Source organism: Mycobacterium hackensackense (assembly GCF_025822555.1).
GTDB classification, from domain to species: domain Bacteria; phylum Actinomycetota; class Actinomycetes; order Mycobacteriales; family Mycobacteriaceae; genus Mycobacterium; species Mycobacterium fluoranthenivorans.
The window spans coordinates 514,986-630,328 of sequence record NZ_JACKUC010000031.1; the positions used below are offsets into that span (position 1 = coordinate 514,986).

Genomic DNA, 115,343 nt, shown 5'->3' on the forward strand with positions numbered 1-115,343 from the left:
GTAGCTCAATGGTAGAGCCCTAGTCTTCCAAACTAGCTACGCGGGTTCGATTCCCGTCGCCCGCTCCACAGAACCGCCTGGCAACGGGCGGTTTTTGTGTTTGCTGACTGGTCGCGATACGGGGCCCTCCACCGGATGCCGACCAGCGTCACGCCCGTCCGGGACAGTCATTGACAACGGGCCGGTTGGCCAACCTGTCGAGCAGCCAACTGAGCGCAGGTGTCACGTCCAGATTGTCGTGGCCTCGCCCGTCCTGTGCTTCGAAGGCGATCGTGCCTCCGAGCGCGCAGGCCCGGGCGATGGCACCCGAGATCCACCCCGAATCGATGAGCAGATCCCCCGTCCCGTACACGATGAATATCGGGGCCGACATCCGGTGTTGCGGCAGCTTCCGACGTGCCAGCAAGTCGCGCAGTTTGTCCGCGGCCTCGGGAGTCGCCGGCACCAGGTCTGCCGCCGTGAGCTCCTTGAGCGCAGCCGACCGGGCCTCTGCCTCGGGGACGTCGCACGAGCTGAGGACCGCCCAGTTCTCCGCGGCGGATCCCCGGCGGAATTCGTCGACATCCAGGCCCACGTCTTCACGAGCAAGTGAGGCAAGAATCAGCTGTAGTACGCCGAGTTGATTCGGGGTGATGTCACCGCGGATGACCTTGTCCACGATGCCGGTCAAGTCCGCGGGCGGCGCCAAGGCCACGGCACCGATGAGTTGGAGTTCCGGCGCGTAGCTGTCGGATTGCTCGTCGGCAGACCAGGTGGCACCAGCGCCTTGGGACGTACCGATGGCGGCCCAGCGCGTCGAGACGCCCGGAAAGGCCGCCCGGAGTGCGCGCACGGAGTCGATCATGTTCAGACCGGCTGTGCGAAAGTCGATGTAGCGGTGGACACCTGGAGCGCCCAGTCCTTCGTAGTCCGGGAAGCTGACCGCGAAGCCCAGTTCGAGCAGCTTGGCGATAGGCGGCCCCACTGCGGAGGCCAGCCAGGTATTCGCCCCTTGAAGCAGGACAGACGGACCGCACTCTTGCTGGATGCCGGTCGTGCCATGCCCGAATGCGAACGCCGCCCAGCCGCCGGCCGGCGGATCGCCGGCGGGCGCGAAAACGGTTCCGGAAACGACTGTCGACGATCCGGTATCGCCCTGCGTTGATTGGTACGTCACGCGCGCTGCCCTCGCCCCGGCCGGCAATCCCAGCTCGACCGCAACGCCGGGAATGTCCTCGGTAGACAGCAACGTGCCGGCGCCGGGGCTGCTCACCGAAACCGAACCGCACCCGTTGGCGAGCGGCATTCCAGCGAATCTATTGGCAAGCCAGCCGATTTGGCTTGTTGCCGAGGCCGCGAGCGCATTGCCGTTCGTCTTCTGCGCCGCCGGGGCGGCATCGGTGCGCCAGGAGATGCTGTCGCCTCGCCTGCACGCCTTGGTGATTTCCTCGTTGTTCCACTGAGGATCGACAACGGCGTCATCGGAGTCGTTGACGACGGACAGGGGCGCGCTCAACGGTAGGTCGGGCAGGGCGCGAGCGTGCACCAGGTTGTCCAGTACCGCGGCAGCGGTGGGCGTCGAAGGCGCCAGGTCTTCGGTGTCCATCGCCGCGATCGCGAGTTCACCACGACCAACATCAGCCCCGAAGCACTTTGTCATCGCGTCCCAGTCGTTGGCGACCGCACCGCGTCGGTAGTCATCCAGATTCAGACCGGGATGCTGGCGGGACAACGAGGTCATCGACCAGAGCAGGACCTTGCGCTGGTCGATGGTGAGTGATCCGGTCCGGGCTCGTTCGAGGAGCGGCGCGAGATCACCCAATGGCGAACGGGCGGCCGCACCGACCAGGTTCATCTCGGCGGCGTAGCCGGCTGCCTGTTGATCGGCCGCCCAGACGGCCGCACCACCGAGTCGCGTGCCGAACGCAGCCCATCGATTCGAGATATCCGGAAACGCTGCGCGTAGGGCGCGGACAGAGTCGATCACGTTCCGACCGGCAGTGGTCACGTCGAGGTAGTCATTGGCCCGTCCGGGTTCTCCCAGGCCGGCGTAGTCGCTGACAGTGACGGCATAACCGCTTTTCAACAGCGTGGCGACAAGGGGTGCGTTCCCCAACAGGCTGCTGCTGCGCGACGGTGCGCACGGTTCGTCGGTTCCCTCGCCCTGATGAGCGACGGCCACGACCGGCCAACCGCCGGCGGGCGCAGTCCCGGTGGGAACGAAGAACGCCCCCGACACCTCGACGAGTTCGCCCGAAGGGGCATGCGTCGAGCGGTACACGATCCGGACGGACGCGGCACTGAGGGCTCTGATCTCTGGGGTGACGGCAGTCAGCGAAGTGGTGCCGACGATACTGCCGGGATCAGCCGAGCCGAGCTGGAGGCGTTGCGGCCACAAATTTGCTGAAACCGCGGGTACCGTGCACCAGTAGGCGAATGTGAGAGTCGCGACGCTAGCCAGCGCCACCACCGTCGCGAAGATCTGTCGATCTTTCACGTGGAGTCCGACCCTGCGGAAGGCCGCAGAAATCCGACGAATGAGCAGTTCGCTGGTCACGATCGCCTCCGTGCATGCGTCTGGGGTTGCGAGCCGACGGGCTCGCCCCCATCGACCACGACGCACGACCCCCGAGCAATTTCGGTTAAGTATGGAAGCCCATGACGAAGCCGTCAATTTTTGCCAAAACTTGAGTTATCCGTCACTTTTCGAGAGCAGAAGCGACATCCGTCACAGTTCGCGGGTGGGAGGCGGACCTATCCGCGTGACGTTCCCGTCGCCAGCCCCACCAAACAGGCCCTACCGACGACACCGCCGGTAGGGCTCGATTTTCCGCGCCCACGGTACCCAGCCCCGCCTCGCATCGAGCCGATTGGGTACGCCCGCCGATCAGCAACTCCAAGCGGCCCCGCACCTCCGAAGATTCGTCGCCTCGCTCCCATTTCGCTGGCGTGCCGACCACTCCGCGGACCCACCCTGGACCGAAATGCGGTTCACCGGCGGCCTGTGCATCCGAGGTGAGTTTGCTGCCGATTCCCTCCGGCTACCTCCTCGTAAAGTGCACGACGCATAGATTCCTCGAGATCAAAACTTGATTCCTATCCAAGGCCAGCAAGTGCACACCGTCGCCCTACCGCGTTTGTCGGACGCCGACAACACCGAGTTCCAGAGCTTCAAGCAGAAGAACTCGCCCTCATAATCCTGCTTCTACGTGCATCTTTATTGACTCGCGACATGCTCGGCGGCACGGAAGGACCATCAGGGCGAGCGCGTTCACGCCGACGGGCAGCTCCCGCTCGACGCCCCACCGGCAAACAATTAACCATGGAGTCAATACAATCCTCGGTCGCGAGATGGTCACGGCTATGGCCGCCCAGGCAACCGTTGTGGTAACCTCCAAGAGCCAACAAAGGCGTTTGCTATAGGGAGGAAAGTCATGGCTCGAATTCAGGGGACGCGGCGCAAGGCAATGACGGCCGTGGCAGTGGCAGGCAGCGGCTTCGCAGTAGCTTTGGGCATCGCCACTGCGGGAGCCGGCGCGGCGGCGGCCGATTCGCAGCAAAACATCATCACCCAGCTGGGCAACGGCGCCACCAACCTGCAGAACCAGCTCGGCACTGCGGGCACCAACCTGCAGAACCAGCTCGGCACCGGGGGTACCAACCTGCAGAACCAGCTCGGCACCGGGGGTACCAACCTGCAAAACCAGCTCGGCACCGCAGGCACCAACCTGCAGAACCAGGTAGGAACCGCGGGCACCAACGTGCAGAAGCGCACGGGTGCGGCCGTCAGCGGCGTGGCGAAGGCCATTGGCAAGGCTTTCGGGGGCTGAGTCCGGCCACCTGCGGACCGTCGCGGCACGGCGACCCACGCCGAACTCTCGATCGACGACCTGACGGTCAGGCCCGACACCGAGCCGGGGACTGAGTAATCGACACGCTCAGTCCCCGGTTGGTGCGGATTCCCTCCGCCCGCTCCACAGAACCGGCCCACCGAGGCCGGTTTTCTGGTTTCACGGCTCCGAAAACCGACATTGCAGCGACTTTGAAAAATTTGCCACTACACCCGACATGGTCACTTGAATCGATTTACCAGGAGCTATTCGACATTCTGGGAATATGCTGCAAATTGACTGACGCGATAATCTCAAGCACGGCCGCGGATGGCATCTCCCCAAACCTCGACATCCATCATATTGCCAGTTAGAGGCCAAGAATGAGACTTATCTCCACTCGGCGGCGGTGGCGATTGCATACGCAATTAGGTCACGGTATAAGTATCGGATGACCGTGTATCCGCCCCCTTCGACGGAGCGCGAGCAACCGAAGACGCACAGCCCTCACAAGATAGCTCTGGCGAACTGGCGAGATCCGAAGCGGTATCTCTGGCTCATGGTCCCGACAATCCCCGGGATGGTCGGACTGTCTTGGTTGCTGGTGTGGACCACCGGCTGGCCGGCGTTCTGGTGGACCGGCGCGGCCCTCACCTTCGTGGTGATACCGGCCATCGATCACTTGATCGGCCAGGAGGCGCGGAACCGCGCGCCGGACCATGCACTGTCCGCGCTGGAAGGTGACCGGTACTACCGCGCAGCCACTCACCTGTATCTGCCCGCGCAGTACCTCTCGTTGATCTTCGCGTGCTGGCTGTGGAGCGGTGGCGGTTGGCTCAGCATCTCCCCGCTCGGGAAGCTCGGATTGATGGTGACCACCGGCGTGGTGGGCGGCATCGCCAACAATGCCGCCCACGAATTGGGGCACAAACGCGCCCGCGCCGAACGATGGCTGAGCAAGCTGGCACTGGCGCAGACTTTCTACGGGCAGTTCTACGTCGAACACAATCGCGGACACCACGTGCGGGTGGCCACCGCCGAGGATCCGGCGAGCGCCCGGTTCGGGGAGAACGTCTACGCCTTCGCCATCCGCTCGGTGACCGGAGGTACCAGCTCGGCCCTGGGTCTGGAAGCCAAACGGCTCGCCCGCAAAGGACATTCACGCTGGTCGCTGCGAAACGATGTGCTCAACGCGTGGCTGATCAGCGCGGCCCTGTTCACCGGGCTGGCGTTGTGGTTCGGCGCCGTCGACCTGCCTTGGCTGGCGGGCCAGGCAGTGATCGGGATGTTCCTCCTCGAAGCGATGAACTACGTGTCCCACTACGGACTGCGCCGACGCCGACTGCCCTCCGGTCGGTACGAACGACTTCGCCCCGCGCACTGCTGGAACGGGAATGCCGTCCTGACCAACGTCTTCCTGCTGCATCTGCAGCGACATTCCGACCATCACCTGAACCCGGTGCGTCGCTACCAGGCAGTCCGCCTGGACGACCAAGCACCACAACTGCCGGGCGGATATGTGTCGATGCTGACCCTTGCACTGTGTCCGCCGTTGTGGCGCCGGGTGATGGATCCGCGCGTGCTGGAGATCTACGGCGGCGACGTCAGTCTGACCGCATTGCCCCCGGACAACGCCAAACGCACTGCACGGCAGTAGATGTAGCGGGCGAACGACCGACAGCGGCCGTACCGTCGCGGCGCACCTGAGTTCCGCTCTCAGCGGACAACCGCGCGGGGCAGGGAACAGCCGCTTCCTGTCGGTACGCTGAAAATCATGAACGGCCTGCTGCTCATGCTCATCGTCCTGGTCATCGCGGCCATCGGCTTCGCGATCTACACCTCGAAGAAGGCAACCGGGCAACGCACCGCTGCCTCGCTGGCCGACGCGAAGGCTGACGCCCGGCGGGTCATCGAGCGGCTCGGCGGCCAGGTGTTCAACCTGACCGGCACCGATGACGCCGCGAAGCAGGCGCTCGCGGACGCGTCCGAGCGTTACACCGCCGCGTCATCGCAGATCGACCAGGCCACCACCGCCAAGCAGGCGCTGCTGGCCAAGGAGAGCGCCATCGAAGGCCTGTATTACGTGCGGGCCGCGCGTACCGCGATGGGCATGGATCCCGGCCCGGAACTTGAGACCTTGGACGGTCAGCGCTCAGCCGGAGCGGTCATGGAGGATCGCCGAATCCAGTTCGAGGGCAAGGAGATCGAGGCCTCCCCCACGCCATCGCAGCGCACGCCCAACTACTACCCCGGCGGCCGGGTGGCCGGCCGTCCGGTCCCGGCCGGCTGGTACTCCGAACCGTGGTGGAAGCCCGCCCTGGTGGCCGGCGCCTGGGGTATCGGCTCGGTGCTGCTGTTCGATGCACTGTTCTCCGGTATGCACGGAGTGGACTACGGCGCACAGGGTTTCGAGAACGGCTACGGTGACGGCTTCCAGCAGGGCTTCGAACAAGGTGAGCTGTCCGCCGACGGCGGCCAGGACGTGGGCTCCGACGGTGGCTGGGGCGGCGACAGCTGGGGCGGCTCCGACGGGGGCGGTGACTTCGGCGGGTTCGACGGCGGCGGGGACTTCGGCGGATTCGACTTCTGACCTGACGACATAAAGGTGGGATCGGTAGCAGGTGCACAGCCTGCGCCATGGCTACGCTGAGCGCCATGAACGGCATTCTGCTGATCCTCATCCTGTTCGTGGTGGCAGGCATCGGGCTGCTGGTGTACGCCTCGTCGAAGGCAGCCGGAACCCGCAACGCCGCGGCGCTCGGCGACGCCAAAGCGGACGCTCGCCGGGTCATCGAGCGGCTCGGCGGCCAGGTGGTCAACCTGACCGGCACCGACGACGCCTCCAAACAGGCGCTGGCCGACGCCTCTGAGCGTTACAACGCCGCCGCATCCCAGATCGATCAGGCCACGACGGCGCGTCAAGCCGCGTTCGCCAAGGAGAGCGCGATCGAAGGGCTCTATTACGTCCGCGCCGCCCGGGCGGCGATGGGTCTGGATCCCGGGCCTGAACTGGAAACGCTGAGCGGCCAGCGTTCGGCCGGAGCGGTCACCGAGGATCGCAAGGTGACGGTGCAGGGCAGGCAGGTCGAAGCCTCCCCCACCCCGTCACAGCGCACGCCCAACTACTACCCCGGCGGCCGGGTGGCCGGCCGTCCGGTCCCGGCCGGCTGGTACTCCGAACCGTGGTGGAAACCGGCCCTGATGGCCGGCGCCTGGGGGGTGGGCTCGGTGTTGCTGTTCGACACGTTGTTCTCCGGTATGCACGGAGTCGATTACGGCGCACAGGGTTTCGAGAACGGGTACGGGGCCGGCTTCGATCAGGGCTTCCAGCAGGGGTTCGACCAGAGTTCCGGCTCCGACGGCGTGTGGGACACCGGCAGCGGAAGCGGGGACAGCGGCTCCGGATCGAGTTGCAGCGGTTCGAGCTGCGGCGGCGGAGGCTGTGGGGGCGGCGGAGGCTGCGGCGGTAGCTGACTTACAGGCGGCTCTCCAACCGGGACGACACACCGGCCTCCTGCAGGTCCAGCCGCTCCAGCATGGCCCGCACCGCTTCGTCTTCGATGCGCCCCTCGTCGCGTTCGGCGATCAGGGCGGCACGCTGGGCAGCCAGCACATCGCGGTAGAGCGCGGAGAACACTTTCGCCCGTTTGGTGGGCGCCTCCGGGTCGGGCATCTCGTCGACATCTTCTGAATGCCGGGCGACGGCAGCGCGAATCTCGGCGAGCATCCGGGGGTCCATATCCGCGGGCGGGTTGGCCCGGAACTCGGTCAGTACCTCGTCGGCCGCCGAGTGCACCACACGTTCGGCTTTCAGCTCCTCTTCGCGGTCGGCGGCGTGGTCGTCGTTGAACCGGGACAGCCGCAGACGGCGGATCAGCCATGGCAGCGACCAGCCCTGGATGAGCAAGGTGCCGACACTGACCACGAAGGCGATGGCCTGGATGGTCGCGCGCTCCGGGAACGGTTCGCCGTCCATCGTCGTGACGGGAATCGCGGCCGCGGCGGCGAGGGTGACCACCCCGCGCATCCCGGTCCACGACACCACCACGTTCTCCTGCCAACTCAAGGTGCGCCGGTCGATCCGGGAACGCCACTTGCCCGGAGGTTTCCGTCGCGTGCCGAGCGCACCGCGGCCGTGCTCGGGCGCGGGCACGCTCAGCCGGGTCTCGACATGGCGGAACAGCTTGTTGCGACCGAACATCGCGAACACCGACAACGGCCGGATGGCCAGCACGATCACCAGGACGATGGCCGATGCGACCGCCACTTCCACCAGGGATTCGTGGGCCTCGCGCAGGTCCTCCAGCACGAACCGCAGATGCAGGCCGATATAGGCGAAAACGAACGCCTCCAACAGCACGTCGACCGAATTCCATACGTAGCGCTCCTGCAACCTGGTCTGGTAGCCCGCGCCCAAAGTGCCGTTGCCGACCACGAATCCGGCGACCACGACCGCGAGCACACCCGAGGCGTGCATCTCCTCGGCGACGATGAACGCCGCGAACGGCACCAGCAGGCCCTGCACCGTCTCCAGTCCAGGATTGGCCAGCCGGCGGCGGATCCACAACGTCGCATACCCCAGCGCCACGCCCACCAGCGGCCCGACCACGGCGCTGTAACCGAAGAGCAGGAACGGGTTCTCGATGAAGGTGTGGCTGCCGGCCACCTGCGCGACCGCCACCGAGAACAGCGCCAGGGCCGCGGCGTCGTTGATCAGGCTCTCGCCGGTGAGGATGGCCATCACCCGTTTGGGCAGGCCCAGTTTGCGTCCCACCGCCACGGCCGTCACGGCATCCGGTGGCGCCACGATGGCACCGAGCACCAGCGCGGTGCCGAAGGTCAGCGGTACCAGCGCCAGCCAGGACGACACCGCGGCAACCGCGAACGCGCTGACCACGACCAGGCCGACACCCAGACCCAGAATCGGCCGGATATTGCGCAGGAACGTGGGGAATGAGAAGTCCAGCGCCGCCGAGTACAGCAGCGGCGGCAGCACCACCGTGAGCAGGATGTGCGAATCGAGCTCCGGCGCCTCGAATCCGGGCAGGAACGAGACCACGATGCCGACGACCACGATCATCAGCGCGGGTTCGAACCCGCGGCGGTGGGCGATGGCGGTGACCAGGATGGCGCCGACGACGACGAGGATCAATTCCACGGAGTCGATTGTCCCGTCAAAGTCGCCGGCGCGCCCGGCCTACCCCTCAGGACTGGCAGCTCGGACACCAGAAGACGTTGCGTGCCTCCAGTTCGGCGGTGCGTATGGTCGTGCCACACACCCGGCAGGGGTCGCCCGCGCGGCGGTACACGTAGGTGCGCGGCCGGCCCTCCCGATAGGACGGTGCGCCGTGGTCGTGCTCCGGACGGACGACGACGATCTTGCCCCGGCGGACCCCGACCTTCATCAGGGCCACCAGATCGGTCCACATCTCCCCGAATTCGCCCGCGTCGAGATGCGTGCCGGGACGGTACGGATCGATCCGGTGCCGGAACAGCAACTCACTGCGGTACACGTTGCCCACGCCGGCCATTACCGCCTGATCCATCAACAGCCCGCCGATGGTCCTGCGGGACTTGGTGATTCGTTTCCACGCCAACTCAGGGTCGGCATCGGCGCGCAGCGGGTCGGGGCCCAGCCGGGCCACCACGTCCTCGACGGCGGGTTCGTCGATCAGTTCGCACACCGTGGGCCCGCGCAGATCGGTGCCGTATTCGGCGCCGACCATCCGCATCCGCACCTGGCCGACCGGCAACGGCTGTGTCTGTTCCGGGGGCACCGGCCACTCGGTGAAGGTGCCGTACAGACCCAGGTGCACGTGCACCACCGCGCCGTCGTCGTAGTGGTGGAACAGGTGCTTGCCCCAGGCATCGGCCTTGCGCAGGACCAGACCGTTCACCGCGGCCGCGTCGCCGAACCGGCCCTGAGGGCTGGATACCGCCACCGGCGCGCGGCCGAACCGCTTCTGATGCAACCGGGCCAGCCGGTGCAGCGTGTGCCCTTCTGGCATGGATCAGGCCAAGGGTCAGGCGGGGGCGCCGGGCACCGGGGGCGCGATGTGGTCCTTCTCGTACTGCGCCAGGATGTCGATGCGGCGCTGGTGGCGCTCGGCCTCCGACCACGGGGTGGACAGGAACGCGTCGACGATGGCCAACGCCTCCTCGGTGGTGTGCATGCGACCGCCGATACCGATCAACTGGGCGTTGTTGTGCTGGCGGGCCAGTTGCGCGGTCTCCACGCTCCAGGCCAGGGCGCAGCGCGCGCCGGGCACCTTGTTGGCGGCGATCTGCTCGCCGTTGCCCGAACCGCCCAGCACGATGCCCAGGCTCTCCGGGTCGGCGACGGTCTTGAGCGCCGCGGAGATGCAGAACGCCGGGTAGTCGTCGTCGGCGTCGTAGGTGTAGGCACCGCAGTCGATCGGCTCGTGGCCGCTCTTGAGCAAATGCTCGATGATGGTCTGTTTGAATTCGAGTCCGGCGTGATCGGCACCGAGGTAGACGCGCATGGGGGTAACCCTAACGTGTCAGCGTTGTGCGACCAGACCGTCGACCAGCAGGTCGAGCAGCCGGCCGGCCTGCTCGGTGGATCTACTGGCCAGGAAGATGCCCAGCAGGCTGCTGACGACGTCGTCGGCGTCGATATCGGACCGCAGGCTGCCGTCCTGCGCACCCGCGGTGAGCAGCGTCGCCACCGCCCCCAGCACGGCCTCCCTGGTCTCGCTGGGCTGGACGGCACCGGAGCTGAACATGGCGTGCAGCGATTCGGCCATCCCCCGCTTGGCGGCGACGAACGATGCGTAGCGGTCCATCCAGCGGCGTAGCGCAGACACCGGTGGGTGCTCGCGCAGCAGGTCCCCGGCCGACGCCGCCACCTCCGCGAGTTCGGTGCAGAACACCGCCTCGACGAGGGCCTCCCGCGTCGGGAAGTGCCGATACAGCGTGCCGATGCCCACGCCGGCGTCACGGGCGATTGCCTCCAACGACACCGGTCCGGTGGCCGTGGTGAACGCCGCCGTCGCCGTGGCGAGCAACCGTTCCCGGTTGCGGCGTGCGTCGGCCCGTTCAGCCATAGCGGAGGCACCTCCGTTTTGCTACCGTAGAAAGCGGAGGTTCCTCCGCATCGCTTTCGAGTATGACATTCCAGGAGCACACCATGCCCACATCGCATCCCGGCGGCACCGGCACCCTCGGCACCCATCGCGTGGCCCGGATCGGGTACGGCGCCATGGGACTCGCCCGCGCAGTACCCGATGACGACGCCACCGCGGTACTGCGCCGCGCCGTCGAACTCGGCGTCAACCACATCGACACCGCCTCCTTCTACGACGACGGCGTGGTGAACCGCCGCATCCGCGACGCGCTGTCGCCCTACCCCGACGAACTCGTACTCGTCAGCAAGGTGGGAGCCCGGCCCGCCAGTGGGCCCCTCCCGCTGGCGCTGGCACAGAAACCCGCCGACCTGCGCGCCGCCGTCGAACTGGACCTGGCCGGACTCGGCGTCGAGCGGATCCCGGTGGTCAACCTGCGGCGCGCGGATATCGGGCTCGGCTTGATCGCCGAGGGCGACCAGATCGTCGACCTGGACGACCAGTTGGCCGAGATGATCGCGCTGCGCGACGAAGGCAAGATCGGCGCACTCGGGATCAGCAATGTCGATGTGGACACCCTGCGCCGGGCGCTGCCCGCCGGCATCGTCTGTGTACAGAACGCCTACAACCTGCTCAACCGGGTGCACGAGGACGAACTCGCGCTGTGCGCCGAGCACGGAATCGCCTGGGTGCCGTTCTTCCCGCTCGGCTCATCGTTTCCCGGCTTCCCGAAGGTCGCCGAAAACGCTGTGGTGCAACGGATCGCCGCCGAGATCGGGGCCACCGGCGCGCAGGTGGGGCTGGCCTGGCTGCTGGCGCATGCACCCAATGTCCTGCTGATCGCCGGGACGACATCGGTACACCACCTGCAGCAGAACCTGGCCGCCGGCGAGATCCGTTTCAGTGCAGCACAACTCGCCGCATTGGAGGCAGTGACGACCGAGCTACCCGATGGTGATGGCGTCGAGGCGTTCCTTGATGAAGTCCGATGACGTCACCGGCTCCAGACCGGACACCTTGCCGACCGGCGGCTGCAGCGGTGTGACGAGCGCGTCGTGGTTGGCCTCGTAGAAGTAGATCAACGACACCAAGTCCTCTTCGGGCGCATGCGGCTGCGGTGGCAGCACCCGGTGCCGGCCGGACGGCCAGCGCCGCCCGCTCCAATACTCCAGCAGGTCACCGATGTTCACCGTGAGCGCGCCGGGTTCCCACGGCGCGTCCTCCCAGCCCTCCGCTTCGGAGTACACCTGCAGCCCGCCGGCCCCGGGTTCGCGATCGAGCACCGTGACGGTGCCGAAATCCGTGTGCGGGCCGATGCGGAACTGGCCCGGCTCGGGTTCGCCCACCACACTGACCGGCGGGTAGTGATTGATGTTCATCGTCCAGGTGGGCTTATCAGCCAGGGCGACAAAGGGATTCACCGAAAGCCCGAGCGCGTGGGCGAACAGGGCCAGCAGGTCGTCGGACACCTTGCGCATCTGCTCGGTGTACTCGGTCACCAGGGTCTGCAGGGCGGGCACCTCGGCCGGCCACACATTGGGGGCGAACCAGATCCGGTCCACCTCGGGGTCCCCGGTCGCGGTCTCGGCACCCAGGCTGTAGCTCTCCTTGAGGTCCGGCGGTGTTTCGGTGCCCTCGGCGTACCCGTTGGCCTCCGCCCCCGGACCGATCCAGCCGTGCCCGCCGACCGGCACCGAATACCGCGCCTTGACCTCGGCGGGCAGTGCGAAGAACTCCCGACTGGCCGCGCGTACCCGCGCCGCCAGGTCGGTGTCCACGCCGTGGCCGGTGACCACGATGAACCCGGCGCGCTGCAGGCCCTCGTCGACCTCGGCTGCCAGCGCATCAGCCTCCGCACCTCCGGCGTACCAACGGGAAATATCCACCGTCGCAATGGCACTCATTCGCCGATATCCTCCGCCCACAATTCCGGCTTCGCGGCGATGAACTCTTCCATCATCGTCACGCAGCGCTCGTCGTCCAGCAGCGTCACCGCCACCCCGTGCTCGGCCAGCCAGTCATGGCCGCCGTGGAAGGTGCGGGACTCACCGATCACCACCGCACCGATGTTGAACTGCCGCACCAGCCCGCTGCAATACCAGCACGGGGACAGCGTGGTGACCATCACCGTGGATCGGTAGCCGCGCTGGCGGCCCGCCGCGCGGAAAGCGTCGGTCTCGGCGTGCACCGACGGGTCGTCGTTCTGCACGCGGCGGTTGTGCCCGGCCCCGAGCAGCTGCCCGTCGGCACCGAACAGGGCGGCGCCGATCGGGATTCCCCCCTCAGCCAGTCCTTTTCGGGCCTCCTCGACGGCGATGTCGAGCATCTGCTCCGGTGTCATGCCAGGGCACGCTCCGCGGCGATCTTGCTGCGGCACAGCACCAGATAGCTCCCCGCGGCGATCAGGAAGCCGACGAAGAAGGTGATGTCACCGAGCTGCGGCACGGCCTCGGCGATGACGCCGACGAACTTCACCTGATTGGAGAACAACACCACCGACACCACCAGACCGACCAGGAAGGACAACAGACCCGGCCAGTTCGCGTACGACCGGTCGTACAGGAATCCGGCGACCGACTGTCCGCGGCGCAGGTACTGATCGGCGAACACCACCCCCAGCCACGGCCCGATCCAGTACGCGATGATCAGCAGGAACGCCTCGTAGCTGGCCGCGGCGTCGCCCAGCGCCCACAAGGCGATGAGGAAGCCGGCCACCCCGAAGAACACCGTGACCAGGGCACGCGCCACATGGTGCGGCAGCTTGATCCCGATGGTGACGAAAGCCATGGCGCCCGAGTACACATTGATCGCGTTGGCGGCCACGGCGCCGATGGCGATCGCCAGCAGCGTCAACTTGGCCAACCAGGAGCTCAGCTCCGAGGTGAACGCCTCGGTCGGGTTCTCCGACAGCGCGGGCCCGATGGTGACCGAGGCCGCGCCGACGACCTCCAGCACCACGCATGACACGAAAAGACCCGCGGCGGCGAACCATCCCGTGCGTGCGGTGTTCACGCTCGACGGCAGGTAGCGGGTGTAGTCGGCGGCGTACGGCGTCCAGCCGGCGGCGTAGCCGAAAGCCGTGCCGACGGTGAGCAGGAAACCGCCCATCCCGCCCACGCCACCCTCCACTGCTGCTGCCCCCGGGTGCGACTTGGCCAGGATCGCCACCGAGGTGACCACGAAGATCACCGCGAGCACCGGGAACGCCCACCGCTCGAAGGCCTGCACCAGGTTGTGCCCGAAGAACGCCAGCGCGGTCTGCAGCACCACGATGATGACCAAGGCGAGCACCGGCCCGATGTGGAACAGCGTCGACAGGGCGAACGCCCCGCTGACGCTGTTGGTGGCGAACCAGCCGACCCCGGCGGTGACCGACATCAACACCGCGGGCACCACATTGCCCTTGAACCCGAACGGCAACCGCCCCAGCACCATCTGCGGCACACCGTGCAGCGGGCCCCGCGCGGACAGGAAGTAGTGCGCGACGGCGCCGAGCCCGGTGCCGAGCACGATCCCGGCGACGGCCTGCCAGAACGTCATACCGTAGTAGGCGACCGCGAGGACGCCGACGAAGATGGTGGCGAACTCCAGGTTGGGCGAGGTCCACGTCCAGAACAATTGACTGGGCTTACCGTGCCGGTCCGCTTCGGCGATGAACTCGTTCCCGCCGGGTTCGACGGCTGCGATCTTGTCTCGGTAAGACCCGTCGGTGGTGGGTTCGGCCGCTGTCATGACAGGTACTTTCTCATCTTGCACCGCGGCGCGCAGTGCGGATCGGCCGGTTACCTGCCAGGGGTGCCGGCGGAATCCTCGATGAACATCGAGGATCGCGACCGAATCCGCACGTCAGCTCCTAGTCGAACTCGGGTGACTCCGTCCGGGTCCGCTTGACCTCCCAGAAGTGCGGGTAGGCGGCGAAGATCACCGAGGCGTCCCACAGCTTGCCGGCCTCCTCGCCACGCGGGATACGGGAGAGCACCGGGCCGAAGAACGCGGTCTTGTTGACGTGGATGGTCGGCGTGCCGACATCGGGACCGACCGGGTCCATACCCTCGTGGTGGCTCTTGCGCAGCGCCTCGTCGAACTTGTCGCTGGTGGCGGCCTCGGCCAGCTCGGCCGGCAGGCCCAGCTCTTCCAGCGAGTCGCGGATCACGACCGTGAAGTCCTTGTTGCCCTCGTTGTGGATCCGGGTGCCCATGGCGGTGTAGAGCGGGGCGAGGATCTCCGGGCCCTTGGCCTGCTCGGCGGCCACCGCGACGCGTACCGGCGCCCATGCCTTCTTCATCATCTCGACGTACTCCTCGGGCAGGTCGCGACCCTCGTTGAGCACCGCCAGGCTCATGACGTGGAAGTTGACCTCGATATCCCGGACCTTCTCGACTTCCAGGATCCAGCGGGACGTGATCCAGGCCCACGGGCACAGCGGATCGAACCAGAAGTCTGCAACGTCTTTTTTCGCCATTGGGGTCAGTCCTCTCGACGTGGGCACAGCTGTCCGCCCAACACAACTTCGGGCGTGTGGTCGATGTTCCCGGACCACCGGCCATCCCCGGCACAGTCACCCCATCCGGCCTCCGATCACCGCTATCGTGGTAGGCGAACGCACAGGTCACCGGGATCGCGACGACTCGTCAAGGAGAGGCATGACCGCCAAGATCTCTCCCTCATTGGAAGAGCGGCTGAAGTCCGTCGCTTCCGACGAGCCGCTGGAAGTCATCGTGCAGCTCGAGCCCCCGCAGATTCCTGCCGAGGGATCGCGCGCTGAGCGCATCGACGCCACCAAGACGACTTTCGACCGCACGATGGCGGACCTGACGAGCCGGTTGTCCTCGGCGGGCGGCAAGGTACTCGACGGGGCCTGGATCAATTCCACGGCCCGAGTCCTCGCGACTCCCGATCAAATCAAGACCCTGGCTGACGATCAGGATGTGCAGTCCATCGACTCGCCGGTCGGCCTCCAGCCCGACTGATCCCCGGCTCGCTATGTCAGCTGCAGAAGTCCATGTCCTTGGTCGTTGGGCGCGAATCCGGGCAGCTTCCTCGCCGAGCGGAGCAGGTGCTTGCGGATGTCATCTGGTTTCATCTGCGGGTTCTGTTGCAGCAGGAGAGCAATGGCACCGGTGACCTGTGGCGCGGCATAGCTGGTTCCGTACCCGGCGTCACCGAAACCGCCCGCGGTCAAGCAGCAGCTCAGCCGGGCACCATCCGGCTCGCCGCCGGGTGCGATGAGATGCGGGCGCGTGCGCCGCAACGCCGGTCCCCTGCTGCTGTAATCGCCGACCAACATGCCACCGAGGTCGGTCGCACCGACCACGATGACGCCGTCGGCATCGGCCGGCGTGGTCATGGTCGAGCGCCGCGGTCCGTCGTTGCCGGCACTCTTGACCACCAACATGCCCAACGCCCATGCAGAGTCGACGGCGATCGCCTCGCGGCTCTTGGCCTTGGTGATGGCGCCGGCCCCCCACGAGCAGTTCGCCACGGCCGCGCCGTCTTCGAGGGCCTGCTGGATCGCCAGTGCCCCGGCGTGGTCATCGGCGTGCAAGAAACGATTTGTTGCCAGCACTTTGTAGTTGTAGACCGTGACCCCGGGTGCAATACCACCGTTGACCTGATCGTCAGCGGCAATGAGGCCGGCGACGGCGGTGCCGTGGGTCCCGGGATTGCCCCACGGCTCCGCCGTGTAGTTGCGCCGCTGCACGACGCGTCCGGCCAGCGCCGGATGCATGGCGGCCACTTCGGAGTCGATCACCGCGACGGTGACACCGTGGCCGGTCAGACCTGTCCGCTCGACGAAATCGGGCAGCTTGATCGCGACGTGATCGACGGAGGCAGCCTCAGGCTGAAGCAGCCGCGGAATGTCGATCGAGGTGACCGCACTGTCCGCCGTGACGTCGGCAAGCGCCTCCGGGCCCGCCCAGGTGCGGACACTGCGGTTGAGCCAGCACACCTGGGTGACCAGCGATTGAATCTGCGGCCAGCCCAGAAATTCCGGTGAGAGCCCCACCGTGGTGGTCGACAGTCGGTCGATCTCGGTGTAGACGGGCGACATCACCTGATAGTTGGCGGTCCGCACGCGCTGGATCGCCCCGGCGCGGTCCAGCGCCCGGTCTCCGCCCGTCGGCGGTTCCTCGGTGAGCGCCTGAAGTGCGGCACTCGGTTCGAATTCCAACACCGTCGGCATCGGCTGCGGGGACGCGCCCGCGACGCCCAGCGCCTCGGGCTGCAGCCCCCGCGCGACCGGCTGACCGAAGGTCCGTTGATACACGCTCAAACAAAAACTGTCAGAAGCCTTTTCGGCCATATCGCTGCCGTACACACGCTTGGTGTACGAGCGCGCGGCCCGGTACTGTTCCCTGTCGGTCTGCGTCGGTGTCATCAAGTCTCCTTTCACGGCCTCGGATCGTTGCTCGCGAAGGCGTCAGACCTCCTGGTAGTCACCGGGTTCGACCTTGATGAACCCGCCAGCGCCCAGCGCCTCCGGGGCCAGGGACTCCGGGGTTGCCCCCGGGCCGGCGAAGATCTGGTCTGGCGTCTTGAACGCGGTACCCCAGTCGGTGTCGAATACTGCCCCGAAGTACTGAGCGATGCCGGAGTGCGGCACCCACAATCCTGCCTCCCGATTCTTGGTCACCGCGAAATCCGACCAGTTCTGCGAGCTGACAAGAACCTTGGCGTCATCGACGACGATCATCTTGTTGTGACAGTGCACCAATCTGTCGGTGTTGATGTAGCGGATATGGGTGCCCAACTTGAGGGCGAAGTCGTCGGCGAGCAGCTTCAGATTCCTGTGCTCCGCGTCGAGGTCCGCGCGGCTGAACACCCTGCCCAAGATGATGCGCACCTTCAGACCGGGACGTGCGCTGCGAGCAGAGGCGATGGCCTCCAGCAGTGTGCGGACCTCCGGTTGGTGGGCCTTGATGTACTGCTGCTCGATGTCGATGGATGTGGTGGCTGCTGCGATCAGCGGCGGCACCACGCTCATGTAGTTGTCGGGACTGAGCACAGGTTGCACCCGCAGGCCGGCGTCAAGTTGAAAATGCTTACTGGGGAACAGCTTCGACGGTCGCTTGCTCGGGGCTCGTTCAAGCAGCACCTGCGTCGCTTGCGCCGCTTCGGCTTCCGGCTGCGCCACGGCGGGGGCATCGGTGCTGGCTTGCATGTCCGAACGCAAGACCCCGGTGAACAACTTGGCCAACGGCCTGGACCGAACCGCAAGTCCCGCGTCTCGATTACCGGTGCGGAATTGCGGTCCGGCGAGACCGTCGGCCTCGTTCAGCGGAATCGAGTTGGCGCTGTAGTTTCCACTCTGCACCAGGGTCCACTCGTCATCGATGACGATGACTTTCTCGTGTGAGGACGCGAACAGGTGGATGTTCTTGTTGGCGCACGAAGGCGCCGAGACCCCCTCGACCCCCACGTCGACAAGCTCATCGAAGAGCTTGTCCTCGTCGGCGCCATCGATGTCCAGCATGAGCGCGACCCGCACGCCGCGGGCCAGCGCATCGAGTACCAGCTGCTTCATATGTGGGGCGGTGAAGTCGTAGATGCCGATCAGTATCGATCTCTTCGCTTCATCGAACAGCTGCTTGGTCACCGCGTAAGTCGAGTCGGGAGACGCATAGGCGATGATGTCGCTGCGCACCACAACAGGGGAGATCTGCCGCGGTAGGTAGCCTGCGAGCCGGCACTGCCGGGGCACCATCTCCGGCTGCACCAGTCCCAGCGCCGGCGGGCTTGAGGTGTCACGTGCCTCGGCGGCGAGGCCGCCGTCGAGCAAGCTGGTCTTTGCGGTCCAGATCGGCATTGCAGAAGTCCTTTTCGGTCGAGTGCTGCGCGGTCGGTCAGTTCAGATGAGCAGTGCGATCGCGGCCATGACGACCAGACCGGCCGCTACCGGTCGCACGACACGATCGGGTCGCGAAGTGAATTTCTCCGTCATGATGAGGGCGCTCACGGGGAGCATCAGCCACGAGCGCGACTCGTGGCCGGCCGCGATCATTGCCGCCATCAGCGCCCAGCACGCGCCGATACATGTGCCTGCGTGGACCAGACCACGCGCGAGGCAGCCGGTATCAGCTCGCCAACCGTCGGGCGGCAGGGGTCGAAGCCGATGACATGCCCTCAGCAGCAGTACCTTCCAGCCCGTCAACTCCCATAACGCCGCCACGACGAGGGCCGCGGAGAAGAGTCGAGGTGGCGGTTGCCCGATCGCGGGCAGCGCAGTCGCAGTCACCACCCCCAGCGCAACCCAGGGAGCGAGGTATCCGAAGGTGAAGATCGCCTGGCCACGGTGGCGCCGACGCCAGCGACTGCCCAAAGCCACGGCGCGCGCGGCCGGCAGGATGGTGGGGAGCATCATCGCCAGCACCATCAAGATCCAGTGCGACATGGTCACATGCAGCGCGTCCACACTGGGCCCAGCGGGGTTGCCGACGGTGTGGGAGTGGACGACTGCTTGCGAAGGTTGCCCGTGGGGCGTGACGGCATCCAGGGCGAATATCGCCATCCACGCCGTGATGGCGATCGGCACCAGCGGCCATTCCGGGTATCGCCAGTGCGCGCGCCGCGTCGCTGCGAGCACGTCAGCGATGCCGCAGTGCAAAGGAGTCCCCGCGAAGGTCATGGGAGTCGGCCTCTTACTGGAAGTGCACGCTGACTTGACCGATGTCAACGGTGCCGGGTTGCTGTCGGGCACCGGCAACCCGTTGCTCGGCCTCCGGCTCCACCGCCGGCGGTCGCACATAGAGCGGCACGAACCGGACACTCACGCGGTCGCTCCATTCCCCTTTCGCCTTGAGGCTGCGATAGAGGTCAGTGATGTCGAAGACCAGTTGCATTCCCTCGGGGTGGTCGGCGCGCGGATCACCGATCCGTTCGATCCCGAACGTCGAAGCGGTTCCGACATAGTGGTCGTCGGGCGTCGCCGGGTCATCGTCGGGCACGTTCAGATAGACCGCGTACGGCACGCGCGGGACGTCGGGGCTGGTGAGGTCGTCGAGTTGCAGGTACACCCGGCTGGGCTCGGCCTCGGCCGCCAGCGGGCCCGCCGGCGTCCCGATCGGAAAGCGTACCGAGGCGGTGTTCCCGGTGAGTTGTACCGGTTTGTCAGTCGCCCCTACGAGCTGCGCGGGATGATCCGGTTCGGGCTCCATGGCCTCCCCCTCCAAGGGCGCGGAGGTGTCTTCATATGTATAGCCGAGCTGGGCAGCGGTGTTGAGGACCTGACCCGAAGTCATCGTCACCTCCGTGCCGGCGGAGTCGTGGAAGCGGAACCGCTGGCCGGTCAACCAATCAGGGTCGGTGGTGTTCGCGCGGCCGTGCCCGGTCCCCAGCCAAACCTGCCAGAGCCGGTCGATGTTGGCGTGGTGCAACCAGAAGATCGGATCCGCGGGAGCGGTGTCGAGTTGGCTCATGTTCACGCCGACCGAGTTGTGTACGGAACCGTGCGGAGCCGCTTCGAGGGGACCTCCCCCCTTGCGCTGATAGTGCATGAATCCGGTCTTCGAGCCGGCGAATCCCTGCGCGATATTGCTGGTTGCGAACCGGCGCGGCCGCAGCGCCGCGCCGATGAGAACAGCCCGCGGGTCGAGACTCTCACCGTTGTTCAGGAATCGGGTGCTGTCGAAGAGCGGGTTGCGCTCGCCGTCCAGCATCGGATCTGCGAAGGCGGGCGGCAGGAGGAGGGCTTGGGCGTCTTTGGAGTAGTTCCAGTACGGCAGAGCCCACGTGGCTTTGGTGTCATCGTCGATCGCCGCGTCCTGTTCGATGACCGCTCGCAGGATCGCCTCGAAGTGGAAGAGGTACATCCGGTGCCACGGTAGGAAGAACCACGTGCCGTGCTGGCACTTGTTGCGGAATTCATCGGCAGCCGGCGCGGTGTCGTCCCAGTGAATGGCGGTCTGATAGCTCCAGCTGGTGGGATCGACTCGATGTCCGGGAGCCCCATCCCGAGACTTGAGTACGCCGACGGCACGGGCGTAGGCGCGGATGACAGGGTGCCAGGTGGCCTCGCGCGACAGTGTCCAGATGTCCTGACGGATGCGGGAATTGGCCATGGTGGGATTTGCCGTTCTTCGACGAGGTGATACCGGTCTCGGATGCCGCCTGTGATGCCGCTCACGTCAACAATCGCAGCGACCCAGCCCCGTGTGCATGAGTAGTCGACTACTCGTTTCCCAACACACGGCCCTCATCGACCGACTCCCGCACACGCGCTCGGCCGACTAGGTTGGACGCGTGGCACTCCCCAATCTGACTCGCGACCAGGCCGCCGAGCGCGCCGCCCTGGTGACCGTTGACAACTACCGCATCGATCTCGACCTGACCTCCGGAGGGCAGGAGCGCAGCGACCCGGGAAGTAACGGAAGCGAGAAGACCTTCCACTCCGTCACCACCGTGACGTTCGACGCACTGCCCGGAGCCGAGACCTACATCGACATCGCCGCCGCCACGGTGCGCAGCGCGACCCTCAACGGTGCCTCGCTCGACGTGTCCGGCTATGACGAGTCCACCGGCATCGCACTCACCGGTCTGCAGGCCCACAACGTCCTGGTCGTCGACGCGGACTGCCGGTACTCCAACACCGGCGAGGGATTGCACCGCTTCGTCGACCCGGTCGACAACGAGGTGTACCTGTACTCGCAGTTCGAAACCGCCGATGCCAAGCGCATGTTCGCCTGCTTCGACCAGCCCGATCTCAAGGCCACCTTCGACGTCACCGTCAAGGCGCCGGTGCACTGGCAGGTGATCTCCAACGGCGCGACGGTGTCGGTACACGACGGTGTGCACACCTTCGCGACCACGCCGAAGATGAGCACCTACCTGGCCGCGCTGATCGCCGGCCCGTACGCGCGCTGGGACGACGTCTACACCGACGAGCACGGTGAGATCCCGCTGGGCATCTTCTGCCGCGCCTCGCTCGGCGAGTTCATGGACGCCGAACGGTTGTTCACCGAGACCAAGCAGGGCTTCGGCTTCTACCACCGCAACTTCGGCATCCCCTACGCGTTCGGCAAGTACGACCAGTTGTTCGTGCCGGAGTTCAACGCGGGCGCCATGGAGAACGCGGGTGCGGTGACCTTCCTGGAGGACTACGTCTTCCGGTCCAAGGTGACCCGGTACAGCTACGAGCGCCGCGCCGAGACCGTGCTGCACGAGATGGCGCACATGTGGTTCGGCGACCTGGTCACCATGCAGTGGTGGGATGACCTGTGGCTCAACGAGTCCTTCGCGACGTTCGCGTCGGTGCTGTGCCAGGCCGAGGCCACCGAATACGACCAAGCCTGGACGACGTTCGCCAACGTGGAGAAGTCGTGGGCCTACCGCCAGGACCAGCTGCCGTCGACCCATCCCGTCGCGGCCGACATCCCGGACCTGCACGCGGTCGAGGTGAACTTCGACGGCATCACCTACGCCAAGGGCGCCAGTGTGCTCAAGCAGCTGGTCGCCTACGTCGGCCTGGAAGCGTTCCTCGCCGGGTTGCGCGACTATTTCCGCGACCACGCCTTCGGCAATGCCACCTTCGGGGATCTGCTTGGCGCGCTGGAGAAATCCTCGGGCCGCGATCTGTCACAGTGGGGCCGGCAGTGGCTCAAGACCACCGGCCTGAACACGCTGCGCCCCGATTTCGACGTCGACGGTGACGGCCAGTTCACCCGATTCGCGATCAGCCAGTCCGGCGCCGCGCCAGGTGCCGGCGAGACCCGTGTGCACCGGCTGGCCATTGGCATCTACGACGACGATGCCAGCGGCAAGCTGGTGCGGGTCAACCGGATCGAACTGGATGTCGAAGGCCCCACCACCGAGGTACCCGAACTGGTCGGCGCCGCGCGCGGCAAGTTCATCCTCGTCAACGACGAGGACCTGACCTACTGCGCGGTGCGGTTGGACCCGGAGTCGCTGCAGACGGCGCTGTCCCGGATCGCCGATTTCGCCGATCCGCTCCCCCGCACACTGGCCTGGTCGGCGGCGTGGGAGATGACCCGTGAGGCCGAGCTGAAGGCCCGCGACTTCGTCGCCCTGGTGATCAGCGGCATCCACGCGGAGACCGAAGTGGGTGTGGCACAACGACTTCTGCTGCAGGCGCAGACGGCACTGAATGCTTACGCCGACCCGGTGTGGGCCAAGGAGAACGGCTGGCCGGCCTTCGGCGACGCGCTGCTGGACCGGGCCCGCGAGTCCGCGCCGGGTTCGGATCACCAACTGGCCTTCGTCAACGCCCTGTGCACCTCGGTGCTGTCGCCCAACCACATCGCCGTGCTGTCCACACTGCTGGACAACGAACCGGCTGCGGTGAACCTGGCCGGGCTGGTGATCGACACCGACCTGCGCTGGCGCATCGTCACCGCGCTGGCCGGGGCCGGGGCGATCGACGCCGACGGCCCGGAGACCCCGTTCATCGACGCCGAAGCGGCCAACGACCCGACCGCGGCAGGTAAGCGCAACGCGGCCGCAGCGGCCGCGGCCCGGCCCCAGAAGGCGGTCAAAGAGGCCGCCTGGCAACAGGTCATCGAAGACGACACGCTGGCCAACATCACCACCCGGGCCATCGTCGGCGGCATCGTCCAGCCCGGCCAGACCGCGCTGCTGACCCCGTTCCGCGATCTCTACTTCACCGCCATCGCCGGTGTGTGGGAGCGGCGCTCCAGCGAGGTGGCCCAGACCGTGGTGATCGGCCTGTACCCGTCCTGGGATGTCAGCCAGGGCGGCCTGGAAGCCGCCGACGCGTTCCTAGCCGACCCCGACCTGCCGCCCGCCCTGCGCCGCCTGGTGCTGGAGGGCCGGGCCGGCGTCGAACGGGCGCTGCGGGCCCGGACGTTTGATGTGAGCTGATCGGCGAGCGTGCGTGTCTGCCCACCGACACGCCGTGGCGGCTGTGCGGCTGCGCACGCTCGCGCTGGGAAGATCTGGCCATGGCGGCCCCCAACAGTCGGAGAGCCCGCGCGGCGCGCAGGCGCACCCGCCGGGTGAAAGCGGTCGTCAACGACCTCACCGAGGAGCAGTGGACTGCGCTGAAGGCGGCCTGGAACGGCTGCGCCTACTGCGGCGCGACGGGCAAACCCCTACAGCGGGACTGCGTCATGGCGATCTCGCGCGGCGGCAGATACACCGTCGAGAACGTGGTGCCCGCCTGCGCGGCCTGCAATGCCAGCAAGTGCAATGACGAGGTCACCAGCTGGATGCGGCGCAAGCGGCTCGACGAGCGCACCTTCCTGGAGCGCTACGTGGCGATCAGAAACGGCACCGCCCCGAACGCACACCGTCCCGGTACCGAACCTGCATAGGCCGGTACCGGGACGGTATGGACGTTGTCAGGCCGGCGACACCGCGGCCGACATCACGCGCACGGCGCTCACCAGTGCGTCGATCAGATTGCCCTGCTTGAGTGAGCCGATGGCGGCCGACACCCCGAGCGGTGCGGCGGTCTCGGCGCCACGGCCCTTCAGGTCGGCGCCGTAGACCACCTCGATGGCGTGCTGATCCGGCGACACCGCGATCAGCATGGCGTTGTCCGGTGTGGGCACCTTGCCGAGGATCTCCCGCGCGGTGGCGGCGGTGTCCTCACCCAGCGGGCCGATGTACACCGCGAAGCGGGCCTTGGCCGCGCGCGAGCCGTACTTCAGCGCGTCATCGAGGACGACGAGGTCCTTGGCCGGGAACGGGTAGTGCACCGACAGCTCGCCCGGCTCGGTGACACCCGAGATCCGGCCGCTGTAGGTCAGCGCGTAGCCGTAGGGAAGGTCGACGTCCTTGTCCGTCGTCGCCAGCTCACCACTTGCCACTTGCGGAACCTCCCACGTTCACATGCGAACCGTGGCCACCGTGGCCGTGGTCGGCGGGCTCGTCCGACGCCCACAGGATGGGGTCGTGCGTCCACTTGTCGGACAGTTTGTAGGTCGCCGGGTGCGGGCCCTTACGGGACAGAGTCACAACGGCCAGCAGCAGGAACACCACCAGCGGGACCCCACCGAGCAGGGAATGGGTCAGTGCAATGCTCACGACGCAAACCGTAGCGCAGCGTGTTTCACGCCGCGCCCTCACCCAGATATCTGACCCATGCCGGGTCCAGTTCCTTCACCGTGGACAGCAGCCGCCAGTGCTGTCCCTTGGGCGGCATCGGGGCCGACCGCAGCGTCCAGCCCAGCTCGCTGAGCAAGTGGTCGGCCTTGCGGTGGTTGCACGACGAGCAGGCCGCGACGCAGTTCTCCCAGGAGTGCTCGCCGCCGCGGCTGCGTGGGATGACGTGGTCGACGGTGTCGGCCTTCTGCCCGCAGTAGGCACACCGGAACCGGTCGCGGTGCATCAGCGCCGCCCGGGTCATCGGGATACGCGCGCGGTAGGGCACCCGCACGAAGGAACGCAGCCGGATCACCGAGGGCACCACGATGGTGCGGGTCGCGGAGTGGATGACCGGTCCGGACGGGTCGTCGTGGACGACGTCGGCCTTACCGCACATCAGCATGATGACGGCGCGCCGCATCGGCAGCGCGGTCAGTGGCTCGTAAGTGGAATTCAGCAGCAACACCCTGCGCCGACCCCACACGGAGGCCGAATGGGCGGCCGGTGAGGCCTCGGCGAACTGCGGGGCGAACTGCGGTGAATGGGCAGCGACAGGAGCAACCGCGGCCGTGGGGTACCGGTAGCCCGCTCGTCGAGCAGGGCTTTTCTTGCGCTGCGACATTCGTCCTCCGCTGCACAGTCCACCATGGATCAGCGGCGATCGCACGGCAATTCAGCGGGTGTTCGCTGGTCAGTCCGATGAACTTCAAGTGACAAACCTGTTAGGCGAACTAAGCGCACCGGCTGATGCCCTGCCCCGGCGCGCGGCGGCCGATCCTGGACAATGGAGGACGTGACCCAACCGGAGCGCTCGTTCTACGACGAAGTCGGCGGCCACGCCACGTTCGCCGCGATCGTGTCGAAGTTCTACGAGCTGGTACGCGAGGACGAGATCCTGCTGCCGCTGTACCCCGAGGACGATATCGACGGGGCCGAGGAGCGGCTGCGGATGTTCCTGGAGCAGTACTGGGGCGGCCCGCGAACGTACTCCGATCAGCGGGGCCATCCGCGGCTGCGCATGCGCCATGCGCCGTTCCGGATCGGGTTCCTGGAGCGCGACGCCTGGCTGCGCTGCATGCATACCGCGGTCGCCACGATCGACTCGACGACGCTGGACGATGCGCACCGCCAGCTGCTGCTGAACTACCTGAACATGGCCGCCGAGTCGATGGTGAACTCGGCGTTCTGATGAGCTGGTGGTCGCATGCGGTGTTCTATCAGCTCTACCCGCGCTCGTTCCGGGACAGCAACGGCGACGGTGTCGGCGATCTGGACGGCATCACCGAACGACTCGACTACCTGTCCGCCCTCGGCGTCAACGCCCTGTGGCTCAATCCGGTCATGGTGTCCCCGATGGCCGACCACGGCTACGACGTCGCCGACCCGCGCGATATCGACCCGCTGTTCGGTGACCTGACCGCACTGGACCGGCTGCTGGCCGCGGCGCACGCCCGCGACATCCGGGTGACCATGGACCTGGTGCCCAATCACGTCAGTTCGGCGCACCCGTGGTTCCTCGAGGCGCTGGCCGATCCGTCCCGGCGGGATCGGTTCATCTTCCGGGACGGCGTCGGGGACGCGCCGCCGAACAACTGGGTGTCGGTGTTCGGCGGGCCGGCCTGGACCCGGGTGCCCGACGGGCAGTGGTACCTGCACCTGTTCGACAGCGCCCAGCCCGACCTGAACTGGGACCAGCCCGAGGTGTTCTCCGATGTCGAGAAGACGTTGCGGTTCTGGCTGGACCGCGGGGTCGACGGGTTCCGCATCGATGTCGCGCACGGGATGGCGAAACCGCCCGGGCTGCCGGACATGTCGCTGGCCGACAACGAGCTGCTGCGCAATGCCGAAGACGATCCGCGCTTCGACAACGAGAGCGTGCACGAGATCCACCGCTTCATCCGGCAGGTGCTCGACGACTATCCCGAATCGGTGGCGGTCGGCGAGGTGTGGGTGCACGGCAACGAGCGGTTCGCCAAGTACCTGCGACCCGACGAACTGCACCTGGGCTTCAATTTCCGGTTGGTGCAGGCCGATTTCGACACCGCCGACGTGCGGGCGGCAATCGACAACTCACTGGCCGCGGCCGAGCTGGCCGGTGCGGTACCGACCTGGACACTGTCCAATCACGACGTGGAACGCGAGGTCTCCCGCTACGGCGGCGGCGCGCGGGGGTTGACCCGGGCCCGGGCCATGGCGCTGGTGATGCTGGCGCTGCCCGGCGTCGCGTTCGTCTACAACGGTGAGGAACTCGGGCTGCCCCAGGTGGACCTGCCCGACGAGGTGCTCCAAGATCCGGTGTGGGAGCGCTCCGGGCGCACCGAACGCGGCCGCGACGGCTGTCGGGTACCGCTGCCCTGGTCCGGACACACGCCCCCGTTCGGCTTCTCCACCAACCCGGACACCTGGTTGCCGATGCCCACCGACTGGGCGGCCGCGACGGTGCAGCACCAGCTCGCCGACCCCGGGTCGACTCTGACCCTATTCCAGCAGGCCATCCAATTACGTTCCGCGCGTTCCGAATTCGACGGCGGTTTGGCGTGGCTCGGTGACGGGGTGTTCCGGCGCGGGGGTGGGCTGGTCTGTGTGCTCAACACCGGCGATGCGGCGATGGCGCTGCCGCCCGGTGAGGTGTTGCTGACCAGCGGTCCGTTGACCGACGGCCTGTTGCCGCCCGATTCCGCGGCCTGGCTGGTCTAACGCAAGACCATGGCGGGGTCGCCGATACGCCGGTACACGGTGCCGAATCGGGCGTCGACCCGCAGCCACGCCGGGTGCACCCGAACCCGCACGATCTCCTCGGCACCGACCTCACTACCGCTCGGCGGCAGGAAACCCATGGCGGTGAGGGCGAACACGCAGCGCATCGGGATGCCCACCTCGGTGCTGCCGGAGCTCACCGCCAGCACCTCCTGATCGAGCAGGGAAGCCGGCGGGCCGTGTGCGCTGCTGTGTTCCTTGGCCAGGGCGGCGCCTCGTTCGGCCAGATCGAGCACGGCCCGTGCGGGCACATCGTCGAGGTGAACGAACCCGCTTTCCGGGGGCAGCACACCGCGCCAGGCCGAATCCATCGCGAAGCCGGGCTCGACGAACCCCGACACCGCCATCGCCGACAGCGCGCCGACCAGACTGTCGGCGCCCACGCACAGGTCTGTAGGCCGCACCGTTCCGCCGACCACCCGGCTGGCCAGCACATCGAAACCTGTGCCGACCCAGGCGACGATGTTGCCGTCCGGCCGTTGCCGCAGTCGGACCACTGCTGCGTCGTCGAGGCGCAGCGTGCGTTCGGCGAACGTGCTCAGGTCGTCGCGACTGGCCGCATCGTCGAGCCAGATGCCCCGCTCTGCGGCGGTCACGCCGATGGCCGCAGGTAGCGCTCGAGGTACTCGCGGTGGTGCGGCGCCAGGCGCACCAACTTCTGCTCTTCGATGTTGAAGGCCGCCAACTGCGTTTCCCCGATGACGGCCGGCCTGGAATCGGGATCGGCATGCACCGAGCGCACCTCGTAGCCGAGAGTGAAGTCCACCGCGCGCAGGCGGTTGACCCAGATGGTCACCTGCAACGGCGAATCCGTCAGGCGCACTTGGCCTTTGTAGGACACCTTGACCTCGGCTATCAGCAGGCCGGTGGTATCGATGTCGCCGGCGAACGGCTCGTGCAGGAACGGAACCCGGGCCTCCTCCAGGATCGTCACCATGGTCGCGTGGTTGACGTGCTGGTACATGTCGATATCCGACCAACGCACCGGCACCGGCGTGACGAACCCGTTAGGCACTTGTTCCCGTTCCACTCGTTCGTGTCATGCTGCGGATCTGACGGGCCGCCACCGACAGCGTGGCCAGGTCCCGCTCGCCTTCTGCATAGATCTCGTCGAGGGTGCGGCGAGCCCGGGCCATCCGGGAGGTGTTGGTGATCTCCCATTCCTCGATCTTCTGCTCACCGTTCTCGTCCGGTTCGCCGACGGCCATCACGTCGAAACAGAGGGAGCGCAACGATCCGTAGATATCGTCGCGAATGGCCAAGCGCGCCAACGAATGCCAGCGATCGTCGCGGGCCAGCCGGGAGATCGCGGTCAGCAGGCCGTCGGCGCCCAGGTGATCCATCAGCGCGAAGTAGGTGTCGGCCACCTCGGCGGCATCACGTTCCAGGATGTCGCTGATGTCGATGATGTCGAGCAGGCTGTACTGGTACAGACCGGTGGCCACCATATACGCCAGCTCCTCCGACACCCCCTGCGCCATGAACTCGCCGGCGTCCTTCTCCACGATCGCCTTGTCGTCACCGCGCAGCCAATCCGACATCCGCGGGGTGAGGGCGGCCACCTTCTCGGCGAACCGGTTGATCTCGGCGCCCACGGCCAGCGGCTGCGGCCGGTTGTTGAGCAGCCAGCGGCCGGCCCGATCGATGAGCCGGCGCAGGTCCAGCGTCATCCGGTCGGTCGCCGCGACCGGCACCCCGGCCTGCGCGGCCGCGCGGATCGCGTGCCACACCTCGCCGACCTTGAAGATCGCGTCGGTGGCGACGTAGCTGCGCACCGCGTCGACCGCGCCGACCCCGACGTCCTCGCTGATCCGGTAGGGGTAGGTGATACCGCTGGTGTCGACGAGGTCGTTGACCAGCATGGTGGTGACGATCTCGCGGCGCAGCTGATGATTGCGGATGTCAGTGCCGAACCGGTCCCGCAGCTCGGACGGGAAGTACGACGGCAGCCGGGCGGCGAACACTTCTTGGTCGGGGACGTCGCTGGCCAGCAGCTGGTCTTTGAGCGCCAGCTTCACGTGCGCCATCAAGGTGGCCAATTCCGGTGAGGTCAAACCCAATCCGAGGTCCGCGCGACGGTGGATCTCCTTCTCCGACGGCAGCGCCTCCAGCTCCCGGTTGAGGTCGTGCTCGTCGACCAGCTCCTTGATCTGGCGGGCATGCACCGACAGCAGGCTGGGCGCATTGGCCCGGCTGGTGCCCATCAGGTCGTTCTGATCCTTGTTGTCGGCCAGCACCAGTTCGCCGACCTCGTCGGTCATCGACATCAACAACTCGGTGCGCTCGGCGGCGCTCACCTTGCCGGTGGTGACCAAGGAGTCGACCAGGATCTTGATGTTCACCTCGTGGTCGGAGCAGTCGACCCCGGCCGAGTTGTCCATGGCGTCGGTGTTGACATGCCCACCCGCGAGGGCGAATTCGATCCGGCCGCGCTGGGTCACGCCCAGGTTGCCACCCTCGCCGATCACCTTGACCCGCAACTGATTTCCGTTCACGCGGACGGGGTCGTTGGCACGATCGCCGACCGCTGCATCGGATTCGGTCTCGGCCTTGATGTAGGTACCGATACCGCCGTTCCAGAACAGGTCGACGGGCGCCAGCAAGACCGCCTTCATCAGGGCCGGCGGGGTCATCTCGGTGACATCGTCGGCCAGGCCGAGCGCGGTGCGCACCTGGGGGCTGATCGGGATGGACTTCTGTTCCCGGCTGTAGATACCGCCGCCCTCGCTGATCAGCGATCGGTCATAGTCATCCCAGCTGGACCGTGGCAGCGCGAACATCCGCTCCCGTTCCACCCACGAGGTGGCCGCGTCCGGGTCGGGGTCCAGGAAGATGTGCCGGTGGTCGAACGCCGCCACCAGCCGAATGTGCTTGGACAGCAACATCCCGTTGCCGAACACGTCGCCGCTCATATCGCCGACACCGACCACCGTGAAATCCTGGGTCTGGGTGTCGACGCCCATTTCGCGGAAGTGCCGCTTCACCGATTCCCAGGCGCCCTTGGCGGTGATGCCCATCGCCTTGTGGTCATAACCCACCGAGCCACCGGAGGCGAACGCGTCGCCGAGCCAGAAACCGTACGACTGCGCGACATCGTTGGCGATATCGGAGAACGTCGCGGTGCCTTTGTCGGCCGCGACCACCAGGTAGGCGTCATCACCGTCGCGGCGCACCACCCCCGGCGGGGTGATCACGTTTCCGCTGCCCTTCTCGACATTGTCGGTGAGATCGAGCAGCCCCGAGATGAACAGCCGGTAGCAGGCCACCCCCTCGGCGCGCTGGGCGTCGCGGTCGGTCGCGGCGTCGCCGGTGGGCAGCGGAGGTTGCTTGACGACGAACCCACCCTTGGCGCCGACGGGCACGATGACGGCGTTCTTCACCGCCTGCGCCTTGACCAGTCCCAGGATCTCGGTGCGGAAGTCCTCGCGGCGATCCGACCATCGCAGTCCACCGCGGGCCACGAAACCGAAGCGCAGGTGCACGCCTTCCACTCGCGGCGAGTAGACGAAGATCTCGAATCGCGGCCGGGGCAACGGAAGCTCGCTGATCAGACCGGGGTTGAGCTTGAACGACACCACGTTCTGGGCGCGCGCGGAATCCGGGCTGGTGACGAAGTAGTTGGTCCGCAGGGTGGCCTGCACCAGGCCGGCGAAGGCCCGCAGCACCCGGTCGGTATCCAGGCTCACCAGGGCATCGATATCGGCAGCGACCGCTGCGGCGGCGGCTTGGGCGTCGCGCGGCGGGTCGGTCGCGGTCGGGTCGAAGAGCGCCTCGAACAGTTCCACCAGAGACCGCGCCGTGCCCGCGTTGTCGTTGAGCACCGTCTCGATATGGGACTGGCTGTACGGGAATCCGGCCTGGCGCAGGTATTTCGCGTAACCACGCAGGATGGTGACCTGCTGCCAGGTCAGCCCCGCACGCAGCACCAGTTCGTTGAACCGGTCGATCTCGGCCCGGCCCTGCCAGATCGCGGTGACCGCGTCGGCGAACAGGGTGGCCGTGGTGTCGGGATCCCCGTCTGCCGGGATGGACTGGTGCGGAGACACTTTGAACTGGTAAATCCACACCGGCAGGCCGTCGGCGCGGATCACCGTGAACGGCCGCTCCTCCAGCACCACCACACCCATGCATTGCAGCATGGGCAGCAGCTCCGACAGCGAGGCCGATCGGCCGCCCAGGTACCAGGTGAGCTTGGCTACCCGGTCGTCGCCGGTGCCCTCGGCGAACACCAACTTGACCGTGTTGTCCTGCAGCTCTTCGATGATCGCGATGTCACCGATGGCTTCGGCCGGGGTGAACGCCTGCTTGTAGACCTCGGGGAACGCCGCCGCGTAATGCTCGGCCAGGGTTTGGCCGATGGCGCCGGACTTGACCGACCCGATCAGCCGGTCGGCCCAGGTGCGGGAGGCCTCGGTGAGCAGCTGCTGGATCCGGTTCCCGTTCTCCGACGACGTGTCGATATCCGCGCGGCGCACTCCTTCGGGCATCTTGATGGTGAAATGCACGACAGCCCAGGGTGATTCACTGACCCGGGCGGCGTACTCGATGCTGACGCCGCCGAGTTCGCGAACCAGGATGTCCTGGATGGCCAGCCGCACCGCGGTGGTGTAGCGGTCCCGGGGCAGATACACCAGCGCCGAGACGAAGTGGCCGAGCTGATCGGCACGCAGGAACAGCAGGGCCCGTCGCAGCGAGCCGAGGTCGACCACCGCGCGTGCGGTGTCCAAGAGCTGCCCACTGCTCAGCGCGAACAACTCGGAGCGCGGGATGGTCTGGATGATGTCGAGCATCAGTTGGCTGGGATGGCTGGGATCGCCGTGCGTCCGCGCCAGCACCTCGTCGACGCGACGGGCGATCAGCGGGATCTCCAGCACGTTGGCGTTCATCGCCGCCACCGTGAACACCCCGACGAAGCGGTGCTCGACGCCCTGGGTGGCTGCCGGTCCACCCGGGTTCTCCCGGATCACCACCATGTACGGGTAGGCGCCGTAGCGCAGGAAGCTGGGCATGGTCGCCTGGGCCAGTACCAGCAGATCGCCGGGGGTGGTCAGTTCCGGGAAGACATCGGTGCGCGACCGCAACACACCCAGCCGGCTGGCCGGGTCCACCGTGGCCGTACCGCCGGCCACCGCGCAGCGCTGATAGCCCAGCAGCACGAAATGCCCGTCGGCCAGCCAGCGCAGCAGCGACGCGACGTCGCGGCGGTCGGGGCCGGCGAAATGGCCGGCGTGGTCGGCGTCCAGCGCGTTCGCCAGCCCGACCAGCGTGGCGTTGAGCGCCGAGGAGTCGGTGGCGACCTGCCGGGCGTCGGCAAGCACATGGGGCAGCATGGTGGCGGCCTCGTCGACCGCGGCCGGGTCGGCCGTCGGGGCGAGCCGCACGTGGATCCACGTCTCGTCGATACCGCGGGCCGGGGCGTCGGGTCCCACCGCCGGGGCGATATCGAGCAGCTCCCCGCCCGGCCCGCGCTGCACCCGCAGGATCGGGTTCATGATCGACACGTAGTTCACGCCCAGCCGGTGCAGCATGACGGTGACCGAATCCATCAGCATCGGGCTGTGATCGGTGACCACCTGCAGCGCCGGACCGAAGCCGCGTGGCGTTTCCCCCGTCGCTTCGCTCGCCCCCGGTGCATCCGCCGGGTACACGGCGACCAGGGTCTGTCCGGGCGCCCGGACCTCACCCAGCCGGGTGTGGGCGGCCAGGAGTTCCGGGGACATGACCTGGGCGGTGACGGCCCGGTCCACCGGCACGGTGACGGCGACGTCGGTGGAGGGGGCGTCGCCGTGCGGTCCGTGGTGGGTTGCCAGGTACGCCGTCGCGAGCCGCCCCACGGCATCCTCGCTCAGGCGCAACTTCTGGGGGGCTGCTGGATTCACCGTCATGGTGAAGGCTCCTCACTTACACCTGCGCGCCGCCGTCGTCGGCTGCACGCACGAGCGAGACTAGTCGCCCCGCCCGGCGCCGTGTCCCTGCCCCGCCGGATCAGTCGCGGGTGAGCCTGCGGTGGGTGACCCGGTGCGGCCGGGCCGCGTCGGCGCCGAGACGCTGGATCTTGTTCTCCTCGTAGGCACCGAAGTTGCCCTCGAACCAGAACCACTTCGCCTCGTTGTCGTCGTCGCCCTCCCACGCCAGGATGTGCGTGCAGGTGCGGTCCAGGAACCAGCGATCGTGGGAGATCACCACCGCGCAACCGGGGAACTGCTCCAGGGCGTTCTCCAGCGAGCTCAGCGTCTCCACGTCGAGGTCGTTGGTCGGCTCGTCGAGCAGGATCAGGTTGCCGCCCTCTTTGAGGGTCAGCGCCAGGTTCAGACGGTTGCGCTCACCACCGGAGAGCACCCCCGCGGGCTTCTGCTGATCGGGGCCCTTGAACCCGAATGCGGACACGTAGGCCCGCGACGGGATCTCGTTCTGGCCGACCTCGATGTAGTCGAGGCCGTCGGAGACGACCTGCCACACGTTCTTCTTCGGGTCGATACCGCCGCGGTTCTGGTCGACGTAACTGAGCTTGACCGTCTCGCCGACCTTGACCTCACCGCTGTCGGGCTGCTCGAGACCGACGATGGTCTTGAACAGGGTCGTCTTGCCGACGCCGTTGGGGCCGATCACGCCGACGATGCCGTTACGCGGCAAGGTGAAGGACAGGTCCTTGATGAGGACACGGCCGTCGAAGCCCTTGTCCAGATGGCTGACCTCGACCACGAGGTTGCCCAGCCGCGGCGGTGCCGGGATCTGGATCTCCTCGAAGTCGAGCTTGCGGGTCTTCTCCGCCTCGGCCGCCATCTCTTCGTAGCGTCCCAGCCGGGCCTTGCTCTTGGCCTGGCGGGCCTTGGCACCCGAGCGCACCCAGGCGAGCTCTTCCTTCAGCCGCCGCTGCAGCTTCTGGTCCTTCTTGCCCTGGACCTCCAGGCGCTCGGCCTTCTTCTCCAGGTAGGTGGAGTAGTTGCCCTCGTACGGGTAGGCGCGGCCGCGGTCGAGCTCGAGGATCCACTCGGCGACGTTGTCCAGGAAGTAACGGTCGTGGGTGACGGCCAGGATCGCGCCCTTGTAGTCGGCGAGATGCTGTTCCAGCCACAGCACGCTCTCGGCGTCGAGGTGGTTGGTGGGCTCATCGAGCAGCAGCAGGTCCGGCTTGGACAGCAGCAGCTTGCACAGGGCGACGCGGCGCTTCTCGCCACCGGACAGGTGGGTGACCGGCTCATCCGGCGGGGGGCAACGCAGCGCGTCCATGGCCTGCTCGAGCTGGGAGTCGATATCCCAGGCGTCGGCGGCGTCCAGCTCCTCCTGCAGCTGGCCCATCTCGTCCATGAGCTCATCGGTGTAGTCGGTGGCCATCAGTTCGGCGACCTCGTTGTACCGGTTGAGCTTGGCCTTGACGGCGACGCCCTCCTCGACGTTCTCGCGAACGGTCTTGGTCTCGTCGAGCTGCGGCTCCTGCATGAGGATGCCGACAGACGCGCCGGGAGCCAGGAAGGCGTCGCCGTTGTTGGGCTGGTCGATACCGGCCATGATCTTCAGGACACTCGACTTACCAGCCCCGTTGGGGCCGACGACGCCGATCTTCGCACCGGGAAGGAAGTTCAGGGTGACGTCGTCAAGGATGACCTTGTCGCCGTGCGCCTTGCGGACCTTCCGCATTGTGTAGATGAATTCGGCCATTGCCGTCGTCTTGCCTTTCGTTCGCCAAAGTCTCGCGACACCATCCTAGGCAAGGACGAATACCGCGCTACGCGGAGATCGGCAGCTCGCCCGAGTTGCGGGTGTGCTCATCGGCCTCCTCCGGGCCCTCATCGGCGCCGGACTCGGAGGCCGCCGCCGGTTCCGGGACCCGCCTGGACGGGTCGATCTTGATCCGGCACCGGGACAGGTCCGGTCCGACCGAGGTGGCGCGCACCTCGACGGAGGATCGGCGATTGCCCTCCTTGTCGTCGTATTCGTTGGTGTAGATGTGCCCGACGACCACCACCGGGTCCCCCTTGAACAGGGCGCCGGTCACCCCCTCGGCCACCCGGCCCCAGCAGTTCACGGTGAGGTAGAGCGAGTTACCCGGTTCCCAGGAGCCCTCCGCGGTGCGCCTGCGCGAGTTGCTGGCCACCCGGAACCGGGTGAAGTCCTGGTCGCCGACGCGACGCGGCACGGGGTCGGTGATGACGGTGCCGACCACGGAAAACGGTGTCTCGAACATGGCATTGCCTTTCGGTCATTTCATTCCGCGCCGGCAGTGATGTGCTCGCCGCCGGCCTGTGCATCCATTGACCCGCCGGGCACCGACAGACCGTCACCCGACGCCGCGATCGGGACCACCACCTGTGGATCAATCCGGCACTGTGGATAACCGGGCCCTAGGGTTTGGCGCATGACTGTGTGGATCAGCCGACGCCCGGATGCCGATATCGACGCCGATCTGGCCGCCAGCCGCGCGGCCGGCGGTGCGCTCGCCGGGGTGCGGCTGGCCGTGAAGGACAACGTCGACGCCGCAGGCCTGCCCACCACCGCGGCCTGCCCGCAGTTCTCGTATCAGCCCGAGTCCGACGCGCCGGCGGTGGCCGCCCTGCGCGCGGCCGGCGCGGTGGTCGTCGGCAAGACCAACCTCGATCAGTTCGCCACCGGCCTGGTCGGCACGCGCTCCCCGTACGGCGCGGTATCCGACACTCGCCGGCCCGCCTACATCAGCGGCGGCTCCAGTTCGGGTTCGGCGGCGGCGGTCGCCTCCGGGCAGGCCGATATCGCGATCGGCACCGACACCGCCGGGTCGGGCCGGGTCCCGGCCGGGTTGCAGGGCATCGTCGGCATCAAGCCGACGCTGGGCGTGATCAGCACCGACGGCGTCGTGCCCGCGTGCGAGTCCTATGACTGCGTGACGATCTTCGCCCGCGACCTGAACCAGGCCAACACGGCGATGGCGGCGATGGCCGCCGCCGGAGACCGCGCCTGGCCGGCCGACGTTCGCGTGGCGGCGCCACCGAATCCTGTTGTCGCCGTGCCCTCGACGCTGCCCGCTCTCGACGAGACCTGGCAGGCCGCCTTCGCCGCCGCGGTGCAGACCTTGGAGAAGGCAGGCGCGCAGATCGTCATCGTCGACATCGAACCGTTCCTGGCCGCCGCCCGGCTGCTCTACGACGGTGCACTGGTCTCCGAAAGATACGCCGCGGTGGGCGAATTCATCGACGGCCACCCCGACGCCGAGCTGGATCCGACGGTGGCGCGCATCGTCACCGGAGCCCGTGACATCCCGGCGCACCGGCTGATCGCCGACCGCCGCGAGGTGGCCCGGTTACGCGCCGTGGCGATGGCCTCCCTGCAGGGAGCAGACGCGTTGCTGGTGCCCACCGCGCCGCTGCACCCGACCCTGGACGAGGTGGCCGCCGACCCGGTCGGGGTGAATTCGACCATGGGCACCTACACCAACTTCTGCAATCTGTTCGATCTGTGCGGTGTCTCCGTGCCCACGGGCACCGCCGGCGACGCGCAGTTCGGTGTGACCGTGCTGGCGCGTGCCTTCGACGATGCCGTCGCCCTGGATATCGCTGCCCTTGCGGCGGATGTGGAAGCGCCGCAACAGGTGTGGCCACTGGCGGTGGCCGACCACACCGAGCTGGTGGTGTTCGGCGCGCATCTGCGCGGCGGACCGCTGGTGTGGCAGCTCACCGATCTGGGCGCCCGCTGGGCCGGCGAGCTGACGACGGCGCCGCGGTACCGGATGACGGTGCTGCCGACCACCCCGCCCAAGCCGGCCATCACCCGGGTTCCCGAGGGCAGTGCTGGTGCGGCCCTGCTGGGTCATCGGTGGCTGCTCTCCCCCGCCGCACTCGGTCGTTTCCTGGCCGCGCTGCCGGCACCCATGCAGTTGGGCAAGGTCGAATTCGGCGACGGCAGCTGGCGTACCGCCTTCGCCGCGGATGCCTCGGCCGCCACGGGGCCGGATATCAGCGAGTACGGCAGCTGGCCTTCGGCCATCGCGGCCGGAGCGGTCTAGCAGAGCCATCGCGGCCGGAGCGGTCTGACAGAGCCATCGCGGCCGGAGCGGTCTAGCAGCGCGGCTCAGAACCAGTCGGGCCGAGCGTCGACGGAGACGCGGTCCAGCGCAGCCAGCAGATCGAATTGCGGACCCACCTTGGGTAGTTCGTAGGTGAAGAAGTACTGCGCCGCAGCACGTTTCCCGTCGTAGAAGCTGCCCTGGTTGTCGCTGGCGGCGAGGAGTAGTTCCAACCACAGCCAGGCCATCACGACGTGGCCGGTGGCCTCCAGGTACACCGTCGAGTTCGCCAGGGTGGTGGCAAGGTCGTCCGCCGACCAGAGGATCGCGGTGACCTCCTGGAGACGCTGCACGGCACGCCGTAGGTCAGCTGCCTGCGCGGCGGCGTAGTCGGTGCTCTCGGCCTTGGCGATGGTCTCGTTGATCCGTTCGACCAACAGCGCCAGACCGGCCCCGTCCTGCATGACGACCTTGCGGCCGAGCAGGTCCAGCCCGTGGATGCCGTGGGTGCCTTCGTGAATGGCGTTCAGGCGGTTGTCGCGGTAGTACTGCTCGACATCGAATTCGGTGGTGTAGCCGTATCCGCCGTGGATCTGGATCGCCAGGCTGTTGGCCTCCAGGCACCATTGGGAAGGCCAGCTCTTGGCGATGGGCGTCAGGACTTCGAGCAGCAGGTTCGCCCGCTCGCGGTCGCCGTCGGCTCCGGTGCGCGCCTCGTCCACCAGGTTCGAGCAGTACAGGCCCAGCGCCAATCCGCCCTCGACATAGGACTTCTGCGCCAGCAACATTCGCTTGACGTCTGCGTGTTCGATGAGCGCCACGGGTCGCACCGCCGCATCCTTGTTGCCGACCGGCCGACCCTGGGTGCGCTGCTTGGCGTACTCCAGCGACGCCAGATAGCCGGCGTAGCCGGTGGCGGTCGCCTGCAGGCCCACTGCCATCCGGGCCTCGTTCATCATGTGGAACATGTACGCCAGACCCCGGTGCTCTTCGCCGACCAGATAGCCGACGGCACCCTCACCGTCACCGACCGGGTGGGAACCATCGCCGAAGTTGAGCAGCGCGTTCGTCGTGGCGTGGTTGCCCATCTTGTGGTTCAGGCTCACCAGCGCCACATCGTTGCGCGTACCGTCCGTCAGGAATTTCGGGACGATGAACAAGGAGATGCCTTTCACGCCCGGACCTCCCCCGGGCGCTTTGGCAAGCACCAGATGGACGATGTTCTCGGTCAACTCGTGATCGCCACCGGTGATCCACATCTTGGTGCCCGTCACCCGGTAGGTGCCGTCGGCCATGGGGAGGGCTTTGGTGGTGATGTCCGCCAACGAGGACCCGGCCTCGGGTTCCGATAGGCACATCGTGCCGAAGAAGCGGCCCTCCAGCATCGGGCGTACCCATGTGTCGATCTGCTCCGGTGAGCCGTACTCGGCCAGCAGATTGGCATTACCCATGGTCAAGAAGGCGTAGGCCGTCGTACTGGGATTGGCCGCCCGCTGGAATGCCAGCGCCGCCTGGGAGACGACCGTCGGCAATTGCATCCCGCCGATCGCCTCGTCGAACGGGCCCGCCATCAACCCCGCGGCGCTGAAGGCGTCCAGGGCGGTCTTGATCTCGTCGATCAGCGCGACCTTGCCGTCGGCCCCCACGACGGGCTGCGTCTGATCGCCCTTCTTGTTATGCGGGGCAAAGCATTTCGACGCAATATCGGCCGACAGGTCCAGCACGGCATCGAAGGTGTCCCTGGAGTGTTCGGCGAAATGGTCGCGCTTGGTCAACGCGGTGACATCCAGCCATTCGTGCAGCAGGAAGTCGACGTCACGCCGCGAGAGGAAGTCGGCCATGGGCAGCCTTTCGGATCGACCAGAAGTTAGCGATCGCTCATTAAATGAGCGCTCGCTAATATTGCGTCGTCATCGCCCTCGGTGTCAATTGTGTGTAAGATCACCCACCGTCATGGCCATCGACCGACCTGCGGATTCAGCTGCGGCAGAACGCATGCGACGGGCCGCGATCGAGGCGTTCGCAGAGTCGGGATATGGCGGTAGCTCCACCCGGCAGATCGCCAAACGCCTGAACATGAGCGCGACGGCCATGTACCCCCACTACCGGTCGAAAGAAGAGCTGCTCTTCGCCATCGCCCTGGAGGGCCACAGCAGCCTGCTGGCCGCCCTCAAGCACGCAGATCCGTCCACGCCGAACTTCACCGAGCGGCTCCGGGCGGTCGTCGCCGCGTTCGCGCGCTGGCATGCGGAGAACCACAAGCAGGCCCGCGTGGTGCAGTACGAATTGCACGGACTCACCGCGGCCCACTACCGCAAGATCGCACCCCTGCGACATGAGGCGACCGCAGTCTTGACCGACATCATCGCCGGCGGCATCCGCGCCGGCGAATTCGATGTCGACAGCGTCGAGGAGATCGTCATGGCGATCTCCTCCCTGTGCGTCGACGTCTGCCGATGGTTCCCCTCCAAGAAGCACTCCGACGCGAACAAGCTCGGCGAGCTGTACGCGGGCATCGCAGAGCGACTCGTGCGCTGACCCGCGGCGGCGGATTGCATCACGCACGGCATTGAATCGTCTCCACAACGCTTCGATATCCAGGAAACTCACAGGTCCGGGCGAAGTTTCGGCTATCAGTTAGATAAGCTTCGTGATATAGATACGTTGTGAAGCAACAGCCGCCCGGCGATCTTGCGCGCGAAAGCGTGGGCGAGCTGGTCGATCTGGCCACCGACCTGACGGCCCGATTCCTCTCCGACCGCGTCGACCTCAGCGTGTCGGCCGCGTTCGCGATCAACCGGCTCTCCCGGGAGGGACCGCTGCGGCTGACCAGCCTCGCGGCCAAAGAGGGCGTCAGCCAGCCGTCCATGACACAGCTGATGCAACGACTGGAACGCGCCGACCTCGTCACCCGGGTTCCCGACCCCGAGGACGGCAGAGCCTGCCTGATCGGGATCACCGACCAGGGCCGGGCAATGCTCGACGATCGCAGACGGCTGCGCCGGGAGCGTCTGGCCGGGTTTCTGGAGACGTTGTCGGCCGAGGAGTGCAGCGCACTGTTGCTGGCCGCCAACGTCGCCGTTCCGATCCTGGCCAGGCTGGTGGCAGCCGCGGATACGCCGTCGGAGCCGAACGACGCCGCGCGCCACTGACACAGGACTTCGCGGCAGCGGCGCCGCAATCAATTGACGGGGTGAAAGGTGTTGGGGTGAAATCAGTTCCAGTCGGCAACTGGCTGAAGAAGATCTGGATTCCGGTGGTCCTCATCGTGGTGTTGGCCATCTCCGGGCTGGTGGTCTCGCGACTGCACAAGATGTTCGGATCAGAGGACCTGAACGCCAACGCCGGAGCCGGTATCGAGATCGTCCAGTTCAACCCGAAGGTCGTGTTGTACGAGGTCTACGGGCCCCCCGGTAGCTCCGCCGAGATCAGCTATTTCGACCCGGACGCCAACGTGCACTCGGTCAGCGCTCCGCTGCCCTGGTCGGTCACCTTGTCCACCACGTTGCCGACGGTCAGCGCGAATCTGATGGCCCGCAGCGACAGTGAACGCAGCAGCGACCACATCGGTTGCCGCGTCACCGTCAACGGCACCGTCCGTGAGGAGCAATCAGCCGATGGCGTCAACGCCCAGACCTACTGCCTGGTGAAATCCGCATGACCACTGCCACCACCGCCGCACCCACCGGCACGCCGAAGCGGCCCGTCGTCCCGCACCTGATCCGCATCCTGGCGTGGCCGATCATCCTGTTCTGGATCGCGATCGCCGTCCTGGTGAACGTCATCGCACCCCAGCTCGAGGTGGTCGGCGAGCTGCACGCCGCACCGATGGCGCCCGAGGACGCCCCCTCGATGCAGGCGATGAAGTTGATGGGCTCCAACTTCAAGGAGTTCAACTCCAACAGCACCGTCATGGTCGTCGTCGAGGGCCAGCAGCCACTCGGTCCGGACGCGCACAAGTACTACGACGAGATCATCCACAAGCTGGAGCAGGACCCCGAGCACATCCAGCACATCCAGGACTTCTGGGGTGACACGCTGACCGCGGCCGGAGCGCAGAGCGCCGACGGCAAGGCCTCCTACGTGATGATCAACCTGGCCGGCGAGCAGGGCATGACGCTGGCCAACGAGGGCGTCGATGCGGTCCGCAAGGCCATCGAGGACACCCAGGCCCCGCCCGGGGTGCAGGCCTATGTCGCGGGTCCCGCCGCACTGACCGACGACATGCACGTCATCGGCAACGCGAGCCTGGCCGAGATCACGTTGATCACCCTCGTCGCGATCGCGGGCATGCTGTTGGTGGTCTACCGCTCGATCAGGACCACGCTGATCCAGTTGTTCCTGACCTTCCTCGGTCTGCTCACCGCGCGCGGCGTGGTGTCGGTACTGGCCACCCACAATGTGTTCGGGCTGACCACGTTCGCCGGCAACATCCTGACCATGCTGGCGATCGCCGCGGCCACCGACTACGGCATCTTCATCTTCGGCCGCTACCGCGAGGATCGCGGCCTGGGCCTGGACAAGGACGACTCCTACTACGCCACCTTCAAGTCGGTCGCACCGGTGATCGTCGGTTCCGGACTGACGATCGCGGGCGCGACCTACTGCCTGAGCTTCTGCCGGCTGCCCTACTTCGCCACGATGGGCGCACCGGTCGCGATCGGCATGATCGTGGTGGTCCTGATCGCGGTGACGCTCGGGCCCGCGGTGCTCTACCTCGGCAGCCGCGTCGGGCTCTACGAGTCCAAGCGGCCCCCGCAGAGCAAGTTCTGGCGGAAGGTCGGCACCGCGGTCGTGCGCTGGCCCGCACCGATTTTCGTGGCCAGCTTGTTCGTCGTGCTGATCGGCATCGTGGCCATCCCCGGCTACAAGCCGGCCTACAACGACCGGTACTACCTCCCCAAAGACGCCCCGGTCAATGTCGGCTTCGCCGCCGCCGACCGGCATTTCAGCCAGGCCCGGATGAACCCCGACATCCTCATGGTCGAATCCGACCATGACATGCGCAATCCCGCCGATATGCTTGTGCTGAACAAGATTTCGAGCAATGTGATGCACGCCGAGGGCATCGCGATGGTGCAGAACATCACCCGGCCGCTGGGAATCCCCATCCAGCACAGCTCGATTCCGTTCCAGACCAGTATCTCGGGTCAGACCAGCAACATGAATCTGCCGTTCCAGCGCAAGCAGCTGGACGACCAGCTCAAGATGATCGATGCGACCAACACCTCCATCGCCATCATGAAGGAGCAGTACCAGCTCTCCCTGCAACAGACGAAGCTCACCGTCGATTCGGATGCGAAGTCGCGGGAGTTGCTCGCGATCACCGAGAAGCTGCGGGACAACATCGCGAACTTCGATGATCAGTTCCGGCCCCTGCGCAACTATTTCTACTGGGAGCCGCACTGCTTCGACATCCCGATGTGTGCCGCCACCCGCTCGGTCTTCGATGCGCTCGATTCGGTCGACGAGGTGACCGACAAGACCGGCGACGTGCAGGTCAACACCGACCAGCTGGCGGAGTTGGCGCCGAAGCTGACCGCGCTGCTGCCGCAGACGATCGCGTCGATGGAGACCAGCAGGGATCTGTCACTGGCGTCGTACAACTCGCAGAAGGCGCTGATCGATCAGATGCAGGCGATGAACGACACCGCCTTGTCGATGGGCGCCGCCTTCGACACCGCCAAGAACGACGATCTGTTCTACCTGCCTCCGGAGGCCTTCCAGAACCCGGACTTCGAGCGCGGGTTGAAGATGTTCCTGTCCCCGGACGGTAAGTCCGCCCGCATGTTCATCACCCATCAGACCGACCCGGCGACCGTGGACGGCATCGCCCGGGTCGATTCGGAACGCAAGGCGGCGCAGGAAGCGCTGAAGATGTCCTCGCTGTCGGACGCCAAGATCTACCTCGGTGGTGTCGCGGCGACCTACAAGGACATGTCCGACGGCGCCCGCTACGACCTGATGATCGCGGTCGTGTCGGCGCTGACGCTGATCTTCATGATCATGCTCATCCTGACGCGCAGCGCGGTGGCCGCACTGACCATCGTCCTGACCGCGGGCAGTTCGATCGCCGCGTCCTTCGGCATCTCGGTGCTGCTGTGGCAGGACCTGTTCGGGATGCCGGTGCACTGGCTGGTGATGCTGATGTCGGTCATCATCCTGTTGGCGGTCGGCTCGGACTACAACCTGCTGCTGGTCTCCCGGTTCAAGGACGAGATCCACGCCGGCCTCAAGACCGGCATTATCCGGTCCATGGCGGGCACCGGCGGGGTGGTCACCTCGGCCGGGCTGGTGTTCGCCGCCACCATGGCCGGCATGATGGCGAGCAAGCTGATCGTGTTGGCCCAGATGGGGTCGACGATCGCCATCGGCCTGCTGATCGACACCTTCATCGTGCGGTCGCTGCTGATGCCGTCCATCGCCACGATGCTGGGCCGGTGGTTCTGGTGGCCCCAGGTGGTCTACCCGCGCGGGGACTACCAGTTCCTGCCGTACGTCCCCAAGCGGCGGTCCAGCGACGCCGATACCGAGGCGCTGCCCGCCCAGAGCTGACAAGTTCGCGCGGCGGGTCCGGTTGTCCCCTCGGCTAAGAAGGCTCGGCTAAGAAGGGGTGTCGGACCCGCCGTTTGCGTGTTGAGAGAAGATCAATGGTGTGGGATCTAAGGGAACTGCCGTGAGCGGGATGACGCGATGACCGTGCCGCAGCAGTTCACCGACCGCTACGAGCTGGGCGAGATCCTGGGCTTCGGTGGCATGTCGGAGGTGCACCGGGCCCGGGATATCCGCCTGCACCGCGACGTCGCGATCAAGATCCTGCGCGCCGACCTGGTCCGCGACCCAAGCTTCTACCAGCGGTTCCGGCGGGAGGCCAAGCACACCGCGGCGCTCAACCACCCCTCGATCGTGGCGATTCTGGACACCGGTGAGGCGCAGACGCCGAACGGGACGCTGCCGTTCCTGGTGATGGAATTCGTCGAGGGGCTCACCGTCGGCAAACTGATCGCGCGCCACGGTGCGATGGCACCGCAACGCGCGATCTCGATCATCGGCGAGGTGTGCACGGCGCTGGAGTTCAGCCACCGCCGTGGCATCGTGCACCGCGACATCAAACCGGCCAACATCATGATCACCCCGACCGGCGCGGTGAAGGTGATGGACTTCGGCATCGCGCACGCCATGAACGCCACCACCGGGGACCGGCTGACCGCGACCTCGGCGGTGGTGGGCACCGCGCAGTACTTCTCCCCCGAGCAGGCCCGCGGCCATGAGGTCGACGCCCGCACCGACGTGTACTCCTTGGGCTGCGTGCTCTACGAAATGCTGACCGGACAGGCACTCTTCAGCGGTGACACCCCGCTGGCAGTGGCCTATCAGCACGTCCGGGAGCGGCCGATCCCGCCGTCCCAGCGGCACCCGGGTATCTCCGCCGAAATCGACGCCGTGGTGCTCAAGGCGCTGGCCAAGAAACCGGAGAACCGGTATCAGAGCGCGGCCGCCTTCCATGCCGACCTGATGCGGGTCAGCCGCGGCAACGCTCCGGAGGCGCCGGCGACGTTGCCGGCGGACGACACCGACCGGTCCCCGGTGGATATCGACCCGCAGCCGCATACCTTGCAAATGCCCGTCCAGGAACGCCGTAGTGGGTCGCGGCGCTGGTTGATCGCCGGTGCAGTCGCGGCCGTGACCCTGCTGGTGATCGCCGGCGTCTTCGTCGTGGGCACCATGAACCGCGTATCGGTGCCCGATGTGCACGGTTTGACCCGCCAGGATGCCCTCACCCAGTTACAGGACCGCGGCCTGACCCCGCACGTGGACACCAAGCCGGACGGCTCGGTCGAGGCGGGTCGGGTGATCGGCACCGACCCGGCGGCCGGCGGCTCCGTCTCGTCGGGCAGCGATATCACCGTGAACGTCTCGACCGGACCGGAGCAGCGCCGCATCCCGGACGTCGCCACCCTGACCTATGACGATGCGGTGCAGAAACTGCACGATGCCGGCTTCGACAGCGTGCGGCGCATGACGCAGGCGTCCAAAGCCTCCGAGTTGGACAAGGTGGTCGGGACCATACCGGCCGCTCAGCAGGATTCGGCGACCAGCAACGAGATCGTCATCCTCGTCGGTTCCGGGCCGGCGACTCGGACCGTGCCCGACGTGACCGGGCAGACGGTCGATCAGGCCACCCAGAACCTCAACACCGCGGGTTTCACCACCATCCTCAAAGCGGACACCGACGGCACGCTGCCGGTGGGTCAGGTGGCGAGCACCGACCCGGCGGCGGGCGCATCGGTGGACGCGGACGCGCCGATCACGCTGAAAGTGTCACGAGGCAATCAATTCGAGATGCCGGATCTGCGGGGGCTGTTCTACGGTGACGCGCTGCAGTCGCTGCAGGCCCAAGGTTTCACCGGCGCCTTCCAGAAGGGACCCGATATCGACGCCGGCAGCGACAAACGCAACAAGGTGGTGCAGCAGGACCCGGCCCCGAAGACCGGGGTGAACCGGGACGGCACCATCACGGTGAACTACGGGTCCTGAGCGCGGCACGCCCGCGATACGGGCGGGTCTGCACCCGCCGCGCGGCACGGCGACCTAACCCTGGTGCTGCTCGCGTTCGGCCAGCTTGGACAGCATCGCGTTATAGGCGGCCAGATCGGCGTCGTCATCGCGGTCGGCGGCGCGGTCCAGCCGGGTGGCAGTGCGGTTGTCGCTGCGCCGCCACTGGATCAGCAGCGCGAGCATCACCAGCACCAGCGGCACCTCACCGGCCGACCAGGCGATACCGCCGCCCAGACGCTGATCGCCCAGGAGATCGGTATGCCAGTAGAGCTGCAGTGACTTGTAGAACCCCTCGGCCATCACCGTCTGCGTGCCCATCAACACCACACCGAAGAACGCATGCAGCGGCAGCGACCCGAACACCACACCGAGCTTGGCCAGCGGCGGGATGGGCCGTGGTGTCGGGTCGATCCCGATGACCACCCAGTAGAACAGATAGCCCGACAGCAGGAAATGCAGGTTCATCGCGACGTGCGCGGCGTGGATACCGGCGACGGCGTCGAAGATCCCGCCGAAGTACAGCCCGTAGAAACCCCCGACGAACAGCGCCGTGGCGACGAACGGGTTGGTTAGCACCAGCGACACCCGGCTGTGCAGCGCGGCCAACAGCCACTCACGCATGCCCGGCGGGGCGTCGCGTCCGGCGGCCGGCAGCGCACGCAGCGCCAAGGTCACCGGCGCCCCCAACACCAGCAGCACCGGCGAGAGCATCGACAGGAGCATGTGGGCGCCCATGTGCATGCTGAACATGGCCGGCATGTAGCGGCCCAGCCCCGACGACGTCGCGAACAGCAGCACCGCGCACCCGCACAACCAGGCGGCGGTCCGCCCCATCGGCCACGCATCGCCCCGCCGCCGCAGCCGGACGACACCCGCCACGTACACCGCGGCGAACAGGATCGCGGCGGTCCCGAAGATCAGGTCGAAGCGCCAGTCGAACAGAATCCGCGCCACCGTCGGCGGCCCGGCCAGGTCGTAACCGATCTGCACCGCGGTGACCGACGGGTTGAACACCGGCGGCGGCGGTGGCGGGGTGCGGCCCAGCGCGACGGCGATACCGAAGGTGAGACCGAATACCAGCGACTCGACCAGCGCCAGCTGGATCAGCGGGCGCCGGTTCTCCGGATCGGCGGCCAACGCGCCGACCGCGCGGCGGCGCTGCAGAAATCCGAGCACCCCGAGCACGAGCAGTGCCACCACTTTGCCGACGATCAGCCAGCCGTAGCTGCTGTGCAGCAGCTCAGCCGGCCGGACCCGGACAAAGGCGTTGATGACGCCCGAGAATCCCATGGCCACGAAGCACCACAGGGCGATCGCCGAGAACCTCCGTGCGGCCAGATCGGTGTGCGCCCCGCCGCGGAAGGCCAGCGCCCACACCGCCAGCAACCCGCCTGCCCACACCACCCCGGCGACCAGGTGGATGAACAGGCTGTTGGTGGCCAGGTCGTGCGAACCACCGGCCGACGAGTGCCCCGACAGCGCCAGCGGCACCAGGGTGAAGACCGACCCGGCGCACAGCAACGGGGTCCACGACCAGCGCAGCACCGGGATGCTCACGACGGTCACGATCGCGGCGAACAGGGCCGTCCAACGCCAGGTCCCCGCGGTCTCCACCAGGCCGGCCACCGACCAGATATCGGCCACGCTGAGTCTGCTGGCCAGCGGCTGACCGGTGATATCGGACACCGTCAGCGGCACCAGCAGCACGGCGGACACCGTCCAGATCCCGGAGGCCACGGTGCCGGTGCGCAGCGCGCGATAGCCCGCCACGTCCAGCACGCCACTGGACTGCGGCGGCACCAGGAACGCGGCCAGCAGGAACGAGCCGACGGCGACGGCGGCAGCGATCTCCCCTGCCGCGCGGACGAAGGGCAGCCCGTAGGTGGTGACCGGTCCCGGATCCGGGAGGCCGGTCGCGGTCAGGGCGTCGGCCAGCGACAGCCCGCCCAACCCGGCCGCCACGGCGCCGGCCAGCACCGCGACGCCGAACAGAACGGGCCATACGGTGCCCGTGTGCACCCGTGGCGCCGTGGTCGTCATCGGTCAAGCGTATGGGGTCGCCTTCAGGCGTTCGCTGCCTGTCGGGCTGCTCGCTCACGCTCGACGAACTGGGCAACGGATCCGGCCTCGACGGTGTCCATATCGGTGAGGATGTCCCGCAGCTCGGCGAGGAAGGCACTACGCCGCTGCGACAGGTCCGGCGCGCGACCCAGCAACTTCTGGTCGGCCACCACCTGCCGGGCGGTCGCGAACAGCAGTGCCGACACCGACTCGTTGCTGCGGACCTTGCCCTGGGCCACCTGCTGCGCGCCGACTCCGAGGGCCAGTTTGGTCAGTTCCTTCTCGGAGATCTCGGCGGGTGCGTCGCGCAGCACGTCCGCGACGATCTCGTAGGCCTCGACGAACGGGCGCAACATCGCCGAGCCGAGCAGCGGTCGCTTGGCCCGCAGCAGTGCCTCGATGCCTTCACGGCCCGAGACGATCTGCTCCTCCCAGTCCTGCGTCCACGACATCTCCTTGGTCAGGTTGTCCCGGAAGGTGGCCGAGTCGGCAAAGTAGAAGTCGAACTTCAGCAGATCGCGCAGGCGCGCCGTCTGCGCCCAGAACACGTCCAAATGGTCGGACTCGGCACGGGCCGCGTGCGCCAGCGCCAGTTCGATGATCGAGGTTTCCAGGAACGACGCGATCAGGGTGTTGCGGTAGAACGCCGCCTCGTGCTCGTTCTCCGGCGCGATCCGCCATACCGGCTCCCTCCCCCCGTCGATCCGGGTGACCGGATGCCCCCCGGACAACGCGTCGACGGCGGCCCGCACCCCGTCCACGGTGCGCAACCGCAGGGTGCTGTTGGTCATCGGAATTCCCTTGCGCTCCAGGTAATCAAGTGAGTCCTGGAACGTCCGGTGCAACTGGCCCAGCGTCAGTGCCACCCCGCGCGAGGTCAGCAGCAGCGCCGACACCAAGCCGGTGGCGTTGACCGGGGTGACCTGCTGGATACGCCAGGCCACCTCGAAGGCCATCTTTTGCATGGCCAACCGTTTGGCATTCGGGTCGGAACCGATAGGCCCGCCCGGCTCGCCGAGGTACTGGCGCATCGACACCGCCTCGGGGAAGCGGACGTAGATCTTGCCGTAATTGCGTTCGCCCTGGGCCTTGACGAAGTTGTAGAGCCAGCTCACCCCTTCGGGGGTCTTCTCGCCGCCGCGTGCGTAGGCCGCGTACTCCTGTGTCTCGTGCAACTGGTCGAAGCTGATGGACACCGGCTGCAGCAGGATGTCCTCGCTGCGACCGTCGAGATAGGCGTCGGCGACGTAGGACAGCAGACCGAGCTTGGGCGGCAACATCTTTCCGGTGCGCGACCGAGTGCCCTCGATGGACCAGTTGAGATTGAAGCGTTTCTCGACGATGTACCCGACGAACTGGCGCAGCACGTACTTGTACAGCGGATCGTCGAGCTTGCGGCGCAGGAAGATGACACCGGAATGCCGGAAGATCGGGCCCATGAATCCGAACGACAGGTTGATGCCCGCGAAGGTGTGCACCGGCGGTAACCGGTTCTCCTGCATGGCAACCGGCACGATCACCCCGTCCAGATAGGAGCGGTGCGAGAACAGCAGCACGGCCGGATGGATCTCCAGCGATCCCCGCATCGCCTCGATCTCTTCGCGGTCGTAGTCGATGTTGGGGTCGAACCCGCGGCTGAAGATGGCCCGGCCCAAGGTCGGGATGAGGTCGACGGAGAACCGACTCCACCCCGTGGACAGCTCATCCAGCATGGCGCCGGCGTCTTCGATCGTGGCACCGGGAATCTTGTCCAGTCCCTCGCGAAAGCGGGCCGAGGCCAGCATCTCCGGCTTCACCAGCCGCGGCGACTTGTACTCCGGACCCAACAGCCGCAGCTCGACCCGCTCGATGGCCAGGATGGCCCGGCGGATGACGAAACGGGCGAATTCGCGGGGGTTCTCGGCGGTGGTGTGGTCGTTCCAATGCTGGTGCAGCTCGGACACCTTCGCCGGTTCACCGGCCACCACCCGCGCGCGGGACGGGTCCTTGCGCAGGATGCGCCGCTGCAGCAGTTCGGGCGGGCGGTAGGTGTCGCGGCCGGAGATCAGCGAGACCACCTTGGACCGGGTGGGCAGCCCGCCGGGGATCCAGAACACCCGCACCGGAACCACCGACCGGTCCGGGTCGGCCGACAGCTTCTCGACCAGCTGGGCCAGCACCGTCGGGGGCGGATCGTCGGAGTCGGGCAGGTGCAGCACCTCGACGCGGGCGTCCGGGCGGTCCCGGCGCTGCTGCAGCAACCAGTCCTTGAGCAACTCCTGCTCGGCCGGCGAGCCGACGGAGGCGAGCACCAGGGTGTCGTCGGTCGGCTTGAAACTGTCGATATCGCCCGAGAGCCTGGTCATGAACGGTCCTCCGGGGCGGGCTTCGGCGTATCGGCACCCCGCTTGTACAGCGGAACCTCCGGGAGCTGGTCACGCGGCCAGGCTGCCAGCGTGTCGAGGTAGAGCTGGCGGACCTCGGCGATCCGCTCGGACAGATTGTCGTGGGTCCAGTCGTCGGTCGAGATCGGCGGGAACACCGCGACGTCGACGGTGCCCGCGTTGAAAGTGGCGGAGTCGCGGGCGGCGATGACCTCGGCGTTGCGGATCACGATCGGCACGATCGGGATGCCCGCGGCCATCGCAATACGGAACGGCCCCTTCTTGAACGGGCCGACCTCGGTGGTGTCCAGCCGGGTGCCCTCCGGCGCGATCATGATCGAAAGACCTTTCTTGGCAAGCTCTTCCACCTTGCGCAGGCCTTCCACCGCGGCCTGGGTGTCATCGCGGTCGATGAACGCTGCATCCATCACCTTGCCGATCGGCCCCATCACCGGGTTGCGTTCCAGCTCCTTCTTGCCCACGCTGGTGAAGTTCTCCCGCACCAACCGGCCGGCGATGAACGGGTCGGCCTGGTTGCGGTGGTTGAAGAGGAACACCGCGGGCCGCTGCGCGGTGAGGTTCTCCTCGCCCAGCACGTTGATCTCGATCCCGATGGTCAGCATCAGCAACTTGCTCCAGTTCGAGGTGAAGAAGTTCACCCCCGCGCGCTTGTTGCGGGTGAGCAGCCCCCGCCCGAGCGCACCCGCGGCGACCGTCGGGATGGTCGCCAGTCCGGCCAGGGTGCGCAGTTGCGCGACCGGGTTGCTGCCGCTGCGGCTGCTGAACTTCAGGACGGGCCAGCCGCGCTTTCGGGCGACCGCGGCCAGCTTGCCCGCGGGGTTGGTCGGGCGCGGGTTACCGACCACGTACATCAGCGCGACATCCTCGTCGCCGTCGGCGTAGAAGTAGCTCTGCGCCAGGTCGACCCCGTTCTCCGCGGAGAACCGCTGCACCGCATGGGCTTTCCCGGAACCCCAGATGATGGGCTGCTGCACCTCACCGGTGATCAGCCCCTCGTCGTCCACCTCGAACTTGTTGCACAGCACGTTGTCGATGCCCAGAAACCGGGCCACCGGCTCGACCTGCACGGTCAGCGCCGAGGAACTCAGCACCACGGTGTGTCCGCGGGCCATGTGAGCCCGCACCATCGCGCGCATCTCGGGGTACATCCGGTCGCGGACGTGCTGGACGAACAGCCGCTCCCCCAATTCGTCCAGATCCGACAACGAGTTGCCGTGCAGCATCCGGGCACCCTTGCCGATCAGGTCCTCGAACTCCGAGCGCCCCAGTTGATGGTTGAGCCCCGCCTGCACCATGCCGATGAACTCGCCGACACTCATCTGGCCGCGGCGCAGCCGGTCCTGGGTCATCAGCACACCGGTGAACCCGGCCACCAGCGTGCCGTCCAGATCGAAGAACGCGCCGACCTCGGGCCCGGGCGGGCTGGCCTCGATCTCGGCGACCGTGCCCGGCAGGCGCGCGTCGTTCGCCGAACTCATTGCGCGGCACCTCCATGTGATGAGGCGGTTTCAGGTGCTGTGAACGACGCCGCCACGGCGCGGCCCTCCCCGCCGAGGGCCAGGATCTCATCGAAGCCCCGGAGCAGGCAGTCGGCCCACAAGGCGTCGTCGACGACGGCGGCCCGGTCGTAACGGGTGGTGACGGTGACGAAGCCGCCGCGCGACACCAGCACCGTCATCATCGCGACTCCCGGCAGTGGGCCGAGTCCGTAGTGCCGCAGCACCTTTGCCCCGGCGATAAAGGTATCGCCGGGATACACCGGCACATTGCTGGCCTGCACATCGGAGTTCACCACCGAGCCGGCCGCCGATTCGAGGACGGCGTCGGGCAGAAAGCTGACGAACGGCGCCAAGGTGCCCACCATGTCCATGGCACGTTCCTCGCGCTTGGTGGTCATCTGTGAGCGGATCGCCGCGATCCGCCGTCCGGGATCGGCGATACCGACCGGTGCCGCGAGATTGATTCCGGCAAAACGATTTCCGCCGGCAGGATCGTCGTCGACGCGCAGGTTCACCGGGACCGCCATCGGCAGACTGTCGATCGGGATGCCCTTGGCCTCGTGATAATGCCGAAGCGCCCCGCACAACCCGGCCAGGTACGCGTCATTGATGGAACCGCCGGCAGCCTTGGCGGCCCGATGGAAGTCGGAGAAGACCATGTCGATGGCCTCGCTGCGCGAGGCCAGGCTGCGGCGGCGCAACAGCGGCGAATGATCGGCCACCGGTCGGGATACCCGGGCGGTCGACAACGCATAGTCCACGACGCCACTGACCGTGGCGGCCGGATCGCGTACGACGTTGGTCACCGCGTGCACCGCACCGCCGAGGAGGCCCAGCACACTGTTGGTGATCTTGAGGGGCAGCCGGTTGATGCCCATCTTCATCAGTTCGTTGGCGGAGAGATCCTGTGGAATAGGCAGGGGCGCAAGCTCGCCGATCGGGGTGTCGCGTTCCAGGTTGTAGATGTTGGCGAACATCTCGACGGTGCCGACCCCGTCGGCGACGGCGTGGCTCAGGTGCAGGATGGTGGCGGCCCGGCCGTCGGCCAAGCCCTCGACAAGGGTCGCGGTCCACAACGGCCGAGTGATGTCCATCGGTGTCTGCAGCGCGACCTCGGCCAGGTCGAGAACCTGACGCAGGGTGCCGGGTTCGGGGGCGCGCACCCGGCGCACATGGAAGTCCAAGTTGAAGTCGGGATCGACCACCCAGCGCGGGGACGCCGTCGGCAGCGTCGGCATCACCACTTTCTGACGCAACCGCAGAACCTTGCGCGACGCCTGCTCGAACACGGCGCGGAATTGCTCCCAATCAGGGGTGACGTCAAGCAGTTCGACGCCCATGATGCCCGACCGGGTACGTGGATTCGCCTCCCCGCGGTGCAGCAGTGTGTCGACGCCGTTCAATTTCTGGGGCAGCCCCGCCGCATCCAACGGCACGTTGCTCATCGCGCAAACTCCTCCTGCAGGGCACTCTCCTGGGCGGGCGCCGTGCAGCGTCCACGCTAGTCCGCGGCGCGGTGGCGCGACGGGGCTTTCGTAGCTGTAGCCGGCCCGGCGTCGAAGCTCACACAGACGTCACGCCGAGGCGCGATTCTCATCGAGCAGCGGGATCCGTCTGTCGGGCAGCTCGCGAAATGCCGAGGCCTCGAGGATTCGCTTCTTCTGACCGTTCTTGGCCGGGGTGATCCGGAGGGCGACAGACACACTGTGATCGGACGGCCGGACGTAGTAGCACTCATCGGTCTCCGGGCAGTAGATGCAGATCGCGTCTACGGCGTCTTTGTCCATCGGTGAACGGTGCACACCATGTCGATCGGACCAAGTCGAGGTCAACTTGACTACGACTACGCCCGCCCTCATGGACCTGTACTTCACCTGGACGCGGTGAAAGATCCCTGCCGCGTATGCGACGAGGTCGAACGGCGCATGCTCGGTGGCGGGAAACAGAACGTCGAACCCCTTCCCGACGAGGTCGGCATACGCCTTCGCAACGCCGAGATCGCCCTTGTCTTTGGTGTGATGTCGAGCCATCGACCGCCTATCCGCCGGTTTCCACGGGTCCCCGCATCGCGGGTGCCGGTTGTGAGCGAAGGCGCCGATGACGTGTAAATTACGACTGTCCGTGTATGCCCCCGTGGCGCAATGGATAGCGCATCCGGTTTCTACCCGGTCGGTTGCAGGTTCGAGTCCTGTCGGGGGTACCAATCTCGTTCAATATCCGTGCCTTCACGCGTGACTGCACGGTAGCTCAGGGGTCCGACAAACCCGTTTCGACGCTCGACGCACGCCGATATGCCACGCTGACCAGGTGACCGTCCGTGCATCGCTCGCTCGCCTGGCCGCCGTCGCCGCCCTTCCTGTCGCCATGCTCGCGGGAAGCCCGACCGCTGCTGCGGACGACTGCCCCAATGTCGAGCTCGTCTTCGCGCGCGGCACCGCCGAACCACCCGGGATGGGACGGGTGGGCGATGCGCTGTTCGGTGCCCTGCAGCCCCTGCTGGGCGGCCGCAGCCTGGGTGCGTACGCGGTGAATTACCCTGCCAGCTACAACTTCCTGACCACCGGCGCCGGTGCCGACGACGCCCGCGGGCACATCGCGTGGATGGCCGACCAGTGCCCGAACACCCGGATCGTGCTCGGCGGCTTCTCCCAGGGCGCGTCCGCGGTGTCGATGCTCGCCGGCGTCCAACCCGTCGGTGACCGGATCGGCAGCCTCGGGTCGGCCCCTCCGCTCGATCCCGCCCTGGCCGCCAATGTCGCGGCGGTCGCCGTGTTCGGCAATCCGGGTGCCCGCTTCGGCACCCCGCTGTCCAGCAACGGGTTGTTCGCCGGTCGCGCCATCGACCTGTGCAGCGGCGGGGACCCGATCTGCTCGACCGGGTCGTTCGACCGGGCCGCGCACAACAATTACGAGGCGCCGCCGTACCCGGGCCAAGCTGCCGGTTTCATCGCCGGCCGGGTGTAGCACCGCTGATTTGCCGGGGCTTCGCGCCACCTGGCACCCTTTCACGGTGACCGCGATCGATCCGGAGAAGCTCAGCGCCTGCCTCCAGGTGCTGTCCGAGGTCGAATCGTTGCCGCCCGAGCACCCCGACGCGGTGGCCGTGCGGCGTGCCACCGCCGGCATCTGGAAGTCGGTGCGCAAAGCCCGCCGGCACGCCAAACGTGACGCGGTGGCAGAAGCCGACAAGGCCGTCATCGCCGCGACGGCCACCGGAGCGCCGGGCCGCATCGACGACGAGACCGCCGGCCTGCCGTTGGTGTCGACCGCCTCCGGCGCCACCGCGGGCACCCTGTTGCGGTCCCGGGCCTGCTACATCTGCAAGAAGCACCACACCGTGGTCGATGCCTTCTACCACCAGCTTTGTCCGGAGTGTGCGGCGTTCAGCCATGCCAAGCGCGATGCCCGCACCGATCTCACCGGCCGCACCGCCCTGCTCACCGGCGGGCGCGCCAAGATCGGCATGTACATCGCGTTGCGCCTGCTGCGCGACGGCGCGCACACCACCATCACCACCCGCTTCCCCAACGACGCCGTGCGGCGTTTCGCGGCCATGGAAGACAGCGCCGACTGGTTGCACCGGCTGCGGATCATCGGTATCGACCTGCGTGACCCCGCGCAGGTGGTGGCGCTGGCCGACACGGTGGCCGCACAGGGTCCGCTGGACATCCTGATCAACAACGCCGCCCAGACGGTGCGCCGGGCCCCGGGCTCGTACGCCGCCCTCGTCGAAGCCGAGCGCACCCCGCCGCCCGAGCTGGCGCAGGTCGATGTGGTCAGCTTCGACCGGGTCAGTGACGCGCACCCGGCCGCGCTCGCGGGCAGCCTCGCCGAGCACCAGACCCCGCATGCGCTCGCAGAGCTTGCCTTGACGGCCCGCAGCGCCTCACCGGAGCGGATCGCCGCCGGCACCGCCATCGACGCCGGTGGGCTGCTGCCCGATACGGCCTCGATCAACAGCTGGACCCAGCGGGTGCACGAGGTCGACGCCATGGAGCTGCTTGAGGTGCAGCTGTGCAACCAGACCGCACCGTTCATCCTGGTGAGCCGGCTGCGCCCGGCGATGGCCGCCTCCCCCGCGCGCCGCAAGTACGTCGTCAACGTGTCGGCCATGGAGGGCCAGTTCGGCCGTCGCTACAAGGGGCCGGGCCATCCGCACACCAATATGGCCAAGGCCGCGCTGAACATGCTGACCCGGACCAGCTCCGCGGAGATGCTGGAACAGGACGGCATCCTGATGACCGCCGTGGACACCGGCTGGATCACCGACGAGCGTCCGCATCCGACCAAACTGCGCCTGGCCGAGGAGGGCTTCCACGCCCCGCTGGATCTGGTCGACGGCGCCGCGCGCGTCTACGACCCGATCGTGCGTGGGGAGGCCGGCGAGGATGTGCACGGCTGCTTCTTGAAGGACTACCGGCCCAGCGACTGGTGATTTCGCCGAATTCGCCTACCCGCCAACGAAATAGCGTCGAGAACTCAACTCTTGGCCGGCGCCAGCTCCTGGAGGGCGATATCGAGCGTCGGGCGGATCGTCAGGATGTCCGCCAGTCCCACCAGCTCCAGAGGACGACGCGTCGCGGGTCCGTCGGCGACCACCACCAGCGGCACCTCCGGCGGCAGTTGGGCCTGCGTGTCCACCAGCGTCGACATACCGCAGGAGGCGAAGAAAGTGGTCTCCGTCAGATCGATGATGACCGCGCTGGGCTGTTTGTCCAGCGCCGCGGCGATGAGTTGGTTGAGATCGGGCACGGTGAGCATGTCCACGACACCGGAGCAGGTGATCACCACAGTCGTGTCACGCCACGTGTGAGCGCACATCAGTGTGGATGGGCTGGACTCGAAATGGTCGGGCATCGAAAACCTCGCGAAAGCGTCGATTCGGGGCGCCATGTCTCGCGGGCTGCGGTCTGAACCAGAGAAGCTAGAACGCCGACTCCTACCGAGCCTAACCCACGGAGCCATGTCGGTGTGCTCGCAGACGTACCCGCCTGGCACTCTCGAGGGGGAGCTCGACACCACGACCTGGGGGTTTTGTCATTTCGCGTCCCAACGGCGATGACCACGCAGCGCAGCTGCTACCCGTCGGCACACCGATCGACCTGGACAACTGCGCACGCGAGCCGATCCACATCCCGGGCAGCGTCCAGCCGCGCGGGGTGCTCGCCGTCGTGCGCGAACCGGGTTTCCAGATCCGCCAGATCAGCGCGAATGTCACCGACCTGCTGGGCCGCGCGGTCGACGACGTCCTGGGCCGCCACCTGGCCGCCCTGATCGGCGCCGAACAGGCCGCCCAGATCGAGCAGGCGGCGGCGGTGTTCGGTGATCTGCGCCAGCGCAACCCGCTCGAGTTGGAGATCCAGGTCGCCGGCCGGTCGCGGGCGTTCGACGCCCTGCTGCACCGCGAGCCGGGCGGGGTGCTGCTGGTGGAACTCGAAATCGCTTACGGTGAACGGCCGTTCTCGTTTCCGAACACGTATCAGGCGGTGCGTAATTCGGTCGAGCAGCTCAACCGCGCCGAATCGACGACCGAGCTGTACGACACCACCGCGCGCGCGATTCGCGATCTCCTCGGATTCGACCGCGTCATGGTGTACCGCTACGACCAGGACTACAACGGCGAGGTGGTCGCCGAATGCAAGCGCGATGACCTCAACTCCTTCCTCGGCCTGCACTACCCGGACAGCGACATCCCGGCGCAGGCCCGCGCGATGTACGAGAAGAACTGGCTGCGGCTGATCTCCGACGTCGACTACACGCCCGCCCCGCTGGTACCTGCCATCGATCCGGACAGCGGCACACCGCTGGACCTGACCCATGCCACGCTGCGCAGCGTCTCGCCCATCCACATCGAATACCTACAGAACATGGGTGTGCGCGCGTCCATGTCGATATCGCTGCTGCGCCATGGCCGGTTGTGGGGACTGATCGCCTGCCATCATTACGCCGGCCCGCACCTGCCGCCCTATGGCGCGCGGGCGGCGGCCGAGTTCCTCGGTTCCACCCTCTCGCTTCGGCTCGTCGACCGCTTCGACGACGATCAGCTGCGTGAGCGGTTGGCCGCGCAATCGACACTGGCCGCGCTGACCAACGCCACCCGCAACGACAGCGAGCCGGTGGCGGCCGCGCTGCTGCGGGCACCCAGCCTGCTCGATCTGCTGCCCGCCACCGGTGTCGCCGTGCGCGTCGGCGGCAAGTACCGCGTGCTGGGCAGGGTCCCGCCGGCCGAGGCCGTGACCGCCGTGGCGGACTGGGCGCGCGACGCCGACGGCGAGGTCGTCGCGACGGACTGCTTGTCCGGTGAATTGCCCGCGCTGGATCTGGATCCGACAGTCGCCGCGGGTGCGCTGGCGCTGAACCTGCCCGACGGGCAGTACGTGATCTGGTTCCGGGAGGAGGCGCTGCGCTCGGTGGATTGGGGCGGCGATCCGCACAACAAGGCCATCGCCGTGCAGGAAGGGGACGGGGTTCGGCTCAGCCCGCGCAAATCCTTCGAGCGCTGGCGCGAGGTGGTCGACGGCTGCAGTCAACCGTGGACTCCCATCCACGTCGAGTCCGCGGAATCGTTGCGACGACACCTGGTCGAAGAGCTGTACCGGCGCACCCGAAGTGCGTTACAGGTGGCCGAGGTGCTGCAACGCAGCCTGCTGCCGTCGTCGATTCCGACCATCCCGGACTGGGAGCTGTCCGCCCACTACCAGCCCGCCGCGGGTGGCCGGGTGGGAGGCGATTGGTACGACGCGTTCGTGCTGCCGGACGGCCGGCTCGTCATGCTCGTCGGTGACGTCGCGGGCCATGGCCTGGCCGCCGCCGGCGCCATGGCGCAGTTGCGTAATGCCCTGCGTTCCCAGCTGTTTACCGGCGCCGCCCCCGGAGAAGCATTGAGCAGGCTCAATGACTTCAGCGTGCACCTGATGCCGCGTGCCTTCGCCACCGTGGTCGCCGCCCGGATCGCACTCGATACCGGATATGTCGAGGCGGCATCGGCGGGGCATCTGATGCCGTTCCGCATCGGCGCGGACGTCGCTGCGGCGCCGATCCGGCTGGCCCCACCGATCGGCGTCCGGGGCGCGCGCTACCCGGCCAGCAGCTTCACCGTCGCTCGCGGTGACGGGCTGGTGATGTTCTCCGATGGCTTGGTGGAACGCCGTGGCTCGACCCTCGACGAGGGCCTGGGGCTGCTGGCCGCGACATTGCGGCGCGGCGGGGAGGTGGCGGCGTCCCGGATCTCGGCCGCGTTGGCGCCCAGCGACACCGAGGACGATGTCACCGTCCTCACCCTGCGCCGCCTCTGAGGCATCGACAACGGAGGCCGACGGTATGTTGTGGTTCATGTCGGTCACCGTGATCCTCGAATTGAAGTTCAAGCCCGAGTCTGTGGCGACGGCGCGGGAGGTCTTCGGCCGCGCGCTGAAAGACACCAGGGCATTCCCCGGCAACATCCGCACCGACGTGCTGGTCGACGAGACCGACGAAGGCCATTGGCTGATCTACGAACTGTGGGAGTCCGTCGAGGCCGACGAGGCGTACCGCGCGTTCCGCGCCGGCGAGGGCAAGCTGACCGAGGTGCCGTCACTGGTGGCCGCTCCCCCGGTCAAGACCCGGTACACCACCAGCGACGTCTGAGCTAAATCTCCTCGCGCAGCGTACGTCGGTACGCCAGCGGCGTGGCGCCGAACCACCGTCGGCACGCCCTGGTCAGCACGCCCTGCTCGGCGTAGCCGAGGTGCCGGCTCAGGTGCAGCAGGCTCATCTCGGTGTCGCGCAGATACCGTTCGGCGGTCACCCGGCGAACCCCGTCCACGACGGCGGCGAAGGTGGTTCCCTCGGCGGCGAGACGCCGCTGTAATGCCTTGGGGTGCATACCGAAATGCTGTGCGATGAACTCCACCGTCACCACCCCCGACGGCAGCATCCGGCCGACGATATCGGCCACGGATCGGACCGCGGACACCTCACGCCCGGCCAAGGACTCGTCGAGGTAACCGGTGAGGTAGTGGTGCGCCAACGCGTCGCGGTGCACGGGACGGGCCAGGTCGGCGGGATCGATCCGAAAACCCGATGCGGCGGCCTCGTCGCGCAGTGCACAGCCGTAGTAGCGGCGGTAGTCGGCTTCGCTCGTCAGCCGGCGATGCGGGATGTGGATCTCCGCGGGCGCGTAATCGGCGCCGAGAAAGCGCCGCAGCACGCCGAGGATCAGTCCGAGTGACAACTCGACGGTCTGCGGATGAGCGGGAAGTGGATCGAGACGCAGCGTCCAGTCGACGAACCCGGGCCGGACGTCGATCGCGATACCGGGGCTGTACGCGGCGACGAACTTGTCGAAGATGCGGAAAACCTCCGCGACGGTCGCGGCGGTGCGCGCGGCAACCCCGACCGGCCCGAGCACGTCCATGCTCTGGCGCAGCGCCAACTGCCGCCCGAAATCCGCGGCACCGGTGGCCGATGCGGCCCGTTCGGCGGCGTTGACCGCGCTGCGCAGCGAGACGAACACGTCGGTGCGTCCGCTGTCCTCGGGGCGGATACCGCTGTCCCGCAACAGCGCGTCGCCGTCGCCCCCCAGTTCACCGACGAGTTCCCGGAAGCCCGTCAGCGCGGACGCCATGATCAACTCCATGTCGTCAAAGATCAAAAACATGTCCGCTGAAGTCAAGACGCACGGCGTCGTGTCGGGGCATAGTGGCGCGGTGAACAGGGTTGCGCGCGCATTGGCAGGGCTGACGGGGTTGGCAGTGATCATCGCGATGGTGGTCGCCTGCGGTGGGAAGAACGAATCCCCGGCACCGTCGACGTCGACGAGCGCCACGGCCACCGGCGGCGATCTCGCGGCCGCGGCACAGGACGCCTACACCTACGCCTATCCCCTCGTCACCATGGAGTACACCCGGCGGGTGCTGACGAATACCGTTGAACCCCAAGGCACCGCCGCACCCATGGGACAGTTCGTGCGGATGCGCGAATACCCCAACGCGCAGTTCCGCGCCGTCACCGCACCCAACGCGGACACCCTCTACACGCAGGCGTGGTTCGACGTCGCGAAGGAACCGTGGATCGTCAGCGTGCCCGATATGGGCGACCGGTACTTCCTGCTGCCGATGCTCGACGGGTGGACCGAGGTGTTCGCCTCCCCGGGAAAGCGCACCACCGGCGGAAAGGCCCAGACCTTCGCCATCACCGGTCCGGGTTGGTCCGGGACACTCCCGCCTGGCGTCACCGAATACAAGTCGGCGACGGCGATGGTCTGGCTGCTGGGCCGCATCTTCTGCACCGGGACACCGGAGGACTACGCGGCCGTGCACGCCCTGCAGGACCAGATCACCGCGGTACCGCTGTCGGCCTACGGCAAGCCGTACACCGCCGCACCCGGCGTGGTCGATCCCGCGGTGGACACCAAGATCGCGGTACGCGAGCAGGTCAACGCGCTGTCCGGTGCCGACTACTTCCGCACGTTCGCCGATCTGCTGAAGACCAATCCACCGACCGCCGCCGATGCGCCCACGGTGCAGACCCTGGCCAAACTCGGCATCGTGCCCGGACAGGCTTTCGACGCGACGAAACTGGATCCCGGTGTCGCCTCGGCGATCGCCGACGCGCCGAAAGCGGCCCAGGGCAAGATCATGGCCTGGGCCAAGGACGGGATCGCCGCCGGGGACAACACCTTCCAGAACGGCTGGTTGTTCACCACCAAGACCGGCACGTACGGCACCAATTACCTGCAGCGTGCCTACATCACCGCCATCGGCCTGGGCGCGAACCTGCCGCAGGACGCGGTGTACCCGACCTCGGAGGGACCGAGCCAGCAGGTCAAGTACAACGGGGCCAACAAGTACGTGATGCATTTCGACAAGGGACAGTTGCCCCCGGTGCAGGGGTTCTGGTCGCTGACGATGTACGACGCGGACTATTTCTTCGTGGACAACCCGCTCAACCGGTACACACTGAGCCAGCGGGACAACCTGACCACCAATCCCGACGGATCCGTGGACCTGCTCATCCAGGCCGACCCGCCGAGCGACACGGCGAACTGGCTGCCGGCGCCCAAGGGTGACTTCGTGCTGATGCTGCGCATGTACTGGCCGCAGGAGACCGCACCGTCGATCATCGACGGCACGTGGAAGGTTCCGCCGGTCACCCAGGCACCCTAACCGGAGTAGACATCCCGTCGCATCGCCCGCCCGGACGTTGAACCCGCGGCGCCCGCGCACCGTGTCCCCTACATCACCGTGCGACACACAGGGGGCCACCACCATGCAGCGATCCATCAGCCTGCGCACCGATATCGCCGCCACCGGATTGGCGGCCCTCACCGCGGCGGCGGTGGTGATCGCACCGATCGCCCCGGCCACGGCGCAGGCGTCCCTGCCGGCGGTCGTCCATGACGTACGGCTGGCTGCCTCATCGGTGCCGCCGGGCGGCCTGATCACCAGCTTCCTGCACAACCAGACCGTGTACTGCTCGATCATCTGTCCCCTGCTCGCCCAGACCGGGGTGACGGCCGTCTCCACCGCGTTGCGGGCACCGGAGACTTTTCTGGCCGCCCTGTCCGCGGGCGACGTGTTGAAGGCCATCGGTGCGGCGGCCGCGTCGGTGACCGGGCCGACCGAAGCCGCCGCGCTGAAGGCCATCGACGCGGACGCCGCGATTCCCGCCCAGCGGGCGCTCAACGCTTTCGAGGTCGGCGTCGTCGGGCTGCTCAACGTGCTGCCTGCCGTGCGGGATGGGCTGCCCGGGATCGCGACCGCGCTGCAGAAAGCCCGGCAGGACACCTTCGATGCGCTCAATCTGCCGTTCGTACCGAACCCGACCCCGACGGTGCAGCCACACGGTGTCTTCCAGGTCGCGGTGGTGGGCGGCATCAATGTGGTTGCCGCCGTGATCTTCCCGGCCTTCAACGACGTCCTGGCCGGTATCTTCGAGGTGCCCGACGCGATGGCTCAGGAGCTCGCGAAAACCGGCAATCCGGTGCGGGCACTTGCGGCCGGGATCAGGACCGCCGCCGGCGTGGTGGCCGCGGCGGGCAAGGTCATCACCCAGGCGGTCGTCACGGCGGTCCACGACGTGCGGGACGCTGCCGGCGCGCAGGCGGCCGGCACCAGCCGGGTGACGCCGACCACCGCTACTGCGATCACCACCCACCCGACGACACCGACGACACCGACGACCAAAGCCCCCAAGACCACGGCGGCCCTCACGACCACCGCCGCACTGCACGGAGACAGCGGGCCGGCGGTCACCTCCGTTCCCAAGACCACCACGCACGCGCAGCCGAATCCGGTGCGCGACGCGGCGTCGAATCTGCGGCGCGCCGTGCACAATCTGGTCGAGAAGGTCACCCCCAAGCCGTCCGGCAAGCCCGACAAGACCGCCGGCGAGGGCACCGACAAGACCGCCGACAAGACCACTGACAAGGGCACGACCCACGAGGCCGGCTCACACGGCAAGTGAGGCGCCTCAGGTGGCGACGGGCTCTTCGGCGGTCTCGGATTCGATGACCGTCTGGGCCGGGGCGTTGCGTTGCCACAGCACCGCGCCGACGCACGCGGTCAGCACCCATCCGGTGCCGATCACCCCGCACCAGGTCAGAAGCGCCATGGCGATACCGATCGGGCCGAACTCGTCCCAGCCTTCGAGCAAGCGCGGGAAGAACATCCGCGCCGCGAGCGGCACCACGGTGCCGTCGATGACCACCCCGGCCAGTCCCGCCAGGACGAGGTAGCGGCGCCCGCGCCATCCGTCCCGCACCAGCAATGCGGGCGTGACGGTCCAGAAGATCCACACCGGAACCAGTGAGGCGACGAACCGCAGCGTGCGCAAGCCCATGTGGTGGTGGCCGCCGAACGCGATCCGTTCGCGCACGATGATCATCACCAGATACAGCGCGAACCACAGCACACCGCGTCCCAGCTTGGCCACCCAGTCCAACTGCTCACGGCGCCAAGCCTTTGCGAAGATCCCGGCGATGGTCATCGACATCGGGATACCCCAGACCAGGAACCCCGCGACGCCGAGGAACGTCCAGCTCGACCGCAGTCCCGACGCGCGGCCGAACACGGCGCGGACATGGTCGGTCATCGGTGACACCAGCCCCAGCTGCCGGCTGACCGCGGTGCCCGGGCTCGCGTTGTCGGCGAACCCGGTCAGGTAGCTGAACCCCAGGATCATCAACGGGATCACGGTGGTGAACAACTGCACCGACACCACCGCACCCAAGGTGCCACCGTCGATCTCGGTGAACCGGGCGATGACCGCGGCGACGAGGCGCAGCTGGCGCGTCTCGGCCAGCTTGCGGTAGCGGTCCTCGAGCCGACGGCGCACGGCCAACGGATCGCTGCTCGCACTCATCCCCTGCAGGCTAGCGGTCCGCCCCGCGGCGAGGCCCGGTCCACAGCATCCTCACACCAGGTCCGCAGCTGTCCGGCCTGGCCGAATCGGCCTCAGGTGTAGATACCCGCCGACGCGGGTACAGGCCCATCGATCCCCTGTGCCGACATCCTCGCCGGAGCCGGCCCGTCAGAAAGCGATGGATATGCGACTGCTTGCGGCCGTGCTCGCCGCCGTGGTCGTGTTCGCCTCCACGGCGTGTGCACCGGGCCGGCGCGTCGACCTGGGCCAGGACTCCGGCAACCTCATCGCCGCGATCTCCGATGAACCCGACCAGCTGGACCCCCAGAAGACCAGCGCGTACTTCTCCTTCGAGGTGTTGGAGAACGTCTTCGACACCCTCGTCGAACCCGGCGCCGACCTCGTCATGCGTCCGGCGCTGGCGCAGTCCTGGGAGACGTCGGCGGACCAGCTGGTGTGGACGTTCCATCTGCGCCCCGGAGTCACCTTTCACGACGGCAGTCGGCTGCGGGCGGCCGACGTCGTCTACTCCTATCGCCGCATCATCGACGGCAAACTCGCCAACGCCGACAAGTTCAGTGCCGTCACCGATGTCAGTGCTCCCGATGAGCGCACGGTGCGCATCTCGGTGGCACATCCGACACCGAACCTGCTGACCAATCTCGGCGGGTTCAAAGGGATGGCGATCGTGCAGCAGCGCAATGTCGAGGACGGCCAGATCGCCACCCATCCGATCGGCACCGGGCCGTTCTCCTTCGTCAGCCAGAAGAGCGGCGACTCCATCGTCCTGCGCGCCAACCCGCGGTACTGGGGCGGGGCCCCGCGGATTCCCGGAGTGACGTTCCGATTCATCAGCGAGGCGTCGACCGCCTTGTCCGCACTGCAGGCCGGTGAAATCGACTGGACCGACGCGGTTCCCGCGCAGCGCGTCAGCCAATTGCGCAACGACGACTCGGTTCACCTCGCCGTGGAACCCAGCAACGACTACTGGTATCTGGCGCTGAATACGGCCCGCCCACCCTGGAACGACGTGCGGGTACGCCAGGCCGTCGCGTATGCCCTGGACCGGCCGTCGATCGTGCAGGCCACCAGTTACGGCACAGCACAGGCGAATCAGCTGGCAATACCGCAGGGCAACCCGTGGTTCACGCCCTACAACCGGTACGGCCAAAACCTGGACGAGGCCCGGCAGTTGCTGCAGCAGGCCGGCGCGGCACCGAAGACGATGGACCTGCTGGTCACCAGCGAGTACCCGCAGACCGTCACCGCCGCCCAGGTGATCGCCGCCAACCTCGCACCCCTGGGTATCGGCGTGACGATCCGCACCGTCGACTTCGCCACCTGGCTCGACGAGCAGAACAGCGGGCACTTCGACATGCTGATGATGGGCTGGCTGGGCAATATCGACCCCGACGACTTCTACTACGCACAGCACCACACCGGCGGCACCAGCAATACACAGAAGTTCTCCGACCCACGCGTGGACGCGCTGCTCGATGCGGGCCGGACCGAGACCGATCAGCAAGCGCGCAAGGACGATTACGCCCGAGCCGCCACCCTGATCGCCGATGAGGTGAGCTATATCTACCTGTACAACCCCGCCGTCCTGCAGGCGTGGTCGCCGAACCTCACCGGCTATGAGGCCCGCCGCGACAAGGCGATCCGATTCCGCAGCGCCGTCCTGCACGCCGGTGGTGACCGCCCGTGACGATCCTCAAATTCCTGGCCCGCCGGCTGGCCTATTCGCTGGTGGTGCTGGTCGGCGTCGTCATCGTGGTGTTCGCGCTGGTGCATCTGGTTCCCGGCGATCCGGTGCGCATCGCACTCGGAACCCGTTACACCCCAGCGGCTTACGACGCCCTGCGGCAGGCCAGCGGACTGGACCAGCCGTTGGTCGGCCAATTCTTCGGCTATCTGGGGCACGCCGCCACCGGCGATCTGGGCGTGAGCTTCCGCAACGGCGACCCGGTGACCCTGGTGCTGCTGGAACGGTTACCGGCCACGGTGTCACTCGCTGCCGTCGGCATCGTCCTGGCCCTGGTGATCGCGCTGCCCGCCGGCATCTACGCGGCCCTGCGGGAAGGCAGGCTCAGTGACGTGATCGTCCGCGTGACAAGTCAATTCGGGGTGTCGGTGCCGGATTTCTGGCTGGGCATCCTGCTGATCTCGCTGTTCTCCACGGTGCTGGGCTGGCTGCCCACCTCGGGCTACCGGCCGCTGTTCGACGATCCCGGCGGCTGGCTGCGGCATGTGATCCTGCCGGGGTTGACCGTCGGCCTGGTGGCCGCGGCGATCATGACCCGCTACGTCCGCTCGGCCGTACTGGAGGTGACCGCCATGGGCTATGTCCGCACGGCCCGCTCGAAAGGCCTTGCGCCACGGGTGGTGACGATGCGTCATACCGTGCGCAACGCACTGGTCCCGATCCTCACCATTACCGGTATCCAGTTGGCGACCGTCCTCGGCGGGGTCATCGTCGTGGAGGTGGTGTTCGCCTGGCCGGGACTGGGCCGGTTGGTGTACAACTCGGTGGCCGCGCGGGACTATCCGGTGATCCAGGGCGCGGTGCTGCTGATCGCGGTGCTGTTCCTGGCGGTCAACCTGCTCGTCGACCTGCTATACGCCGTCGCCGATCCGAGAATCCGGCTGTCATGACCGACCCGATGCTCGACGATCGCGTCAAGACGTGGCGGCTGCTGGCCGGCAATCCCGTCACCGTGATCAGCGCGGGAATCATGCTCGCCGTCCTCGTGATCGCGCTGACCGCATCCTGGATCGCCCCGTACGGGGTCAACGATGTGGACGTCCCGGTGGCACTGCGCCCACCCAGCGGCGCGCACTGGTTCGGCACCGACGAATTGGGGCGCGACGTGTTGTCCCGGGTGCTGGTCGCGGTGCAGGCCTCCATGAAAGTGGCCGTGATCAGCGTGGCATTCGCGGCGATCGTCGGTGTCGCTGTCGGGGTGCTCGCCGGGTATCGCGGTGGCTGGCTGGACACCGTGGTCATGCGTGTCGTCGATGTGATGTTCGCGTTCCCGGTGCTGTTGCTCGCCCTGGCGATCGTCGCCGTCCTCGGGCCGGGGCTCACCACAACGATATTGGCGATCGGCGTCGTCTACACGCCGATCTTCGCCCGGGTGACCCGGGCCAGCACCCTCGCCGTGCGGGTCGAGCCGTACGTGGCGGTCTCGCGCACCATGGGCACCGGTTCGGGCTTCATCCTGGCGCGGCACATCCTGCCCAACATCACCGGTCCGCTGATCGTCCAGACATCGCTGTCCCTGGCGTTCGCCATCCTGTCCGAGGCGGCGCTGTCGTTCCTGGGCCTGGGTCTACAGCCACCGCAGCCGTCCCTGGGCCGGATGATCTTCGACTCCCAGGGCTTCGTCACGCTGGCGTGGTGGATGGCGGTGTTCCCCGGTGCCGCCATCTTCGTCATCGTGCTGGCCTTCAACCTGCTCGGCGACGGCTTGCGCGATGTGCTGGATCCCAAGCAGCGCACCATGATCGAGGCCCGGAGACGCTCATGACCGCACCGGTGTTGTCCGTGCGCGATCTGGCCGTGCGCATCGGCCGCAAGGAGATCGTCCGCCGGGTGTCGATGACCGTCGAGCGGGAACAGACCCTCGGTATCGTCGGTGAATCCGGATCGGGTAAGTCGATGACGGTGCTGGCCGCCACGGGCCTGCTCGACGCACCCGGCGCGACCGTCTCCGGGTCCAGTGTCCTTGCCGGAGAACGTGAACTCGTCGGCGCCTCGGCACGGGCCCTGCGGCAGGTGCACGGCGCTCGGATCGGCTTCGTCTTCCAGGATCCCGGGACATCCCTGAACCCCCTGCTGACGGTCGAACGGCAGATCACCGAATCGCTGCAGACACACCGACATCAGACGCGCAGGCAGGCCCGTGTCCGGGCGCTGGAACTGCTGGAGGCGGTGGGCCTGCCCGAACCACAGAACCGGCTGCACAGCTACCCGCACCAGCTCTCCGGCGGGCAGCGGCAACGGGTGATGATCGCCATCGCGCTGGCCTGCGATCCGGAACTGCTGATCGCCGACGAACCGACCACCGCCCTGGACGTCACGACGCAGGCACAGATCATCACACTCGTCCGGGATCTGCAGCGCGACTTCGGTACCGCCGTGGTGTGGATCAGCCACGATCTCGGCGTCATCGGCGAGGTGGCCGACACCGTCACCGTGCTGCGCGGCGGCACGGTGGTCGAGCAAGCGCCCGTCGATGAGGTCTTCACCGAACCTCGCGCAGCCTATACCCGCGAATTGCTCAGTGCCCGTCCGGTATTGGGCGGCGACGGCCCACCAGCCGCGGCGGCCGATTCGGGCACTCTCTTGGACGTCGACGGTCTCGACGTCCGGTTCCGGGTGACCACTCCGACCGGCCGGTCGGTGGTCCACGCGGTCAAGGATCTGTCGTTCCGGATCCGCCGAGGCCACACCCTGGGCCTGGTGGGCGAATCCGGGTCGGGAAAGTCCACCGTCGCCGCCGCGCTCACCGGGCTGGTGAGCCCCGACGCGGGTCGTGCGCTGCTGGACAATACCGATGTGTTCCAGGTGCGGGGCTCCCAGCAGAAGTCGGTCCGGCGCCGTATCAGTGTCGTGATGCAGGATCCGTTCGCCTCGCTGAACCCGCGCATGCCGGTGGAGGGTTCGATCGCCGAACCGCTTGTCGTGCACCGGCTGGTCACCGACCGCAGGAAACGCCAGGCCAGGGTCGGTGAGTTGCTCGGTGCCGTCGGCCTGGCGGCGTCGTTCGCCTCCCGCTACCCGCACGAGCTCTCCGGCGGACAACGGCAGCGGGTGAACATCGCCCGGGCGCTGGCCGTGCAGCCCGAATTGCTGATCCTCGACGAGGCCACCGCATCGCTGGACGTGTCGGTACAGGCCAAGGTGCTCGACCTGCTGCTCGAACTCCAGCGGGACCTGGGCCTGACCTACCTGTTCATCGGGCACGACCTGGCGGTCATCGAGCGGCTGAGCCATGATGTGCTCGTGTTGCGAAGCGGCGAGGCGGTCGAATACCGGCCCGCTGCAGATCTTTTCGCCGCACCCGAACATGAATACACCCGCGCGCTGCTGGCCGCCGTTCCACCGGATCGGTTGGCTCGTGCCTGATCACACCTACTGGAATCACAACTCCGCGTACCACAAGTGGCTGGTCCGGATCGCCGCCGAACACGCCGGGGGTGTGCTCGACGTCGGCTGCGGCGAGGGCCTGCTGGCCCAGCGGCTGGCGCCCGTGGCTCGTAGCGTGACCGCCATCGACCCCGACCCGGCCGCGATCGAGCGTGCCCGGGCTCGCCTTGACTCGGTGCCGAACGTGACCGTGTCCGAAACCTCGTTCGAGGCCTTCGACCCCGGCCCGCAACGGTTCGGTGTCATCACCTTCGTGGCCACCTTGCACCACATGGACCTGCGCGCGTCGCTGACCAAGGCCCGCGACCTGCTGGCACCACACGGCACCCTCGCCGTCGTCGGGCTGGCCCCCAACCACACTCTCGGTGACTGGATCGCTGCCGGGCTGCGGTTGCCATTGGTCCGGGCGGCCGGCGTACTGCACCGCGAGACCCGTGACATCGGCGTGGCGGTCGCCGAACCTCGCGAGACACTGAGCGAGATCCGGCGTACCGCCGCGCAGATCCTGCCGGGCGTATCCATCCGCCGCGGCCTGTACTACCGCTATCTGCTGCGCTGGTCCAACGTCTGAGCCGAGCTCACCAGCGATCGTGCCGGATGATCCCGGCCGCGTCGGGCATGAGGCTCATCCCGGTGTTGCCCGTGGTGCCCGGCATCGATGCCGACCAGCCGACACCCTCACAGACCAGATCGGTCGGCATGGAGACCTGGGTGGGCACGGGCACCCCGAGACCGCTGAGGTGCGGCATCGTGAGCTGCGGTGTCGGCAGTATCCCGGTCAGGCCGCCGGTCCCGGTCGGCGCAGCCAACGACGGCTGCGGGACCAGATCGGCCATCAGGCCCGCGGCACCGGCCATCGGCGCCATCAGCAGACCGGGGATCGCCCCCGCAATCGCACCGGGCACCGCGCCGGCCACCGCACCGGGCACCGCGCCCGCGATGGCGCCGGGCACCGCGCCCGCGATCATGGCGCCCGGTAAGGCCGCCAGTGCACCGGCTGCGGGAGCCCCGCCCACCGCAGCACCGCCGCCACCGGCGTTGACGGCGGGAGCCGTCACCGTCTGCGCGATACCCAACGCACCCGTGCTGGCCATCAGCGGTCCCACCGCACCGGTGGTCAGACCACCCGATGCCGTCGCACCACCACCGCCCGCACCAGCAGCTCCTGCGGCTCCGCCGCCACCAGCGCCGGCGCCACCTCCGCCACCACCGGCCGCAGCTCCGCCACCACCAGCTCCACCCGCACCACCGGCCCCGGCACCACCAGCGCCTGCGCCGCCCGCGCCGCCACCACCGGCACCACCGGCCGCACCGCCGCCACCGCCACCTGCACCGGCACCGCCGCCCGCACCGGCACCGCCCGCAGCTCCGCCGCCTCCGGCACCACCACCTGCAGCTCCGCCGCCCCCACCGGCTCCCTCGCCACCGATCACGGCCGCGGCAGGCACCGCCGCGTCACCGCCACCGACGGCAGCTGCGGGGGCGCCCCCGACGCCCGCAGCCGGCACCAACGCAGCGGCATCCGGCACCGGGGCCGCTGCTCCGCCCGGCGGCACCACCGCAGCCGCCGGTTCGACGACACCCGCCGGGGGGCCACCGATCGCGGGCGCTCCGGCTCCGGCGCCGGGCGCACCGACCGCGGCCTCGGGCACCGCCGCAGAGTTGAGTCCTGTCGTCGCCATCAGCGGGCCGAAGGAACCGGAGTCCAGCAGCACGGGGGCACCTGCATCCGCCGGAGCGGCAGCCCCGGCCGGCATCTCACCCGTGATCGGTGCACCGGCACCGGCCGGCACACCTGCCGCGGTCGCCACCGGGGCGCCACCTGCGGCTCCGCCGCCCGCTCCTTCACCACCGCCACCGGCACCACCACCGCCGCCGGCACCACCGGCACCACCACCGCCGCCGGCACCAGCTCCACCGCCGCCGCCCGCACCTCCTGCGCCGCCGGCTCCACCGGCCCCGGCACCTCCACCAGCTCCGGCACCTTCTCCACCAGCTCCTGCGCCACCGGCACCACCACCGGCTCCGCCGGCACCGCCGGCGGCAGCACCTTCTCCACCAGCTCCAGCGCCGGCACCACCCGCTCCGCCACCGGCCGCGCCACCGCCACCAGTGCCACCGCCACCGCCGACCGCGGCACCCTCACCGCCGACGACACCGGCCGCCGGAACCATGGCCGCAGCCTCCACCGGGGCCCCGACCGCAGCCGACTCGCCGCCCACCGCAACCGCCGGAACCCCGGCACCCGCAGCACCAGCCGCCGCGGCCGCCAGGGGTGCCGCCGCGATCGCCGCACCCGTACCCGCGCCCGCAGCGCCACCGGCCGCCGCGCCGCCGGCAGCACCGACCGCGCCACCCGTCACGCCTCCCGCAATGGCTCCGGGCACCGCCGCAGCGACCGCTGCCGGGACGGCCGCAGCCGCAGCACCGGGTGCGCCGCCGCCGACCGCAACACCCGGCGCCGACACCTCGACCGGGGGCGCCGACACCTCCACCGGGGGCACGGCGACCTCTACGGGTGGGGCCGCCACCGCGACCTCTGCCGGAACCGAGACGGCACCACCGGTGCCACCGCCTGCTGCACCGCCACCCGCGACACCGCCGCCGCCACCACCGCCGCCACCTTCGACGACAGCGGCCGCGGGCACTGCGGCGCCCTCAACAGCGCCGCCACCGGCCGCGCCACCTCCGGCGCCACCGCCCGCACCAGCACCGCCCGCACCGGCGCCACCAGCACCACCGGCACCGCCCGCAGCTCCGCCGCCGCCCGCACCGCCACCGGCGGCTCCGCCACCGCCCGCGCCTTCGCCTCCACCGACCGCCGCCACGGGCGCAGCCGCACCGACGCCACCTGCTCCGGCTCCTTCACCGCCGATGACTGCCGCTGCCGGGGCCACTGCTTCACCGCCCACCGCCGCCGGAACCATCGCTTCGGCGACGGGCGCGCCGGCCGCACCGGCGGCAGGCGCCACCGCCGCGGCATCGGCGATCGGCGCACCGGCAGGACCGGCCGCACCGGCCGCGTCCGCGATAGGTGCACCGGCGGTGGCGGCAGCTTGCAGTACCTCACCGTTGAGGGCACCGGCAGCACCGCCGCCCACACCTTCGGCGCCGCCAAAGGGGGCCGCGCCCGCCGCCGGCGCGACCGCACCCGCGGGCACGCCGCCCGCATCGGCGATCGGCGCTGCCAGCGGAGCGCCACCAGCGGGCACACCCGCAGCCGGAACGATCGGGGCACCGGCGGGGAGGGGAAGTCCTTCGGCCAACGGGGCTCCGGCGGCGACGGGAGCGCCACCGGCAGCGGGGACACCGCCGGCAAGACCGACCGGCGCGCCCGCACCACCGGCACCACCGACCGGGGCACCGCCACCAGCGGCACCGGCCACCGGGGCACCGCCACCAGCCGCACCGGCCACCGGGGCACCGCCGCCCGCTGCGCCAGCGGCAGGAGCGCCACCACCGCCGGCGGCGGCGACCGGCACAGTTCCGGCAACGCCGTTGGCAGCTCCAGCAGGTGGGATCACCACAGGCGGGGTTCCGGCCCCGGTGAACGGGGCCGCCAAACCAGTCATCGCCTGACCAGCGTCAGGAGGGGTGGCCGCGGCTTGCTGCACCATGCCGACGCATGGCACACCCGGACTTGTCTTCACCATCGGCTGCGCGTCCGCGGTCGCGCTGAGCGCGAGCGAGGGCGAGCACAACGCGACCGTCGCAACAATGCTGACGGTCAACCGATTCGACTTACTACGCATGTTCTCCCCAAGTCCGTATTTGACGCCGGAGTCAAGGTTGAAGGTAAGTCCCACCTGTGTAATTTCCATGTTCGACAGATTCGACGGTTACCGATCCGATACGAAGGCGAGCTGACGCTGTGACAGTGCTGCGAACGCCCTCCTACGCCGGCGCGAAAGGCCGCTGACGGCGCCCGGTCGACACGGTCGTAGCCTGAGCCCATGTCCGATCTCGTGCTTGTCGACATTGCCGATCGCGTCGCCACCATCACCGTCAACGACCCCGACCGGCGCAACGCGGTGACCGCCGACATCTCACGTGCCCTGCGCGCCGCCGTGTCGGCGGCCGAAGCCGATGCGGGTGTGCATGCCGTCATCGTGACCGGCGCAGGCAAGGCGTTCTGTGCAGGTGCGGACCTGACCGCCCTCGGAGCAGCCGCCGAAGACGGCCTGCGGGTGATCTACGACGGGTTCCTCGCCGTCGCCAACTGCACACTCCCCACGATCGCCGCGGTCAACGGCGCGGCGGTCGGCGCCGGCCTCAACCTGGCGCTGGCCGCGGATGTGCGCATCGCCGGTCCCGCGGCACTGTTCGACCCACGCTTCCAGAAGCTGGGCATCCACCCGGGCGGCGGCGCCACCTGGATGCTGCAGCGCGGTGTCGGCCCCCAGGTGGCCCGTGCTGCACTGCTTTTCGGCAAGCGTTTCGATGCCCAGGAGGCGGTGCGCTACGGTCTGGCGCTCGAACTGGCCGACGATCCGGTGGCCGCCGCCCGCGAGCTGGCCGCCGGCCCGGCCGGTGCACCGCGCGAGGTGGTACTCGCCACCAAGAAGTCCATGCGGGCCACCGCCAACCCGGGGTTCCTCGATACCGACCAGCACGCGCTGGCGGTGGATATCGAGATCACGCCGCAGGCGCGCTCGATCGAGTCACCGGAATTTCAGAGCCGGCTGGCCGCCGCCAAGAACAGGTGACTACAGGTCGGCCAGCGCCAGTTCCGGCGTCTCGACTAACTGCATGAGCTCGCGGAGGAACTCCGCCACCTGCGCCCCGTCGGCGATTCGGTGGTCGAACGCCACGGTCAGCGACATCGTCGGGCGCGCCACCACAGCGCCGTCGACCACCACCGCCCGCGGCTTCAGCGAACCCATCCCCAGGATGGCCGCCTCCGGATAGTTGATCACCGGCACGCCTTCGTCCAAGCCCAGCGCACCGAAGTTCGACACCGTGAACGTCGATCCCGTCAGCTCAGCCGGGCGTAGGCTCCGGCCGCGGGCTCCTTCGATCAGCCGCGTCACCTCGGCGGCCAGTGACCGCGTGGTTCGGGTCTGCGCGTCGGTGACGACGGGCACCAGCAGGCCGCGCGTCGTCGCCACCCCGACACCGAGATGGACGGACGGATGCCGATGCAGGCGAGGACCGTCCGCGGTGTCCACCCACGTCGAGTTCATCAGCGGGTGATTCCGCAACGCCACCGTCAGCAGACGCAGCGTCAGTACGAACGGGGTGACCTGCAATCGCTCGGCCACCCGCAGCAGTGCCGTCCCGTCGACCACGACGGTGGCATGCGCATCGGGAATCTTGGTGCGCGACAAGGTCATCCGCTTGGCCATCTCGACCTGCACACCGTTGGGCGCCACGATCTCGGGGTGCGTCGTCACCGCCAGCACGTCTTGGCGGGTGACGACTCCGTTGCGGCCCGTCGGCGCGACAGAACTCAGGTCGACGCCCGACTCGCGGGCCAGTTTCCGGGTGGACGGTTTGGCCCGGGCCCGCCGGGACCTGTCCAGTTGGTCGTCTGCGCCCGAACCCACCAGCACCGCGCCCGACGACTCCCCGTCGTTTCGTTCGCCCTCCGATGGTGGTGGCGATACCCCGTCGCTTCGCTCGCCCCGCGCTGATCCCCCGTCGCTTCGCTCGCCTGAAGAAACCGGCCCGTCGAACCGCACCAGCAACGCACCGACATCGAGCGTGTCACCGACGTCGCCGCCCAGTTCGGTCACCCGCCCCGCGTAGGGACTGGGGATCTCCACCTCGGCCTTGGCGGTCTCCAGCGTGCACAACACCTGGTTCAACTCGACCACATCGTCGACCGACACGGACCACCCGGTGATCGTGGCGTCCTCCAGGCCCTCGCCGAGATCGGGTACCCGGAACTCGAGAACCTGCGCATTCGTCACTGTGCCATCGCCCTCTCGATGCAGTCGAGCAACCGGTCCACGCCCGGCAGCCACAACTTCTCCAGCCGGGCCGGTGGGTAGGGGGTGTCGAATCCGGTGGCCCGCAACACCGGTGCCTCCAAGTCGTAGAACAATTCCTCGGACAACCGGGCGGCCAGCTCGGCCCCGAAGCCCAGGGTGCGGGGACCCTCGTGCATCACCACGCAGCGCCCGGTCCTGCGTACCGATTCGGCGATGGTGTCGAAATCAAGGGGATTCAGCGTGCGCAGGTCGACCACCTCCACGCTGCAGCCCTGGTCGGCAGCGATCTCGGCGGCATTGCACGCGACGTCCACCAACCCGCCGTAGGTGACCACCGTGATGTCCTCGCCAGGTCGGCGGATGGCCGCCCGTCCGAACGGCAGGGGCGGCACCTCCGTATCCACCGAGCCGCGCGTCCAGTACCGGCGCTTGGGCTCCAGATAGATCACCGGGTCCCGGGAGCTGATCGATTGGCGCAGCAGCCAATACGCATCCGACGGTGTGGACGGCACCGCCACCTTCAGGCCGGCGGTGTGCAGCCACCAACTCTCGGTGGACTCCGAATGATGTTCCACCGCACCGATTCCCCCGAACGACGGGATGCGCAGGGTGACGGCCATCTGCACGTCACCGTGGGTACGCATTCGGTACTTGGCCAGCTGGCTGACGATCTGGTCGAAGGCGGGCGCCGAGAATCCGTCGAACTGGAGTTCCGGCACCGGCACGAACCCGCGTAGCGCCATCCCGATCGAGATGCCGATGATCGCGGATTCGGCCAGCGGAGTATCGAAACACCGTTGCTGACCGAAGGTTTCGGCCAGTCCTTCGGTGACCCGGAACACCCCGCCCAAGCGCGCGACATCTTCACCGAAGACGAGCACCCGGTCATCGGCGGCCATCGCGTCATGCAGCCCGAGATTGATCGCCTGCGCCATGGACAGGGTCAACAGGGACGGCCGAGGTTCGGGGGCGTCGTCACCGTGCGTCGGCGGTCGCTCGATGATCTGTGTCATTTCGCTCCTTCCGTCCGCGGCGTCATCTAGGACTCCTTTCCAAGCTCGACGAGCAACTCGTCGCGCTGCCGGGCCAGTTCCGGCGTGATGTCGTGGTAGACGGTGTCGAACACCTCCGCGATATCAGGGTCTGGGGTGCCGATCACCGCGTCACGCAGATCCGTGCGCATCCGCGCCGCCTTACCCGCGACCCGTTCGGAGAGTCGGTCGGTCAGCACACCGGCTGACCGCAGGTAGGTGGCATACCGGGCGATCGGGTCCCGCCCCGCCCACTCCTCGACATCGGAGTCGGGGCGGTACCGGGTGGGATCGTCGGAGGTGGTGTGCGGCCCCATCCGGTAGGTGATCGCCTCGATGAACGTCGGACCACCACCCTCGCGAGCCCGCTGCGCGGCCTCGGACATCACCGCAAAGCACGCCAGGACATCGTTGCCGTCCACCCGCACCGCGGGCACGCCGTAGCCCGCGGCCCGGTGCGCGAGCGAGGTCGCGCCGTGCTGGTGGCTGACCGGGGTGGAGATGGCGATCTGGTTGTTCTGGATGAAGAACACCACGGGCACCCGGTAAACGGACGCGAAATTCAGCGCCTCGTGCGCGTCGCCTTCGGAGGTGGCACCGTCGCCCATGAACAACGCGGTCACCGAGTCCTCACCGAGGCGCTGGGCGGCCATCGCCGCGCCGACCGCGTGCGGGGCATGGGCGCCCATCTGGATGGAGATCGGCGCACAGTTCTTGTCGGTGAAGGACGTGCCGCCGTGCCACGATCCGCGCCACACCGAGCCCACTTGAGCGGGCGTGATCCCTCTCGCGAGAAAAACCCCGAGCTCGCGGTATTGCGGAAACAACCAATCGGTCTTGCGCAGACACGCTGCCGCCCCCACCTGGGCGGCCTCCTGGCCGCGGCAGGACGCGTACAGCGCCAGCTCGCCCTGACGTTGCAGATTGATGAGCTCGATATCGATCTCGCGGGTCAGCACCATCAGCTCGTAGAGCCAGCTCAGTGTTTCCGCTGGCAGGTCACGCCGGTACCGCTCCTCGGACGTGGCGGAGCCGTCGGCGGCAACCAACCGCACGGGCTCGAAATCATCCGCCATACCGCCTCCTTCAGGTGACTGCATGTTAGGCCGTCAGCCCACGGGGTGCTCAGTACTGTGACGGTCGGCCAGACCCACGGGATGACAGGGTACCGGCGAACTCCAGCCGGGAGGTGCTGTTGACCCGACGTTCCGTTCTGTCCATCGCAGTACTGGGGTAGCTACCAGTATGCGCCGGGATCAGCGTCGGCTCCCGGGACCGCCGGTCACGCATTCCACGCGTGTCGGAACGTTCGAGGTGCCCGGGTCAAAAGTCAGAGCGGCGGCGCCAGCGCGACGATCCGCTCGGCGCGCCGCAGTACCGGTGCGTCGACCATCGTTCCGTCGAAGGCGAAGGCGCCCCGCTGGTCGGCCGCGGCGGCCAATACCTGTCGCGCCCAGTCGACCTGCTCGACCGAGGGGGCGTAACCGTCCCGGATCACCGGCACCTGGTTCGGATGCAGCGCCACCTTGATATCGAAGCCGACGGCCACCGCGTCATCGGTCTCCCGGCGCAAGCCGTCGAGATCCTTGATGTCGATGTACACCGAATCCAGCGCCAGCTTGCCGAATGCCTTGGCCGCCAGCAGTGACTGCGACCGGACATGGTCGGCCACCCCGCGGTAGGTGCCGTCCGGGAAACGGTTGGCCGTCCCGCCCAACGACCCGAACAGGTCCTCCGCACCCCACATCACGCCGACGGTGTTGGGCACCGCCGCGGTCTCGGTGACCTTCAGCGCGCCGAGCGGGGTCTCGATGATCAGCACCACGTCCAGCGGCGCCAGCGCGCTCACCTGCTCGGCGGCCTCACATTTGGGCAGCATGACGGTGGTGTAGCCGGTGCGCTTGAGCGCTTCCAGGTCCAGCCGCTGATCCTCGCTGCCGTGCGGGTTGATCCGGACGACGGTGCGCGCGGGGTCCAGCGGAGTGTTCACCACCGCCTCGCGGGCCGTGGGCTTGTCGCCGGCGCCGTCTTCCAGATCGAGGATGACGATATCGGCGGACGCCGCGGCCTTCGCGAAACGTTCCGGGCGATCAGCCGGGCAGAAGATCCACGCCGGTCCGACATTGTCGAGCACTAGGCCTCCTGAGGCTTCTTGCGGACCATGGTCTTACGCGAAGCGGTGGCGACGATATCGCCGTGCTGGTTGCGCCCGGTGTGAGCGAACGTGACGATACCTTCGCCCGGGCGGCTCTTGGACTCGCGCTTCTCGACGACCTCGGATTCCGCGTACAGCGTGTCGCCGTGGAACAGCGGTTTCGGGAAGGCGATCTCGGAGAAACCGAGATTGCCGACGATGGTGCCCTGGGTGAGCTGCGTGACCGACAGCCCGACCAGGGTGGACAGGGTGAACATCGAGTTCACCAACCGCTGATGGAACGGGGGCAGTGCCTCCGAGAACGCCGCATCCAGGTGCAGCGCCTGGGTGTTCATGGTCAACGTGGTGAACAGGACGTTGTCGGCTTCGGTGATGGTGCGACCGGGCCGGTGCAGGTACAGCACACCGGTCTCGAATTCCTCGTACCAGAGCCCGCGCTGCTCGACGACTTTCCTGGGGCCGGTTTCTCCCGTCACAGGCCGAGCTCCCGCCCGATCAGCATGAGCTGCACTTCGGTTGTCCCTTCACCGATCTCGAGGATCTTGGAATCGCGGTAGTGCCGGGCGACGGAGTATTCGTTCATGAAGCCGTAGCCGCCGAAGATCTGGGTGGCATCGCGGGAGTTGTCCATCGCGGCCTCGCTGGCGACCATCTTGGCCACCGACGCGGCCTTCTTGAACGGCTTGCCGGACAGCATCAGTGCGGCGGCGTCGTAGTAGGCGGTGCGGGCGACGTGTGCGCGGGCCTCCATCCGGGCGATCTTGAAGGCGATGGCCTGGTAGGTGCCGATCTTGGCGCCGAACGCCTCCCGCTCGTGCGCGTACTTCACGCATTCGTCCACGCAACCCTGGGCCGCGCCGACCGACAGCGCGGCGATGGCGATCCGGCCCTCGTCGAGGATGCGCAGGAAGTTGGCGTAGCCGCGGCCCCGCTCACCGAGCAGATTCTCGGCGGGTACCCGGACGTCGTCGAAGCTGAGCGGGTGGGTGTCCGACGCATTCCAGCCGACCTTGTTGTAGGCGGGCTCTGCGGTGAAGCCCTCGGTGGGCACCGGCACCAGGATGGACGAGATCTCCTTCCTACCGCCGGCGGCTTCGCCCGTGACCGCCGTGACCGTCACCAGCTTGGTGATATCGGTGCCGGAGTTGGTGATGAACTGCTTGGAGCCGTTGATCACCCAGGTGTCGCCGTCGAGCTTCGCGGTGGTCTTGGTGGCGCCGGCGTCACTACCGCCACCGGCTTCGGTCAACCCGAACGCGCCCAGCGCCTTACCGCTGGCCAGCAGCGGCAGCCATTCCTGCTTCTGGGCTTCGTTGCCGAAGCGGTAGACCGGCATCGCACCGAGGGACACGCCGGCCTCCAGGGTGATCGCCACGCTCTGGTCGACCTTGCCGAGTTCCTCCAACGCCAGACACAGCGCGAAGTAGTCGCCGCCCATGCCGCCGTACTCCTCGGGGAACGGCAGCCCGAACAGGCCCATCTCCGCCATCCCTGCCACCACCTCGTACGGGAACGAGTGCTCCTCGTCGTGTTTGGCGGCCACGGGGGCGACGACACTCTGGGCGAAGTCGCGCACGGTCTTGGCCAGTTGCGCGTACTCGTCCGGCAGGCCCCCGGTGGACAGAAAATCCGTCATTGCTCGGTCTCCTTGATTGCAGCGATGATTCGGGCCAGTGGCTGGCCCACCTTGACCTGGTCGCCGACGGCGACGAGAAGTTCGACGACACCATCCACCGGTGCGGACAACGCGTGTTCCATCTTCATGGCCTCGACGGTCACCACGACGGCGCCGGTGGCCACCGTCGCCCCGTCCTGGACACCCAACGCGACCACCGCACCCGGCATGGGGCTGAGCAGTTCGGCGTCGCCGGAGTGTTCGTCCTCGGGCCGCACCGGCGCTTCGCGCACCTCGTCCACCATCACGGTGCCGGCCGGCCCGGCCAGCCAGATCTGGGTGCCGTCGGCGGCCACGACGTATTCGGTACGCAGCCCGTCCACGGTGACGGTCAGCTCACGTCCGGCCAAACCGGCTGTCACCGAATAGGTTCCACCGTCCTCGACGACCGCGGTACAGCCTTTGGGAGTTCCGATGATCCGCACGTGATCGACCCGCTCGCTCGCACGCAGCCGGAACACACTCGGCGCCCGCTCCCCCGTCCGCCAGCCCGACGGCACCGACCAGAGGTTGTCGTCGGCGGCAGCCCAATGCCGCAACCACTGGTAGGCAGCCGCGGCGATCAGCTCGCCGTCGCCGGCGGGCGCAGGCGCGTAATCCGGCAGCCGACGGTCCAACAGGCCGGTATCCAACTGTCCGGCAACCACATCCGCATCGGCCAGCAGGAACCGCAGGAAGTCGATATTCGTGGTGACACCCAGCACCGCGGTCTGGGCCAGCGCCTGGTCCAGACCGCGCAGCGCACCGGCCCGATCATCTGCGTGAGCGATGATCTTGGCGAGCATCGGGTCGTAGTCGCTGCCGACGACGGTGCCCGCGTAGATCCCCGAGTCGACTCGGGCGCGTACCGGTTCCACCACATCGAGCACCGTGCCGCCGGTGGGCAGGAAGCCATTGGCCGGATCCTCCGAGTACACCCGGGCCTCGATGGCGTGCCCGGTCAGCGTGACGTCATCCTGACTCAACGGCAGCTTCTCACCCGCGGCGATCCGCACCTGCAGTTCGACCAGGTCGACACCGGTGACCAGTTCGGTGACCGGGTGTTCCACCTGGAGCCGGGTGTTCATCTCCATGAAGAAGAACTCGTCGGGCCGGTCGGCCGACACGATGAACTCGACCGTGCCTGCACCGGTGTAGTCCACGCTGCGGGCGGTGTTGCACGCCGCCTCCCCGATCCGGGCCCGGGTGGCCGCGTCCAGCAGCGGAGAAGGCGCCTCCTCGATGACCTTCTGGTGCCGCCGTTGCAGACTGCACTCCCGTTCACCGAGATGGATGACGTTGCCGTGCCCGTCGGCGAGCACCTGCACCTCGATATGCCGGGGCCGCAACACGAATCGCTCCAGGAACAGCGTGTCGTCACCGAAGGCCGAGGCGGCTTCGCGGCGGGCACTGACCAACGCGGCAGGAAGTTCATCTGCGGACTGCACCACCCGCATACCCTTGCCGCCGCCACCGGCGGACGGCTTGACCAGGACGGGGAATCCCACGTCGGGGGCGCCGGAGATGAGGTCGTCATCGGTGAGCCCGGGCCGCGAGATACCGGGAACCACCGGCACCCCGAACGCCGAGACCGCCGCCTTGGCCGCGATCTTGTCACCCATGGTGCCGATCGCCCCGACCGGCGGGCCGATGAACACGATGCCCGCCGCGTGCAGGGCCGCGGCGAAATCGGCGTTCTCGGCCAGGAATCCGTATCCGGGGTGCACCGCCTGGGCGCCGGTGCGAACGGCGGCGCCGACGATGGCGTCGATGTCGAGGTAGCTCTGCCGGGCAGCGGCCGGGCCGATGCGCACGGCGACATCGGCCTCGGCGACGTGGCGGGCGCCGGCGTCGGGGTCGCTGTAGACGGCGACCGACCGGATGCCCATGGCGCGCAGCGTGCGGATGACGCGGACCGCGATCTCACCGCGGTTGGCGACCAGAACTGTGTTGAACATCCCGTCGCTGCGCTCGCCCTGAACGTCGAAAGTGGACATGCCCCTCACATCCTGAACACGCCGTAGGACACCGGCTCCAGCGGAGCCTGTGCGACAACTGACAGGGCCAGTCCGACAACGGTTCTGGTGTCAGCCGGGTCGATGACCCCGTCATCCCAGAGCCGGGCGGTCGAATAGTACGGGTTGCCCTGGTGCTCGTACTGTTCACGGATCGGCGCCTTGAACGCCTCCTCCTGCTCGGGGGTCATGTCCCCACGCACGGTGGCCAGCACCGACGCGGCCTGCTCGCCGCCCATCACCGAGATCCGGGCATTGGGCCACATCCACAGGAAGCGCGGCGAATACGCCCGCCCGCACATGGAGTAGTTGCCCGCACCGTAGGAGCCGCCGATCACCACGGTCAGCTTCGGCACCCGCGCACACGCCACGGCGGTCACCATCTTGGCGCCGTGTTTGGCGATACCGCCGGCCTCGTAGTCGCGGCCCACCATGAAGCCCGCGATGTTCTGCAGGAACAACAGCGGGGTGTTGCGCTTATCGCAGAGTTCGATGAAATGGGCGCCCTTGACCGCGGATTCGCCGAAGAGCACCCCGTTGTTGGCGATGATCCCGACGGGGTGGCCGTGGATGCGGGCGAAGCCGGTGACCAGCGTGGTGCCGTATTCGGCCTTGAACTCGGCGAATTCGCCGCCGTCGACGATGCGGGTGACGACCTCGTGCACGTCGTAGGGCACCTTGGAATCCACCGGGACGACGTCGTAGAGCTCGGTCTGGTCGGCCACCGCGTCGACCACCGGGCGCAGCTCCCACGGCGGATCCAGTCGCGGCCCGAGCGTGGATATGATCCGGCGCACGATGCGCAGCGCGTCGCGGTCGTCGTGGGCCAGATGGTCGGTGACACCGGAGATCTTGGAATGCAGGTCGCCGCCGCCGAGTTCCTCTGCGGTGACGATCTCGCCGGTGGCGGCCTTCACCAGCGGCGGGCCGCCCAGGAAGATCGTGCCCTGGTTACGCACGATGACGGCTTCGTCGCTCATCGCCGGCACATAGGCGCCGCCGGCGGTACACGAGCCGAGCACCGCGGCGATCTGCGGGATACCCGCCGCGCTCATGGTGGCCTGGTTGAAGAAGATCCGGCCGAAATGTTCGCGATCGGGGAACACCTCGTCCTGACGCGGCAGGAACGCGCCACCGGAGTCGACCAGATAGATGCACGGCAGCCGGTTCTGGGCGGCGATCTCTTGTGCGCGAAGGTGTTTCTTGACCGTGATCGGGTAGTAGGTGCCGCCCTTCACGGTGGCGTCATTGGCCACGATCATGCATTCGCGCCCCGACACCCGTCCGATGCCCGCGATCATCCCCGCCCCCGGGCAGTCGCCGTCATACATGCCGTCGGCGGCCAGCGGAGCGATGTCGAGGAAGGGGCTCCCGGTGTCGAGCAGACCGTCGACCCGGTCCCGGGGAAGCAGTTTGCCGCGGCTGACATGCCGCTCACGTGCCTTCTCGGAGCCGCCCAACGCGGCCGCGGCCAGCTTTGTGCGCAACTCACCCACCAGGGCGAGGTGCGCGTCGCGATGTGCCATCGCTGAACCCATTTCAGTTGAGTTAATGACGACTAACTCGTAGTATGTTAATCACGATTAACCCAAATGTCTACCGTCGGATCGAGGTGCGCATGACCAGCGAGACCCCGCGCAGCAGAGCCAAGTCCGACCGCCGTGATCAATTGATCGCCGCCGCGGAACGACTGATTGCCGAGCACGGCTACCTCGCGGTGCGCCTGGAGGACATCGGCGCGGCGGCCGGGGTCAGCGGTCCCGCCATCTACCGGCACTTCTCGAACAAGGAGGCGTTGCTGGTGGAACTGCTGGTCGGGATCAGCACCCGGCTACTGAACGGGGCCACCGACGTCGTCACCGCCAACCCGCTGCCCCAGGACGCACTGAACGGGTTGATCGACTTCCACCTCGACTTCGCCCTCGGCGAATCCGACCTCATCCGCATCCAGGACCGCGACCTGTCGCACCTTCCGGCCCCAGCCAAACGTCAGGTCCGCAAGGCCCAGCGACAGTACGTGGAGATCTGGGTCGACGTGCTGCGCCGGCTCGACGACTCCCTCGACGAAGCCGACGCCAGGCTGATGGCCCAGGCGGTGTTCGGGCTGCTCAACTCGACCCCGCACAGCGTCAAGACACCCACCCTCACCCACAGCTCCCGAGCGGTGCTGCGGGCGATGACGGTGGCCGCGCTCGGGTCGTCGCGATAGTTGCTGTGACCAACGCGGTGGGACCGCGAGGCGGCACACCGCCAGACCGCGCGGGTACCCTGCAGCCATGAGGTGGGCATGACCAATTCACCACGCGGCGATGAGCCGACCCAGCGGCTCGATGGCCGGCCTGGCGACGCTTACTCCGGCTACCCCGGATACTCCGGCTACCCCGATCCCGCTTACGCCGGGCCGACCCCTTACGGCCCGCGTCCCACCGAACCGATCCCCGCGTACCCGGCGTACGACCCGGCCTACGCAACCAACCAGTACTACGGCGCACCGCCCCCACCGCCCGGCGGTCCGACGCCGCCCGAGGGACCGCGGACCCCGCGATGGCTGTGGGTCGTCGCGGCGATCGCCATCATCGTCGTCCTCGGGCTGGTCATCGCGCTGGTGATCGTCAACAGCTCCCAGCAGGACACGGTCGTGGCGCCGGTGCCCTCGCTGTCCGAGCCGGCCGCCACGCCCACCCCGTCGACCACCCGCCGGCCCACCACCACCAGCACCACCGCGCCATCGCTGGCGCCCTTGCCGTCGACCAGTGCGCCCACCACCTCGGGGACCGAGCCCGGTGTCACCGAGACCGTCGTCTACAACGTCAGTGGCACCGGCCGGGCGATCAACATCACCTACGTCGACACCGGCGGCGTGCTGCAGACCGAGTTCAACGTGATGCTGCCGTGGAGCAAGCAGGTGGATCTGGCCAAACCCGCCAAGGGTTCGGCGAGCGTCAGCATCATCAACGTCGGCCGCGAGGTGAGCTGCTCGATCAGCATCGACGGCGCCCAGGTGCAGCAGCGCAGCGGGTCAGGGCTGACGATCTGCAGCCCGATCGGCTAGATCCGTCGGGCGGTGCGCGGGGGTACGCACGCCCAGCATCAGCACCAGACCGAGCACCAGCACCACACACAGCCCGCCCATACCCGCGCGGTCGCTGTCGAACACGTCGATGAACAGGGCGAACAATGCCGGCGCCAGGAAGGTCGCTGCGCGGCCGGTCATGGTGTACAGGCCGAACGCCACACCTTCCTTGCCCTCATTCGAGATCCGCAGCATCTGGGTGCGCGCCGCCGAGAGCGTCGGCCCGACGAACAGGCACAGCAGGAGCCCGCACACCCAGAACGCCAGCGGACCCGAGAGCGTCAACAGCGTCACCGCGACGACGATCATGAGGCTCAGTGCCCCGACGATCACCGGTTTGGCGCCGATGCGGTCATCGAGCCAACCGCCGGCCACCGCCCCTGCGGCGGCGACCAGGCAGGCGCACACGCCGAACAAGAGCACCGTCGCCGACGAGATGCCATACACATTGACCCCGAGCACCGCACCGAAGGTGAACACCCCCGTCAGCCCGTCCCGGAACACGGCACTGGCGATCAGGTAGTAGACGACGTTGCGATCGCGGTGCCACTCCCCTTTCACCTCCGCCCACAGCGTGCGGTAGGCGGTCACGACGCCGACCGGCCGGTGCGCATCGTCCGGGGGTGGCGCGGGTGCCCTGGTCAGCAGCGGCACCGCGAACGCCGCGAACCACACGGCCGTCAGCACCATCGCCGCCCTGACGTTCTGGCCGTCGTCGTGGGGCAGGCCCAGCAGGCCGCCGTCCCCGGCGATGAAACCGACGTAGACGATCAGCAGCAGCGCGACACTGCCGCCGTAACCGACCGCCAGGCCCGCACCGGAGACGCGGCCGGCGTTCTTCGGGGTGGTCAGCTGGCCGAGCATCGCGTTGTACGGCACCGTCGCCAGGTCGTTGCACGCCGCCGTCATGGCCAGCAGTGCCAGACCCGCCCACAGATAGTGATAGTCCGCCCGGATCATGCTCATCGACGCCACCAGCGCCACCACGACGGCAGTGAGCAGTACGAGCGCGCGGCGGCGGCGATGCGCCGCGTCGACCCAGATACCGGTCACCGGCGCCAGCAGCGCCACGATGATGCCGGCGATGGTCAGTGCCCGGCCCAGCCAGCTGGCCGGGGTGGTGTCCCCGGGCAGGTCCTTGCCGACCGCGCTGGTCAGGTAGACGGAAAAGACGAATGTCACGACGATCGCGTTGACGCCGGTGGCGCCGCAGTCGTACAAGACCCAGGACAACACGTGGGATCGCCGCGCCCCGCGAGGCTCCGAGACGGGGCTGCTCATGGTCGTCACCCTATAAGTCCTTACGATTTCGGCATGCCCGTACCCGCCCCACATCCTGACGCCCGCGCGGTCGTCACCGGCGCCTCGCAGGGCATCGGTGAAGCCCTGGCCGCCGAATTGGCCGCCCGCGGCCACCACCTGATCATCACCGCCCGCCGCGGCGAGGTGCTGGCCGAGGTCGCCGAACGGCTGACCCAGCGCTACGGCGTCACCGTCGAGGTGCGCGCCGTCGACCTCGCCGACCCGGCCGCGCGCGACGTACTGTGCCAGGAGCTGGCCGGCCGCAACATCTCGGTGCTGTGCGCCAATGCCGGCACCGCCACCTTCGGTCCGGTGGCCAAGCTGGACCCGGCCGGTGAGAAGGCCCAGGTTCAGCTCAATGCCCTTGCCGTGCATGATCTTTGCCTCGCCGTGCTGCCGGGCATGCTGGAGCGCAAGGCCGGCGGCATCCTGATCTCCGGATCGGCCGCCGGCAACTCGCCGATCCCCAACAACGCCACCTATGCGGCCACCAAGGCGTTCGCGAACACCTTCAGCGAATCGCTGCGCGGCGAGCTCAAGGGCACCGGGGTGAACGTCACGCTGCTCGCCCCCGGGCCGGTGCGCACCGACCTGCCCGACGAGACCGAACGGTCCCTGGTCGAACGGCTGATCCCCGACTTCCTGTGGATCAACACCGAGTACACCGCCAAGCTGTCCCTTGATGGCTTGGAGCACAACAAGATGCGCATCGTGCCCGGCCTGACCTCCAAGGCCATGTCGGTGGCCAGCGGCTACGCCCCGCGCGCGATCGTCACCCCGATTGTCGGCGCGGTGTACAAGAAGCTCGGCGGCGAGTAGCGATTTCGGCGCGCTCACCCGCGGTGAGCGCGGGTAGGCGCGCCGAAATCACCGCCTGCGGCGGCCCGTCCCGAAGATGCTGCGGGTGATCTCGCGGCCTATGACGGTGCCGGCCGAGCGCATCGCGCTCTTGAAGGCCGGGCTGGTGACCATCTTGTCGAAGAAGCCCGGCTCGGCGGCGTTGCGCGCGGTCGAGCTGCCCTCGGTTTCCGCCCCGCCGGTGTAGACCGGTGGCGGCAGCTGATCGGCGGGTGCCGGCGCGGCCGCCGGTGGCGGTGCCAGCCGCGCGTTGAGCCGCTCATACGCCGACTCCCGATCGATGGTCTGCCCGTAGGTCGCCTGCAGCGGGCTGGCCAGTGCCGCGGCTTTGATCGCGTCGGGGCCGATGGTGTCCATCAGCGACCGCGGCGCCCGCATCCGGGTCCACGCCACCGGGGTCGGCGCGCCGCGTTCGGAGAGCACGGTGACGATCGCCTCGCCGATACCCAGTGAGGTCAGCGCCTCCTCCAGGTCGTACACCGTGGTCTTCGGGTAGGTGCGGACCGTCTTGGTGAGCGCCTTCTGGTCATCGGGGGTGAAGGCACGCAACGCGTGCTGCACCCGGGCGCCCAGCTGGGAGAGCACGTTGTTGGGCACATCGGTGGGCAGCTGCGTGCAGAAGAACACCCCGACGCCCTTGGAGCGGATCAGTTTGACGGTCTGCTCGACCTGCTCCAGGAACGCCTTGGACGCGTCGGTGAACAGCAGATGCGCCTCGTCGAAGAAGAACACCAGTTTCGGTTTGTCGACGTCACCGACCTCGGGCAGCGTGGTGAACAGATCGGCGAGCACCCACATCAAGAAGGTGGAGAACATCACCGGGCGGGCAGCCTGCGCGCCCAGTTCCAGCAGCGAGATGATGCCGCGGCCCTGGGCGTCCAGCCGGATCAGATCCTTGGGCTCCAGCTCGGGCTCGCCGAAGAACGTGTCCGCGCCCTCGGCCTCCAGGTTGACCAACGCCCGCAGGATCACGCCGGCCGTGGTCGGCGACACCGCGCCCAGCGCCTTCAGTTCGGGCTTGCCCTCGTCGCTGGTCAGGAACTGGATGACGGCGCGCAGGTCCTTCAGGTCCAGCAGCGACAGCCCCTTCTGGTCGGCCCAGTGGAAGATCAGACCGAGGGTGGATTCCTGGGTTGCGTTGAGCCCCAGCACTTTCGACAGCAAGATCGGCCCGAAGCTGGTGATCGTCGCACGCACCGGCACCCCGATACCCTCGGTGCCCAGGGACAGGAACTCCACCGGGAACGCCGTCGGCGCCCAGTCGTCGCCGGTGTCCTTGGCACGCTGGGTGGTCTTGTCATTGACCTCCCCCGGTCGCGAGAGCCCCGACAGGTCGCCCTTCACATCGGCCATCAGCACCGGCACCCCGGCCGCGGACAGCTGCTCGGCCATCACCTGCAACGACTTCGTCTTGCCGGTTCCGGTCGCACCGGCGATCAGGCCGTGCCGGTTGACCGTGGCCAGCGGGATGCGCACCAGCGCGCTCGGATCGACGACACCGTCGACGACCACGGTCCCGAGCTCGAGTGCTTGTCCCTCGACGGCGTAACCTGCGGCGATCTGCTGTGCGGGGGTTGCGGTCGAATCTGAGGTCATGGGCAGACACTACTGAACCAGGTCTCAAACGGGTGGGTGCGGGCAGCTGATGAGCACCGGTACGCATACTGTGGATCGCTGTGCGTGAAGAACTGGTCTGGATCGACTGTGAGATGACGGGGCTGGACCTCAAGTCCGACCGACTCATCGAGATAGCGGCACTGGTCACCGACGCCGACCTGAACATCCTTGGCGAGGGCATCGACGTGGTCATCCACGCCGACGAGGACGCCCTCTCGGGCATGGTCGACGTGGTAGCCAAGATGCACTCCTCCTCGGGACTCGACAAAGAGGTGCTCGCCTCCACGATCGACGTCCCGACCGCGGAGAAGCTGGTGCTGGACTACATCCGCGACCACGTCAAGCAGGCCAAGACGGCCCCGCTGTGCGGCAACTCGATCGCCACCGACCGCGGTTTCATCGCCCGGGACATGCCCGCGCTCGACGAGTACCTGCACTACCGGATGATCGACGTGAGCTCCATCAAGGAACTGTGCCGCCGCTGGTACCCGCGGATCTACTTCGGCCAGCCCGAGAAGGGTCTGGCGCATCGCGCGTTGGCCGACATCCATGAGTCGATCCGCGAGTTGAAGTACTACCGCGGTACCGCATTTGTGCCCCCTCCCGGGCCCTCCACCAGCGAAATCGCGGCGGTCGCGGCCGAGCTGGGCCCACCGAAGCCCGACACTCGGGAAACCGATTCGGCTGTCGAGCACCCGAGCGGCTAGTATCTACAGCGCCGCTTACGCGGCAATGGTGGCTGTAGTTCAGTTGGTAGAGCACCAGGTTGTGATCCTGGCTGTCGCGGGTTCGAGTCCCGTCAGCCACCCGAGTACCGGGAACGCCGTCTACGCAAGTAGGCGGCGTTCTTGGTTTCTGCGCACATTCCGATCCGCGTAGGCCCCTTCGTCGGCGCTTTCCGATCCCACACAGACCGACTCACCACCCGCGCCGCCCCGCCCGTTCCGCGAAGGCGTCCAGACTGTCGAGCACCTCGGGCGCGCGCCAGGCCCGGTTACGGGCGCGGTCGGTGAACTCCTTGACCACACCGGCGTCGATGAGCGGCTCCAGATAACGCGGCACATTGCCGATCAGGATGCCCAACTCTGCACTGAGCACTGCAGAATTGACGACCGGACGGCGCATGAGCAGGTCCGCGATGCGCCACGTCGCGGAATCGCGCCGAGCCGAAATCCTTGCATCCCAACCCTCGCGGACCGCGCGCAGTTCGGACACCAACTGCCTGCCGTTCTGAACCGCCAGCACCGACGCTTCCGACATCCGCTCCACGATGGGCGCCGCATCGCCGGTCCGAAAAGCCGTCAGCGCATCGAAGTACCTGTCGGTGTCGACGAGCAGCCCCGCCGACACCGGCACCGTCACCTGACGGGTGAGCCCCTTGTGTCGAAGCATGGCCTGTACCAGGGCGCGGCCCGTGCGACCATTCCCGTCCGGAAAAGGGTGGATGGTCTCGAATTGCGCATGGGCGATTGCGATGTGGACGAGCGCAGGGATGTCGTCGCGCTTGGTGAAGGTGATCAAGTCGTCGATCGCGGCGGCCACCACTTCATGACGCGGCGGGACGAACAACGCGCCGACCGGTCCGTAGTTGCCACCGCCTATCCACACCTGCTCGGTGCGCCATCGCCCCGCGATGGCGGGCGCGTGGTCAGCCATCAGCGCATCGTGCATCGCGAGGATGGCGTCGGCGTCGATGTTGTCGGCCAGCGTGATCGCCGCTGCCATCGCCCGGGTGTTGGCCACGATCTCGGCGGCATTGCGTTTGCCGCCGCCTTCACCCGGCAGCTCGGCCTCAGCGATCGCGCGCGCCGAGGCCGTCAGGTTCTCGATGCGGGAACTGGCAGCCGACTCCGAGCGCAACAGCAGCGCGGCGAACGGTGCGATCTCGCTACCCAATTCAGCGTCAAAGCGGGTGATCTCACGACTCGCGTCGTCAGCGTCGGCCAGGACTGCGGACACCGCAGTGACGGCGAGGTCGGCGATCGGCGCGGTGACCGCCGCGCGATACGGCCCCGACTGTTTTCGCACCGCCGCGAGGTCCGGCGCGTCAGGCTTCCGTTCCCATCGCAGCGTCTCGTACGAGACGGGCGGGACCGGCACGCCAAGTGATGGCACCCCACCACGATAGCATCACTTATGCCGCTAAGTGATGCTTAAACGAGCCGCTGACCTCAGTTCGCCGCAGTCACCTTCTTGATCCGCGGCGAGAGCTGCACGAATTCCGGTACCACACTGGGATTCTCGTGCGCGGTGAGCACCAAGGACAACAGGGTGTTCGCGACATCGTCGAGCGCGGCCATCCGGGCGGGCAACTGCCCGTGTTCCACCCACGACTCGAACAGCTGGGCCAGCAGATCACGATCGGCGCCACGCAGGATCTCGGTGCCCTCGGTCGGGCAGATGCCGACGCGCACCAACGACAGGTCGGGATGCTCGTTGCGCCACGAATGCAGAATCTCGTCCAGCGCCGCCTTACTGGCGTTGTAGGCGGCCACGCCAGCGCGCGGGCGTCCGACGTCATGGCTGGAGGCGATCAGCACCACCCCGTCCTCGGACAGGTGCGGCCGCACGGCACGCAACACATTGTTGGCCCCGAGGGCGTTGACGCTGAAAGCGTGCACCCAGGTGGCGACGTCGGTGTCCTCGATATGCGCCAGGGGCGCCACGGTGCTGGTGAACACCACCGCGTCCAGTCCGCCGAGTGCCTGCACCGCGGCGCCGACGACCGAGGTGATGGCCGCCGTGTCCTCGATGTCGAGTTCGAAGGCCGAGCCACCGACCTCCTCCGCCAGGCTGCTCAACAGCTCCAGACGCCGCGCCGCCACAGCGACCGTGGCGCCGCGGCCGGCGGCGCTGGTCGCCACGGCGTGGCCGATACCCGACGACGCCCCCACCACCAAGAGTCGCAACCCGGCCGCATCGGCACGTTGACCGCTCATTCTCACCCTCGTTCGTCATCGGTTAGGCAACCCTAAGACAGCCCCTGCTGCACCGGACAGTACCGGTGCGATGAGTTCCGGTTGTCGCGCGGGTCAACACCGCATGACGCTTTCAGCCAAACCACCGGTGGCCGACCCCCAGACCTGGCGCGCCGCCCTGGACGAATTGCGGATCCGGGAGAAGGCCGCCACCCGCGAACTCGACGCCATCGCCGCCGCCCGCCGGCGACTGCCGATGGTCGAGTTACCCAAGTACGTCCTCATCGGCGAGGACGGCCCGGTGTGCCTGGCCGAGGTGTTCGACGGCCACTCGCAGCTGATCACCTATCACCACATGTGGACCGACGGCGCCCAGTGGCAGTGCGGCGGCTGCACCGGGTTCACCTCGCAGTTCACCCGGCTGGAGTTCCTGGACAGCTACGACGCCCGGTTCGTCATCGTCACCAACGGTCCCATCGAGGAAGCCCTCGCCTACAAGAAGCGGGTGGGCAACAAGATGACCTGGTACTCCTCCTCCGAGTCCACCTTCGGCGCGGATGTCGACGCGGGGCCCGGAGAAGGGTTCGGGGTGAACGTCTTCCTGCGAGACGGCGACACCGTCTACCGCACCTGGCACACCAACGGCCGCGGCACCGAGCAGCTCAGCCACAGCTTCGCGCTGATCGACCTGCTGCCGTTCGGCCGCCAGGAGGAGTGGCTCGACTCGCCGGACGGCTGGCCGTCTCGGCCCACGTACTCGGGCTGGCTGGACAGCCCGGATATCGCCCGCATCTACGGAGAGGACCCGCAATGACCGACGAACGCTACGTCGTCACCCGCACCATCCACGCCGCACCGCACACCGTCTTCGCCCTGCTCAGCGATCCGGCGCGACACCGCGACACCGAACCCGGTGACTGGGTGCGCGACGCGATCGATCCGCGGATCATCACCGGCACCGGCCAGATCTTCGCGATCAACATGTTCTTCGAGCAGGCCGGTGGGCCCTATGTCATGCACAACCTGGTCGATGCGTTCGAACCGGACCGCACCATCGGCTGGCGGCCGGGTCAGCTCGACGATGCGGGAAATCTGGCCGAGGGTGGCTGGTGGTGGCGCTACGACCTGGCGCCCAACGGAGACGGCACCGACGTCACGCTCACCTACGACTGGACGGGGACGTCACAGGAGTTCCGGGACCAGGTCGGCGGCATGCCCGTCTTCGGAGTCGAGTTCATCGACGAATCGCTTGCCGCCCTGGAACGTTCGGTTACGTAGCCGGCGCGACGGGCACCTTGTCGAGGAAGCCGAGGACGGCGGCGATCCGGCCGTCGTCGTCGGTGGACAGCACATCGAACCCGACCACCACCGGCTCGGCGCCACTGGGGCCCAGGCCCCACTGGAAACGAGCGTGCCGGTGATGGGTGTCGGGCCCGCTCACCAAAGTGAAGACGAATCCCGGGAATTGGGCGTGCACGGCGTCGATCGCCGCCGAGATCCCGTCGTGGCCACGCACCTCGGCCAGCGGATCGATATAGGTGGCACCCGGCGCCCAGTGCTGGTCCAGCAGCGTTCGGCGCTCGGCCGCATCGGTGGCGTTCCAGGTGTCCAGATAGGCAGTGACGGTGTCGGTCATGGCGGCGTCTCCTTCGCGGAATCGAACTGGTAGATCACCAGATTCGCGGCCGATCCGCGTGTTGTCGACTACCCGGGAGGTAATCGCTCAGTCGTTGACGTTGCCCGACTTCCATTGATCCCACGGTATGTTCCAGTCACCGAGGCCGTCGGTGCCGGGCAGGGGTGAGCCGACGGTGCCGACCACCTCGACGATGTCACCTCTCCTGGTGTTCTCGTAGAACCACTGGGCATTGCTGGTGCTGACATTGAGGCAGCCGTGGCTGACGTTGCTGCGACCCTGGCTGCCGACCGACCATGGGGCGGCGTGCACGTAGATACCGCTGTAGGACATCTGGGTGGCGTAGTCCACCTCGGTGCGATATCCGTTGGGAGAGTTGACCGGAACGCCGTAGGTCGAGGAATCCATGATCAGGTGCGAGAACCGGTCGCCGATGATGTAGGTGCCGTTGTTGGTGGGCGTGCTGTTCTTGCCCATCGAAATCGGCATGGTCTTGACCACTTCACCGTTGCGCCGGACGGTCAGCGTCTTGGTGGCGTCGTCGGCGGTGGCGATGACTTGGTCACCGATGGTGAAGTGCGTGCTGACGTTCTGCTGCCCGAACAACCCGTCGCCCAGATCCACCCCGTAGGTGTTGACGTCGACCTTGACATCGGTTCCCGGCTTCCAGTAAGCCGCTGGGCGCCAACGCACTTCGCGGTTGTTCAACCAGTAGAAGGCGCCCTCGACATGGGGCTTCGTGGTGACCTTGATGGCCTTCTGCGCCGCCAGGCGGTTGGTGATGGTCTCGTCGAACCGGATGGCCACCGGCTGCCCGATCCCGACGACGTCACCGTCGTTGGGCATCAGGTAGGGCATGGTCAGGTTCTGCGGCGAATGAGTTTCGAAGGTCATCTGCCGGCTCGCCTCGCCACCGAGACCCAGGGAGCGCGCGGTCAGCGTGTAGCGGGTGTTGTAGTCCAGCGGATCCGTCGTCGACCAGGTCAGGCCGTCCGGGCTGAGTGTCCCGGCCACCGCCGCGCCGGCGGAGTCGACCATGCTGACCGCGCCCAGCACGCCGTCCTCGGCGCTGACGGTGACGGGGGCGTCGACGGTGACGCCGACCGCGCCATCGGTGACCGAGGCGTTCAGCTTGGGCACCAGCAGGTCGCTGAACGGCGTGCCCTTGTCCGCGATGGTCTGCGGCTCGGGCGGCGGCTGGTTGGCGGAGCAGGCCGCCAGCACGAAGACGGACGCCAGCGCCACCACGACGGACCATGCCTTCGCCCGGCGCGCACCAACGCACGGTGTGATCTGCACCATTACTCTTGCCCCACCTCATCAGCGCCGCGTGCTCGCAGCAACCTGACAGCATTCTATGGGAATCGGCGCCCAGCAGCCCACCGGCTGAGACTGCGCTCAGACAGTCGCCGGATGCCCTCCCGGAACCGTCCGCACCCCGTCCTTCATGCGGATTTCACCTCGCGCCATAGGGCCTGTTATTCTTCCAACCGCGCGCCGTTAGCTCAGTTGGTAGAGCAGCTGACTCTTAATCAGCGGGTCCGGGGTTCGAAACCCTGACGGCGCACCATCGACAGACGCCCTGCTTCGGCAGGGCTTCTGTCGTTTCGGGGGCCGCAACGGGAACACGCACCCGCGTGATGGTGCATTGCCGCCGGCGGACGCGCGGCCGGGCGCTCACACAGCGTCGCCACGGCAGGGGCGAAGACCGCAACCCGTCACGCCCGCATCTGTTCCCCTTGAATACGTCTGCGATACAACGCCTATCAGTGCGCGCAACACGCATCCCCACGCCAGGCGTCCCGACCTTCCTTGAGCGCGACGCCCGCGATCACCAGGCCGGCGATCGGATCGGCCCAGAACCAGCCGAACAGGCTGTTGAGCACCAACCCGACGAGCAGTACCGCCGACAGGTAGGTGCACAGCAGCGTCTGTTTGGAATCGGCCACCGCCGAACGAGATCCCAGTTCTCTACCCGCCCGGCGCTGGGCGTACGACAGGGCCGGCATGAGCATCAGACTCACTGCGGCCAGCACGATTCCGACGGTCGAGTGCTCGGCCCTGCCGTCGCCGGACAATGCTGCGATGGCATCCACCGACACGTAGGCGGCCAACCCGAAGAAGGACAGCGCGATGATGCGCAGCGCGGCCTTCTCCCGGGACTCGGGATCCGACGACGAGAACTGCCACGCCACCGCGGCGGCCGAGGAGACCTCGATGACCGAGTCCAGACCGAACCCGATCAGGGCCGTCGACGAGACGCGGGAGCCTTCGGTGATCGCCACGACGGCTTCGATGACGTTGTAGGAGATGGTCGCCACCACCAAGAATCGGATACGACGGGCCAGCAGCGCACGTCGGCGCTCGGTCAGCACTGGGGTCATCGGCAACCGCACCCCCGGCCTCCCGCGCCCACGCAGGTGCAGTTCGGGTCGACAGCCAGCACCAGACCCATCAGGTCGTCCAGCGCGTGGCCGATACGCGGATCGGCCAATTCATAACGCATCCGGCGACCCTCGGGCACCGCGACCACCAAACCGCACCCACGCAGACACGTCAGATGGTTGGACAGGATCTGCCGGGTGACGCCGATCTGCTCGGCGAGCTCGGAGGGGTAGCCCGGTGCCCGATTGAGGCTCAACAAGATTCGGGTGCGGGTGGCATCGGCCAAGGCATGCCCGAACCGCGCCAGCGCGTCGGTGTGAACCAGGGTTTCCACGCCGCCAATAGTACAGAATTTTCTGTACCCATGGGACGCAGGATCGCTTCGCGCCGAAATTTGGCGAGACCCGTCCGGTATCGCCGCACCGGAATTCACGCAAAAGCCGCGTGGCGCAGCACTGTCTGCCATGATGCTTCTTGCAGCAGCGAACAAATTGACGTTAGCTCCAATTATTCGCGCCGGCAACGGGATTCGGGGTACCACAACGCAGGTCACCGGGAGGGACGCACTGTGACATACCCTGGCGTGCGCTGGTCTCGAGGCGTCGTTCCCCTGCTGCTGGTGGGTGCCGCCATGGCGGTGGCCAATCGCGAACAACCCGTGGACACTTCGCCACCGCAGGCTGCCCCGGTGCCGATGATCGCCGCTCCCGCACCAGCACCGGCTGGCGCGCAGGCCCCCGTTCCGCCGCCGGCAGCGGCCCGCGCCTCCGTGCCACCACGACGCGCAGCGCCCCCACCGGCCCCCGTCCCCGCACCTCCCCCATCTCGCCTGCCGGCTCCGCCCGCGATCCGTGTCGCGGCACCGCCGGTCGCGGCACCGCCGCCTCGTCCACCGGCTCCACCCCCGGTCGCCCTCGCCGCACCACCGCCGCCACCGGTCGTGCCACCTCGCCCGCCGGCCCCACCCGCAGTCGCCGTCGCCGCACCACCGCCGCCCCCGGTCGTGCCGCCCCTACCGGTCCCGCCGCCGGTGGCACTGCCCGTGTCGGCGCCGCCAGCCGCTGCCGACCCGTGCATCCTGAGCTTCGAACAGATGCGCGCGATGGTGGCATCCGCGTACAGCGGGACGATTCTGAGCAAAGCCACCTACGGTCCGGGGTGCACTTTCCCGCTGGACGCCGGAGTAGACCTCGATATCGCCTTCCCGGTTCCGGCCGGCCGTCCCAATCCCGCGCCACCACCGGCGCCACCCGCGCCGCCACCCCCGGGACCGCCCCTGACCACGAATCTCCTGACCGACGAGGTGATGGTCGCCGTGCTCACCGGCGTCGGCGACTACGGCTATCACGCCGGGACGGGCCTCACTTAGCGGCCGAGCCCCTACGCTCCGCCGGACAATTGCTGACGTCTTGCTCAACGACGGCGCCGTCACCATGCGTGACACATTGCTGAGACGGACAGTTTCAGCGAAACGGACGCGCCGGCAATCTCGGCGATGTTAGGGTTGCAGTCGACGCCGACGTCAATATCAGGGGCGCGACAGCCCAGCATCCACCGAAAATGTGCTGAATCTGCGGGCAAGTAAGCCATACACCCCGCCGCGGGACCCAAATTAGCAGGTAAGAAGCCTTCAAGCGGAACGCCACAACGCCCAGCGCCGTGCTACGCTCAAGTTAGCTACATGCCCGCTACGGCTGGCCGTGGCAAACTACGGGGGACGAAACGAGGTATTAGCTGATGCGAAGCGGAAGCGCACCGCAGACGCCTGATGCCACCGGCGACGACGGCACAACGCCCAGCATCAGCACGGTCGCGGTCATCAGCTGCAGCCGCATCGGCATGACCGCCAATCCCCCCAGCTTCTCGATCGTCGGCTGGTTTCGGCCCCGCCGGCGGCGCTGACTCGCCGCTCAGCGCGGGTATCGGATTCGCCGCTCAGCGCGGGTATCGGATTCGCCGCTCAGCGCGGGTATCGGATTCGCCGCTCAGCGCGGGTATCGGATTCGCCGCTCAGCGGCGGCGGACCCGCCGGATCACCAGCACCACCACGACGGTTCCCACCACGGACCCCACGACGGCCGGCTTCTTCACGAACGCGAGCACCCGCGCCTTGGCATCGTCAGCGAGTCGCTGCGGATTCGCCCGCACCGCCAACTGGTCGACCGTCGACGCGAGCTGATCGCGCGCCTGATCGATATCGCGCTTGATGGTCTCGGGATCCCGGTCGGCCACTGTGCCCCTCCATGTGCGCATTACAACTCACAACCTTGCCGCACTACCCTAGAGCAGCCGCAGTCCACTCCGCTGCACCGGTCGACGAGAAAGACGTGTAATCAGGTATGCCTCAGACCCCGCGCCTCGCTCCCGGCGACAAAGCGCCCGCCTTCAGCCTGTCCGATGCCGACGGCAACACCGTCAGTTTGTCCGACTTCACAGGCCGCAAGGTCATCGTCTACTTCTACCCCGCCGCGTCCACCCCGGGCTGCACCAAGCAGGCCTGCGACTTCCGGGACAGCCTCGCCGAACTCAATGAGGCGGGCCTTGACGTCATCGGCATCTCCCCCGACAAACCGGAGAAGCTGGCCAAGTTCCGCGACCATGAAGGGCTGACCTTCCCCCTGCTGTCGGACCCGGACAAGAAGGTGCTCACCGCGTGGGGTGCTTTCGGCGAGAAGACGATGTACGGCAAGACCGTGCAGGGCGTCATCCGGTCGACATTCGTCGTCGACGAGAAGGGCAACATCGAGGTGGCCCAGTACAACGTCAAGGCCACCGGTCACGTCGCCAAGCTGCGCCGGGACATCTCGGTCTAGGAGCCCGTTTCCGACGTTCTGGTGACGACTCCGGCGATTCGACGACCGAAACGTCGGAAACGACGCGTCAGCGCTGACCCAGCGAACCCAGCAGCAGCGCCTCGGCCGTCGCCGCGCGTTCCAGCACTCCGAGGTGCAGGCTCTCGTTGACGCTGTGCGCCTGGGTACCCGGGTCCTCCACACCGGTCACCAGAATCTCGGCGTCGGGGAACGCTTTGGCGAACTCCGCGATGAACGGGATGGATCCCCCCATGCCCATGTCCACGGGCTCACGGCCCCACGCCGTGTGGAAGGCCGCGCGGGCGGCGTCGTACACCGGGCCGGTGGCCTCGATCGCATAGGGCTGGCCGACATCGCCCGGTGTCACGGTGACCTGGGCACCCCACGGCGCGTGGGCCAACAGATGGCGGGTCAGCGCCTCCAGGTGGGCCGCGGCGTCACCGCCGGGGGCCACCCGCAGGCTCACCTTGGCTCGCGCCCGCGGGATCAGGGTGTTGGATGCCTTCTCGATCGGGGTGGTGTCGATACCGATGACCGTGATGGCGGGCTTGGCCCAAAGTCGTTGCACCACAGATCCGGAGCCGATCTGCCCCACCCCCTCGAGCAGCCCGGAATCCGCCCGCACCCGCTCGTCGGGAAACGCGACATCGGCGGCACTGGCCTCATGCAGACCGGCGACGGCCACATTGCCCTCGTCATCGTGCAGACTGGCCAGCAGCCGCACCAGCACCGAGAGGGCGTCGGGCACCACACCGCCCCACAGCCCGGAGTGCAGGCCGTGGTCCAGGGTGGCCACCTCCATCACGCAGTCCGCCAGGCCACGCAGCGACACGGTGAGCGCCGGGATCTCGGTGCTCCAGTTGTCCGAGTCGGCGATCACGATGACATCGGCGGCCAGCAGGTCGCGGTGAGCGGCCAACAGGGCTCCCAGCGACGGCGAGCCGGACTCCTCTTCACCCTCGACGAACACCGTCACCCCGACCGGGGGCTTGCCGTCATGCGCCCGGAACGCGGCCAAATGGGTTGCGATCCCGGCCTTGTCATCGGCAGTGCCGCGGCCGTAGAGCCGCCCGCCGCGCTCGGTGGGTTCGAACGGCGCCGAAGCCCACTGGTCCGGGTTTCCCTCCGGCTGCACATCGTGATGCGCGTACAGCAGCACGGTGGGCGCACCTTCGGGCGCGGGATGACGGGCGATGACCGCAGGGGCCCCACCCTCGGCGACAATCCGGACGTCTCCGAAACCGGCTTCCGACAACAGCTTTGCCGTCAGCTCCGCACTGCGCGCCACCTCGCCGCGCCGCGCCGGGTCGGCCCACACCGATTCGATGCGCACCAACTCTTCGAGGTCACGCCGCACCGACGGCAGAAGCTCGCGGACGCGTTCGACTAGATCGGTCATGGCGTCAAGCGTAGTGCGCCCTCGCATCACCCGGCGTATCGTCACCGCATGCCGTCGATGGGTCATTTGCTGGCGTTCGGGTTGATCTCATTTCTGGTGATCGTGGTGCCAGGGCCCAGCGTGCTGTTCACGGTCGGCCGGGCGTTGACGGTCGGTCGGCGCCAGGCGTTGTTGACGGTCGCGGGTAACGCGGTGGGCGCCTACGTCCAGATCCTCGCCGTGGCCGTGGGCGCCGGTGCGCTCATCTACGCTTCATCGCTGGCATTCAGCATCATCAAGTTCGTCGGCGTGGCCTACCTGATCTACCTTGGCGTCCAAGCCATCCGGCATCGGCACGCCCTCGGTGACATGCTCGCCGGCGGCGCGTCGGCGCTACGCCCGAGCCGGGTGCTGGCCGACGGTTTCGTCATCGGGATGACCAACCCCAAGACGATCGTGTTCTTCGTCGCCGCGCTGCCGCAGGTGGTGGACCCTGCGGCCGGACACGTGACGACCCAGATGCTCGTGCTGGGGGTGGTGTTCCTGGCCATCGCGGTGATCTCCGACAGCGTCTGGGCGCTGATCGCCGGGCTGGCCCGGGACTGGTTCGCGCAATCCCCACGCCGGATCGCCGCCATCGGCGGTGTCGGTGGAATGGCGATGGTCGGCCTGGGGGTCAGCCTCGCCGTCACCGGCCGCAAGGACTGAACGCCCCAGAACGCCGACCGCGAGCGGCGTGTCGTGTACCGACACGCACGCTCGCGCCGATCAGGCCTCCAGGACCGCGACCGCGGCGGCGGTATCGGCCTCGTGGGTCAGTGACAGGTGGATCGTCACATCCTTGAGGTGCTCGGCGATCGCCCCGGTCAACCGGACCTTCGGGCGCCCCCACATATCGGTGATCACCTCGATATCGCGGTGGATGCCCTCCGGCAGCATCGGCCGCTTGGAGAACCGTGACCCCGACCAGGCCTTGATCACGGCTTCTTTGGCAGCCCACCGCGCCGCGAGGTGACGCGCCGCCGACGAACTCTTGTCCGCGGCGTCGCGCCGTTCACCCGGTGTGAAGGTCTCGGCGAACACAGTGCCCGGCTGATCCACCTGTGCGGCGAAATCCGGAATCGATACCAGGTCGATGCCTACCCCTACGATGCCCATACCCGGCACGCTATCCGACTCACGTTCGCTCATTTTCAGTAGTGGTCATCCGCGCCGAGGCGAGCCGCCGGATCCAGCAGCATCGCGGCTTCCTGAGGCTTCTCCGGGGTGTCATGCCCGAACCTGCGGTCGGCCGGCTTCTCGTACAGCGACGGCCCACCGGCGATCGCCGACGCCAGCGTGCGCTGGCCGGTCAGCACCCGGGCGTTGGCCCGTGCCTGATAGTCCGCCCGCTGATCGGCCGGCAGTGCCGCGATCAGTGCCTGCGGATGCACCAGCGCCACCAGACCCGACACGTGCCCGAACCCGAGGCTGGTCACCAGACCCGCCTTGAGCGGGAACTTCTCGCCCAGGTGCAATGCCTCACGAACCCAGACGAAGTGCTGCGCGTGCGACAGTTCGTCGTCGACACAGTCCAGGCTGCGGTTCGGCGGAATGACCCCGTCGCGCAGGATCTGGCACAGGCCCATCATCTGGAAGGCCGCCGCACCGCCCTTGGCGTGCCCGGTCAGGCTCTTCTGACTGACCACGAACAGCGGAGCACCCTTCGAGCGACCCATCGAAACCGCCAGCCGCTCATGCAGTTCGGTCTCGTTGGGATCGTTCGCCAGCGTGGAGGTGTCGTGCTTGGACACCACCGCGATGTCGTCGGGGCCCACCCCGAGCTTGGCCAGCGAGCGGGCCAACCGGGATTCGCGGCCACCACGGCCGGCGCCGAGGGCGCCGAGCCCGGGAGCCGGGATCGAGGTGTGCACACCGTCACCGAACGACGACGCGTAGGCGACGACGGCCAGCACCGGCAAACCCATCTGCACCGCGAGATCACCACGGGTCAGCAGAATCGTTCCGCCACCCTGTGATTCGACGAAGCCGAGACGACGACGGTCATTGGCGCGGGAGAACTTCGAGTCGCTGATGCCCTTGGCGCGCATCATCTCGGTGTCCGCGGTGGCCGCCATGTCACCGAAGCCGATGATGGCCTCCAGCGTCAGGTCGTCGTAACCGCCGGCGACCACGAATTCGGCCTTGCCGAGCTTGATCTTGTCGACGCCCTCCTCGACCGACACCGCGGCCGTCGCGCAGGCGGCGACCGGGTGAATCATCGAGCCGTAGCTGCCGATGTAGCTCTGCACCACATGGCCGGCGAAGACGTTCGGCAGCACCTCCTGCAGGATGTCGTTCGGCTTGTTCTTGCCCAGCAGGTTGCCGTGATACATGGTCTGCATCGACGTCATGCCGCCCATACCGGTGCCCTGCGTGCTGGCCACCAGGCTGGGGTGCACCCAGCGCATCAGCTCGGCCGGGCTGAAGCCCGCCGACAGGAACGCGTCCACCGTGGTCACCAGGTTCCACAGCGCCACCCGGTCGATCGAGCTGGCCATATCCGGCGTGACGCCGTAGACCTGCGGATCGAATCCGGTCGGGATCTGCGCGCCGACCGTGCGGGACAGCTTCACCTTGCGGGGCACCCGGATCTCGGTGCCGGCCTTACGGGTGACCTGCCAGTCGGCACTGTCGGGCACCGGCGAGATGACGGTGTGCTCGGGGTCGAACTGCACGAACGCCCGGGCATCGGCCTCCGACGACACCACGAAGGTGAAGTCCTTGTCCAGGAACACCGAAACCAGCAGCGGCGCCGCGTGATCCGGGTCGATCGCACCGTCGTCCACCCACTCGCGGATGCCGACCCGCTCCACCACGACGTCGTGGTAGCGCTCGACGAGTTCGCCCTCGTCGACCAGGTCACCGCTGGCGGTGTCGTACCAACCCGGCTTGGGGTCGTCCTCCCACTTGACCAGCCCGGTGGTCCAGGCCAGCTCCAGCACACCGGCGGCGGACAGCTGCCCGGACACCTCCATCTCGAAGCGGGTCCGCGACGAGCCGTACGGCCCGAGCTCGGCACCACCGACGATGACCACCAGATCGGCAGGGTCGACGTCGAGGTCGTCCCACGCCGGCGGCGGGGCGGCCTGGTAGCCGCGGGGCGGGGACGGCAGCGCCGCGATGGTGCCGGCACCGTCATCGTCGGCACCGTCGTCGTCGGAAGCGGACTCCGCCAGCATCTCCTCGCGTGCCTTGGCGGCCAGCTCGGCCATGTCGAGTTCGACATCACCCAGGCCGCCGGTCAGGTCAACCTTGATCGGCTCGCGTGCGGCGGCCACCTTCGACTCGATGGTGCACAGCGCCAACAACATCGACGCCATCTCTTCGGTCGTGTAGGTGGTCACCCCGGCTTCCTCGACGGCGCCGACGATCGCGTCGTTATGCCCCATCAGACCGGTGCCCTTGGTCCAGCCGATCAGCGCGTGCGCCAGCGAAACACGCTGGGCCCACGATGATTCCGCCTTCCAGCGGGCCACGACGGCATCGAGTGCGGACTTGGATTCGCCGTACGCTCCGTCGCCGCCGAACATGCCGCGGTTGGGCGAGCCCGGCAGCACGACATGCAACCTCGACGCGATATCGCGCTCGGAGCCCAGATGCGACAGCCCGGCGATGAGCCGCTGCACGGCCCACAGCAGCACCTTCATCTCCATCTCCGAGCGCGCACCGGCCTCGGACAGGTCCCCGGCCACCCGCGGAGCGGCGAACGGGAACAGCAGCGTCGGGTTCTGGGCGTCCTTGAGGTGGATCGCCTTGGGCCCGAGGTTCTCGGTCTGCTCGCTACCGACCCACTCGACGAGTGCATCGATATCGCTGTAGGACGCCATGTTGGCCGGGACGACCCACAGGGTCGCGCCGAAGCGGGCATGGTCGCGGTAGAGCGTGCGGTAGAACGCCAGCCGGTCGTCGTCGAGCTTGGACGTGGTGGCGATCACCGTCGCCCCACCCTCCAGCAGTTGCCCGGCCACCGAGGCGGCGATCGAGCCCTTCGAGGCGCCCGTCACCACCGCGACCTCGTTTGCGTAGCCACCCTTGTCGGGGTTCTCCGCACCCGCGGCGGCGCGGCCGTACAGCGCTGCGTGGATGGTCCGGCCGGCGGCGAGGGCCTTGCCCTGCCACCAATTGGCCTGCGTCCCCACGACATTGCCGGCACCTTCGAAGCGCTGCGACAGCCGCTCCCAGTCCGCGTCGATCTCGCTCTCGTCGAGCAGCCACAGCTTGGCCAGATCCTCACGGGCACTGGCCCACCGGTCGTCGAAGACCACGGCCTTGCGTGCATCGAAGACCGGTGCCACCAGACGCGGCCAGTCCGAACCCAGCTCGGCGGTGACCAGGTCGATCAGCTCGGAATCGCTGACGATGTCGTTGGCGACGGGCGCGTTGAGACCCAGCTCGCTGAGCACCAGCCGGGCGGCCGACGCCAGCACACCGTTGGGTCCGGTGACCTGCTCGGCGAATTCGGTCAGCGCCGCCGAGTCCACGACACCGCCACCGGCGGCACCGGAGGACGGCAGGCTCACGGAGATGCCCTTGCGCGCAGCGACGGCCGCGACCGCGCCGTCGATGACCTTGTCCACCGAAGCGGCATCGGCCAGCGCACCCTCGTGCAGGCCGCCCATGCTGCCACCGCGGACGCTGGATCCCTCACGGGTGCCCAGCGCCACCTCGGCGGTGACGTGCTTGGCCCAGCCGGGGCCGAGTTCCCATGTCTTGGTGACCCGTTCGGCGATGTAGGCCGGGCGCTTGCCCGACGGCCCGAACACCGTGCGCAGCTGATCGTTGATCGCGTCCGAGAGCACCGGACCGAACGGCTTGTACGTGCGGGCCAGCTTGGTCACCTGAGCCTTCAGCCCCGACAGGTCGGCCTCCGCCGCACCGTCGATGGCACCCAGGTTCAGCTCGGATCCGAGGTCCACCAGCAGCTGGTTGCGCCGCGACGACGCACCGTCGGTGATCGACTCGATGGAATCCAGCGGCTCGATCTGCTCGACCCGCATCTTGGCCGACAGCGCGATCAGCGACAGCGTCGCGTCGGCGGCGTCGTAGGCGATGTCATCGGGGCGAGGCCCGCCCGACGGCGCAGCGGCCGGAGCCGGTGCCGCCGCGGGAGCGGCCGCCGCCGGGGCGGCTTCCGTTGCCGCCGAGGGGGTTTCGTCCACCTCGGGCTCGGGCTCCGGGTCGGTGTCCGTGGCGAACAGCACCGCCGCGTCGCGCTCGGCGTTGAGCACCTCGGTGGTGTTGTGCGAGTACTCCGGCAGCTTCAGCGTGTTGGTGGCCAGACCGGCGACGGTCGGCGCCGTCTTCACGCCGATCTCGACGAACCGTTCCACCCCGAGACCGCCCGCGGCCTCCTCGATGAAGAGCAGGTCCTGGGTCTCGATCCACCGCACCGGGCTGGCGAACTGCCAGGCCAGCAGTTCGATGACGACCTTGCGGCACAACGCTTCCGGCTTCTCGTTACGCCAGGTGTCGTAGTCGGCGAGCACCTCGTCGAGCGGCTCGGCCGGCACCAGGTCGCGGATCTCCTGGATGAAGTCGCGGTCCAGCGTGAACGGCCGCGGCACCAGGTTCGGGATGTAGCGACCGACGATCAGCGCCGGGTCCTGTCCCTCGGGCATGACGCGCTCCAGCGCGCGGCGGAAGTCGGCGACACCGACCCGGAGCACCTCGGAGTGGAACGGCACGTCGATACCGGGCACCAGGATGAACGACCGCTTGCCACCGCTGATCTCGCGGCGCCGCTCGATCTCCTCCTCCAGCGCCTCAAGACCGCGCACCGTACCGGCGATCGCATACTGCGAGCCGCGCAGGTTGAAGTTCACGATCTGTAAGAACTCACCGGTACTCGCCGCGATTTGAGCGACGAAGTCGGTGACGTCGTCATCGTCGAGATCGATCTGCGACGGGCGGATGGCCGCCAGCCGGTAGTTGGACCGGCCCTTCTCGTCACGCGGCACGATGTCGTGCATCTTGCTGCCGCGGTGGAACACCACCTCCAGCAGCGCCTCCAGCTGGTAGACGCCGGACACGCAGGCCAACGCGGTGTACTCGCCGACGGAGTGACCACAGGCGATGGCGTCCTCGACGAACGCACCCTGCTCGCGCATCTCGGCGACCTGGGCCGCGGCCACCGTCGCCATGGCGACCTGGGTGAACTGCGTCAGGTACAGCACGCCCTCGGGGTGGTGGTAGTGCACGCCGGAGGCGATCAGGCTGGTCGGGTTGTCGCGCACCACGTGCAGAACCGAGAAGCCCAGGGTGTCGCGGGTGAACTTGTCCGCGGTATCCCAGATCTTGCGGGCGGCCTTCGACCGGGCCCGCACCTCCATGCCCATGCCCTTGTGCTGGATGCCCTGGCCGGGGAACGCGTACACCGTCTTCGGCGCGGCCAACTGGGCGGTCGCCGACATCACCAGGTCGCCGCCGACCTTCGCGGTGACCTCGATGATCTCGGCACCGCGGTCGATGCCGACCCGGTCGACCCGGAAGTCGATCTCGTCCCCGGGCAGCACCATGCCCAGGAAGCGCGAGGTCCAGCCCACCAGACGCGCCGGCGGGGTGGCCCGCCCGTCGGTGGCGGTGACCACGTGCTGAGCGGCGGCCGACAGCCACATGCCGTGCACGATCGGGCCTTTCAGCCCGGCCAGCAGCGCGGCGGCCCGGTCGGTGTGGATCGGGTTGTGGTCACCGGAGACCACGGCGAACGCGCTCATGTCGGTGGGCGCGGTGACGGTCGCATCGCGGCGACGGCGACGCGGGGTCTCGGTGGCGTTGTCGGTGATCGCACCGCCGGCCCGCAGCGGGTCGGACAGCTCGGCGGCGCCGTTGCGTCCGCGGATCGCGAAGCGCTCCTGCAGGGTCGCCAGCACCGTGCCCTCGGCATCGGCGATCGTCACCGACACCGGTACGACGCGGCCGTATTCGGTATCGCTGGCGGCGGCAGCCGTTGCGGTGACGGTCAATTCGGCCTTGCCCTTGGGCATCGGCGCCAGCAGATGCGCGGCGTGGTCCAGGTGCACGAGGCTGAGCAGACCCTCGACCACCGGGAAGTCGTCGGCGGTCACGGCGGACCCGATGACCGAGAACACCGCCGGCCAGCAGCGGCCCACCAGCGCGTCGGGCACCAGGGTCAGGCCGGGCGCCAGCGGGGCACCGAAGGTCGCGGTGACACCGGTGTGGTCGGCGATCTCCTCGGGGTCCCAGCCGACCGTCACGGTGGCCGTGTTGTCGTGAACCGGCGGAAGCGATTCCACCCCGTCGACACCGGCGGCGATGGCCAGCACCGCGCGCATCGCGGTCGAGGCGTCCTCGGTGGTGACCACCGGCATACCACCGTTGACGGTGGCGGCCGGCAGCGTCAGCTTGATCTCGATCCAGATGTCGCTCAGCGGCACGCTCAACGTGACGCCGTCCTCGGTGAGCTCGATCCGCGACCCGGTGGACGGGTGTACCGCGGAACGGTTCTCGTTGACCTGCCACTCGCTCGGTGCGCCGATCCGGTGCACCGGGTTGATGGCGGTGCGGCCGGCCCACAGCACGTCGGGTGAATCCAGCACCACCGCGATCGGGCCCGTCACATCGGCACGGGCCTGCCTGCGCGACATCACCGGCACGGACGCGGCGCCGGTCGCGATGACCTCGTCGACGGCGGCCTGTTCGAAGCGGTCGAGCAGTTCACCGACCGGCTCGTCCACGCGGGTGATCCCGGCGACGGCCTGGGTGCCCGGGATGATGCACACCTGGTCGGCGCTGTAGCGGGCGTCGTGGGCCTGCCACAGTGAGTCGCTGCGCCACCAGCGCCGCACATCCTTGTCGATGACGGGCACGAAGTTGACCGGCTTGCCCGGCGTCTTGCACAGCGTGATGAAGAACGGCACGTCGGCCGGATGCAGCTTGATGGTCTCGGCGTCCGGGTAACGCGACAGCAGCGCGGCGCGGGCCGCGGCCGGGTCCTCCAGCAGCGCCGTATCGGCGAACAGTGTCTCGATCGGACCGGAGTCCTGCGGGTGCAGGCGGGCCTCGGCGCGCTTGAGCATGCTCTCGTAGCGGTCACGCCAGGTGATGTCCAGCCACGGCGAGTCCTCGCGCTTGGTGTCGGCGGTGGAATCACCGTTGCCGATGGCCAATTCGACGTAGCGGTCCAGCCACTGCACGTAGGTCAGGTCTGCCAGGTCACCGAAGTAGGGCTTGGCGGTGTCGGCCATCGCGGCGATGATCTCGTCGCGCCGCTCGGCGACCGCGTCGGCGTCACCGGCGACCTCGTCGAGCAGGCGGCCGCAACGCGATGCGGTGTTGTCGATCTCGTGGATGTCGGCGCCCAGCTGGCTACGGCCGGAAGCCATGCCGCCCTGGGCTTTTCCGGCGCCGACCCAGATGTCGGTGCCATTGGTGTCCACCAGCAGCTGCTTGACCGCAGGCGAGGTGGTCGCCTCCAGGGTGGCCATGGCCGCGGTGCCCACCAGGATGCCGTCGACCGGCATCAGCGGGAAGCCGTAGACCTGCGACCACCGCCCGGACAGGTACTCGGCGGCCCGTTCGGGGGTGCCGATACCGCCGCCGACACAGATGGTGATGTTCGACAGCTTGCGCAGATCCGCATAGGTGGCCAGGAGCAGGTCGTCGAGGTCCTCCCACGAGTGGTGGCCACCGGCGCGGCCGCCCTCGATATGGGCGATGACGTCCTTGCCGGGCACCTCGGCCGCGATCTTGATGACGGACTTGATCTGGTCGACGGTGCCGGGTTTGAACACCACGTGGGTGATGCCGATGCCGTTGAGCTCCTCGATCAGGTCGACGGCCTCGGGCAGCTCGGGGATACCGGCGGTGACGATGACACCGTCGATCGGTGCACCGGCCTGGCGGGCGCGCTGCACCAGGCGGCGGCCACCCAGCTGCAGCTTCCACAGGTAGGGATCCAGGAACAGCGAGTTGAACTGGATCGCGCGGCCGGGTTCGAGAAGCTGGGTCAGCTCCTGCATCCGGCCCTCGAAGATCTCTTCGGTGACCTGACCACCGCCGGCCAGCTCGGCCCAGTGCCCGGCGTTGGCCGCGGCGGCGACGATCTTGGCGTCCACCGTCGTCGGGGTCATCCCGGCCAACAGGATGGGCGAGCGTCCGGTGAGGCGGGTGAACTTGGTGGACAGCTTGACCGAGCCGTCGGGCAGCGTGACCGTCGACGGGGCGTAGCTGCTCCACGGGGCCGGCACGTCGGGTGCCGCACCGACGGTGAACAGGCTGCGCTGTCCGGCACGGGTGGCGGCGGGCACGATGCCGACGCCCAGACCACGGATCACCGGAGCCGTCACACGGGTGGCGGTGTCACCGGGGCCCAGGTCGATGACCCACTTGGCGCCCGCGTCGTGCAGCCGCTCGACCTCGGCGACCCAGTCGACGGGGTCGACGAAGACGGCCTTGGCGAAGTGGTGGGTGAGCTCGGCGTCGATGCCGGGGATGCGGGCGGCCCAGCTGTCGATCAGGTCGACGGCGTCGGCCAGGCGCGGGGTGTGGAAGCCGACCTCGACCTGGATGCCGTTGAAGACCGGGGCGAACACGGCGCCGCCACGCGTCTTGTTCTTGCGCTCGGCCTCTTCCTTCTCGGTGATCTTGGAGCAGTACAGCTCGAACCGGGACAGCTGCTCGGGCGTGCCGGTGATGACCACCGAGCGGCGGCCGTTGCGGATGGACAGGACCGGCGGCAGCACCGTGCGCACGTCCTGGGAGAACTCCTCGAGAAGTTCGGCGATGCGCTCGGGGTCGGCGTTGGTCACCGACACCATGGGCGACTTGTCACCCCGGCCGACCATGCCGCGCCGACGGGACATCAGGGAGCCGGCGGCGCCCATCAGCTGCAGGATGGCGAGCATCTCGGCGTCGCGGGTGCCCTTGGCCTTCAGCGCCTCGGCCGCCACGATGCCCTGGGAGTGTCCGGCGACCGCCACCGGCGGCGAGCCGTACAGGTCCAGTCCCTGCCGCAGCAGGGCGCGCGTCGCGGCGATCTGCGCCAGCAGGATGCCGGGACCCGAGATGGCGGTGCTGATCAGTTGTTTGGGGGCCGGCAGCGGCTCGTCGGCGGCCAGTGCGCGCACCCACTGCAGCGGCTCGAAGCCGATGGGGCGGACGACGACGAGCTCGCGCGCGACGGGCTCCAGCAGCAGGGCCGCTTCGGTGACCAGTTCGCTCAGGTCGGACTCGATGCCGGCGGAGCTGACGAGTTCCTCGAGGCTTTCCAGCCAGCCGCCACCCTGCCCACCGAACGCGACCGCGTAGGGCTCGCCGGCATTCAGCAGATCCACGAGCGCATGCGCACCCGACAGCGACGCTCGTCCGAGGTCGCTCTTGCCGTTGGCTGCCACTCTGTCGTATTCATTGATCGTCACGTCTTGCCATCTCCCTCGGTACTGACTCGTCACGCGTCTGGCTGATGGTGCCGGTGCGCCGCGCCTTCGCAGCGGATCCCGGACGGGCCTGCGTCATGCAGGCCCCGGCGATTCGGCACTGAATCTCCATGAGCTCTCGGCCGGTGCGCCCTGCTGGCATGGTCGGGGGTCACGCCTCGGTGTTCCCACCGTGGTGCGACCCCCCGGGGCCAGGTCCAGCAGAGCAGTCCAGCCGTACTAAGAGTGTCATAAGAGCTGATGTGATCATCCGCCCCTAAATGGTTACTAGCGAGTTCTACGCTCGAGTAACCACGGCTCGTATAACGCCGGTTCACACGACGACCAAAGTCCTGCGGGACAAACGTCCTGTTGGCGGGTGGTTACGGTCGAGTAGCTATAACTTCCCAGATCAAAGCAGCATTGTTATCAAATCGTTATGTTGAATTTCGGCGCCCGCCGCGCGGCACGACTCGATCGACAGTTTCGCCCGAAGTGTCTATAAAAGTCCGAAAATTTCCGAAATTCGTTTGCTGGACTTTATTACTGATCAGTAAGGTTTTAGTCCCACTGCCCGAACGACGGCTTCAGGATCTCGTTGAGGTCCACCCCGACGCCACCCACCGCGCGCTTGTCGATCTCCACCTGGTGCAGATGCGCTGCGGGGTGCGCAACTCCGCCCGGCGAACCCCAATTGTGCTGCCAGAAGTAGGAGCCGAGGCCATCCTGGATGGCCCATTCGATGGTCTTGGAGTTGGCGTAGACGCCGGTCCGCTGATGACCGATGACCGCCTCCCACCCCTTCAGATAAGGAGCAACCTGCGCCTTGTACTCGTCGTAGCTGGGATCGTCGTCGATCGAGGCGTAGACGGGGGCACCGACCGGTCCACCCGCTGCGGTGTGCAACTGCCAACCGCGTTTCGCGTGCGCGACGCCGGCGCTCTGTCCGCCCAGCCAGTCGGCGGTGTCCGCTTTGCCGTACTGATAGCACGACACGATCTTCAAGCCGGCCTTGTAGAGGTCTCGAGCTTCGGGCAATTGGATCGGCTTGCCCAGCATCCAGGCTCCGCCGGGCCGGCGGTCGGACACGTACCGGATGGCGCCGATCGCTCCGGAGGCCCGGATATCGCCGGCCGGAATGACGCCGGCCGCGTAGTCGAGCAGCACGCCCAGGGGTGCGGCCGCGGCCTGTGACGCCAGCGCCGCGGAGACGGCGGCACCCATCCCGAGAAGTGCGGGTGCCGCGGCCGCGTATTTGAGCAGATCACGGCGGGAAAGTGACACGAGAATCAGAATATGACAACTGCCTCATAATCCTCATCAACGCCACTGGTCGCATATGCATCAAGTTTCACAGGCACCGGCGGATATCGTGCCGTTACCCCTGCGAGGAGACGAAATCCGCACTTGTGCTGCGCTTTGACCGGTGAATCCATACGATCTCGACCATGCCCGCATCGACATCGGGACTTGCTGGAAGCGCGGACGTCAGCCCCGGACTCGACAGGGAGGGCGATCCGCGCATCGAACTCATCGGGGTCAGAAAGGTTTTTCCGGGCCGTCAGGCCGAGGTCATCGCGGTCGAGGGCGCCGATCTCAGCGTCGCCGACGGCGAACTCTTCGCCATCCTCGGCCCATCCGGCTCGGGTAAGACCACCGTGCTGCGGATGATCGCCGGATTCGAACAACCCACCGCGGGCACCATCCGGCTGGGCGGCACCGACGTGACGACGGCGCCTCCGCAGCGGCGCGAAGTCAACACCGTGTTTCAGGACTACGCCCTGTTCCCCCACATGACGGTGGGCCAGAACGTCGAGTACGGGATGAGGGTGCGCGGGGTCGCCAAGGCGGAGCGGCGCCGTCGCGCCGCCGATGCCCTGGACATGGTGCGGCTGACCGAGCACGGCGACCGTCGCCCCGAACAGCTCTCCGGCGGCCAGCGTCAACGCGTCGCCCTGGCCCGCGCCCTCGTCGGCAGGCCCCGGGTGTTGTTGCTCGACGAGCCGCTCGGGGCACTCGATCTCAAACTCCGCGAGCAGATGCAGGTCGAGTTGAAGGCCATCCAACGCGATGTCGGGATCACGTTCGTCATCGTCACCCACGATCAGGACGAAGCACTCACCCTGTGCGACCGCCTCGCGGTCATCAACGCGGGACGCATCGAACAGGTCGGGGCGGCACGCGAGGTGTACGAGAATCCGGCCAACCGGTTCGTCGCCGATTTCGTCGGCACCTCCAACGTCGTCGACGGCGCCGCCGCCCAGACGCTGGTGGGCCGGACCGGTACGTTTGCCGTGCGTCCCGAACAGATCGCGGTGCTGCCCCCGGGGAGCGCCGCCGGTCCGGGCACCCGCACCGTCGAGGCCACCGTGGCCGAGGTCATCTATGCCGGTCCGCTGACCAGGGTGACCTCCACCGCGGCCGGTACCGCCGTGACCGCGACGGTGCTCACCTCGCGCACCTCACTGCCGGCCGGCCTGGCTCACGGCTCCCCCGTCGTCCTGTCGTTCCCGGACTCCGCCGTCCACCCACTGAACTCCTGAGGAGGCCGCACATGTTACGAACCACGATCCGCACCGGGCTCGCCCTGGCCGCGACTGTGGCCCTACTGGCCGCGTGTTCGAGCGCTTCCGACGGCGGCGGGTCCGGGCAGGCCCCGCCCAAACTCGAGGCCCCGACCTCGCTCGGCGACGGCGAGGGCCAGCTCAACCTCATCGCCTGGGCCGGCTACGCCGAGAACGGGTCCAACGACAAGGCCGTGGACTGGGTCACCCCGTTCGAGAAGGAGACCGGCTGTAAGACGAACGTCAAGGTGGGCAACACCTCCGACGAGATGCTGCAGTTGATGCGCACCGGTCAGTACGACGGCGTCTCCGCCTCGGGGGACGCCTCACTGCGCCTCATCTACGGCGGCGACGTGGCGCCGGTCAACACCGACCTGGTCCCCAATTACGCGACCATCTCCCCGTTCCTCAAGGACAAGCCGTGGAACTCGGTGGACGGCAAGATGTACGGCATCCCGCACGGCTGGGGCGCAAACCTGTTGATGTACAACATCGGCGTCGTCAAGGACGCGCCCGACTCCTGGGCCGCCGTGTTCACCGATTCCGGCAAGTACAAGGGCAAGGTCACCGCTTACGACTCACCGATCTACATCGCCGATGCGGCGCTGTACCTGTCGAAGGCGAAACCCGAACTGGGCATCAAGAATCCGTACGCGCTGACCGCCGCACAGCTGGATGCCGCAGCGGATCTGCTGAAGGTGCAGCGGGAGAACATCAGCGAGTACTGGTCGGATTACACCAAAGAGGTGCAGGCCTTCGAGTCGGGCACATCCGTCATCGGCACCACCTGGCAGGTCATCGCGAACACCATCGGCGGCGACAACAAGGTGCAGGTGAACACGATCCTGCCCAAGGAGGGCGCTACCGGCTGGTCGGATACCTGGATGGTGGCCGCCAAGGCGGCGCACCCGAACTGCATGTACAAGTGGATGAACTGGATCACCTCCCCCGAGGTCAACGCCCAGGTCGCCGAATACTTCGGTGAGGCACCGGCGCAGACCAAGGCCTGCGAGCACACCAGCCAGAAGGACTTCTGCGACGTCTTCCACGCCACCGACTCGAAATACGCTGAGCAGATCCACTATTGGACGACGCCGCAGCGCAAGTGCGTCGACGGCAGCGGAGACAACTGCACGACCTACGATCAGTGGGTCGACAAATGGCAGCAGATCAAGGGGTGATCGCACGCCGCGCTCGGCTGGCACTGCTGCTGGTGCCACCGCTGGCCTGGCTGACCATCGCATATCTGGGATCACTTGCCGTTCTCCTCGTTTCGGCGTTCTGGAGCACTGACAGCTTCACCGGAGCCGTCACCCGGACGGTCACCACCGACAACCTGGTGCGGGTGCTCACCGACGCGGTGTTCCGCGCGGTCACCCTGCGCACCCTGGGCATCGCCGTGGCGGTGACGGTGATCTGCATCGTGCTGTCGGTGCCGCTGGCGCTGTTCATGGCGAAGTTCGCCTCGCCCCGGGTGCGCCTCCTGCTGGTCGTGGCGGTGACGACACCGCTGTGGGCGAGCTATCTGGTCAAGGCATATGCCTGGCGCGTGCTGCTGTCGCCGGAAGGCCCGCTGGCGTGGGCGACAGGCGGCACACCGGGTTACGGGCTGACCGCCACCGTCATCACGCTGAGCTATCTGTGGTTGCCGTACATGGTGATTCCGGTGTTCGCGGCCTTCGAGCGAGTACCGGACACCCTGCTGGACGCCAGCGCCGACCTGGGCGCCTCCGATGCCACGACACTGCGGACGGTGATGGCGCCGTTGGTCTTTCCCGGTATCGCCGCGGGTTCGATCTTCACCTTCTCGTTGTCGCTGGGTGACTACATCGCGGTGACGATCGTCGGCGGCAAGACCCAGATGCTGGGCAACCTCATCTACGGCCAGCTGGTCACCGCCAACAACCAGCC

96 protein-coding genes and 4 tRNA genes (2 of these 100 cut by a window edge) are annotated in these 115,343 nt (G+C 67.8%); 45 read left to right on the forward strand and 55 right to left on the reverse strand.

Going from position 1 to position 115,343, the window contains the following annotated elements; genetic code table 11:
- Positions 1-68 (forward strand) — tRNA-Gly (locus tag H7J86_RS22550) (it extends 6 nt beyond the left edge of the window).
- Between the two features lie 80 nt (positions 69-148).
- Here the strand turns inward: H7J86_RS22550 and H7J86_RS22555 are convergent.
- A complete protein-coding gene (locus H7J86_RS22555; protein ID WP_267293576.1) occupies positions 149-2,476 on the reverse strand; it encodes a lipase family protein in 2,328 nt (775 codons plus the stop codon).
- Between the two features lie 937 nt (positions 2,477-3,413).
- Here H7J86_RS22555 and H7J86_RS22560 point away from each other — a divergent pair.
- From H7J86_RS22560 to H7J86_RS22575, 4 genes are all read left to right on the forward strand, one after another.
- Complete coding sequence (locus H7J86_RS22560; RefSeq protein ID WP_139169819.1) at positions 3,414-3,809, forward strand: hypothetical protein; 396 nt, start codon at positions 3,414-3,416, stop codon at positions 3,807-3,809.
- Positions 3,810-4,389: 580 nt separating this feature from the next.
- Positions 4,390-5,466 (forward strand): alkane 1-monooxygenase, encoded by a 1,077-nt coding sequence (locus H7J86_RS22565; RefSeq protein ID WP_235683357.1) that lies wholly within the window; start codon positions 4,390-4,392, stop codon positions 5,464-5,466.
- A 117-nt stretch (positions 5,467-5,583) separates the two neighbouring features.
- Positions 5,584-6,399 (forward strand): DUF1542 domain-containing protein, encoded by an 816-nt coding sequence (locus H7J86_RS22570; RefSeq protein WP_267293578.1) that lies wholly within the window; start codon positions 5,584-5,586, stop codon positions 6,397-6,399.
- Positions 6,400-6,464: 65 nt separating this feature from the next.
- Positions 6,465-7,283 (forward strand): DUF1542 domain-containing protein, encoded by an 819-nt coding sequence (locus H7J86_RS22575; RefSeq protein WP_090353946.1) that lies wholly within the window; start codon positions 6,465-6,467, stop codon positions 7,281-7,283.
- A 1-nt stretch (position 7,284) separates the two neighbouring features.
- Here the strand turns inward: H7J86_RS22575 and H7J86_RS22580 are convergent, their stop codons facing one another.
- From H7J86_RS22580 to H7J86_RS22595, 4 genes are read right to left on the reverse strand one after another with little or no spacing between them, the layout of a single operon-like run.
- Entirely contained in the window at positions 7,285-8,967 is a 1,683-nt protein-coding gene (locus H7J86_RS22580) for a cation:proton antiporter (RefSeq protein WP_187096315.1), read from the reverse strand.
- 46 nt (positions 8,968-9,013) lie between these two features.
- Entirely contained in the window at positions 9,014-9,817 is an 804-nt protein-coding gene (locus tag H7J86_RS22585) for an Fpg/Nei family DNA glycosylase (protein ID WP_267293580.1), read from the reverse strand.
- 15 nt (positions 9,818-9,832) lie between these two features.
- Positions 9,833-10,312 carry a ribose-5-phosphate isomerase gene (locus H7J86_RS22590; protein ID WP_167161699.1) on the reverse strand — a complete coding sequence of 160 codons (480 nt, stop codon included), beginning with the start codon at positions 10,310-10,312 and terminating at the stop codon, positions 9,833-9,835.
- 18 nt (positions 10,313-10,330) lie between these two features.
- Positions 10,331-10,876, reverse strand: a complete 546-nt coding sequence (locus H7J86_RS22595; protein ID WP_267293582.1) for a TetR/AcrR family transcriptional regulator — start codon at positions 10,874-10,876, stop codon at positions 10,331-10,333.
- Between the two features lie 83 nt (positions 10,877-10,959).
- On the opposite strand from H7J86_RS22595, the gene H7J86_RS22600 reads away from it, so the two are divergent.
- The gene (locus H7J86_RS22600) at positions 10,960-11,886 is read left to right on the forward strand and encodes an aldo/keto reductase (RefSeq protein WP_267293584.1); all 927 of its coding nucleotides are present in this window, start codon (positions 10,960-10,962) and stop codon (positions 11,884-11,886) included.
- Here H7J86_RS22600 and H7J86_RS22605 read toward each other — a convergent pair.
- The 4 genes from H7J86_RS22605 to H7J86_RS22620 all read right to left on the reverse strand — a co-directional run bounded on the left by H7J86_RS22605 (position 11,839) and on the right by H7J86_RS22620 (position 15,356).
- Complete coding sequence (locus tag H7J86_RS22605) at positions 11,839-12,798, reverse strand: isopenicillin N synthase family dioxygenase (protein ID WP_267293586.1); 960 nt, start codon at positions 12,796-12,798, stop codon at positions 11,839-11,841. The two genes, H7J86_RS22600 and H7J86_RS22605, sit on opposite strands and share 48 nt — an antisense overlap.
- On the reverse strand, positions 12,795-13,235 hold the full coding sequence (locus H7J86_RS22610) for a nucleoside deaminase (protein ID WP_090353269.1): 441 nt from the start codon (positions 13,233-13,235) through the stop codon (positions 12,795-12,797). Before H7J86_RS22610 ends, H7J86_RS22605 begins: the two co-directional genes overlap by 4 nt.
- Positions 13,232-14,626, reverse strand: a complete 1,395-nt coding sequence (locus H7J86_RS22615) for a purine-cytosine permease family protein (RefSeq protein ID WP_187096320.1) — start codon at positions 14,624-14,626, stop codon at positions 13,232-13,234. Before H7J86_RS22615 ends, H7J86_RS22610 begins: the two co-directional genes overlap by 4 nt.
- Positions 14,627-14,747: 121 nt before the next feature.
- Entirely contained in the window at positions 14,748-15,356 is a 609-nt protein-coding gene (locus tag H7J86_RS22620; protein WP_267293588.1) for a mycothiol-dependent nitroreductase Rv2466c family protein, read from the reverse strand.
- A 181-nt stretch (positions 15,357-15,537) separates the two neighbouring features.
- Between H7J86_RS22620 and H7J86_RS22625 the strand changes: the two genes are divergently transcribed.
- On the forward strand, positions 15,538-15,864 hold the full coding sequence (locus H7J86_RS22625; protein ID WP_090353263.1) for a hypothetical protein: 327 nt from the start codon (positions 15,538-15,540) through the stop codon (positions 15,862-15,864).
- Positions 15,865-15,875: 11 nt separating this feature from the next.
- On the opposite strand, the gene H7J86_RS22630 is transcribed toward H7J86_RS22625, so the two are convergent.
- From H7J86_RS22630 to H7J86_RS22645, 4 genes are read right to left on the reverse strand one after another with little or no spacing between them, the layout of a single operon-like run.
- Positions 15,876-17,273 (reverse strand): S8 family peptidase, encoded by a 1,398-nt coding sequence (locus H7J86_RS22630; protein WP_267293589.1) that lies wholly within the window; start codon positions 17,271-17,273, stop codon positions 15,876-15,878.
- Positions 17,274-17,315: 42 nt separating this feature from the next.
- Entirely contained in the window at positions 17,316-18,701 is a 1,386-nt protein-coding gene (locus tag H7J86_RS22635; RefSeq protein ID WP_267293591.1) for a phospholipase D-like domain-containing protein, read from the reverse strand.
- 42 nt (positions 18,702-18,743) lie between these two features.
- Positions 18,744-19,520 (reverse strand): DUF2182 domain-containing protein, encoded by a 777-nt coding sequence (locus tag H7J86_RS22640; RefSeq protein WP_267293593.1) that lies wholly within the window; start codon positions 19,518-19,520, stop codon positions 18,744-18,746.
- A gap of 13 nt (positions 19,521-19,533) precedes the next feature.
- On the reverse strand, positions 19,534-20,952 hold the full coding sequence (locus tag H7J86_RS22645) for a tyrosinase family protein (protein WP_267293595.1): 1,419 nt from the start codon (positions 20,950-20,952) through the stop codon (positions 19,534-19,536).
- Positions 20,953-21,133: 181 nt separating this feature from the next.
- On the opposite strand from H7J86_RS22645, the gene pepN reads away from it, so the two are divergent.
- Both pepN and H7J86_RS22655 read left to right on the forward strand, forming a co-directional pair.
- Complete coding sequence (pepN, locus tag H7J86_RS22650) at positions 21,134-23,728, forward strand: aminopeptidase N (protein ID WP_267293597.1); 2,595 nt, start codon at positions 21,134-21,136, stop codon at positions 23,726-23,728.
- 80 nt (positions 23,729-23,808) lie between these two features.
- A complete protein-coding gene (locus H7J86_RS22655; RefSeq protein ID WP_090353257.1) occupies positions 23,809-24,180 on the forward strand; it encodes an HNH endonuclease in 372 nt (123 codons plus the stop codon).
- 27 nt (positions 24,181-24,207) lie between these two features.
- On the opposite strand, the gene H7J86_RS22660 is transcribed toward H7J86_RS22655, so the two are convergent.
- The 3 genes from H7J86_RS22660 to H7J86_RS22670 are packed head-to-tail and all read right to left on the reverse strand — an operon-like array spanning position 24,208 to position 25,577.
- Positions 24,208-24,678, reverse strand: coding sequence for a DUF5130 domain-containing protein (locus H7J86_RS22660; RefSeq protein WP_090353255.1), 471 nt, complete (start codon positions 24,676-24,678; stop codon positions 24,208-24,210).
- Positions 24,665-24,895, reverse strand: coding sequence for an aa3-type cytochrome oxidase subunit CtaJ (ctaJ, locus tag H7J86_RS22665; RefSeq protein WP_090353254.1), 231 nt, complete (start codon positions 24,893-24,895; stop codon positions 24,665-24,667). Before ctaJ ends, H7J86_RS22660 begins: the two co-directional genes overlap by 14 nt.
- A 25-nt stretch (positions 24,896-24,920) precedes the next feature.
- On the reverse strand, positions 24,921-25,577 hold the full coding sequence (locus H7J86_RS22670) for an HNH endonuclease (RefSeq protein WP_267293599.1): 657 nt from the start codon (positions 25,575-25,577) through the stop codon (positions 24,921-24,923).
- Positions 25,578-25,739: 162 nt separating this feature from the next.
- On the opposite strand from H7J86_RS22670, the gene H7J86_RS22675 reads away from it, so the two are divergent.
- Positions 25,740-26,144, forward strand: coding sequence for a globin (locus H7J86_RS22675; RefSeq protein ID WP_170847055.1), 405 nt, complete (start codon positions 25,740-25,742; stop codon positions 26,142-26,144).
- Positions 26,144-27,652, forward strand: a complete 1,509-nt coding sequence (locus H7J86_RS22680; RefSeq protein WP_267293601.1) for a glycoside hydrolase family 13 protein — start codon at positions 26,144-26,146, stop codon at positions 27,650-27,652. Before H7J86_RS22675 ends, H7J86_RS22680 begins: the two co-directional genes overlap by 1 nt.
- Here H7J86_RS22680 and H7J86_RS22685 read toward each other — a convergent pair.
- From H7J86_RS22685 to H7J86_RS22705, 5 genes are all read right to left on the reverse strand, one after another.
- On the reverse strand, positions 27,649-28,308 hold the full coding sequence (locus H7J86_RS22685) for a DUF8010 domain-containing protein (protein WP_090353250.1): 660 nt from the start codon (positions 28,306-28,308) through the stop codon (positions 27,649-27,651). The genes H7J86_RS22680 and H7J86_RS22685 overlap by 4 nt on opposite strands.
- The gene (locus tag H7J86_RS22690) at positions 28,305-28,727 is read right to left on the reverse strand and encodes an acyl-CoA thioesterase (RefSeq protein WP_267293603.1); all 423 of its coding nucleotides are present in this window, start codon (positions 28,725-28,727) and stop codon (positions 28,305-28,307) included. Before H7J86_RS22690 ends, H7J86_RS22685 begins: the two co-directional genes overlap by 4 nt.
- A complete protein-coding gene (locus H7J86_RS22695) occupies positions 28,720-33,597 on the reverse strand; it encodes an NAD-glutamate dehydrogenase (protein WP_267293605.1) in 4,878 nt (1,625 codons plus the stop codon). Before H7J86_RS22695 ends, H7J86_RS22690 begins: the two co-directional genes overlap by 8 nt.
- Positions 33,598-33,697: 100 nt before the next feature.
- Positions 33,698-35,371 (reverse strand): energy-dependent translational throttle protein EttA, encoded by a 1,674-nt coding sequence (ettA, locus tag H7J86_RS22700; RefSeq protein ID WP_187096327.1) that lies wholly within the window; start codon positions 35,369-35,371, stop codon positions 33,698-33,700.
- 67 nt (positions 35,372-35,438) lie between these two features.
- Positions 35,439-35,897 carry a single-stranded DNA-binding protein gene (locus H7J86_RS22705; RefSeq protein WP_090353244.1) on the reverse strand — a complete coding sequence of 153 codons (459 nt, stop codon included), beginning with the start codon at positions 35,895-35,897 and terminating at the stop codon, positions 35,439-35,441.
- Between the two features lie 171 nt (positions 35,898-36,068).
- On the opposite strand from H7J86_RS22705, the gene atzF reads away from it, so the two are divergent.
- Positions 36,069-37,688, forward strand: coding sequence for an allophanate hydrolase (atzF, locus tag H7J86_RS22710; RefSeq protein ID WP_267293607.1), 1,620 nt, complete (start codon positions 36,069-36,071; stop codon positions 37,686-37,688).
- Between the two features lie 65 nt (positions 37,689-37,753).
- Here atzF and H7J86_RS22715 read toward each other — a convergent pair whose 3' ends face one another.
- Entirely contained in the window at positions 37,754-39,529 is a 1,776-nt protein-coding gene (locus tag H7J86_RS22715) for an acyl-CoA dehydrogenase (RefSeq protein WP_267293609.1), read from the reverse strand.
- 112 nt (positions 39,530-39,641) lie between these two features.
- On the opposite strand from H7J86_RS22715, the gene H7J86_RS22720 reads away from it, so the two are divergent.
- The 5 genes from H7J86_RS22720 to pknB all read left to right on the forward strand — a co-directional run bounded on the left by H7J86_RS22720 (position 39,642) and on the right by pknB (position 46,226).
- A complete protein-coding gene (locus H7J86_RS22720) occupies positions 39,642-40,226 on the forward strand; it encodes a TetR/AcrR family transcriptional regulator (protein ID WP_090353239.1) in 585 nt (194 codons plus the stop codon).
- Positions 40,227-40,354: 128 nt separating this feature from the next.
- Positions 40,355-40,840, forward strand: a complete 486-nt coding sequence (locus tag H7J86_RS22725) for a MarR family winged helix-turn-helix transcriptional regulator (RefSeq protein WP_235632636.1) — start codon at positions 40,355-40,357, stop codon at positions 40,838-40,840.
- Between the two features lie 56 nt (positions 40,841-40,896).
- Positions 40,897-41,349 (forward strand): MmpS family transport accessory protein, encoded by a 453-nt coding sequence (locus H7J86_RS22730; protein ID WP_090353237.1) that lies wholly within the window; start codon positions 40,897-40,899, stop codon positions 41,347-41,349.
- The gene (locus H7J86_RS22735) at positions 41,346-44,243 is read left to right on the forward strand and encodes an MMPL/RND family transporter (RefSeq protein WP_267293611.1); all 2,898 of its coding nucleotides are present in this window, start codon (positions 41,346-41,348) and stop codon (positions 44,241-44,243) included. The genes H7J86_RS22730 and H7J86_RS22735 overlap by 4 nt, the downstream gene beginning before the upstream one ends.
- Before the next feature lie 138 nt (positions 44,244-44,381).
- The gene (pknB, locus tag H7J86_RS22740; protein ID WP_267293613.1) at positions 44,382-46,226 is read left to right on the forward strand and encodes a Stk1 family PASTA domain-containing Ser/Thr kinase; all 1,845 of its coding nucleotides are present in this window, start codon (positions 44,382-44,384) and stop codon (positions 46,224-46,226) included.
- Between the two features lie 54 nt (positions 46,227-46,280).
- Here pknB and H7J86_RS22745 read toward each other — a convergent pair whose 3' ends face one another.
- From H7J86_RS22745 to H7J86_RS22765, 5 genes are all read right to left on the reverse strand, one after another.
- Complete coding sequence (locus H7J86_RS22745) at positions 46,281-48,287, reverse strand: bifunctional copper resistance protein CopD/cytochrome c oxidase assembly protein (protein WP_090353233.1); 2,007 nt, start codon at positions 48,285-48,287, stop codon at positions 46,281-46,283.
- Positions 48,288-48,310: 23 nt separating this feature from the next.
- Positions 48,311-50,653 (reverse strand): glycerol-3-phosphate 1-O-acyltransferase, encoded by a 2,343-nt coding sequence (locus tag H7J86_RS22750; RefSeq protein ID WP_187096333.1) that lies wholly within the window; start codon positions 50,651-50,653, stop codon positions 48,311-48,313.
- On the reverse strand, positions 50,650-52,170 hold the full coding sequence (locus tag H7J86_RS22755; protein WP_267293615.1) for an HAD-IB family hydrolase: 1,521 nt from the start codon (positions 52,168-52,170) through the stop codon (positions 50,650-50,652). The genes H7J86_RS22750 and H7J86_RS22755 overlap by 4 nt, the downstream gene beginning before the upstream one ends.
- Positions 52,167-53,636 (reverse strand): wax ester/triacylglycerol synthase family O-acyltransferase, encoded by a 1,470-nt coding sequence (locus H7J86_RS22760; RefSeq protein ID WP_090353228.1) that lies wholly within the window; start codon positions 53,634-53,636, stop codon positions 52,167-52,169. Before H7J86_RS22760 ends, H7J86_RS22755 begins: the two co-directional genes overlap by 4 nt.
- Before the next feature lie 129 nt (positions 53,637-53,765).
- Positions 53,766-54,221 (reverse strand): group I intron-associated PD-(D/E)XK endonuclease, encoded by a 456-nt coding sequence (locus H7J86_RS22765; protein WP_090353227.1) that lies wholly within the window; start codon positions 54,219-54,221, stop codon positions 53,766-53,768.
- Positions 54,222-54,318: 97 nt separating this feature from the next.
- On the opposite strand from H7J86_RS22765, the gene H7J86_RS22770 reads away from it, so the two are divergent.
- From H7J86_RS22770 to H7J86_RS22780, 3 genes are all read left to right on the forward strand, one after another.
- Positions 54,319-54,394 (forward strand) — tRNA-Arg (locus H7J86_RS22770).
- 161 nt (positions 54,395-54,555) lie between these two features.
- Positions 54,556-55,155, forward strand: coding sequence for a cutinase family protein (locus H7J86_RS22775; RefSeq protein WP_267293914.1), 600 nt, complete (start codon positions 54,556-54,558; stop codon positions 55,153-55,155).
- 46 nt (positions 55,156-55,201) lie between these two features.
- Positions 55,202-56,626 (forward strand): SDR family NAD(P)-dependent oxidoreductase, encoded by a 1,425-nt coding sequence (locus H7J86_RS22780; protein ID WP_090353226.1) that lies wholly within the window; start codon positions 55,202-55,204, stop codon positions 56,624-56,626.
- Positions 56,627-56,670: 44 nt separating this feature from the next.
- Here H7J86_RS22780 and H7J86_RS22785 read toward each other — a convergent pair whose 3' ends face one another.
- Positions 56,671-57,048 (reverse strand): STAS domain-containing protein, encoded by a 378-nt coding sequence (locus tag H7J86_RS22785; RefSeq protein ID WP_187096336.1) that lies wholly within the window; start codon positions 57,046-57,048, stop codon positions 56,671-56,673.
- A gap of 182 nt (positions 57,049-57,230) precedes the next feature.
- On the opposite strand from H7J86_RS22785, the gene H7J86_RS22790 reads away from it, so the two are divergent.
- Together H7J86_RS22790 and H7J86_RS22795 are read left to right on the forward strand one after the other, a co-directional pair.
- Complete coding sequence (locus H7J86_RS22790; RefSeq protein ID WP_267293916.1) at positions 57,231-59,486, forward strand: SpoIIE family protein phosphatase; 2,256 nt, start codon at positions 57,231-57,233, stop codon at positions 59,484-59,486.
- Positions 59,487-59,523: 37 nt separating this feature from the next.
- A complete protein-coding gene (locus H7J86_RS22795) occupies positions 59,524-59,817 on the forward strand; it encodes a putative quinol monooxygenase (protein ID WP_090353934.1) in 294 nt (97 codons plus the stop codon).
- Between the two features lies 1 nt (position 59,818).
- Here the strand turns inward: H7J86_RS22795 and H7J86_RS22800 are convergent, their stop codons facing one another.
- A complete protein-coding gene (locus H7J86_RS22800) occupies positions 59,819-60,829 on the reverse strand; it encodes an AraC family transcriptional regulator (protein ID WP_308204858.1) in 1,011 nt (336 codons plus the stop codon).
- Positions 60,830-60,935: 106 nt separating this feature from the next.
- Here H7J86_RS22800 and H7J86_RS22805 point away from each other — a divergent pair, with 106 nt between their 5' ends.
- Together H7J86_RS22805 and H7J86_RS22810 are read left to right on the forward strand one after the other, a co-directional pair.
- Complete coding sequence (locus H7J86_RS22805; RefSeq protein WP_267293920.1) at positions 60,936-62,336, forward strand: DUF1254 domain-containing protein; 1,401 nt, start codon at positions 60,936-60,938, stop codon at positions 62,334-62,336.
- Between the two features lie 103 nt (positions 62,337-62,439).
- On the forward strand, positions 62,440-63,636 hold the full coding sequence (locus H7J86_RS22810) for a hypothetical protein (RefSeq protein WP_267293617.1): 1,197 nt from the start codon (positions 62,440-62,442) through the stop codon (positions 63,634-63,636).
- Positions 63,637-63,642: 6 nt separating this feature from the next.
- Here H7J86_RS22810 and H7J86_RS22815 read toward each other — a convergent pair whose 3' ends face one another.
- Positions 63,643-64,533, reverse strand: coding sequence for a hypothetical protein (locus H7J86_RS22815; protein WP_267293619.1), 891 nt, complete (start codon positions 64,531-64,533; stop codon positions 63,643-63,645).
- A gap of 184 nt (positions 64,534-64,717) precedes the next feature.
- On the opposite strand from H7J86_RS22815, the gene H7J86_RS22820 reads away from it, so the two are divergent.
- From H7J86_RS22820 to H7J86_RS22840, 5 genes are read left to right on the forward strand one after another with little or no spacing between them, the layout of a single operon-like run.
- The gene (locus tag H7J86_RS22820) at positions 64,718-66,241 is read left to right on the forward strand and encodes an ABC transporter substrate-binding protein (protein ID WP_267293621.1); all 1,524 of its coding nucleotides are present in this window, start codon (positions 64,718-64,720) and stop codon (positions 66,239-66,241) included.
- Positions 66,238-67,188 carry an ABC transporter permease gene (locus H7J86_RS22825; RefSeq protein ID WP_267293623.1) on the forward strand — a complete coding sequence of 317 codons (951 nt, stop codon included), beginning with the start codon at positions 66,238-66,240 and terminating at the stop codon, positions 67,186-67,188. Before H7J86_RS22820 ends, H7J86_RS22825 begins: the two co-directional genes overlap by 4 nt.
- On the forward strand, positions 67,185-68,063 hold the full coding sequence (locus H7J86_RS22830) for an ABC transporter permease (protein WP_267293625.1): 879 nt from the start codon (positions 67,185-67,187) through the stop codon (positions 68,061-68,063). Before H7J86_RS22825 ends, H7J86_RS22830 begins: the two co-directional genes overlap by 4 nt.
- Complete coding sequence (locus tag H7J86_RS22835) at positions 68,060-69,664, forward strand: dipeptide ABC transporter ATP-binding protein (RefSeq protein ID WP_267293627.1); 1,605 nt, start codon at positions 68,060-68,062, stop codon at positions 69,662-69,664. The genes H7J86_RS22830 and H7J86_RS22835 overlap by 4 nt, the downstream gene beginning before the upstream one ends.
- Positions 69,657-70,256 (forward strand): class I SAM-dependent methyltransferase, encoded by a 600-nt coding sequence (locus tag H7J86_RS22840; protein WP_267293629.1) that lies wholly within the window; start codon positions 69,657-69,659, stop codon positions 70,254-70,256. The genes H7J86_RS22835 and H7J86_RS22840 overlap by 8 nt, the downstream gene beginning before the upstream one ends.
- A gap of 7 nt (positions 70,257-70,263) precedes the next feature.
- Here the strand turns inward: H7J86_RS22840 and H7J86_RS22845 are convergent, their stop codons facing one another.
- The 4 genes from H7J86_RS22845 to H7J86_RS22860 all read right to left on the reverse strand — a co-directional run bounded on the left by H7J86_RS22845 (position 70,264) and on the right by H7J86_RS22860 (position 73,178).
- Positions 70,264-70,779, reverse strand: coding sequence for a hypothetical protein (locus H7J86_RS22845; RefSeq protein WP_267293631.1), 516 nt, complete (start codon positions 70,777-70,779; stop codon positions 70,264-70,266).
- 23 nt (positions 70,780-70,802) lie between these two features.
- Complete coding sequence (locus H7J86_RS22850) at positions 70,803-71,096, reverse strand: hypothetical protein (RefSeq protein ID WP_267293633.1); 294 nt, start codon at positions 71,094-71,096, stop codon at positions 70,803-70,805.
- Between the two features lie 270 nt (positions 71,097-71,366).
- The gene (locus H7J86_RS22855; RefSeq protein ID WP_267293635.1) at positions 71,367-72,041 is read right to left on the reverse strand and encodes a hypothetical protein; all 675 of its coding nucleotides are present in this window, start codon (positions 72,039-72,041) and stop codon (positions 71,367-71,369) included.
- A gap of 156 nt (positions 72,042-72,197) precedes the next feature.
- A complete protein-coding gene (locus H7J86_RS22860) occupies positions 72,198-73,178 on the reverse strand; it encodes a hypothetical protein (protein WP_267293637.1) in 981 nt (326 codons plus the stop codon).
- Positions 73,179-73,638: 460 nt separating this feature from the next.
- Here H7J86_RS22860 and H7J86_RS22865 point away from each other — a divergent pair, with 460 nt between their 5' ends.
- Complete coding sequence (locus H7J86_RS22865) at positions 73,639-74,391, forward strand: enoyl-CoA hydratase (protein WP_090353206.1); 753 nt, start codon at positions 73,639-73,641, stop codon at positions 74,389-74,391.
- On the opposite strand, the gene H7J86_RS22870 is transcribed toward H7J86_RS22865, so the two are convergent.
- The 8 genes from H7J86_RS22870 to H7J86_RS22905 form a co-directional block, all read right to left on the reverse strand.
- A complete protein-coding gene (locus tag H7J86_RS22870; RefSeq protein WP_267293639.1) occupies positions 74,392-75,597 on the reverse strand; it encodes a dihydrolipoamide acetyltransferase family protein in 1,206 nt (401 codons plus the stop codon).
- Positions 75,594-76,631, reverse strand: coding sequence for an alpha-ketoacid dehydrogenase subunit beta (locus tag H7J86_RS22875; protein WP_187096350.1), 1,038 nt, complete (start codon positions 76,629-76,631; stop codon positions 75,594-75,596). The genes H7J86_RS22870 and H7J86_RS22875 overlap by 4 nt, the downstream gene beginning before the upstream one ends.
- A gap of 26 nt (positions 76,632-76,657) precedes the next feature.
- Positions 76,658-77,725 (reverse strand): pyruvate dehydrogenase (acetyl-transferring) E1 component subunit alpha, encoded by a 1,068-nt coding sequence (gene pdhA, locus H7J86_RS22880; RefSeq protein WP_090353202.1) that lies wholly within the window; start codon positions 77,723-77,725, stop codon positions 76,658-76,660.
- 254 nt (positions 77,726-77,979) lie between these two features.
- Entirely contained in the window at positions 77,980-78,783 is an 804-nt protein-coding gene (locus H7J86_RS22885) for an HpcH/HpaI aldolase/citrate lyase family protein (protein WP_267293641.1), read from the reverse strand.
- Positions 78,783-79,280 carry a MaoC family dehydratase gene (locus H7J86_RS22890; RefSeq protein ID WP_267293643.1) on the reverse strand — a complete coding sequence of 166 codons (498 nt, stop codon included), beginning with the start codon at positions 79,278-79,280 and terminating at the stop codon, positions 78,783-78,785. The genes H7J86_RS22885 and H7J86_RS22890 overlap by 1 nt, the downstream gene beginning before the upstream one ends.
- Positions 79,277-80,440: an acyl-CoA dehydrogenase family protein gene (locus H7J86_RS22895; RefSeq protein ID WP_267293645.1), complete on the reverse strand. Its 1,164-nt coding sequence runs from the start codon at positions 80,438-80,440 to the stop codon at positions 79,277-79,279. Before H7J86_RS22895 ends, H7J86_RS22890 begins: the two co-directional genes overlap by 4 nt.
- On the reverse strand, positions 80,437-82,416 hold the full coding sequence (locus H7J86_RS22900; RefSeq protein ID WP_267293922.1) for an ATP-binding protein: 1,980 nt from the start codon (positions 82,414-82,416) through the stop codon (positions 80,437-80,439). Before H7J86_RS22900 ends, H7J86_RS22895 begins: the two co-directional genes overlap by 4 nt.
- Before the next feature lie 44 nt (positions 82,417-82,460).
- Positions 82,461-84,011 (reverse strand): carboxyl transferase domain-containing protein, encoded by a 1,551-nt coding sequence (locus H7J86_RS22905; protein ID WP_267293647.1) that lies wholly within the window; start codon positions 84,009-84,011, stop codon positions 82,461-82,463.
- An 80-nt stretch (positions 84,012-84,091) separates the two neighbouring features.
- Here H7J86_RS22905 and H7J86_RS22910 point away from each other — a divergent pair, with 80 nt between their 5' ends.
- Positions 84,092-84,682 carry an SACE_7040 family transcriptional regulator gene (locus H7J86_RS22910; protein WP_187096355.1) on the forward strand — a complete coding sequence of 197 codons (591 nt, stop codon included), beginning with the start codon at positions 84,092-84,094 and terminating at the stop codon, positions 84,680-84,682.
- 78 nt (positions 84,683-84,760) lie between these two features.
- The gene (locus tag H7J86_RS22915) at positions 84,761-85,525 is read left to right on the forward strand and encodes an MmpS family transport accessory protein (protein ID WP_090353929.1); all 765 of its coding nucleotides are present in this window, start codon (positions 84,761-84,763) and stop codon (positions 85,523-85,525) included.
- Here the strand turns inward: H7J86_RS22915 and H7J86_RS22920 are convergent.
- Positions 85,493-86,827, reverse strand: a complete 1,335-nt coding sequence (locus tag H7J86_RS22920; protein WP_187096356.1) for an MFS transporter — start codon at positions 86,825-86,827, stop codon at positions 85,493-85,495. The genes H7J86_RS22915 and H7J86_RS22920 overlap by 33 nt on opposite strands.
- 33 nt (positions 86,828-86,860) lie before the next feature.
- On the opposite strand from H7J86_RS22920, the gene cmrA reads away from it, so the two are divergent.
- Positions 86,861-87,667 (forward strand): mycolate reductase, encoded by an 807-nt coding sequence (gene cmrA, locus H7J86_RS22925; RefSeq protein WP_267293649.1) that lies wholly within the window; start codon positions 86,861-86,863, stop codon positions 87,665-87,667.
- A gap of 48 nt (positions 87,668-87,715) precedes the next feature.
- Here the strand turns inward: cmrA and H7J86_RS22930 are convergent, their stop codons facing one another.
- Positions 87,716-89,302, reverse strand: a complete 1,587-nt coding sequence (locus tag H7J86_RS22930) for a helicase HerA-like domain-containing protein (RefSeq protein WP_267293651.1) — start codon at positions 89,300-89,302, stop codon at positions 87,716-87,718.
- An 80-nt stretch (positions 89,303-89,382) separates the two neighbouring features.
- Between H7J86_RS22930 and orn the strand changes: the two genes are divergently transcribed.
- Positions 89,383-90,030 (forward strand): oligoribonuclease, encoded by a 648-nt coding sequence (orn, locus tag H7J86_RS22935; RefSeq protein ID WP_090353186.1) that lies wholly within the window; start codon positions 89,383-89,385, stop codon positions 90,028-90,030.
- Positions 90,031-90,058: 28 nt separating this feature from the next.
- Positions 90,059-90,131: transfer RNA gene (locus tag H7J86_RS22940), tRNA-His, on the forward strand.
- A gap of 110 nt (positions 90,132-90,241) precedes the next feature.
- Here H7J86_RS22940 and H7J86_RS22945 read toward each other — a convergent pair.
- Positions 90,242-91,438, reverse strand: a complete 1,197-nt coding sequence (locus tag H7J86_RS22945; protein WP_267293653.1) for a Fic family protein — start codon at positions 91,436-91,438, stop codon at positions 90,242-90,244.
- A 56-nt stretch (positions 91,439-91,494) separates the two neighbouring features.
- Positions 91,495-92,262 (reverse strand): SDR family oxidoreductase, encoded by a 768-nt coding sequence (locus tag H7J86_RS22950; protein ID WP_267293655.1) that lies wholly within the window; start codon positions 92,260-92,262, stop codon positions 91,495-91,497.
- 103 nt (positions 92,263-92,365) lie between these two features.
- Here H7J86_RS22950 and H7J86_RS22955 point away from each other — a divergent pair, with 103 nt between their 5' ends.
- Together H7J86_RS22955 and H7J86_RS22960 are read left to right on the forward strand one after the other, a co-directional pair.
- On the forward strand, positions 92,366-93,055 hold the full coding sequence (locus H7J86_RS22955; protein WP_267293656.1) for a DUF899 domain-containing protein: 690 nt from the start codon (positions 92,366-92,368) through the stop codon (positions 93,053-93,055).
- Positions 93,052-93,519 (forward strand): SRPBCC family protein, encoded by a 468-nt coding sequence (locus H7J86_RS22960; RefSeq protein WP_187096360.1) that lies wholly within the window; start codon positions 93,052-93,054, stop codon positions 93,517-93,519. The genes H7J86_RS22955 and H7J86_RS22960 overlap by 4 nt, the downstream gene beginning before the upstream one ends.
- Here the strand turns inward: H7J86_RS22960 and H7J86_RS22965 are convergent.
- On the reverse strand, positions 93,512-93,877 hold the full coding sequence (locus tag H7J86_RS22965; protein WP_267293658.1) for a nuclear transport factor 2 family protein: 366 nt from the start codon (positions 93,875-93,877) through the stop codon (positions 93,512-93,514). The two genes, H7J86_RS22960 and H7J86_RS22965, sit on opposite strands and share 8 nt — an antisense overlap.
- Before the next feature lie 87 nt (positions 93,878-93,964).
- Complete coding sequence (locus H7J86_RS22970) at positions 93,965-95,179, reverse strand: L,D-transpeptidase (protein WP_267293660.1); 1,215 nt, start codon at positions 95,177-95,179, stop codon at positions 93,965-93,967.
- Positions 95,180-95,371: 192 nt separating this feature from the next.
- Between H7J86_RS22970 and H7J86_RS22975 the strand changes: the two genes are divergently transcribed.
- A tRNA-Lys gene (locus tag H7J86_RS22975) sits at positions 95,372-95,447 on the forward strand.
- A 196-nt stretch (positions 95,448-95,643) separates the two neighbouring features.
- Here H7J86_RS22975 and H7J86_RS22980 read toward each other — a convergent pair.
- A complete protein-coding gene (locus H7J86_RS22980; RefSeq protein ID WP_267293662.1) occupies positions 95,644-96,261 on the reverse strand; it encodes a cation efflux transmembrane domain-containing protein in 618 nt (205 codons plus the stop codon).
- Positions 96,258-96,596, reverse strand: coding sequence for an ArsR/SmtB family transcription factor (locus tag H7J86_RS22985; protein ID WP_090353173.1), 339 nt, complete (start codon positions 96,594-96,596; stop codon positions 96,258-96,260). Before H7J86_RS22985 ends, H7J86_RS22980 begins: the two co-directional genes overlap by 4 nt.
- Before the next feature lie 249 nt (positions 96,597-96,845).
- Here H7J86_RS22985 and H7J86_RS22990 point away from each other — a divergent pair, with 249 nt between their 5' ends.
- Positions 96,846-97,631: a hypothetical protein gene (locus H7J86_RS22990; RefSeq protein ID WP_267293664.1), complete on the forward strand. Its 786-nt coding sequence runs from the start codon at positions 96,846-96,848 to the stop codon at positions 97,629-97,631.
- Between the two features lie 368 nt (positions 97,632-97,999).
- Positions 98,000-98,164, forward strand: a complete 165-nt coding sequence (locus tag H7J86_RS22995) for a hypothetical protein (RefSeq protein WP_170847051.1) — start codon at positions 98,000-98,002, stop codon at positions 98,162-98,164.
- A 108-nt stretch (positions 98,165-98,272) separates the two neighbouring features.
- Here the strand turns inward: H7J86_RS22995 and H7J86_RS23000 are convergent, their stop codons facing one another.
- Entirely contained in the window at positions 98,273-98,494 is a 222-nt protein-coding gene (locus H7J86_RS23000; RefSeq protein ID WP_090353170.1) for a DUF3618 domain-containing protein, read from the reverse strand.
- A gap of 107 nt (positions 98,495-98,601) precedes the next feature.
- Between H7J86_RS23000 and bcp the strand changes: the two genes are divergently transcribed.
- Positions 98,602-99,075, forward strand: coding sequence for a thioredoxin-dependent thiol peroxidase (gene bcp, locus H7J86_RS23005; RefSeq protein ID WP_090353168.1), 474 nt, complete (start codon positions 98,602-98,604; stop codon positions 99,073-99,075).
- A gap of 67 nt (positions 99,076-99,142) precedes the next feature.
- Here bcp and H7J86_RS23010 read toward each other — a convergent pair whose 3' ends face one another.
- Positions 99,143-100,474, reverse strand: coding sequence for a dipeptidase (locus H7J86_RS23010; protein ID WP_372517318.1), 1,332 nt, complete (start codon positions 100,472-100,474; stop codon positions 99,143-99,145).
- 48 nt (positions 100,475-100,522) lie between these two features.
- Here H7J86_RS23010 and H7J86_RS23015 point away from each other — a divergent pair, with 48 nt between their 5' ends.
- Entirely contained in the window at positions 100,523-101,161 is a 639-nt protein-coding gene (locus H7J86_RS23015; protein ID WP_267293667.1) for a LysE family translocator, read from the forward strand.
- 60 nt (positions 101,162-101,221) lie between these two features.
- On the opposite strand, the gene acpS is transcribed toward H7J86_RS23015, so the two are convergent.
- From acpS to H7J86_RS23030, 3 genes are all read right to left on the reverse strand, one after another.
- Entirely contained in the window at positions 101,222-101,611 is a 390-nt protein-coding gene (gene acpS / locus H7J86_RS23020) for a holo-ACP synthase AcpS (RefSeq protein ID WP_090353927.1), read from the reverse strand.
- 35 nt (positions 101,612-101,646) lie between these two features.
- The gene (locus H7J86_RS23025) at positions 101,647-110,871 is read right to left on the reverse strand and encodes a type I polyketide synthase (RefSeq protein WP_267293668.1); all 9,225 of its coding nucleotides are present in this window, start codon (positions 110,869-110,871) and stop codon (positions 101,647-101,649) included.
- Positions 110,872-111,429: 558 nt separating this feature from the next.
- Positions 111,430-112,152, reverse strand: coding sequence for a DUF1906 domain-containing protein (locus H7J86_RS23030; protein WP_187096369.1), 723 nt, complete (start codon positions 112,150-112,152; stop codon positions 111,430-111,432).
- A gap of 164 nt (positions 112,153-112,316) precedes the next feature.
- Here H7J86_RS23030 and H7J86_RS23035 point away from each other — a divergent pair, with 164 nt between their 5' ends.
- The 3 genes in view from H7J86_RS23035 to H7J86_RS23045 are tightly spaced (at most 11 nt apart) and all read left to right on the forward strand, a layout consistent with a single transcriptional unit that may run on beyond the window.
- A complete protein-coding gene (locus H7J86_RS23035) occupies positions 112,317-113,411 on the forward strand; it encodes an ABC transporter ATP-binding protein (protein ID WP_267293670.1) in 1,095 nt (364 codons plus the stop codon).
- Positions 113,412-113,422: 11 nt separating this feature from the next.
- Positions 113,423-114,613, forward strand: a complete 1,191-nt coding sequence (locus tag H7J86_RS23040) for an ABC transporter substrate-binding protein (RefSeq protein WP_267293672.1) — start codon at positions 113,423-113,425, stop codon at positions 114,611-114,613.
- Positions 114,592-115,343, forward strand: the 5' portion of a protein-coding gene (locus H7J86_RS23045) for an ABC transporter permease (RefSeq protein WP_090353157.1). It continues 91 nt past the right edge of the window; the window shows 752 of its 843 coding nt (coding positions 1-752); its start codon is at positions 114,592-114,594; its stop codon lies beyond the right edge, outside the window. The genes H7J86_RS23040 and H7J86_RS23045 overlap by 22 nt, the downstream gene beginning before the upstream one ends.

Coding starts and splice junctions, on each gene's coding strand:
- H7J86_RS22560 (WP_139169819.1), top strand. CDS start 3,414: ATGGCTCGAATTCAGGGGACGCGGCGCAAGGCAATGACGGCCGTGGCA.
- H7J86_RS22565 (WP_235683357.1), top strand. CDS start 4,390: ATGGTCGGACTGTCTTGGTTGCTGGTGTGGACCACCGGCTGGCCGGCG.
- H7J86_RS22570 (WP_267293578.1), top strand. CDS start 5,584: ATGAACGGCCTGCTGCTCATGCTCATCGTCCTGGTCATCGCGGCCATC.
- H7J86_RS22575 (WP_090353946.1), top strand. CDS start 6,465: ATGAACGGCATTCTGCTGATCCTCATCCTGTTCGTGGTGGCAGGCATC.
- H7J86_RS22585 (WP_267293580.1), bottom strand. CDS start 9,817: ATGCCAGAAGGGCACACGCTGCACCGGCTGGCCCGGTTGCATCAGAAG.
- H7J86_RS22590 (WP_167161699.1), bottom strand. CDS start 10,312: ATGCGCGTCTACCTCGGTGCCGATCACGCCGGACTCGAATTCAAACAG.
- H7J86_RS22595 (WP_267293582.1), bottom strand. CDS start 10,876: ATGGCTGAACGGGCCGACGCACGCCGCAACCGGGAACGGTTGCTCGCC.
- H7J86_RS22600 (WP_267293584.1), top strand. CDS start 10,960: ATGCCCACATCGCATCCCGGCGGCACCGGCACCCTCGGCACCCATCGC.
- H7J86_RS22605 (WP_267293586.1), bottom strand. CDS start 12,798: ATGAGTGCCATTGCGACGGTGGATATTTCCCGTTGGTACGCCGGAGGT.
- H7J86_RS22610 (WP_090353269.1), bottom strand. CDS start 13,235: ATGACACCGGAGCAGATGCTCGACATCGCCGTCGAGGAGGCCCGAAAA.
- H7J86_RS22615 (WP_187096320.1), bottom strand. CDS start 14,626: ATGACAGCGGCCGAACCCACCACCGACGGGTCTTACCGAGACAAGATC.
- H7J86_RS22620 (WP_267293588.1), bottom strand. CDS start 15,356: ATGGCGAAAAAAGACGTTGCAGACTTCTGGTTCGATCCGCTGTGCCCG.
- H7J86_RS22625 (WP_090353263.1), top strand. CDS start 15,538: ATGACCGCCAAGATCTCTCCCTCATTGGAAGAGCGGCTGAAGTCCGTC.
- H7J86_RS22630 (WP_267293589.1), bottom strand. CDS start 17,273: ATGACACCGACGCAGACCGACAGGGAACAGTACCGGGCCGCGCGCTCG.
- H7J86_RS22635 (WP_267293591.1), bottom strand. CDS start 18,701: ATGCCGATCTGGACCGCAAAGACCAGCTTGCTCGACGGCGGCCTCGCC.
- H7J86_RS22640 (WP_267293593.1), bottom strand. CDS start 19,520: ATGACCTTCGCGGGGACTCCTTTGCACTGCGGCATCGCTGACGTGCTC.
- H7J86_RS22645 (WP_267293595.1), bottom strand. CDS start 20,952: ATGGCCAATTCCCGCATCCGTCAGGACATCTGGACACTGTCGCGCGAG.
- H7J86_RS22655 (WP_090353257.1), top strand. CDS start 23,809: ATGGCGGCCCCCAACAGTCGGAGAGCCCGCGCGGCGCGCAGGCGCACC.
- H7J86_RS22670 (WP_267293599.1), bottom strand. CDS start 25,577: ATGTCGCAGCGCAAGAAAAGCCCTGCTCGACGAGCGGGCTACCGGTAC.
- H7J86_RS22675 (WP_170847055.1), top strand. CDS start 25,740: ATGGAGGACGTGACCCAACCGGAGCGCTCGTTCTACGACGAAGTCGGC.
- H7J86_RS22680 (WP_267293601.1), top strand. CDS start 26,144: ATGAGCTGGTGGTCGCATGCGGTGTTCTATCAGCTCTACCCGCGCTCG.
- H7J86_RS22695 (WP_267293605.1), bottom strand. CDS start 33,597: ATGACGGTGAATCCAGCAGCCCCCCAGAAGTTGCGCCTGAGCGAGGAT.
- ettA (WP_187096327.1), bottom strand. CDS start 35,371: ATGGCCGAATTCATCTACACAATGCGGAAGGTCCGCAAGGCGCACGGC.
- H7J86_RS22705 (WP_090353244.1), bottom strand. CDS start 35,897: ATGTTCGAGACACCGTTTTCCGTGGTCGGCACCGTCATCACCGACCCC.
- atzF (WP_267293607.1), top strand. CDS start 36,069: ATGACTGTGTGGATCAGCCGACGCCCGGATGCCGATATCGACGCCGAT.
- H7J86_RS22715 (WP_267293609.1), bottom strand. CDS start 39,529: ATGGCCGACTTCCTCTCGCGGCGTGACGTCGACTTCCTGCTGCACGAA.
- H7J86_RS22720 (WP_090353239.1), top strand. CDS start 39,642: ATGGCCATCGACCGACCTGCGGATTCAGCTGCGGCAGAACGCATGCGA.
- H7J86_RS22735 (WP_267293611.1), top strand. CDS start 41,346: ATGACCACTGCCACCACCGCCGCACCCACCGGCACGCCGAAGCGGCCC.
- pknB (WP_267293613.1), top strand. CDS start 44,382: ATGACCGTGCCGCAGCAGTTCACCGACCGCTACGAGCTGGGCGAGATC.
- H7J86_RS22745 (WP_090353233.1), bottom strand. CDS start 48,287: ATGACGACCACGGCGCCACGGGTGCACACGGGCACCGTATGGCCCGTT.
- H7J86_RS22750 (WP_187096333.1), bottom strand. CDS start 50,653: ATGACCAGGCTCTCGGGCGATATCGACAGTTTCAAGCCGACCGACGAC.
- H7J86_RS22755 (WP_267293615.1), bottom strand. CDS start 52,170: ATGAGTTCGGCGAACGACGCGCGCCTGCCGGGCACGGTCGCCGAGATC.
- H7J86_RS22760 (WP_090353228.1), bottom strand. CDS start 53,636: ATGAGCAACGTGCCGTTGGATGCGGCGGGGCTGCCCCAGAAATTGAAC.
- H7J86_RS22765 (WP_090353227.1), bottom strand. CDS start 54,221: ATGGCTCGACATCACACCAAAGACAAGGGCGATCTCGGCGTTGCGAAG.
- H7J86_RS22775 (WP_267293914.1), top strand. CDS start 54,556: ATGCTCGCGGGAAGCCCGACCGCTGCTGCGGACGACTGCCCCAATGTC.
- H7J86_RS22785 (WP_187096336.1), bottom strand. CDS start 57,048: ATGCCCGACCATTTCGAGTCCAGCCCATCCACACTGATGTGCGCTCAC.
- H7J86_RS22795 (WP_090353934.1), top strand. CDS start 59,524: ATGTCGGTCACCGTGATCCTCGAATTGAAGTTCAAGCCCGAGTCTGTG.
- H7J86_RS22800 (WP_308204858.1), bottom strand. CDS start 60,829: ATGTTTTTGATCTTTGACGACATGGAGTTGATCATGGCGTCCGCGCTG.
- H7J86_RS22805 (WP_267293920.1), top strand. CDS start 60,936: ATGGTGGTCGCCTGCGGTGGGAAGAACGAATCCCCGGCACCGTCGACG.
- H7J86_RS22810 (WP_267293617.1), top strand. CDS start 62,440: ATGCAGCGATCCATCAGCCTGCGCACCGATATCGCCGCCACCGGATTG.
- H7J86_RS22815 (WP_267293619.1), bottom strand. CDS start 64,533: ATGAGTGCGAGCAGCGATCCGTTGGCCGTGCGCCGTCGGCTCGAGGAC.
- H7J86_RS22820 (WP_267293621.1), top strand. CDS start 64,718: ATGCGACTGCTTGCGGCCGTGCTCGCCGCCGTGGTCGTGTTCGCCTCC.
- H7J86_RS22830 (WP_267293625.1), top strand. CDS start 67,185: ATGACCGACCCGATGCTCGACGATCGCGTCAAGACGTGGCGGCTGCTG.
- H7J86_RS22835 (WP_267293627.1), top strand. CDS start 68,060: ATGACCGCACCGGTGTTGTCCGTGCGCGATCTGGCCGTGCGCATCGGC.
- H7J86_RS22845 (WP_267293631.1), bottom strand. CDS start 70,779: ATGGCCAGCACGGGTGCGTTGGGTATCGCGCAGACGGTGACGGCTCCC.
- H7J86_RS22865 (WP_090353206.1), top strand. CDS start 73,639: ATGTCCGATCTCGTGCTTGTCGACATTGCCGATCGCGTCGCCACCATC.
- H7J86_RS22875 (WP_187096350.1), bottom strand. CDS start 76,631: ATGACACAGATCATCGAGCGACCGCCGACGCACGGTGACGACGCCCCC.
- pdhA (WP_090353202.1), bottom strand. CDS start 77,725: ATGGCGGATGATTTCGAGCCCGTGCGGTTGGTTGCCGCCGACGGCTCC.
- H7J86_RS22895 (WP_267293645.1), bottom strand. CDS start 80,440: ATGACGGATTTTCTGTCCACCGGGGGCCTGCCGGACGAGTACGCGCAA.
- H7J86_RS22900 (WP_267293922.1), bottom strand. CDS start 82,416: ATGTTCAACACAGTTCTGGTCGCCAACCGCGGTGAGATCGCGGTCCGC.
- H7J86_RS22905 (WP_267293647.1), bottom strand. CDS start 84,011: ATGGGTTCAGCGATGGCACATCGCGACGCGCACCTCGCCCTGGTGGGT.
- H7J86_RS22910 (WP_187096355.1), top strand. CDS start 84,092: ATGACCAGCGAGACCCCGCGCAGCAGAGCCAAGTCCGACCGCCGTGAT.
- H7J86_RS22915 (WP_090353929.1), top strand. CDS start 84,761: ATGACCAATTCACCACGCGGCGATGAGCCGACCCAGCGGCTCGATGGC.
- H7J86_RS22920 (WP_187096356.1), bottom strand. CDS start 86,827: ATGAGCAGCCCCGTCTCGGAGCCTCGCGGGGCGCGGCGATCCCACGTG.
- cmrA (WP_267293649.1), top strand. CDS start 86,861: ATGCCCGTACCCGCCCCACATCCTGACGCCCGCGCGGTCGTCACCGGC.
- H7J86_RS22930 (WP_267293651.1), bottom strand. CDS start 89,302: ATGACCTCAGATTCGACCGCAACCCCCGCACAGCAGATCGCCGCAGGT.
- H7J86_RS22950 (WP_267293655.1), bottom strand. CDS start 92,262: ATGAGCGGTCAACGTGCCGATGCGGCCGGGTTGCGACTCTTGGTGGTG.
- H7J86_RS22955 (WP_267293656.1), top strand. CDS start 92,366: ATGACGCTTTCAGCCAAACCACCGGTGGCCGACCCCCAGACCTGGCGC.
- H7J86_RS22960 (WP_187096360.1), top strand. CDS start 93,052: ATGACCGACGAACGCTACGTCGTCACCCGCACCATCCACGCCGCACCG.
- H7J86_RS22965 (WP_267293658.1), bottom strand. CDS start 93,877: ATGACCGACACCGTCACTGCCTATCTGGACACCTGGAACGCCACCGAT.
- H7J86_RS22970 (WP_267293660.1), bottom strand. CDS start 95,179: ATGGTGCAGATCACACCGTGCGTTGGTGCGCGCCGGGCGAAGGCATGG.
- H7J86_RS22980 (WP_267293662.1), bottom strand. CDS start 96,261: ATGACCCCAGTGCTGACCGAGCGCCGACGTGCGCTGCTGGCCCGTCGT.
- H7J86_RS22995 (WP_170847051.1), top strand. CDS start 98,000: ATGCGAAGCGGAAGCGCACCGCAGACGCCTGATGCCACCGGCGACGAC.
- bcp (WP_090353168.1), top strand. CDS start 98,602: ATGCCTCAGACCCCGCGCCTCGCTCCCGGCGACAAAGCGCCCGCCTTC.
- H7J86_RS23010 (WP_372517318.1), bottom strand. CDS start 100,474: ATGACCGATCTAGTCGAACGCGTCCGCGAGCTTCTGCCGTCGGTGCGG.
- H7J86_RS23015 (WP_267293667.1), top strand. CDS start 100,523: ATGCCGTCGATGGGTCATTTGCTGGCGTTCGGGTTGATCTCATTTCTG.
- acpS (WP_090353927.1), bottom strand. CDS start 101,611: ATGGGCATCGTAGGGGTAGGCATCGACCTGGTATCGATTCCGGATTTC.
- H7J86_RS23035 (WP_267293670.1), top strand. CDS start 112,317: ATGCCCGCATCGACATCGGGACTTGCTGGAAGCGCGGACGTCAGCCCC.
- H7J86_RS23040 (WP_267293672.1), top strand. CDS start 113,423: ATGTTACGAACCACGATCCGCACCGGGCTCGCCCTGGCCGCGACTGTG.